Origin of the sequence: Pseudomonas sp. HS6-2, from assembly GCF_049325675.2 — a bacterium.
GTDB classification, from domain to species: domain Bacteria; phylum Pseudomonadota; class Gammaproteobacteria; order Pseudomonadales; family Pseudomonadaceae; genus Aquipseudomonas; species Aquipseudomonas putida_N.
The window spans coordinates 2,433,872-2,544,089 of record NZ_CM143906.1 but is presented as its reverse complement, the minus strand read 5'-3'; the positions used below and the strand labels follow the sequence as shown (position 1 = coordinate 2,544,089).

The 110,218-nt window shown below is 64.3% G+C and carries 103 protein-coding genes and 2 pseudogenes (2 of these 105 cut by a window edge); 55 read left to right on the top strand and 50 right to left on the bottom strand.

Annotation, left to right across the window (positions count from 1 at the left end):
* The 5 genes in view from ACOKS3_RS11955 to iacA are tightly spaced (at most 17 nt apart) and all read right to left on the bottom strand, a layout consistent with a single transcriptional unit that may run on beyond the window.
* Positions 1-500, bottom strand: partial view of an SDR family NAD(P)-dependent oxidoreductase gene (locus tag ACOKS3_RS11955; RefSeq protein WP_422763057.1) — the 5' portion only. Its footprint begins 232 nt before the window's first position; only the first 500 of its 732 coding nucleotides appear in the window; the start codon lies at positions 498-500; the stop codon falls past the left edge of the window.
* A 10-nt stretch (positions 501-510) separates the two neighbouring features.
* Positions 511-1,002, bottom strand: coding sequence for an aromatic-ring-hydroxylating dioxygenase subunit beta (locus tag ACOKS3_RS11950; protein ID WP_463581491.1), 492 nt, complete (start codon positions 1,000-1,002; stop codon positions 511-513).
* Complete coding sequence (locus tag ACOKS3_RS11945; protein WP_463581486.1) at positions 1,002-2,285, bottom strand: aromatic ring-hydroxylating oxygenase subunit alpha; 1,284 nt, start codon at positions 2,283-2,285, stop codon at positions 1,002-1,004. Before ACOKS3_RS11945 ends, ACOKS3_RS11950 begins: the two co-directional genes overlap by 1 nt.
* 15 nt (positions 2,286-2,300) lie before the next feature.
* Positions 2,301-2,663 (bottom strand): hypothetical protein, encoded by a 363-nt coding sequence (locus tag ACOKS3_RS11940; protein WP_060513271.1) that lies wholly within the window; start codon positions 2,661-2,663, stop codon positions 2,301-2,303.
* Between the two features lie 17 nt (positions 2,664-2,680).
* On the bottom strand, positions 2,681-3,850 hold the full coding sequence (gene iacA / locus ACOKS3_RS11935; protein WP_103446922.1) for an indole-3-acetate monooxygenase: 1,170 nt from the start codon (positions 3,848-3,850) through the stop codon (positions 2,681-2,683).
* Between the two features lie 517 nt (positions 3,851-4,367).
* Here iacA and ACOKS3_RS11930 point away from each other — a divergent pair.
* The 7 genes and pseudogenes from ACOKS3_RS11930 (at position 4,368) to ACOKS3_RS11900 (ending at position 12,371) form a co-directional block, all read left to right on the top strand.
* Positions 4,368-5,291: a LysR family transcriptional regulator gene (locus ACOKS3_RS11930; protein WP_103446923.1), complete on the top strand. Its 924-nt coding sequence runs from the start codon at positions 4,368-4,370 to the stop codon at positions 5,289-5,291.
* A gap of 152 nt (positions 5,292-5,443) precedes the next feature.
* Positions 5,444-6,727 carry an aromatic ring-hydroxylating oxygenase subunit alpha gene (locus tag ACOKS3_RS11925; protein WP_463581485.1) on the top strand — a complete coding sequence of 428 codons (1,284 nt, stop codon included), beginning with the start codon at positions 5,444-5,446 and terminating at the stop codon, positions 6,725-6,727.
* Positions 6,727-7,218, top strand: a complete 492-nt coding sequence (locus tag ACOKS3_RS11920) for an aromatic-ring-hydroxylating dioxygenase subunit beta (RefSeq protein WP_463581490.1) — start codon at positions 6,727-6,729, stop codon at positions 7,216-7,218. Before ACOKS3_RS11925 ends, ACOKS3_RS11920 begins: the two co-directional genes overlap by 1 nt.
* Before the next feature lie 174 nt (positions 7,219-7,392).
* A complete protein-coding gene (locus tag ACOKS3_RS11915; protein WP_422764670.1) occupies positions 7,393-8,637 on the top strand; it encodes an OprD family outer membrane porin in 1,245 nt (414 codons plus the stop codon).
* Positions 8,638-8,659: 22 nt separating this feature from the next.
* On the top strand, positions 8,660-9,958 hold the full coding sequence (locus tag ACOKS3_RS11910; protein ID WP_422764669.1) for an MFS transporter: 1,299 nt from the start codon (positions 8,660-8,662) through the stop codon (positions 9,956-9,958).
* A 280-nt stretch (positions 9,959-10,238) separates the two neighbouring features.
* Positions 10,239-11,513, top strand: a pseudogene (locus ACOKS3_RS11905) (methyl-accepting chemotaxis protein); the annotation flags it as partial.
* Between the two features lie 102 nt (positions 11,514-11,615).
* A complete protein-coding gene (locus ACOKS3_RS11900; RefSeq protein ID WP_422764672.1) occupies positions 11,616-12,371 on the top strand; it encodes a methyl-accepting chemotaxis protein in 756 nt (251 codons plus the stop codon).
* Here the strand turns inward: ACOKS3_RS11900 and ACOKS3_RS11895 are convergent.
* From ACOKS3_RS11895 to ACOKS3_RS11865, 7 genes are all read right to left on the bottom strand, one after another.
* The gene (locus tag ACOKS3_RS11895) at positions 12,333-13,349 is read right to left on the bottom strand and encodes a 3-hydroxybutyryl-CoA dehydrogenase (protein ID WP_422764668.1); all 1,017 of its coding nucleotides are present in this window, start codon (positions 13,347-13,349) and stop codon (positions 12,333-12,335) included. The genes ACOKS3_RS11900 and ACOKS3_RS11895 overlap by 39 nt on opposite strands.
* Positions 13,346-14,446 carry an NAD/NADP-dependent octopine/nopaline dehydrogenase family protein gene (locus ACOKS3_RS11890; RefSeq protein WP_422764667.1) on the bottom strand — a complete coding sequence of 367 codons (1,101 nt, stop codon included), beginning with the start codon at positions 14,444-14,446 and terminating at the stop codon, positions 13,346-13,348. Before ACOKS3_RS11890 ends, ACOKS3_RS11895 begins: the two co-directional genes overlap by 4 nt.
* A gap of 97 nt (positions 14,447-14,543) precedes the next feature.
* Complete coding sequence (locus tag ACOKS3_RS11885) at positions 14,544-15,503, bottom strand: helix-turn-helix transcriptional regulator (RefSeq protein WP_422764666.1); 960 nt, start codon at positions 15,501-15,503, stop codon at positions 14,544-14,546.
* A gap of 1 nt (position 15,504) precedes the next feature.
* Complete coding sequence (locus tag ACOKS3_RS11880) at positions 15,505-16,863, bottom strand: spinster family MFS transporter (protein ID WP_103446914.1); 1,359 nt, start codon at positions 16,861-16,863, stop codon at positions 15,505-15,507.
* 267 nt (positions 16,864-17,130) lie between these two features.
* Complete coding sequence (catA, locus tag ACOKS3_RS11875) at positions 17,131-18,066, bottom strand: catechol 1,2-dioxygenase (protein WP_103446913.1); 936 nt, start codon at positions 18,064-18,066, stop codon at positions 17,131-17,133.
* A gap of 51 nt (positions 18,067-18,117) precedes the next feature.
* A complete protein-coding gene (gene catC, locus ACOKS3_RS11870; RefSeq protein WP_110638214.1) occupies positions 18,118-18,408 on the bottom strand; it encodes a muconolactone Delta-isomerase in 291 nt (96 codons plus the stop codon).
* Positions 18,409-18,427: 19 nt separating this feature from the next.
* Positions 18,428-19,549, bottom strand: a complete 1,122-nt coding sequence (locus ACOKS3_RS11865) for a muconate cycloisomerase family protein (protein ID WP_463581484.1) — start codon at positions 19,547-19,549, stop codon at positions 18,428-18,430.
* 134 nt (positions 19,550-19,683) lie between these two features.
* Here ACOKS3_RS11865 and ACOKS3_RS11860 point away from each other — a divergent pair, with 134 nt between their 5' ends.
* Positions 19,684-20,571, top strand: a complete 888-nt coding sequence (locus tag ACOKS3_RS11860) for a LysR family transcriptional regulator (protein ID WP_103446911.1) — start codon at positions 19,684-19,686, stop codon at positions 20,569-20,571.
* Here the strand turns inward: ACOKS3_RS11860 and ACOKS3_RS11855 are convergent.
* Positions 20,568-21,470, bottom strand: coding sequence for a LysR family transcriptional regulator (locus ACOKS3_RS11855; protein WP_103446910.1), 903 nt, complete (start codon positions 21,468-21,470; stop codon positions 20,568-20,570). The genes ACOKS3_RS11860 and ACOKS3_RS11855 overlap by 4 nt on opposite strands.
* A gap of 124 nt (positions 21,471-21,594) precedes the next feature.
* On the opposite strand from ACOKS3_RS11855, the gene ACOKS3_RS11850 reads away from it, so the two are divergent.
* Positions 21,595-22,659 carry an AbrB family transcriptional regulator gene (locus ACOKS3_RS11850; RefSeq protein WP_103446909.1) on the top strand — a complete coding sequence of 355 codons (1,065 nt, stop codon included), beginning with the start codon at positions 21,595-21,597 and terminating at the stop codon, positions 22,657-22,659.
* Between the two features lie 56 nt (positions 22,660-22,715).
* Here the strand turns inward: ACOKS3_RS11850 and ACOKS3_RS11845 are convergent, their stop codons facing one another.
* Both ACOKS3_RS11845 and ACOKS3_RS11840 read right to left on the bottom strand, forming a co-directional pair.
* Positions 22,716-23,195, bottom strand: a complete 480-nt coding sequence (locus tag ACOKS3_RS11845; RefSeq protein WP_103446908.1) for a VOC family protein — start codon at positions 23,193-23,195, stop codon at positions 22,716-22,718.
* 43 nt (positions 23,196-23,238) lie between these two features.
* Positions 23,239-23,394 carry a DUF2388 domain-containing protein gene (locus tag ACOKS3_RS11840; RefSeq protein ID WP_181004474.1) on the bottom strand — a complete coding sequence of 52 codons (156 nt, stop codon included), beginning with the start codon at positions 23,392-23,394 and terminating at the stop codon, positions 23,239-23,241.
* A 138-nt stretch (positions 23,395-23,532) separates the two neighbouring features.
* Between ACOKS3_RS11840 and ACOKS3_RS11835 the strand changes: the two genes are divergently transcribed.
* Positions 23,533-24,870, top strand: coding sequence for a hypothetical protein (locus tag ACOKS3_RS11835; protein ID WP_422764190.1), 1,338 nt, complete (start codon positions 23,533-23,535; stop codon positions 24,868-24,870).
* A gap of 1,034 nt (positions 24,871-25,904) precedes the next feature.
* On the opposite strand, the gene ACOKS3_RS11830 is transcribed toward ACOKS3_RS11835, so the two are convergent.
* Positions 25,905-26,222 carry a TetR/AcrR family transcriptional regulator gene (locus tag ACOKS3_RS11830; RefSeq protein WP_103446907.1) on the bottom strand — a complete coding sequence of 106 codons (318 nt, stop codon included), beginning with the start codon at positions 26,220-26,222 and terminating at the stop codon, positions 25,905-25,907.
* A gap of 72 nt (positions 26,223-26,294) precedes the next feature.
* A complete protein-coding gene (locus ACOKS3_RS11825) occupies positions 26,295-27,638 on the bottom strand; it encodes an OprD family porin (protein WP_103446906.1) in 1,344 nt (447 codons plus the stop codon).
* 281 nt (positions 27,639-27,919) lie between these two features.
* Here ACOKS3_RS11825 and ACOKS3_RS11820 point away from each other — a divergent pair, with 281 nt between their 5' ends.
* On the top strand, positions 27,920-28,570 hold the full coding sequence (locus tag ACOKS3_RS11820) for a TIGR04211 family SH3 domain-containing protein (protein ID WP_103446905.1): 651 nt from the start codon (positions 27,920-27,922) through the stop codon (positions 28,568-28,570).
* A gap of 110 nt (positions 28,571-28,680) precedes the next feature.
* Here the strand turns inward: ACOKS3_RS11820 and ACOKS3_RS11815 are convergent, their stop codons facing one another.
* Together ACOKS3_RS11815 and ACOKS3_RS11810 are read right to left on the bottom strand one after the other, a co-directional pair.
* Positions 28,681-28,953, bottom strand: a complete 273-nt coding sequence (locus ACOKS3_RS11815; RefSeq protein ID WP_422764191.1) for a hypothetical protein — start codon at positions 28,951-28,953, stop codon at positions 28,681-28,683.
* A 91-nt stretch (positions 28,954-29,044) separates the two neighbouring features.
* Positions 29,045-29,965: a LysR family transcriptional regulator gene (locus ACOKS3_RS11810; protein ID WP_103446903.1), complete on the bottom strand. Its 921-nt coding sequence runs from the start codon at positions 29,963-29,965 to the stop codon at positions 29,045-29,047.
* A 124-nt stretch (positions 29,966-30,089) separates the two neighbouring features.
* Between ACOKS3_RS11810 and ACOKS3_RS11805 the strand changes: the two genes are divergently transcribed.
* A complete protein-coding gene (locus tag ACOKS3_RS11805; RefSeq protein WP_103446902.1) occupies positions 30,090-30,824 on the top strand; it encodes an SDR family NAD(P)-dependent oxidoreductase in 735 nt (244 codons plus the stop codon).
* Between the two features lie 18 nt (positions 30,825-30,842).
* Positions 30,843-31,049, top strand: coding sequence for a tautomerase family protein (locus ACOKS3_RS11800; protein WP_103446901.1), 207 nt, complete (start codon positions 30,843-30,845; stop codon positions 31,047-31,049).
* Between the two features lie 72 nt (positions 31,050-31,121).
* On the opposite strand, the gene ACOKS3_RS11795 is transcribed toward ACOKS3_RS11800, so the two are convergent.
* Positions 31,122-32,003 carry a LysR family transcriptional regulator gene (locus ACOKS3_RS11795; RefSeq protein ID WP_103446900.1) on the bottom strand — a complete coding sequence of 294 codons (882 nt, stop codon included), beginning with the start codon at positions 32,001-32,003 and terminating at the stop codon, positions 31,122-31,124.
* A gap of 115 nt (positions 32,004-32,118) precedes the next feature.
* On the opposite strand from ACOKS3_RS11795, the gene argC reads away from it, so the two are divergent.
* Positions 32,119-33,054 carry an N-acetyl-gamma-glutamyl-phosphate reductase gene (argC, locus tag ACOKS3_RS11790; protein ID WP_103446899.1) on the top strand — a complete coding sequence of 312 codons (936 nt, stop codon included), beginning with the start codon at positions 32,119-32,121 and terminating at the stop codon, positions 33,052-33,054.
* Between the two features lie 71 nt (positions 33,055-33,125).
* Positions 33,126-33,812: a GNAT family N-acetyltransferase gene (locus tag ACOKS3_RS11785; protein ID WP_103446898.1), complete on the top strand. Its 687-nt coding sequence runs from the start codon at positions 33,126-33,128 to the stop codon at positions 33,810-33,812.
* Positions 33,813-33,905: 93 nt separating this feature from the next.
* Here the strand turns inward: ACOKS3_RS11785 and ACOKS3_RS11780 are convergent, their stop codons facing one another.
* The 5 genes from ACOKS3_RS11780 to ACOKS3_RS11760 are packed head-to-tail and all read right to left on the bottom strand — an operon-like array spanning position 33,906 to position 38,344.
* Positions 33,906-34,661 (bottom strand): ABC transporter permease, encoded by a 756-nt coding sequence (locus ACOKS3_RS11780; RefSeq protein WP_103446897.1) that lies wholly within the window; start codon positions 34,659-34,661, stop codon positions 33,906-33,908.
* Positions 34,661-35,866: an ABC transporter substrate-binding protein gene (locus tag ACOKS3_RS11775; RefSeq protein ID WP_103446896.1), complete on the bottom strand. Its 1,206-nt coding sequence runs from the start codon at positions 35,864-35,866 to the stop codon at positions 34,661-34,663. The genes ACOKS3_RS11780 and ACOKS3_RS11775 overlap by 1 nt, the downstream gene beginning before the upstream one ends.
* A complete protein-coding gene (locus ACOKS3_RS11770) occupies positions 35,853-36,674 on the bottom strand; it encodes an ABC transporter ATP-binding protein (protein ID WP_103446895.1) in 822 nt (273 codons plus the stop codon). Before ACOKS3_RS11770 ends, ACOKS3_RS11775 begins: the two co-directional genes overlap by 14 nt.
* A complete protein-coding gene (locus tag ACOKS3_RS11765) occupies positions 36,671-37,735 on the bottom strand; it encodes an acyl-CoA dehydrogenase family protein (RefSeq protein WP_103446894.1) in 1,065 nt (354 codons plus the stop codon). Before ACOKS3_RS11765 ends, ACOKS3_RS11770 begins: the two co-directional genes overlap by 4 nt.
* A 48-nt stretch (positions 37,736-37,783) precedes the next feature.
* Positions 37,784-38,344 carry a carboxymuconolactone decarboxylase family protein gene (locus ACOKS3_RS11760; protein ID WP_103446893.1) on the bottom strand — a complete coding sequence of 187 codons (561 nt, stop codon included), beginning with the start codon at positions 38,342-38,344 and terminating at the stop codon, positions 37,784-37,786.
* 103 nt (positions 38,345-38,447) lie between these two features.
* Between ACOKS3_RS11760 and ACOKS3_RS11755 the strand changes: the two genes are divergently transcribed.
* Both ACOKS3_RS11755 and ACOKS3_RS11750 read left to right on the top strand, forming a co-directional pair.
* On the top strand, positions 38,448-39,356 hold the full coding sequence (locus ACOKS3_RS11755; protein WP_103446892.1) for an AraC family transcriptional regulator: 909 nt from the start codon (positions 38,448-38,450) through the stop codon (positions 39,354-39,356).
* 278 nt (positions 39,357-39,634) lie between these two features.
* Complete coding sequence (locus ACOKS3_RS11750; protein WP_103446891.1) at positions 39,635-41,260, top strand: methyl-accepting chemotaxis protein; 1,626 nt, start codon at positions 39,635-39,637, stop codon at positions 41,258-41,260.
* A 155-nt stretch (positions 41,261-41,415) separates the two neighbouring features.
* Here ACOKS3_RS11750 and ACOKS3_RS11745 read toward each other — a convergent pair whose 3' ends face one another.
* Positions 41,416-42,822, bottom strand: coding sequence for a purine-cytosine permease family protein (locus ACOKS3_RS11745; protein WP_103446890.1), 1,407 nt, complete (start codon positions 42,820-42,822; stop codon positions 41,416-41,418).
* 316 nt (positions 42,823-43,138) lie between these two features.
* On the opposite strand from ACOKS3_RS11745, the gene ACOKS3_RS11740 reads away from it, so the two are divergent.
* The 10 genes from ACOKS3_RS11740 (at position 43,139) to ACOKS3_RS11695 (ending at position 52,718) form a co-directional block, all read left to right on the top strand.
* Positions 43,139-43,624 carry a flavin reductase family protein gene (locus tag ACOKS3_RS11740; RefSeq protein WP_422764192.1) on the top strand — a complete coding sequence of 162 codons (486 nt, stop codon included), beginning with the start codon at positions 43,139-43,141 and terminating at the stop codon, positions 43,622-43,624.
* 75 nt (positions 43,625-43,699) lie between these two features.
* A complete protein-coding gene (locus ACOKS3_RS11735; protein WP_027918587.1) occupies positions 43,700-44,740 on the top strand; it encodes an LLM class flavin-dependent oxidoreductase in 1,041 nt (346 codons plus the stop codon).
* Positions 44,741-45,061: 321 nt separating this feature from the next.
* Positions 45,062-45,658, top strand: coding sequence for an amino acid synthesis family protein (locus tag ACOKS3_RS11730; protein ID WP_003256068.1), 597 nt, complete (start codon positions 45,062-45,064; stop codon positions 45,656-45,658).
* Between the two features lie 68 nt (positions 45,659-45,726).
* Positions 45,727-46,560: an alpha/beta fold hydrolase gene (locus tag ACOKS3_RS11725; protein ID WP_103446888.1), complete on the top strand. Its 834-nt coding sequence runs from the start codon at positions 45,727-45,729 to the stop codon at positions 46,558-46,560.
* Complete coding sequence (locus ACOKS3_RS11720) at positions 46,557-48,038, top strand: aldehyde dehydrogenase (protein ID WP_103446887.1); 1,482 nt, start codon at positions 46,557-46,559, stop codon at positions 48,036-48,038. The genes ACOKS3_RS11725 and ACOKS3_RS11720 overlap by 4 nt, the downstream gene beginning before the upstream one ends.
* Positions 48,039-48,051: 13 nt before the next feature.
* Complete coding sequence (locus ACOKS3_RS11715; RefSeq protein WP_060513325.1) at positions 48,052-48,537, top strand: flavin reductase family protein; 486 nt, start codon at positions 48,052-48,054, stop codon at positions 48,535-48,537.
* 121 nt (positions 48,538-48,658) lie between these two features.
* Entirely contained in the window at positions 48,659-49,048 is a 390-nt protein-coding gene (locus ACOKS3_RS11710; protein WP_060478414.1) for a carboxymuconolactone decarboxylase family protein, read from the top strand.
* Positions 49,049-49,136: 88 nt separating this feature from the next.
* A complete protein-coding gene (locus ACOKS3_RS11705; protein ID WP_027918582.1) occupies positions 49,137-49,883 on the top strand; it encodes a GntR family transcriptional regulator in 747 nt (248 codons plus the stop codon).
* A gap of 20 nt (positions 49,884-49,903) precedes the next feature.
* Positions 49,904-50,467 carry an NUDIX hydrolase gene (locus ACOKS3_RS11700; protein WP_103446886.1) on the top strand — a complete coding sequence of 188 codons (564 nt, stop codon included), beginning with the start codon at positions 49,904-49,906 and terminating at the stop codon, positions 50,465-50,467.
* 85 nt (positions 50,468-50,552) lie between these two features.
* Positions 50,553-52,718: a GAF domain-containing hybrid sensor histidine kinase/response regulator gene (locus ACOKS3_RS11695; protein ID WP_422764193.1), complete on the top strand. Its 2,166-nt coding sequence runs from the start codon at positions 50,553-50,555 to the stop codon at positions 52,716-52,718.
* Between the two features lie 41 nt (positions 52,719-52,759).
* On the opposite strand, the gene ACOKS3_RS11690 is transcribed toward ACOKS3_RS11695, so the two are convergent.
* Complete coding sequence (locus ACOKS3_RS11690) at positions 52,760-53,374, bottom strand: LysE family translocator (RefSeq protein WP_422764194.1); 615 nt, start codon at positions 53,372-53,374, stop codon at positions 52,760-52,762.
* A gap of 111 nt (positions 53,375-53,485) precedes the next feature.
* Between ACOKS3_RS11690 and ACOKS3_RS11685 the strand changes: the two genes are divergently transcribed.
* Positions 53,486-53,938, top strand: a complete 453-nt coding sequence (locus tag ACOKS3_RS11685) for an Lrp/AsnC family transcriptional regulator (protein WP_015270735.1) — start codon at positions 53,486-53,488, stop codon at positions 53,936-53,938.
* A gap of 284 nt (positions 53,939-54,222) precedes the next feature.
* A complete protein-coding gene (locus tag ACOKS3_RS11680) occupies positions 54,223-55,635 on the top strand; it encodes a purine-cytosine permease family protein (protein ID WP_103449916.1) in 1,413 nt (470 codons plus the stop codon).
* Positions 55,636-55,699: 64 nt separating this feature from the next.
* Here the strand turns inward: ACOKS3_RS11680 and ACOKS3_RS11675 are convergent, their stop codons facing one another.
* The 5 genes from ACOKS3_RS11675 to glnT form a co-directional block, all read right to left on the bottom strand.
* The gene (locus tag ACOKS3_RS11675; protein WP_422764195.1) at positions 55,700-57,001 is read right to left on the bottom strand and encodes an ammonium transporter; all 1,302 of its coding nucleotides are present in this window, start codon (positions 56,999-57,001) and stop codon (positions 55,700-55,702) included.
* Between the two features lie 61 nt (positions 57,002-57,062).
* Positions 57,063-58,388 (bottom strand): FMN-binding glutamate synthase family protein, encoded by a 1,326-nt coding sequence (locus tag ACOKS3_RS11670; RefSeq protein WP_103446883.1) that lies wholly within the window; start codon positions 58,386-58,388, stop codon positions 57,063-57,065.
* Positions 58,389-58,403: 15 nt separating this feature from the next.
* Positions 58,404-59,078 (bottom strand): GltB/FmdC/FwdC-like GXGXG domain-containing protein, encoded by a 675-nt coding sequence (locus ACOKS3_RS11665; RefSeq protein ID WP_103446882.1) that lies wholly within the window; start codon positions 59,076-59,078, stop codon positions 58,404-58,406.
* A gap of 26 nt (positions 59,079-59,104) precedes the next feature.
* Entirely contained in the window at positions 59,105-60,010 is a 906-nt protein-coding gene (locus ACOKS3_RS11660) for a class II glutamine amidotransferase (RefSeq protein ID WP_103446881.1), read from the bottom strand.
* Positions 60,011-60,076: 66 nt separating this feature from the next.
* Positions 60,077-61,411 (bottom strand): type III glutamate--ammonia ligase, encoded by a 1,335-nt coding sequence (glnT, locus tag ACOKS3_RS11655; RefSeq protein WP_103446880.1) that lies wholly within the window; start codon positions 61,409-61,411, stop codon positions 60,077-60,079.
* Between the two features lie 346 nt (positions 61,412-61,757).
* Between glnT and ACOKS3_RS11650 the strand changes: the two genes are divergently transcribed.
* Together ACOKS3_RS11650 and ACOKS3_RS11645 are read left to right on the top strand one after the other, a co-directional pair.
* Positions 61,758-62,351, top strand: coding sequence for a helix-turn-helix domain-containing protein (locus tag ACOKS3_RS11650; RefSeq protein ID WP_103446879.1), 594 nt, complete (start codon positions 61,758-61,760; stop codon positions 62,349-62,351).
* A 295-nt stretch (positions 62,352-62,646) separates the two neighbouring features.
* Complete coding sequence (locus ACOKS3_RS11645) at positions 62,647-63,576, top strand: DMT family transporter (protein ID WP_422764196.1); 930 nt, start codon at positions 62,647-62,649, stop codon at positions 63,574-63,576.
* 52 nt (positions 63,577-63,628) lie between these two features.
* Here the strand turns inward: ACOKS3_RS11645 and ACOKS3_RS11640 are convergent, their stop codons facing one another.
* A complete protein-coding gene (locus ACOKS3_RS11640) occupies positions 63,629-64,333 on the bottom strand; it encodes an NrtR DNA-binding winged helix domain-containing protein (RefSeq protein WP_103446877.1) in 705 nt (234 codons plus the stop codon).
* Between the two features lie 137 nt (positions 64,334-64,470).
* Between ACOKS3_RS11640 and ACOKS3_RS11635 the strand changes: the two genes are divergently transcribed.
* The 3 genes from ACOKS3_RS11635 (at position 64,471) to ACOKS3_RS11625 (ending at position 67,779) form a co-directional block, all read left to right on the top strand.
* Complete coding sequence (locus tag ACOKS3_RS11635; RefSeq protein WP_422764197.1) at positions 64,471-65,121, top strand: nicotinamidase; 651 nt, start codon at positions 64,471-64,473, stop codon at positions 65,119-65,121.
* Positions 65,118-66,317, top strand: coding sequence for a nicotinate phosphoribosyltransferase (gene pncB / locus ACOKS3_RS11630; protein WP_103446875.1), 1,200 nt, complete (start codon positions 65,118-65,120; stop codon positions 66,315-66,317). The genes ACOKS3_RS11635 and pncB overlap by 4 nt, the downstream gene beginning before the upstream one ends.
* Before the next feature lie 307 nt (positions 66,318-66,624).
* The gene (locus ACOKS3_RS11625) at positions 66,625-67,779 is read left to right on the top strand and encodes an HBL/NHE enterotoxin family protein (RefSeq protein ID WP_103446874.1); all 1,155 of its coding nucleotides are present in this window, start codon (positions 66,625-66,627) and stop codon (positions 67,777-67,779) included.
* A 38-nt stretch (positions 67,780-67,817) separates the two neighbouring features.
* On the opposite strand, the gene ACOKS3_RS11620 is transcribed toward ACOKS3_RS11625, so the two are convergent.
* Entirely contained in the window at positions 67,818-68,708 is an 891-nt protein-coding gene (locus ACOKS3_RS11620; RefSeq protein ID WP_422764198.1) for a LysR family transcriptional regulator, read from the bottom strand.
* Positions 68,709-68,819: 111 nt separating this feature from the next.
* Between ACOKS3_RS11620 and ACOKS3_RS11615 the strand changes: the two genes are divergently transcribed.
* Positions 68,820-69,881 (top strand): YeiH family protein, encoded by a 1,062-nt coding sequence (locus tag ACOKS3_RS11615; RefSeq protein WP_103446872.1) that lies wholly within the window; start codon positions 68,820-68,822, stop codon positions 69,879-69,881.
* 63 nt (positions 69,882-69,944) lie between these two features.
* Complete coding sequence (gene ppnN / locus ACOKS3_RS11610) at positions 69,945-71,318, top strand: nucleotide 5'-monophosphate nucleosidase PpnN (RefSeq protein WP_060513345.1); 1,374 nt, start codon at positions 69,945-69,947, stop codon at positions 71,316-71,318.
* 28 nt (positions 71,319-71,346) lie between these two features.
* Here the strand turns inward: ppnN and ACOKS3_RS11605 are convergent, their stop codons facing one another.
* Complete coding sequence (locus tag ACOKS3_RS11605; RefSeq protein WP_422764199.1) at positions 71,347-72,492, bottom strand: GGDEF domain-containing protein; 1,146 nt, start codon at positions 72,490-72,492, stop codon at positions 71,347-71,349.
* A gap of 245 nt (positions 72,493-72,737) precedes the next feature.
* Positions 72,738-74,066, bottom strand: a complete 1,329-nt coding sequence (gene pssA / locus ACOKS3_RS11600) for a CDP-diacylglycerol--serine O-phosphatidyltransferase (RefSeq protein ID WP_103446870.1) — start codon at positions 74,064-74,066, stop codon at positions 72,738-72,740.
* 160 nt (positions 74,067-74,226) lie between these two features.
* Here pssA and ACOKS3_RS11595 point away from each other — a divergent pair, with 160 nt between their 5' ends.
* Positions 74,227-75,222, top strand: coding sequence for a GlxA family transcriptional regulator (locus ACOKS3_RS11595; RefSeq protein WP_103446869.1), 996 nt, complete (start codon positions 74,227-74,229; stop codon positions 75,220-75,222).
* 10 nt (positions 75,223-75,232) lie between these two features.
* On the opposite strand, the gene ACOKS3_RS11590 is transcribed toward ACOKS3_RS11595, so the two are convergent.
* The 3 genes from ACOKS3_RS11590 to katG all read right to left on the bottom strand — a co-directional run bounded on the left by ACOKS3_RS11590 (position 75,233) and on the right by katG (position 80,881).
* Complete coding sequence (locus ACOKS3_RS11590; protein WP_422764200.1) at positions 75,233-76,567, bottom strand: MFS transporter; 1,335 nt, start codon at positions 76,565-76,567, stop codon at positions 75,233-75,235.
* Positions 76,568-76,729: 162 nt separating this feature from the next.
* Positions 76,730-77,941: a M24 family metallopeptidase gene (locus tag ACOKS3_RS11585; protein ID WP_103446867.1), complete on the bottom strand. Its 1,212-nt coding sequence runs from the start codon at positions 77,939-77,941 to the stop codon at positions 76,730-76,732.
* Between the two features lie 681 nt (positions 77,942-78,622).
* The gene (gene katG, locus ACOKS3_RS11580) at positions 78,623-80,881 is read right to left on the bottom strand and encodes a catalase/peroxidase HPI (protein WP_103446866.1); all 2,259 of its coding nucleotides are present in this window, start codon (positions 80,879-80,881) and stop codon (positions 78,623-78,625) included.
* Positions 80,882-81,230: 349 nt separating this feature from the next.
* On the opposite strand from katG, the gene ACOKS3_RS11575 reads away from it, so the two are divergent.
* The 3 genes from ACOKS3_RS11575 to ACOKS3_RS11565 all read left to right on the top strand — a co-directional run bounded on the left by ACOKS3_RS11575 (position 81,231) and on the right by ACOKS3_RS11565 (position 83,264).
* Positions 81,231-82,139, top strand: a complete 909-nt coding sequence (locus tag ACOKS3_RS11575; protein ID WP_422764201.1) for a LysR family transcriptional regulator — start codon at positions 81,231-81,233, stop codon at positions 82,137-82,139.
* A gap of 101 nt (positions 82,140-82,240) precedes the next feature.
* Positions 82,241-82,840, top strand: coding sequence for a hypothetical protein (locus ACOKS3_RS11570; RefSeq protein ID WP_422764202.1), 600 nt, complete (start codon positions 82,241-82,243; stop codon positions 82,838-82,840).
* Between the two features lie 106 nt (positions 82,841-82,946).
* The gene (locus ACOKS3_RS11565) at positions 82,947-83,264 is read left to right on the top strand and encodes a DUF2388 domain-containing protein (RefSeq protein ID WP_103446863.1); all 318 of its coding nucleotides are present in this window, start codon (positions 82,947-82,949) and stop codon (positions 83,262-83,264) included.
* A gap of 61 nt (positions 83,265-83,325) precedes the next feature.
* On the opposite strand, the gene glcC is transcribed toward ACOKS3_RS11565, so the two are convergent.
* Positions 83,326-84,090: a transcriptional regulator GlcC gene (gene glcC, locus ACOKS3_RS11560; protein ID WP_103446862.1), complete on the bottom strand. Its 765-nt coding sequence runs from the start codon at positions 84,088-84,090 to the stop codon at positions 83,326-83,328.
* Between the two features lie 194 nt (positions 84,091-84,284).
* On the opposite strand from glcC, the gene glcD reads away from it, so the two are divergent.
* From glcD to ACOKS3_RS11535, 5 genes are read left to right on the top strand one after another with little or no spacing between them, the layout of a single operon-like run.
* Positions 84,285-85,784 carry a glycolate oxidase subunit GlcD gene (gene glcD / locus ACOKS3_RS11555; RefSeq protein WP_103446861.1) on the top strand — a complete coding sequence of 500 codons (1,500 nt, stop codon included), beginning with the start codon at positions 84,285-84,287 and terminating at the stop codon, positions 85,782-85,784.
* Positions 85,784-86,836 (top strand): glycolate oxidase subunit GlcE, encoded by a 1,053-nt coding sequence (gene glcE, locus ACOKS3_RS11550; RefSeq protein ID WP_422764203.1) that lies wholly within the window; start codon positions 85,784-85,786, stop codon positions 86,834-86,836. The genes glcD and glcE overlap by 1 nt, the downstream gene beginning before the upstream one ends.
* A 10-nt stretch (positions 86,837-86,846) precedes the next feature.
* Positions 86,847-88,082 (top strand): glycolate oxidase subunit GlcF, encoded by a 1,236-nt coding sequence (gene glcF / locus ACOKS3_RS11545; protein WP_422764204.1) that lies wholly within the window; start codon positions 86,847-86,849, stop codon positions 88,080-88,082.
* Positions 88,075-88,473 (top strand): heme-binding protein, encoded by a 399-nt coding sequence (locus ACOKS3_RS11540; protein WP_422764205.1) that lies wholly within the window; start codon positions 88,075-88,077, stop codon positions 88,471-88,473. Before glcF ends, ACOKS3_RS11540 begins: the two co-directional genes overlap by 8 nt.
* 47 nt (positions 88,474-88,520) lie before the next feature.
* The gene (locus ACOKS3_RS11535; protein WP_422764206.1) at positions 88,521-90,689 is read left to right on the top strand and encodes a malate synthase G; all 2,169 of its coding nucleotides are present in this window, start codon (positions 88,521-88,523) and stop codon (positions 90,687-90,689) included.
* A gap of 26 nt (positions 90,690-90,715) precedes the next feature.
* Here the strand turns inward: ACOKS3_RS11535 and ACOKS3_RS11530 are convergent, their stop codons facing one another.
* Positions 90,716-91,297, bottom strand: coding sequence for a flavin reductase family protein (locus ACOKS3_RS11530; RefSeq protein ID WP_422764207.1), 582 nt, complete (start codon positions 91,295-91,297; stop codon positions 90,716-90,718).
* 171 nt (positions 91,298-91,468) lie between these two features.
* Between ACOKS3_RS11530 and ACOKS3_RS11525 the strand changes: the two genes are divergently transcribed.
* Together ACOKS3_RS11525 and pdxR are read left to right on the top strand one after the other, a co-directional pair.
* Positions 91,469-91,807: a hypothetical protein gene (locus ACOKS3_RS11525; RefSeq protein WP_422764208.1), complete on the top strand. Its 339-nt coding sequence runs from the start codon at positions 91,469-91,471 to the stop codon at positions 91,805-91,807.
* Positions 91,808-91,846: 39 nt separating this feature from the next.
* Positions 91,847-93,280, top strand: coding sequence for a MocR-like pyridoxine biosynthesis transcription factor PdxR (pdxR, locus tag ACOKS3_RS11520; protein ID WP_422764209.1), 1,434 nt, complete (start codon positions 91,847-91,849; stop codon positions 93,278-93,280).
* Here the strand turns inward: pdxR and ACOKS3_RS11515 are convergent.
* Positions 93,273-94,469 carry a cyanate transporter gene (locus ACOKS3_RS11515; RefSeq protein ID WP_103446853.1) on the bottom strand — a complete coding sequence of 399 codons (1,197 nt, stop codon included), beginning with the start codon at positions 94,467-94,469 and terminating at the stop codon, positions 93,273-93,275. The two genes, pdxR and ACOKS3_RS11515, sit on opposite strands and share 8 nt — an antisense overlap.
* Positions 94,470-94,669: 200 nt before the next feature.
* Here ACOKS3_RS11515 and ACOKS3_RS11510 point away from each other — a divergent pair, with 200 nt between their 5' ends.
* Positions 94,670-95,107 carry a carboxymuconolactone decarboxylase family protein gene (locus tag ACOKS3_RS11510; RefSeq protein ID WP_422764242.1) on the top strand — a complete coding sequence of 146 codons (438 nt, stop codon included), beginning with the start codon at positions 94,670-94,672 and terminating at the stop codon, positions 95,105-95,107.
* 106 nt (positions 95,108-95,213) lie between these two features.
* Here ACOKS3_RS11510 and ACOKS3_RS11505 read toward each other — a convergent pair whose 3' ends face one another.
* Both ACOKS3_RS11505 and ACOKS3_RS11500 read right to left on the bottom strand, forming a co-directional pair.
* Complete coding sequence (locus ACOKS3_RS11505) at positions 95,214-95,939, bottom strand: hypothetical protein (RefSeq protein WP_103446851.1); 726 nt, start codon at positions 95,937-95,939, stop codon at positions 95,214-95,216.
* Positions 95,940-96,018: 79 nt separating this feature from the next.
* Positions 96,019-96,762: a sulfite exporter TauE/SafE family protein gene (locus tag ACOKS3_RS11500; protein WP_103446850.1), complete on the bottom strand. Its 744-nt coding sequence runs from the start codon at positions 96,760-96,762 to the stop codon at positions 96,019-96,021.
* Positions 96,763-96,894: 132 nt separating this feature from the next.
* Between ACOKS3_RS11500 and ACOKS3_RS11495 the strand changes: the two genes are divergently transcribed.
* Together ACOKS3_RS11495 and ACOKS3_RS11490 are read left to right on the top strand one after the other, a co-directional pair.
* Positions 96,895-97,518, top strand: coding sequence for a glutathione S-transferase family protein (locus ACOKS3_RS11495; RefSeq protein ID WP_103446849.1), 624 nt, complete (start codon positions 96,895-96,897; stop codon positions 97,516-97,518).
* A 105-nt stretch (positions 97,519-97,623) separates the two neighbouring features.
* On the top strand, positions 97,624-100,416 hold the full coding sequence (locus ACOKS3_RS11490; RefSeq protein WP_103446848.1) for an RHS repeat-associated core domain-containing protein: 2,793 nt from the start codon (positions 97,624-97,626) through the stop codon (positions 100,414-100,416).
* 21 nt (positions 100,417-100,437) lie between these two features.
* On the opposite strand, the gene ACOKS3_RS11485 is transcribed toward ACOKS3_RS11490, so the two are convergent.
* Positions 100,438-101,607 carry an MFS transporter gene (locus ACOKS3_RS11485; protein ID WP_422764210.1) on the bottom strand — a complete coding sequence of 390 codons (1,170 nt, stop codon included), beginning with the start codon at positions 101,605-101,607 and terminating at the stop codon, positions 100,438-100,440.
* A 94-nt stretch (positions 101,608-101,701) separates the two neighbouring features.
* Here ACOKS3_RS11485 and ACOKS3_RS11480 point away from each other — a divergent pair, with 94 nt between their 5' ends.
* A complete protein-coding gene (locus ACOKS3_RS11480; RefSeq protein ID WP_103446846.1) occupies positions 101,702-102,613 on the top strand; it encodes a LysR family transcriptional regulator in 912 nt (303 codons plus the stop codon).
* 58 nt (positions 102,614-102,671) lie between these two features.
* Entirely contained in the window at positions 102,672-103,649 is a 978-nt protein-coding gene (locus ACOKS3_RS11475) for a D-2-hydroxyacid dehydrogenase family protein (protein ID WP_422764211.1), read from the top strand.
* Between the two features lie 23 nt (positions 103,650-103,672).
* Here the strand turns inward: ACOKS3_RS11475 and ACOKS3_RS11470 are convergent, their stop codons facing one another.
* The 3 genes from ACOKS3_RS11470 to ACOKS3_RS11460 all read right to left on the bottom strand — a co-directional run bounded on the left by ACOKS3_RS11470 (position 103,673) and on the right by ACOKS3_RS11460 (position 107,082).
* The gene (locus ACOKS3_RS11470) at positions 103,673-104,116 is read right to left on the bottom strand and encodes an acetyltransferase (RefSeq protein ID WP_422764212.1); all 444 of its coding nucleotides are present in this window, start codon (positions 104,114-104,116) and stop codon (positions 103,673-103,675) included.
* Positions 104,117-104,295: 179 nt separating this feature from the next.
* On the bottom strand, positions 104,296-105,084 hold the full coding sequence (locus tag ACOKS3_RS11465; RefSeq protein ID WP_103446843.1) for a formate/nitrite transporter family protein: 789 nt from the start codon (positions 105,082-105,084) through the stop codon (positions 104,296-104,298).
* Positions 105,085-105,390: 306 nt separating this feature from the next.
* Positions 105,391-107,082, bottom strand: a complete 1,692-nt coding sequence (locus tag ACOKS3_RS11460) for a SulP family inorganic anion transporter (RefSeq protein WP_422764213.1) — start codon at positions 107,080-107,082, stop codon at positions 105,391-105,393.
* A gap of 165 nt (positions 107,083-107,247) precedes the next feature.
* Here ACOKS3_RS11460 and ACOKS3_RS11455 point away from each other — a divergent pair, with 165 nt between their 5' ends.
* Together ACOKS3_RS11455 and ACOKS3_RS11450 are read left to right on the top strand one after the other, a co-directional pair.
* The gene (locus tag ACOKS3_RS11455; protein ID WP_103446841.1) at positions 107,248-108,225 is read left to right on the top strand and encodes a 5'-nucleotidase; all 978 of its coding nucleotides are present in this window, start codon (positions 107,248-107,250) and stop codon (positions 108,223-108,225) included.
* Between the two features lie 100 nt (positions 108,226-108,325).
* Positions 108,326-108,538, top strand: a pseudogene (locus tag ACOKS3_RS11450) (hypothetical protein); the annotation flags it as partial.
* A gap of 33 nt (positions 108,539-108,571) precedes the next feature.
* On the opposite strand, the gene trbK reads toward ACOKS3_RS11450, so the two are convergent.
* The gene (gene trbK, locus ACOKS3_RS11445; RefSeq protein WP_103446840.1) at positions 108,572-108,751 is read right to left on the bottom strand and encodes an entry exclusion lipoprotein TrbK; all 180 of its coding nucleotides are present in this window, start codon (positions 108,749-108,751) and stop codon (positions 108,572-108,574) included.
* 127 nt (positions 108,752-108,878) lie between these two features.
* Between trbK and ACOKS3_RS11440 the strand changes: the two genes are divergently transcribed.
* Positions 108,879-109,649, top strand: a complete 771-nt coding sequence (locus ACOKS3_RS11440) for an SDR family NAD(P)-dependent oxidoreductase (protein ID WP_422764214.1) — start codon at positions 108,879-108,881, stop codon at positions 109,647-109,649.
* A gap of 130 nt (positions 109,650-109,779) precedes the next feature.
* Here the strand turns inward: ACOKS3_RS11440 and ACOKS3_RS11435 are convergent, their stop codons facing one another.
* Positions 109,780-110,218, bottom strand: the 3' portion of a protein-coding gene (locus ACOKS3_RS11435; RefSeq protein ID WP_422764215.1) for an HD domain-containing protein. 215 nt of this gene lie beyond the right edge of the window; only the last 439 of its 654 coding nucleotides appear in the window; the start codon falls outside the window, past its right edge — the gene reads right to left on this strand; the stop codon is at positions 109,780-109,782.

Here is a 110,218-nt window from a genome sequence, read left to right as displayed (position 1 = left end):
AACTCCTTGGCGAAGATCTTGGTCAGGGTGACGATTGCGCCCTTGCTCGCCGCGTAGTGCGCGCCGGTGGCGGTGCCGCCGTTCTGCCCGGCCAGCGAGGCCATGTTGATGAGCCGCCCATAGCCGGCTTCGGCCAGGTGCGCGCCGAGCACCTGGCAGCCGAGGAACACGCTGCGCAGGTTGAGGCCGACCACGGCGTCGAACTCTTCAGGGCTGATCTGCATCAGCGGCGTGGTCTTGGTCACGGCGGCGTTGTTGACCACCACGTGCAGGGCGCCGAAGTGCTCCAGCACCTGGGCCAATGCCTGTTCGAAGTCGGCCTTGCTGCCGACGTCAAGCTTGACTGCCAGGGTGCGGCCACTCAGCTGTTTGGCGGTGGCCTGGGCCAGCGCCAGGTCACGGTCCGAGACCACCACATCGAAGCCTGCGGCCAGCAGCCGGGCGCAGAAGCGCTGGCCCAGTCCCTGGCCGGCGCCGGTTACCAATGCGACTTGGTTCATGGCGTGCTCCTCAGAGGATGTAGCCGATGCCGGCGAGGGCATCGTCGCTGTTGATCAGGCTGATCACCTTGCGGTGGATCTTGAAGCCACCTTCGCCACGGACCAGGGTGTAGGTCAGGTCAGCGGTGTAGTGCTTGAGGCTTTCCTTGCGGAATTCACGGATGTTCTGCGCGGCACGCACGGTGACGTTGACGCCGTCATCGGCGAGCACACGGAAACGCGAGAGGGTGCGCACGGTGCGGGGTTGCGGGCTGGTGGAGATCGACTCGCCACCGATCAGCCGCTGCACGCGCAGGCCGCGCATGTGGTGGTCGTCGTAGGCGTAGTTCAGCGTGTTTTCGAAGTCCGTCTCTTTCGGGTCGATCGGGATGATGTAGGTCCCTTTCTCGGTCCACAGGCTCAGCCAGGTGTCGTATTCGCCGTGGTCGAGCATGTCACCTTCCTGCCAGAGGAACGCAGTTACCTCATTTAGCAGAGGCAGGTTGAGCAGATTCAGGTTCATCATTTGGCCTCCGCCGCCATCATCTTCTTCCACTGCTGGTAGGCCGCACGCATGCCGGTTTCGGCACTGACGTCGGAGACCAGGCCGTCTTCGCTGGGCTTCTCGCCCGGCAGGCCGCGGTTGAGCATGATCCACAGGTTTTCGCCAGCATTGGCGCCTTTCTGCACCCGTTCCCAGGCCTCGGAATCGTCCGGGGTACCGAAGCCCATCGGGCCCTGGAAGTGTTCGTGCAGACGCAGGCGGTAGCGGTTGGCCGCAGCCGGGCCGCCGTCCATGGTGATCACCGAGTGGTGGATTTCCGTTTCCGTGACCGAGATCGGTTGCAGCACACGGAAGAACGCCATCGAGCAGGCGACGTTGGGGAACAGGTTGAGGTTGAAGCCGGAACCGCCGACGGCGCGGACGATGCGGCGTACCTGCGGCTCCTCGATGCCTTCATCGCGCAGTTCCGCAGCGAGGCTTTCGAAGCGCTCGGGGATCGGCTTGTCGAGGTCGGCTTCCAGGTCCACCAGCTCGGGGATCATCACCATCACGCTGTGGCCGTTGCCCAGATCTTCGACATAGCCTGGGCCTTTGACGAAATCGAACAGCTCCAGGGTCTGCTCGTCCACCGAGGACAGGAAGCTCTTGTGCACCAGCGGGAAGTGGTAGGCGTCGGTGGTGTTTTCCAGCTGGATCTTCCAGTTGCCAGGGAAGCGGAAGCGGTGCTCGCCCGGGACCTTGATGCCATAGCCGGCGCCCTGTTTCATGAACAGGTCCATCCACTTCTTCGCCGCACCGAGGAAGTCTTCCAGCGGTTCGATGTCGTCCTTGAAGGTGGCGAACACCATGCCGGCGTAGCTTTCGGTGCGCAGGCTGACCAGGGGCAGCTCGGCCTTGTCGATGCAGTCGCCGTAGCTTTCCGGGTGCGGGATGCCGCGCAGCGAACCGTCGAGGGCATAGCCCCAGCCGTGGTACGGGCAGACGAAGCTGTTGGTCTTGCCTTTCTTGTGCTCGCATACCGTGGCGCCGCGGTGGCGGCAGCGGTTGAGCAGCACGTTGATGCCCTTCTTGCGGTCGCGCACCACGATCACCGGCTGCTTGCCGACGTAGGTGGTCTTGTAGCTGCCGGCCTCCGGGACTTCGCTCTCGTGGGCGACCCAGATCCAGGTGCTGTGGAAGATCTTTTCCAGCTCGGCGTCGAACAGCGCCGGGTCGGTGTACAGGGAGGTATGGACGCGGTCGGGCTGCACCAGCTCGGCCGGGTCGACCGTCAGGTTGACGGCGGGGATCAGGTTGGTCACGGCATGGTCCTCGAATCAGGCGCGCTGGATGATCAGTTCGCGGCCGACACGGGCCTCGACCTTGGCGTAGCGCCACAGCTTGTACGGCCCCTCGCCCACGGCGGTGGTGCGGAACAGGTTGCAGGCGGCGTGCACGGTCTCGATGTCCGGCACGTCGGCCAGCAGGTAGGTGGTCCAGGGGAAGCCGTCGGACGGGCCGACCATGCTCTGGTCGTCATCCATATTGCCCAGCACGTCGACCCCCGCCAGGTCGTGGATGCCGTTCCACATCGCGCTGAACGCGGCCCACACCTGCAGTTGCTCCTCACGCGGGGCGTCGAAGAAGTTCTGGTTGATGCCCATGCAGAACAGCACGCGCAAGGCTTTCTTATCGCTCATGTCAGTAATCCCGAAAGTTACAGGTAGCCCGGCAGGGGCTGTTTGCCGAAGAACATCGCCCCGGCGTTCTGGTAGGTGACGTCGCCCATGAAGGCGTGCTGGGTGACCACTTGCGCGTCGTTGACGCAGCGGGCCAGCGGGCTTTCGTTGTAGATCCCGGTCATGCCCGAGAGCATCTGCGCGCTGCGCGCCACTTCGGCGGCCACACGTGCGGCATGGGTGGAAGACAGGCGCAGCAGGTTGGTGACCTCGACCGGTACCGGGTCGCCAGCCAGCACGTGCTCCCAGGCCTGCTCGATGGACTCGTAGAAGAACGCCCGCGCCGAACGCAGCGCCGCCTCGGCCTTGGCCACGTCGACCTGGGCCAGTGGGCGATCGGCCAGCGCCGGGGCCCCGGTGACCGAGATGCGCCCGCTGGCCATGCCCGACAGCTCGTCCAGCGCGGCGCGGGCAATCCCCAGGCCGACCACAGAAAGCACCTGGGTGGCAAACGACAGCGACGGGTAGCGGAAGAATGGCTCGTCGAGGTTGGGCTTGCCGCCGCGGACAAAGGTCCACTGCTCGCCGACCACCACGTCCTCGACCAGCAGGTCGTGGCTGCCGGTGCCGAGCAGGCCGACGGTGTCCCAGGTTTCCTCGATGCGCGCCTGGCTGCGCGGCAGCACCGCCAGGCGCGGCAGGTCGAGCTTGTCGCCGTTACGCGGGGCGATACCGACACCGACGATGTCGGCGCCCATGGAGCCGCTGGAGTACTTCCAACGGCCATTGACCTTGAAGCCGCCCGGCACCACCTCGGCCGGTTGTGGCGGGAAGATGCCACCGGCAAACACGGTGTCGGGGCTGTTGGCGTAGATCTCGGCGATGGTCTCCAGCGGCAGCGCCGCCAGGTACACCGGGCTCATGCCGAAGCTGGCGACCCAGCCGGCCGAGCCGTCGGCATGGGAAATGCGCTCGATCATTTCGCAGAAGGCACCCGGCGAGCATTCCAGCCCGCCAAAGCGTTTCGGTACCAGGGCGCGGTATACACCGTGGGCCTTGAAGGCATCGATCACGTCACGGGAAATGTGGCGCTGGCGATCGAACTCGCCCAGGCGGGCACGCTCACGCACCCCGTCAAGCAAGGCCTCGAAGGCAGGTCCAGAGGCGAGCGCCGACACAGGCGCGGCACGCAGGCAAAGCGAATCCATGGACATTCTCCGTCTCAGGCGCGTTTTTGGTGTTGTTTGGCAGGCGGCGAAATGGCCAGGCTCGGCGAGGACGAGCAGCGGCCACGCAGGGGGGCAAAGGCTGGGTCGGGCGGCATGGTTCTGTCTCTCTTGTTTTGGGTGCCGGTGACAAAAATTTGCGGTCGATTACGTGAATTGTCAATTGAATTTTCACGCTAAAAATCGTCTCAGCTGCCTCGTCTAGCATCCTGCAAACAAACAAAAATGCACTTATACAATTGATTAATAACGATTTTTAGAGCTGTGAAGGGCCACGAGAAATCGACGAAAAAACTAACCATCCACGCTGATATAACGAAAAATTTTTAGTCGACTTTTCACATGATTCCGGAGAGAAAAAAGCTGGTGTAGGATGGCCAGGCAAGGAGCGCCACAAGGCCGGCCACCAGAGCCGACCCCATAAAAACAACAGCAAACGCCCCGCCAGGATCGATGGGGACATGCCAATGCCTGCCGTGATTACCCCGAGGTCGAGGCCATGCCCACCCGCCACATCGACTTGCAGGACCATCGCCTGCGCTATCTGCACCTGAGCCACGCCAAGGGCTCCATGCGCGCCGCCGCCGAAGCATTGGGCGTCGCCACCTCGTCGGTCAGCCGGCAGATCGCCCGGCTGGAAGAAGAACTGGACATCGAACTGGTCCGCCCCGGCACCCACCGCATCAGCCTGACGGCTGCCGGCGAGGCGGCCGTGGACTACTACGTCGAGCGCATCCGCCAGCACACCCAGCTGGTCAATCGCCTGGATCAGCTGCGCGGTCAGCAGCAGGCGTCGACCGTGATCGCCATTGGCGAAGGCCTGCTGGGTGCCCGGGCGATCAATTCGCTGCAGGGTTTTCTGCATGCCCATGGCGCGCACAAGGCCGAGATCATCAGTGCACCCTCGCTGGAAGTGCAGCGCCGGGTGCTGGCCGACGAGGCGCACCTGGGCGTGATCTTCGCCCCCAGCGCCACCGCCCGCCTGACCCGCCTGTACAGCCTGGCCCAGCCGTTGCGCATGATCGTGCACCGCGACAGCCGCCTGGCCGCGCGGACCACGGTCAGCCTGGAGGAAGTGGCGCGAGAGTCGCTGGTGCTGCCGGGCGCCGACTTCCGCGTGCGCGAACTGGCGGATGCGGCGTGCAAGGACCAGCCATTCGCCATCGTGCCCACGCTCACGTCCAACTCGCTGGCGGTGATTCTCGACTTCGTCCGCTCCGGCATGGGCGCCACCCTGCTGGCCGAACTGCCGATCATCGATGAGCTCAAGAACGGCACGTTCAAGGCACTGGCGATCGATTGCCCGGCGATGAATGCGACCGATATCCAGATCGTCACCCGCCGCGGGCGCACGCTGGATGGGTTGAGCCGCGAGCTGGCGACAGAGATGGCCAGGGCGGTGCGCATGGCGGCTAACACCTGACCGGAAGCTGGCGCGAAACCCTGTGGGAGCCGCGCTTGCCTTTTGGAGTTGTTGCACATAACGCAACGACATTGCCCGCGGCTGTCATTGAGCCCATCCCCCCTGCCCTTTACGTTGCTCCCATAAGAAATCGCCCTGCATAGGTGACCCCCGTGAGCAACCTGATCCCCGCCGTCAACCTGACGGTCGACCCGGCCGAGCTGGTGCAGCCCGACCGCGTCCATACCTCCCTGTACACCGACCCGGCGCTGTTCGACGCCGAGCTGGAAAAGATCTTCCACAGCACCTGGATCTGGGTCGCCCACGAGAGCGAAGTCCCGGAGGCCGGCAGCTACAAGACCACCTACGTCGGCAAGCAGCCGGTGATCGTGGTGCGCGACCGCAAGAAGGGCATCAACGTGCTGCTCAACCGCTGCCGCCACCGCGGCGCCACGGTATGCGAGCACAAGAAAGGCAAGACCAACAGCTTCGTCTGCCCGTACCACGGCTGGGGCTATGCCCTCGACGGTTCGCTGCGCGGCATCCCGCACCCGGAAAGCTACGGCGACTGCATCGACAAGGCCGAGCTGCCCCTGGTCAGCCTGCGCACCGAAAGCTACGCCGGCATGGTGTTCGCCACCTTCAAGGACGACATCGAACCGCTGGAAGACTTCCTCGGTGCGGCGAAGAAGTGGATGGACCTGTTCATGAAACAGGGCGCCGGCTATGGCATCAAGGTCCCGGGCGAGCACCGCTTCCGCTTCCCTGGCAACTGGAAGATCCAGCTGGAAAACACCACCGACGCCTACCACTTCCCGCTGGTGCACAAGAGCTTCCTGTCCTCGGTGGACGAGCAGACCCTGGAGCTGTTCGATTTCGTCAAAGGCCCAGGCTATGTCGAAGATCTGGGCAACGGCCACAGCGTGATGGTGATGATCCCCGAGCTGGTGGACCTGGAAGCCGACCTCGACAAGCCGATCCCCGAGCGCTTCGAAAGCCTCGCTGCGGAACTGCGCGATGAAGGCATCGAGGAGCCGCAGGTACGCCGCATCGTCCGCGCCGTCGGCGGTTCCGGCTTCAACCTCAACCTGTTCCCCAACGTCGCCTGCTCGATGGCGTTCTTCCGTGTGCTGCAACCGATCTCGGTCACGGAAACGGAAATCCACCACTCGGTGATCACCATGGACGGCGGCCCGGCTGCGGCCAACCGCTACCGCCTGCGTCTGCACGAACACTTCCAGGGCCCGATGGGCTTCGGTACCCCGGACGATTCCGAGGCCTGGGAACGGGTGCAGAAAGGCGCCAATGCTGGCGAAAACCTGTGGATCATGCTCAACCGCGGCCTGCCGGGCGAGAAGCCCAGCGAAGACGGCCTGGTCTCCGACGTCAGTGCCGAAACCGGCATGCGTGCGGCCTACCAGCAGTGGAAGAAGATGATGGCGGCGGAGGCCAAATGATGAACCTGAATCTGCTCAACCTGCCTCTGCTAAATGAGGTAACTGCGTTCCTCTGGCAGGAAGGTGACATGCTCGACCACGGCGAATACGACACCTGGCTGAGCCTGTGGACCGAGAAAGGGACCTACATCATCCCGATCGACCCGAAAGAGACGGACTTCGAAAACACGCTGAACTACGCCTACGACGACCACCACATGCGCGGCCTGCGCGTGCAGCGGCTGATCGGTGGCGAGTCGATCTCCACCAGCCCGCAACCACGCACCGTGCGCACCCTCTCGCGTTTCCGTGTGCTCGCCGATGACGGCGTCAACGTCACCGTGCGTGCCGCGCAGAACATCCGCGAGTTCCGCAAGGAAAGCCTCAAGCACTACACCGCTGACCTGACCTACACCCTGGTCCGTGCCGAAGGCGGCTTCAAGATCCACCGCAAGGTGATCAGCCTGATCAACAGCGACGATGCCCTCGCCGGCATCGGCTACATCCTCTGAGGTCATGCTTTCTCTTGTGCTGTTCCCGGGCGCGTAGCAAGCGCCCGGTACTGGATATCTAAAAACAACAAAAACAATACGTGACAGGCAAGCGGGCCACAGACCTGCAGAGCACCTCTGCCCAGTTGAACGACTGCCCAGACCTTGTACTGATCACATTTCCAGGATTATCCCATGGAACTCAAATGGCCGTTGTGTGCGAAAACGTTGTGCTTGTGTGTGGGCACCGTGTTACCCCTGACCAGCTTCGCCGACGTGGTAGATGACAGCCACCTGTCGCTGAACTTCCGTAACCTCTACCTGAACCGTAATTTCACCAACTCCAGTGCACCGGTGTCCAAGGTCGGCAACTGGTCGCAGGGCTTCGACCTGCAGTTCGAGTCGGGCTATACCGATACCCCGCTGGCCGTCGGCCTTGATCTCAATGGCCAATATGCCTTTCGCCTGGACTCCACCGGCAACGATGGCTCGCTGCCGTTCAGCCAGCACCGCCAGCAGGCCGCCGATGACTACAGCCGTGGCGGCGCGACACTGAAACTCAAATACGCCAAGACCCAGGTGAGGATCGGCGACCAGAAGCCGTTCTACCCGGTCGCCTCCAACGACCCCAGCCGCCAGCTCGACACCATCTACCAGGGCGCGGTGATCGAATCCCGCGACATCGACAACCTGACCCTGGTCGGCGGGCGCTTCTGGTCGATCGTTACCCGCGAGTCGTCCAACCACGAGCGTCTGTACCGGTATGGCACCAACGACAGCCTGGACAGCGACGGCCTGGACTTCGCCGGTGCCACCTACAACTTCACCCCGGACCTGCAGGGCAGCTACTTCCACGGCGTGCTCAACGACATCTACAAGCAGGACTACGGTGGCATCAAGCACACCCTGAAGTTCGCCGACGGCTACCAGCTGAAAACCGACGTGGGTTACTTCAACAACCGCGAAGACGGCGCCGCGCGCAGCGGCCCGGTGGACAACCGCGCCTACTTCGGCCTGGTGACCCTGGAAAAGAGCGGCCACATGATCGGCGCCAGCTACCAGCGCATGACCGGCGACACGGTGTTCCCGACCCTGAACGGCTACGTGCCGCAACTGTGGTTGCCGAACTGGGCGAGCATCCCCTTCATTCGCCCGGACGAGCGCAGCTGGTCGGTGCGCTACGGCTACAACTTCGTGGCCATGGGCATCCCCGGCCTCAAGCTGTTCACCCGCTACATCAAGGGCACCGACGTCGATCGCGGCCCGGGCCTTGCTCGCGACCAGGAAAGCGAGCGCGACATCATGCTCAGCTACGTGGTCCAGAGCGGCCCGCTCAAGGACCTGTCGTTCGACCTGAAGAACATGCGTACCCAGCAGAAGTACGGCAACGACTACACCGAATACCGTTTCATCACTTCCTACACCTGGAAGTTCTGGTGAGTGGCCCGCATGGAGATGACTCATGACTAACCTCAACACCAGCATCAGCCGTGATACCGACCCACGCACCCTGCGCCGCATCGTCATCGCCTCGGTGCTGGGCAACGCCCTGGAATGGTACGACTTCTTCCTCTATGGCACGGCGGCGGCGCTGATCTTCGCCCCGCTGTTCTTCCCGGCCGGCACCGACCCGGTGCTCGGCACCCTGGCCTCGTTCGCAGGCTTTGCCGTGGGCTTTCTCGCCCGCCCGCTGGGCGGCCTGATCTTCGGCCACATCGGCGACAAGGCCGGGCGCAAGAAGGCCCTGGTGATGACCCTGGCAATCATGGGCGCGGCAACCTTCGCCATGGGCCTGCTGCCCACCTTCGAGCAGGTCGGTTACCTGGCCCCGGCATGCCTGGTGATCCTGCGCGTTCTGCAGGGTGTAGCCTCGGGCGGTGAATGGGGCGGCGGCGTGCTGCTGCTCAGCGAGAACGCCCCCAAGGACCGCGTCGGTTTCTATGCGGCCTGGAGCCAGCTGGGCGTGTCGGGCGGCTTTGTGCTGTCGGCGGCAGCCTTCTACCTGGTGCAGATGCTACCCCATGAAGCCATGATGAGCTGGGGCTGGCGTGTGCCGTTCCTGGCCAGCATCCTGATCTTCGGGGTTGGCGTGTACATCCGCCGGCGCTTGCCGGAGAGCAAGGAATTCGTCGAAGAACAGGCGCAACCGGACAAGCCTGAGCACATGCCGGCCATGGAAGTGCTGCGCAAGCACCCCAAGGCGGTGCTGCAGGCGATGGGCATCCGCATTGCCGAGAACGGCAGCGCCTACCTGTTCCTGGCCTTCACCATCGCCTACGCCAAGTTCACCGGGCTGGACACCCAACTGGTGCTGGCCAGCGTGATGGTGGCGATGATCGTCGAGGCCGGCACCATCGTGTTCTGGGGCTGGCTGTCGGATATCATCGGCCGGCGGGTGGTGTATGCCATCGGCTCGGTCGGTTTGATGGTGCTGGCCTTTCCGTTCTTCTGGATGCTCGATACCCACTCGCCTGTGTGGGTGTACCTGGCGGCGTTGCTGGGCATGGCCTTCTGTCATGGCGCGATGATCGGCACCCAGCCGGCGTTGATGGGTGAGCTGTTCCCGCCCAAGGTGCGCTATTCCGGGTTGGCCATGGGGCACGAGATTGCCTCGATCTTCTCCGGGGGATTGGCGCCATTGGCGGCGACGGCGTTGTTCAGTTTGTACAAGGATGCATGGCCGGTATCGGTGATGCTGGTAGTGATGGGGGCGATTACCACCCTGGCGGTGATCAGCATCAAGCCACAGGCCAAAGCCTAGTTTTGCTCCGGTTTTGCCCGGGCCTTTCCGTGCGGGGAGGGTCCGGGCTTTTTTGCATGCCTTGGGTTTTGTGGCGTCTGTGAGATCGAGCGCCGCGCGGGCGGCGCTCGATCTCACAGGCGCTGAAAACCTCGAACCTGGCACCCGCCAGCCCCCCCACTATTGCCCTCCCGTGCCAACCTCTTGCCCCTGCCTGCCAATCTACTCTCCAGCCATTCCGCCCTGCGCTGCACCCCGGTAGCCTGCCGCGAGCCCAACTCGCGTCGCGGAAAACAACAACATGACCAACGCCTTGAGCATCCACAACAAGATCACCCTGCTCGCCAGCCTGTGCCTGGCTGCCGTCGTCGTGCTCCTCACTACACTGGCCCTGTACCAGCGCCAGAGTAGCGAAGATCAGGTCGGCAGCAGCGCCAGCGACATGCTGCTGGCCGCCGCACGCAGCAACCTGCGCGCCGAGGGCCAGGCCCAGGCGCTGCAGATCCAGCAGGGTTTCAATCGCGCCTACACCTTCGCCGAAGGCGTGGGCCGCCAGGTCATGCATCTGCGCCAACGTGCAGGCCTGCCCCCGGTCGAGCTGCGTCGCGACCTCACCCAGGTGCTGCGCGATGCCCTGGCCGGGCGCCCGGAACTGCTGGGGCTGTTCATCACCTTCGAGCCTAACGCCCTGGACGGCCACGATGCCGACTTCCCCGGCCGGTTGGACCTTGGCAGCAACGACCAGGGCCGCTTCGCCCTGTACTGGCTGCAACCTGGCCCCGGCCAGCTGCAGGCCGTACCTGGCGACGAGAAACTGCTCGCCGACACTTCGCCCGGCCCCAGTGGCGCGCCGTTCAATGCGTTCTTCAGCTGCTCGCGAGCCAGCGCCAAACCGTGCCTGCTCGAACCCTACGTCGACAGTTCCAGTGGCACCGCACGGCTAGTCACCAGCCTGACCCTGCCACTGATCGACCAGGGCCGTGTGGTGGCAGTACTCGGCCTGGACATCGACCTGGCGACCCTGCAGCGCGACGCCGAGAAAGCCGCCACAGCGCTGTACGACGGCCAGGGCGATATCGCCATCGTCAGCACGGCCGGGCTGCTGGCCGGTGACAGCAACCAACCCGAACGCCTCGGTACGCTGTTCAAGGCACGCCACCCCGAGCAGGCCGCGGCCATGCTCGACGCCGCAGCCGCAGGCCACACGCAGGCCTTCGAGGATGCCGGGCACATGCGCATGCTGGTGCCGATCCAGCCTTTGCCAGAAGCCAGCCCGTGGGCCGTGCTGGTCAGCGTCGGCAAGGATGTGCTCGGCGCGCCGGTGACCGTGCTGCAGGAACAGATGCGCACCCAGCGCCTGCACAGCCTGGCCCTGCAGGTCGGCCTGGGCCTGGGCATTGCCCTGCTGGGCGTGGCGATGATGTGGCTGACCGCACGCAGCGTCAGCCGCCCGCTGCTGCAAGTCGCCTACCTGCTCGAAGACATTGCCGAAGGCGACGGTGACCTGACCCGCCGTCTGGCCTACCCCGGCAAGGATGAGCTGGGCCGCCTGAGCCGTGCCTTCGACCGCTTCCTGGAGCGCCTGCAACCGGTGATTGCCCAGGTCCAGGGCGGAGTGCGCGATACCCGCGACACCGCCGACCAGTCAGCGCGCATCGCCAGCCAGACCAGCGCGGGCATGCAGCAGCAGTTCCGCGAGATCGAGCAGATGGCCACCGCCCTGCACGAAATGTCTGCCACCGCCCAGGCATCGGCCCACAGCGCCGCGCAAGCCGCCGAGGCCGCCCGCCATGCCGATCAGGCCACCGGTGCCGGCGTGCAGGTGATCGAAAGCACCACCCAGGGCATCCAGGCCCTGGCCACTGGCATGAGCGAGGGGATGCAGCGCCTGCATGCATTGGCCGCAAGCAGCGAGCAGATCGGCGCGGTGATGGAGGTGATCCTGTCGATTGCCCGACAGACCAACCTGCTCGCATTGAATGCGGCGATCGAAGCCGCCCGTGCCGGTGACGCCGGTCGCGGCTTTGCCGTGGTCGCCGACGAGGTACGCGGCCTGGCCCAACGCACCCAGGCCTCGGTGGAAGAGATTGGCGCGATCATCGACAACCTGCGCAACGGCACCCATGAAGTGACCGGCGCCATGCAGCACAGCTACCAGCAGGCCCAGGCCAATGCCGAGCAGGCGCGCCAGGCCCTGCAGGCACTGGCACAGATTCGCCAGGCGGTCAGCGTGATCACCGACATGAACGTGCAGATCGCCTGCGCTGCCGAACAGCAGAGCAGCGTGGCCGAAGAGGTCAATCGCAACGTCGAGGCGGTGCGCGATGTCACCGCCTCGCTGTCCGGCCAGGCCGAGCGCTCGGCGGGGATCAGCCAGCAGCTGAACGACCTGGCGTCAGAGCAGCAGGGGCTGATCGAGCGCTTCAAGGCCTGAGGCAAAGCGCGGCGCCAGCCCGCCCTGGTGCAGGCGCTGCACCAGGCTCGCCAGGCGCCCATGGCGGTAGGCGTCGATGTCGGTCTCGCGGTAGTCGTAGAACCCCACGCCATCGCGCAGGCCGTTGCGCCCGCTGGCCATGTTGTCCAGCACCGACGCCGGCGCCTGGTAGCGCTCGCCCAAGTGGCGGCTGAGGTAACTTGAGGCGTGGTGCAGGATGTCGCCACCGCCCCAGTCGATGAACTCCAGCAGGCCCAGTACCGAGAAGCGCAGGCCAAAGCCGGTACGCACGGCCTGGTCGATCTGCTCGGCGCTGGCGACGCCCTCCTCGACCATGCGCGCCGCCTCATTCATCACCAGCGCCTGCAGGCGCGGCACGATGAAGCCGGGGGTGGCGTTGCACAACACCGGCACCTTGCCGATGGCCTGCAAGGTGGCCAGCAGCTCCGCGACCACCGTTTCGCTGGTTGCGGCGCTGCGCGAGACTTCCACCAGCGGCATCAGGTGTGCAGGGTTGAGCCAGTGGGCGTTGACCATGCGCCCGGACGCGCTGACCATGTCGGCCAGCTCGGTCACCAGGAAAGTCGAAGTGGTCGAGGCGATGATCGCGTCCGCCGCAACCTGCCCGTCGATCCAGGCAAACGCCTCGCGCTTGGCCTCGAGCACTTCAGGCACCGCCTCGAACACCAACCGGCAACTTTTCAGCGCCTGGCCGCCCTCCTCCCGTGTCAGCAGTTGAACCCGCGACAACAGCCGCTCGGCCTGCTGCGTACCGATCAGCTCGAGGGCCACCAGGCTTTGCGCCTCGACGCCAAGGTTACGCCTGACCACCTCGAAGTAGCTGGCCTGAGCTTGCGCCTGCCGGGCCTTCAGGTCGATCAGGCTGACCTGGACGCCGGCCTGGGCAAAGGCCAGGGCGATGCCCTCGCCCATCCGCCCGGCACCGACCACAGCGATGTGCCGCAATGGCCCGCTCATGGCGCGATACCGTCACGCAGCACGGCCGCCATCCGCTCGCGGTCGAGCCCCGCCAGGCCGAGGTTTTCCAAGGTGCGGCCTTCGCCATACAGGTCACGCCCGGTCACTGCCGAGGCCAAGGCCAGCAAGCCCTGCGCCACGGGGGTCGGCACGCCGGCCCAGCGCCCGACCGAGACCAGCAGCGACAGACCCAGGCGGGTGTCTTCGAGCATGTAGCGGTGCTGTTGCAGGTCGATCTTCTCGCGCCAGTCGCCGCTGTCGGTGAGCTTGCCATGGGCGCCGCGGCCATACATCCACTCATCGCCCTGGTCGGTGTTGTAGTGGTCGGCCAAGGGGAAGTGCGGCGCCGGGTAGCCCAGCGCCTCGCGCACGCGCATGCGTTCGGCATCCAGCGCATTGGTCACCCGGCGGATCGACGGCTGGGTGCCTTCGTTGTGGATGTCCCACGACTCGAAGTGCTCCAGCGGCCCGGCATTCATCAGGATCAGCGGCGGATGAATGACGGGCCCTGCGTTCATCAATGCGCCACTCAGGGCATCTTCGATCGGCTCGACACTGGGGTAGGCCTCGCGCAGCACGCTGAAGGCATGCGCCGACAGGCGGCTGGGCAACACGCCGGTCGGCAGGCGCGTGGCGTAAGCACTGATCACCAGCTGGTCGGCGCCATGCTTGCGCACCAGGTAGGGCAAAGTGCCGGTTTCGGCAAAGGCCACCTCGGCGTGGTTGCCACAGTCGCGCATGGCCTTGGCGAACACATAGCTGCCAAAGGTCCCGGGCGGCAGGAACACCACCTGGCCAGCGCCGAGCAATGGCGCGACTTCGGCGGCAAGCGCCGGGTGACTGGTCGACGGCAAGGGGATGATCACCAGGTCCGCGCCCTGCAGCGCTTCGGCCAGGTCGCCGACCAGGTGCAGGTTGTCGCCGAGGGCCAGTTGGCGGGTGCCGCGATAATCGCGCACGGTAAGGCTGCCAATCGCCTGCAGGGTTTTCAGGGCCGTAGCGTCACGGCGCCACAGGCGAGTGGCATGGCCGCGCTCGGCCATCTCGACAGCCGCTGCATAGCAGCCGTGACCGCCGCCAAGAACAGTGATTTGCATGGGTGGAGCTCCGCGTGTGTAGGGTAGGCCGATGCTAGCCATCACGCGTTTGCCCGGCGCTGCGGATCGCGCAGGCAGGCTACCGATTGCGCAACTTTCAGCCCCTGAGCGTGTCCGAGGGTCGGCACCCGAAGCGCTGCCGGTACTGCTGTGTGAAATGCGCCGGGCTGTTGATGCCGAAGCGCAGCAGTACCTCGGTCACGCTGCCCTCGCCTTGCTGCAACGCCTGGTGCACCGCCTGCAGGCGCCGGTCGCGGATGTACTCGACCGGGGTCTGCCCGAGGAACTGGCGAAAGCCGTTCTGCAGCGTGCGCACCGAAACGCCACTGAGCGCGCACAAGGTGGCCAGCGCCAGCGGCTGGTCGAGGCTGGCCTCGATATGCTCGCGCGCCCGGCGCACATGGCTGGGCAGCGGGGTCCCTGCCGGTTGCAGCAGCGCGGCGGAATAGTTGTGCGGCAACTGGGTCAGGAGCAGTTGCATCAGGTGATCCACCAGGCCCTGGCGCAAGGGCGCCAGGCTCAGTTGCAAGGCGAACAGCCGGCACAGGTAATCCAGGGTCAGGCTCAGCGCGTGCACGCCCGGGTGGTCGGCGGCGAGCGGCACATCGAATGCCAGCGGCTGCCCCAGGCTGCGCCCCAGCAGCTGCTGCAAATGCAGCTCCAGCGCCTCGCGGGGTATGCTCAGCACCGCATTGCGGCAGGCGCCGCCGGTCACGATACGGCTGCTGGCGAACGGCGAGCTGACACTCAGCCCGCCCGCCGCCACGGCCGCATGCGTCTGGCCGTGGCTGACTTCGCACTGCCCTTGCAAGGTGGTGCGGAACAGGTACTGCGCACCTGTGCCCTCGAGGCTGACTTCCACAGGCGCGTCGTAGTGCAACTGCAGCAAGCGCACGCCGGCAAACTCGACGCCGTTGACCTGCAGTTGCGGCGCAGCATCGTCCAGCACTCGCAACCGATGCGGGCAGAGATAGCGGGCCAGCTGCACCTGCATTTCTGCCACATCCTGCGAGTGAAACAGCGGAAAACGCTCCAGCAGCTGGATGTCCGCGAGCATCTCAGGCCTCGGCGGGGTGTTCGCGGCGCATGCTGTCACGGAAGCACTTGCAGCCCTTGGCCAGCAGCACGATGGCCAGCAGCGAGGCACCGAAGCTGACGATCGACATCGACGAACCGACCGCGGCCGGGGCGCCGAAGTAGCGGTCGGTGATCAACGCCACCAGCGTGGTGCCCAGGCCCAGCGCGAGCAAGTTGCTGATCAGCAGGAACACCGCCGACACCTGGGCGCGCACCTGGTTGGGCGAGAGGATCTGCATGGCTGCGGTAGAGGCCGGCATCGGGAACGAGGCGAAGAACATCGCCGGCACCAGCAAGGTCACCGACAGCCACAGCTGGTCGACCTGCGAATACAGCACCGCCGGCACGATCATGCCCACCGCGCCGATCACCCCGGTGCGCATGGCCGCATCGCTGCGCCCGCGCTTGGCCAGGTGATCGGTGAGCCAGCCGCCGAACACCACGCCGGTGGTGTTGGCCAGCAGCAGGATGGTGCCGAGCATGAAGCCGGCCTGTTCGGGGCTCATGCCGAACTTGCGGATGTACAGCGCCGGGGTCCAGCTCATCATGCAGAACAGCGCCATGGCGTAGAACGAGAAGCCCAGGTAATGGCAGGCGAAGGTCGCCCGATGGCGGCCGATAAAGCGCAGGCCATCGCTGAGCCGGACCTTGCGCACGTTACCGTCGGCATCCAGCTGCGCGCCCTTGCGCTGCGGGTTGCGCACGGTCAGCCAGACCAGCAGGCCGACGATCACCCCGGGCAGGCCGACGATGAAGAACGCCAGCTGCCAGGCCTTCATCGCACCGAGCAAGGCCACCTCGATGGTCTGCGCATCCTTGAGCAAGGTGATCACGTAGCCGCCGACCAGGAAGGCGATGCCGCCGCCGACAAACGAGCCGATCGAGTAGATGCCCACGGCGCGGCCGAGCTTTTCCTTGGGGAACATATCGCTGAACATCGAGTAGGCCGACGGCGACAGCGCCGCTTCGCCGACACCCACGCCGATGCGCGCCAGGAACATCTGGGTGAAGTTCTTGCTCAGGCCGCAGGCGGCGGTGGCGAAGCTCCAGAAGATCACCCCGACGGCGATGATGCGCGGGCGCGAGAAACGGTCGGCCAGGTAGGCGATGGGCATGCCCATGAAGGCATAGAACAGCGAGAAGGCCAGGCCGTGCAGCAGGCTGAACTGGGTGTCGCTCAGCTGCAGGTCGGCTTTGATCGGCTCGATCATCAGGGCCAGGATCTGCCGGTCAACGAACGAGAAGATGTAGGCCACCATGCACAGGATGACCACGTACCATTCGTAGAAATAGCGCTTGTTATGCTGCTTGAGGTGTTGCTCTTGAGTGAGGGTATTCATGCTCGCGAATTCCTGAAGGGACAGCCTGGAAAGGGATTACAAGGCAGTGACCTGTCAGTAACAGGCGAGCGCACGCAGGGCGGGATTACGCATGACCAAGGACCTTTATTGTTATTGGAATGGTGTATGGCGATTACTTGATTTTCAGCCGGTTCTCTCCCCTTTGTAGGAGCGGGCTTGCCCCGCGAACACCGGCGAAGCCGGTGCCATCCACCTCGGTGCCTGCTTCGCGGGACAAGCCAGCTCCTACAGAGGTCGAGTCAGGGCTCAGATGTTTTGCAGCGCCCGTGGCCGGTGGCTGCGTTCCTCGGCTTCTGGCGCCTTGGCGGCCTGTAGCTGGAAGTCGAACGACAGCTCGGCAAAGCGCTCGCCCTGCACACCGCGGTCACGCGCCGCCGCGGCGTCATCGACAAACCGGAGGTCGCCGATAAGGCCGTCGCGGGTGGCGTAGGCGAAGTCGTCCCACAGGTACTTGTCGCCGGCGAAGTTGATCTGCGTGGTCAGGTGACGGTGGCCCGGCGCCGAGATGAAGAAGTGCACATGGGCCGGGCGCTGGCCGTGGCGGCCGAGCAGGTTCAGGCATTCCTGGGTCGGGCCCTGCGGGTCGCAGCCATAACCGGACGGCACGATGGAGCGGGCACGGTAGCGGCCCTCGGCATCGGTGACGATGCGCCGGCGCAGGTTGTAGTCGGACTGGGTGGAATCGAAGTACGAGTAGGTGCCCTGGGTGTTAGCGTGCCACAGATCGACGGTGGCGCCGGCCAGCGGCTGGCCATCGGCATCGAACACTTGGCCTTGGAGGAACATCACCACGCCGGGGTCGGTGCCATCGTCCATGCGCGCTTCACCCTCCGACAACGGTGCGCCGGCCACGTACAGCGGGCCTTCGATGGTGCGCGGGGTGCCGCCGGTCAAACCGGCTTCGGCATCCTTGGCGTCCTGCAGCAGGTCGAGGAAGTGCTCGATGCCCAGGCCTGCCGCCAGCAGGCCCGCCTCGTTGCGCCCGCCGAGGCGGTTGAGGTAGGCGACGGCATGCCAGAACTCGTCCTCGCTGACCTCCAGGTCTTCGATCAGGCGCGCGGTGTCCTGCAGTACGCGCAGGATGATCTGCTTGAAGCGCGGGTTGCCCTCGGCCTGGCCCAGGCCGGCCACTTGCTCGAAGAAGGCCTGGATATCGGCGGTGTGGGAGATCTTCACGGTCATTTCTGCTTACCTCGAATTGTTCTTGTCAGGTAGTCGCGGTTCAAAGGTGAATCAGCGGTCGTCACTGTGGATCGACGACGGGTGGCGGCACAGGCCGTCGACCTCGATGTCCATGTACGGGAACAGCGGCAGCTGCATCAGCGTGTCGTGCAATGCCTCGACGCTGGGCACGTCGAACACGCTGTAGTTGGCGTAGTGCCCGGCGATGCGCCACAGGTGACGCCAACTGCCCTCGCGCTGCAGGCGCTGGGCCAGTTCCTTCTCGTCGGCCTTCAGTTGCGCGGCCTTGGCCGGGTCCATGTCGACCGGCAGTTTCACGGTCATCTTCACGTGGAACAGCATGTTCAGTTCTCCTGTTGATTCAGCGGCGGGCAAAGCGCGCCAGGCGTTGTTCGTCGAGGGTCAGGCCCAAGCCCGGGGTGCGCGGCACGTGCAGCTGGAAGTCGTGGTACTGCGGCGGCTCGTTGACGATCTCTTCGGTCAGCAGCAGCGGCCCGAACAGCTCGGTGCCCCAGGTCAGCTGGCGCAGGGTGAGGAAGGCATGGGCCGAGGCCAGGGTGCCGATCGAGCCTTCGAGCATGGTCCCGCCGTACAGGGCGATACCAGCCGCTTCGGCGATCTGCGCGGTGCGCAGCACGGCGCGTGGGCCGCCGTTCTTGGCGATCTTCAGGGCGAAGATGCTGGCCGCGCCATTGGCGGCCAGGCTGAAGGCGTCCTCGACGCTCTCGATGGATTCGTCGGCCATGATCGGTGCCGGACTGCGCTGGTTCAGGCGCACCTGGCCACCGCGGTTGATGCGCGAGATCGGCTGCTCGATCAGGTCGATGCCGTTGTCGCCGAGCACCTGGCAGGCGCGAATGGCTTGGGATTCGTCCCAGTACTGGTTGACGTCGACGCGCACGCTGGCACGTTCGCCCAGCTCGCGCTTGATCGCCACCACGTGCTTCAAATCCTGCTCCAGCGGGTTGGCGCCGATCTTCAGCTTGAACACGCGGTGCCGGCGGATCTCCAGCATGTGCTCGGCTTCGGCGATGTCGCGGGCGGTGTCGCCGCTGGCCAGGGTCCAGGCCACTTCCAGGCTGTCACGCACGCGGCCACCGAGCAGTTCGCTGACCGCCAGGCCGAGGCGCTTGCCCTGGGCGTCGAGCAAGGCGCTTTCGATGCCGGACTTGGCAAAGGTGTTGCCCTTGGCCAGCTTGTCGAGCTTGAGCATGGCGGCATTGATGTTGTCCGCAGGCAAGCCGACCAGCGCGGGGGCAAGGTGCGCGTCGATGTTGGCCTTGATGCCCTCGGGGCTCTCGTAGCCGTAGGCCAGGCCGCCGATGGTGGTGGCCTCGCCGATGCCTTCGACGCCGTCGCTGCAGCGCAGGCGTAGCACCACCAGGGTCTGCTGCTGCATCGTGTGCATCGCCAGCTTGTGCGGGCGGATGGTCGGCAGGTCGACGATGATCGCGTCGATGCGCTCGATCAGTGCGTTTGTCATGGTTCGAAGGTCCCGTCAAATCAGGCCACAAGCTTCAGACCCGATACTACATTTACTTGATTATTCAAGCATTGCGCGAGACCCTGAGCGCCGTCCAATATCAAATGAATCTCCCACCATACCCAGGAGGTCTGATGGAGCTGCGCCACCTTCGCTACTTCAAGGTCCTGGCCGAAACCCTGAACTTCACCCGCGCCGCCGAACTGCTGCACATCGCCCAGCCGCCGCTGAGCCGGCAAATCAGCCAGCTGGAAGAGCAGCTCGGGACCGTGCTGGTGCTGCGCGAGCGCCCGCTACGCCTGACCGAGGCCGGGCGCTTCTTCTACGAGCAGTCCTGCACCTTGCTGCAGCAGCTGGAGAACATCAGCGACAACACCCGGCGCATCGGCCAGGGGCAGCGCCAATGGCTGGGCATCGGTTTCGCCCCCTCCACGTTGTACACGGTACTGCCGGAGCTGATCCGCGAATTGCGCAAGGACAGCGAGCTGGAGCTGGGCCTGAGCGAGATGACCACCCTGCAGCAGGTGGAGGCGCTGAAAAGCGGGCGCATCGACATCGCCTTCGGCCGCATCCGCATCGACGACCCGGCGATCCAGCAGCAAGTGCTGCGCGAAGACCCGCTGGTGGCGGTATTGCCCAAGGGCCATGCCCTGGCTGGCGCGCCGCTGACCCTCGAGCAACTGGCCAGGGAAGCGTTCATCCTCTACCCGGCCAACCCCCGGCCGAGCTACGCCGACCACATCCTCGCGCTGTTCGCCCACCACGGCATGAGCCTCAAGGTCAGCCAGTGGGCCAACGAACTGCAGACCGCCATCGGCCTGGTCGCCGTCGGGCTGGGCGTGACCCTGGTGCCGGAGTCGGTGCAACAACAGCACCGTACCGATATCGAGTACGCCAGCTTGCTCGACCGCAGCGCGGTCAGCCCGATCATCCTCAGCCGGCGCAAGGGCGACAGCAGCCCGATCGTACAACGCTGCCTGGCACTGATCGCCCAGCAGGCCGTGAATGAGCCTTTGGCCTAGTCACGTTCGAAGAAGCTGCTGCCCTTTTCCTTGAGCAGCGTCACCAGCGCCCCTGCCGCCGGCGACAGGTAGCCGTCCGTGCGCACCGACACCGCGACAGTGCGGCGCATGGTTGTCTGCTTGAGCGGCACCTCACGCAGCCAGGACATGCCCAAGCCATGTTCGAGGGTTTCCCGGGCAGCGAAGCTGAGCAACTGAGTGCGCGCAATCAGGCGCGGCAGCAGCGAGATGGCATTGGTCTCGATCTGCACCTGCGGCGCTGGCAGCTGGTGGGCGATGAACACGTTGTCGATCCAGCGCCGGGCGGTCACTGTCGGCCCCGCCAGCACCCAGCGGTACTGGCAGAGGCACTGCAGGGTGATGGGGCCGGCGAAGATCGGGTGCTCGGCACTGGCCACCACGATCGCTTCATCTTCGAGGATGGGATAGGTGGTGAACTCGGGGTCCATGGCGATCTGCGGTGAGATGATCACATCCAGCCGCCCGGCGCGCAGGGATTCCTTGAGCACATCGTCCTGGGCGATGGACAGCTTCAAGGTCACTTCCGGTGCCCGTTCCAGCAACGCTGCGGTCAGATGCGGCAGCAGATGATCGGCCATGCTCGCCGCGCAGCCCAGGCGGATGTTGCCGACCAGCCCGCTGGCGAAATCGCGCACCTCGCGCTCGGTCTCGGCGATGTTCAGTTGCAGCTGCTTGCCCCGCGCCAGCAGCAGCTTGCCGACATCGGTGAGCTTGATACGGCGGCCATCGCGCTGGAACAACCGGGTACCCAGGGATTCCTCCAGGCGCTGGATACTCTTGCTCAGCGCCGGCTGGCTGCGGTTGAGCTTCTCCGCCGCCCGGCCCAGGTGGCCCAGCTCGGCGATGGTTTCGAAATAGGTGAGGTCACGCAGGTCCATGATTCATGAATTTCAGTTATGGATTCATCGAAAGTAGAAAATAGACTTGATCGATTGCGCCGTCGATAATTTTCTCCGCTGGCGCTGCCAGCCCCGCGTTATCGCTGCGCAAGGAGTACCCACGTTGCAGACCGCCCTACCCGCTTCTTCCAGAACCCTCTTCCAGTGGCTCGCCCTGCTGATCTGCGCCGGTGCCTTCGGCCAGTTGCTGCATGCCTTGGCCGTACCGGCAGGGTTGTTCCTCGGCCCCATGCTGGTGGCCATCGTCTTCGGCGTATCAGGCGCATACCTGCACCTGCACCGCCAGGTGTTCCGCTTCGGTCAGGGCTGCGTCGGCCTGCTGGTCGCCCACTCGGTGACCTGGGCGGTGCTGGTGTCGATGGCCCAGTCCTGGCACCTGATGCTGGTTGCCACTTTCATCACGGTGGTGCTCAGCGCTTTGGTCGGCCTCGGCACGGTACGCTTCGGCGGCATCCCCGGCAGCACCGCCGCCTGGGGCACCGCGCCGGGGGCGGCGTCGGCAATGGTGTCGATGGCCGAGGATAATGGCGCCGACGGCCGCGTGGTGGCGACCATGCAATATGTGCGGGTAGTGTGCGTGGTGATGATCGGCTCGCTGGTCAGTCACCTGCTCGGTGCCGCGCCAGGCGCAAGTACGGCGGCCCATGCACCCGCGGCGCTGGAAGGCCCGCACCTGATCGACAGCTTGCTCAGCCTGGGCGTGGTGCTGGTGGGCATCACCCTCGGTAACCGCCTGCCTGCCGGTGCCTTGCTGATACCGCTGCTGCTCGGCGGCGCCCTGCAACTCAGTGGGCTGCTGAACATCAGCTTGCCCGAGCCCTTGCTGGCGGTTGCCTACGGTGCCATCGGCTGCTACATCGGCCTGCGTTTCGACCGGCAGACCGTGCGCTACGTGTGGAAACGCCTGCCGACCATGATCGCCGGGGCGGTGGCGTTGATCGTGTTATGCGCCGCGTGTGCCTACGTGCTGGCCCTGGCGATGGGCACGGATTTTCTGTCGATGTACTTGGCGACCAGCCCGGGCGGGCTGGATGCGATGGCGATCATCGCCGTCGAGACCCATGCCGATGTCGGGTTGGTGCTGGCGATGCAGACATTGCGGTTGTTCGGGGTGATTCTGACCGGGGCCTTCTGTGCGCGGCAGATCATACGCCTGACCCGGGGGTAGGTGCTTGGAGGTGCCAGGCTTGAGGGTTTTAGCGCCTGGGACGAAGGTAGGCGGCCCTATCCCTTAAGCGCCGCCTCGATTTTCGCTACGTCGATCTTGCCCATGTTCATCATGGCGTCGAACGCCCGCTTGGCGGCGGCCTTGTCGGGGTTGGCGATGGCTTCGATGAGGATGCGCGGAGTGATCTGCCAGGAGATGCCCCACTTGTCCTTGCACCAGCCGCAAACGCTCTCGCTGCCGCCGTTGCTGACGATAGCGTGCCAGAGCCGGTCGGTTTCGGCCTGGTCCTCGGTGCTGACCTGGAACGAAAAGGCCTCGCAATGCTTGAACGTGTCGCCACCGTTGAGCCCCACGCAGGGAATGCCCATCACGGTGAACTCGACGGTGATCACTTCACCAGCCTTGCCTGAAGGGTAATCGCCAGGGGCCGGGTGCACCGCGATGACCTTGCTGTCGGGGAAGGTCCTGGCATAGAAATTCGCCGCTTCTTCGGCATTCTTGTCGAACCACAGGCAGATCGTGTTCTTGGCAGTCATGGCAAGGCTCCATGGGAGAACAGAAAGCCTTGAGTCTAGCCCTTCAGCCCTGGCTGGCGATGGCCACGGCCAGCGCCTGGTCGCTCACCGTCGATCGTGGGTGGGGCTGACGGTGGTCGCAAAGCGCCTGCTGCAGGCGTGGGCCGCACAAGCGACCGTTGGTCGCGACATTGGGCAGGCCCCGGGGCGACGGACACACGGCCGATTTTCGGTGTGACACCAACAGTCAGAAAAATCCTACCAGCACAAAAGAAGCTTCCCACAACCCACCTGATTCACAGCACTGCATCATTGCCGACAAAACCTCACAAGCGACTATTCGCAGGGAGATACAGGTTTGTCGGACTTCAAATCAAAGTTGCAGCACCTCAGCGCTGAGCAGATCGAGGCGCTGTACAGCGAATACATCGGCGGTGAAAGGATCGCGGTACTGCTCGAACGCTACGCCATCGACATCGCCCCCAGCAGCCTGATCAAGGCCTTTCCCCCGGTACCTTGCGCCGAACTCGAGTGCCCTTACTGCGAAGTCAGCCTGTACGAACGGCGCAAAAGCCGCTCGGCCAACAGCTGGAACGACAACCTGGCCTACTGCCCGAACTGCGCCCACCGCCATTACTTCCCTGGGCGCAACCCATGGAAACGCGATTGCGCCTGCCAGCCCTGCCTGGCGGCGCGAGAACGGGCCAGGCAGGCAAAGGCCGTGGAGCGGCGCCAACGCATCAACGAGCACTGGTCCTTGGCAAAGCGCCTGCCAGTGCCATTGCACACGCTGTCGATCACCCGCCAGTTGCAGTTGCTGGCCGTGCTCGAAATACGCATGGATGCGCAAAAGGGTTGCATCCAGGCTGCGGAAAAGACCCTCGCAGACGCACGCATCAGCCCTTCGCCGAGCATGGATTCGGCGATGTTGCTTGCTCTGCACGAAGACCAGGTCCTGCTGGTCGACCCCGAATCGCCGCTGGATGCTTTCAGCGACGACCCAACGCCGAAGGCCTGGCAGAACAAAGTCCGCTGGATCGCCAATGTCAGCCTGGATGAGCCGCAGCGGGCCGACCTTGGCCCCTTGTATCGCGCGCTGCACAAGGCAGTGTCCAATGGCCCACAGCCGCAATGGCATGACGAGCTCGTCGCGGCCATCAAGCTGCTTTGCAATGAAGAAGTCTGTGCCTACATCGCCACCCGCAGCGCAGAACACGGCCTGCCCTTCGAGGCCAGGAAGAAAGCCTCGGAAGTCGCAGCGCAGCTGCTCGATGCGCACCCCGTACGGCACATCTGGTCTCTGACCAACACTGCCATTCGTGGAGCCCTGTCATTCGTGGCTCGCGCCCAGGTCAACAAACTTCATGCCGCCAACACCATTCCCGGGAGCCTGCTTTCGCTGAGCGAGCGCGCCATCCGTGAGCACTGGCAGTTCACGGTATCGCGCTACGACACTCATGCCCCGCGCTCAGGCTTCAGCCAGGCGCTGTTCGACGTGCTGTTGCACCAGCATGACCATGGCCTGTGCCGCAAGGTCAGCGACTACATCGCAGAACTGCCAGGGAGTGCGAATGCCCATGGCTGCACACTGTTCTGCGCCATGTGCGGGTCGAACCTGGTACACGTGCAGCCAGGGCCTCGGGAAACCGTCGTCAATTGCAAGGACTGCCTGGCCAGGACCTTGGTAGCGACCTAGCCGCCACCGGCAGCAGGCATTGACCCGTGCCTCGTACGCCCGTACGGTTTTGCCGTACATCCGCACGGCGCGCTGGTCGGCATGGTCATGACCCCAGCCGAAGTGGCTCTGGTGGCTGTCGCCTACGTGCTGGCCTTATCGCTGCAGGAACGCAATCGCCTGCAGGGAGAGACTCCAGCCAGTAACCACGTTAGCTAGCGCTGTTTGCTTTTTCTTTTGCTTTTGCTTTTGCTTTTGCTTCTAAGTGCGCGGTAGCTCAGCAAACGCCGAATGCGACTTCAGGAGGCCGAGCGCAGGCGTCTGGAGGGCCAGGGTGCGCAGCACCCCTTCGGCGTAGCCGAAGGCGCGAGATGTAGACTTGCGTAGCAAGTCGTAGGCCGCGCGGGCCCGGAGGACGCCGGAGCGAGGGGACCCCGGAGCGCAGCGCAGGGGCCGGATGATGGGAGCCAGCGTTTTTTGGTTACTTTTTGTCGCGTTTGACAAAAAGTGACCCGCCGTAAGGGCGGAAAGGTGACTGTGCGTCGCCATGGCAAATGAATGTACTCGACTGAGTCAAAACCACCGCAGTCGAGCTTTTGGCTTTTTGGCTTTTTGGCTTTTTGGCTTTTTGGAGAAGTGGGCCTTTGAATCGGGTCAACATTCATTTGCCAAGGTGGCGCTGAGTCACCTTTCCGCCCTTACGGCGGGTCACTTTTTGACTGGGCAAAAAGTAACCAAAAACCCCGGCTCCCATCATCCGGCCCCTGCGCTTCGCTCCGGGGTCCCCTCACTCCGGCGTCTTCCGGGCCCGCGCGGCCTACGACTTGCTACGCAAGTCTACATCTCGCGCCTTCGGCTACGCCGAAGGGGTGCTACGCACCCTGGCCCTCCAGACGCCTGCGTTCGGCCTCCTGAAGTCGCACTCTGCGTCGCCTGGACTATCGCGCGCGTAGAAGCAAAAGCAAAAGCAAAAGCAAAAGCAAAAGCAAGAGCAAGAGCAAGAGCAAGAGCGGGAGGTTGAGTGATTGGCTCGGCTGTCGATGGCAGCGCTGCCTTCACGCAATCGCCTCGATCAACGCCAGTATGTCGGCCCGGCTGACCGTGGTCTTGCTCAGGGCATTGTGGATGGTGAAACCTTCGATCAGCGCATCCAGCACCCGCGCGGTCTTCTCGTCGAAGTCAATCAGGTCGGCAACCAGTTCGCGGGCGTGAGCCGTATCACGGGCCTCGCCGAGCTGGCGGAAGTACTGGTCGTCGATGCCATTGCTCAGCTGTCTACGGTGGTGAGGTCGTGCTTCTTCGGTCTTGGCATGCTCGGCTCGCTGCGGTGAGTGCCGACGAGGATAGCAAGGTTGGCATGGGGCAAAAATCAAAAAAGGCGCCCCGACCGGGGCGCCAAACCATCCACCTTGACCAAAGGAGCTTGAACGCTTCCAAAGGTGAATTCACAGCACCGACAGCGGGTACTCGACGATCAGCCGCACTTCGTCCAGGTCCGACTCGAACGCCGTGGCCCGGCTGGTCGCCTGGCGCACCCGCAATGACAGGTCCTTGGCCGCGCCGCTCTGCACCACATACTTGACCTCGATATCCCGCTCCCAGCGCTTCTGTTCCGTCAGCGGGTTACCGTCCGCGTCGCGGCGCATGTAGAAGGCGTTGGCGTTGGAGTAATCTGCATCGGTACCTTTTGCGTATCGCGTCATGAACGACAACCCCGGCACCCCATAGGCCGCCATGTCCAGGTCATAACGCAGCATCCACGAGCGCTCCTTGGGCGAGTTGAAGTCGCTGTACTGGATCGAGTTGTCGAGGAAGATCGAATCAGACTGGCGCAGGTAGTCGAAGTCATCGTCACCGTTGTTGCGCTGGTGGCTCAGCGCCACGGTATGCGCGCCGAAGCGCACCCCGACTTTCGCGCTCCAGATATCGTTGTCGAACACGCCCAGGCGCTGCCGGCCTTCATCGACGGCCTTGTAGTAATTAAGGCCACCGATCAGTGCGACGTCTTCACCGAGCGGCCAGCTGGCACTGGTACCAGCGTAGTATTGGTTCCACACATCCTTGAGCCGGCTGCTGAACAGGCTGACGCTGATGTGCTCGGTGAGGTCGTAGTCGCCACCGCCATAGGCGATCCAGGGCGAGTCCACGGGGCCGCCGTAGAAGGTCACGAAGTTCTCGCGCATGTCGCTGGAGACCGGCTGGCTCATCGCGTGCAGGCGGCCGGCCTGCAGGGTCAGGTCCTTGAGGCTGGTGTTCTCCACGGTCACGCCGCGAAAGCTCTCCGGCAATAGACGTGAATCGCCCGCGGCCACCACCGGGTTGGCCGGGAACACATCGCCCACCTTGAGCACGGTATCGAACAATCGCACCTTGGCGGCACCGCCAAGCTTGGTGTACTCGCCACGCGCCTGGCCGTCGTGGTCCACCGGCAGCACATCGAACGAACTGCGCCCGCCGTTGCGCCCACTGCCGGTGTCCAGCTTGAGCCCGAGCATGGCGAAGGCGTCCAGGCCGAAACCCACCGTGCCCTGGGTGAAGCCAGATTCGTAACGGGCGATGATGGCGTGCGCCCAGGCTTCGGAATAACCATTGCTGGCCGGCTTGGTAGCGTTGTGCACCGGGGCCGGCCCGTCGCGGTTGTCGCGGTTGAAGTAGAAGTTGCGGTTGAGCACGTTGAGCGTGCTGCCCTCGATGAAACCTTCGCCAGCTTCTTGGGCGGCGCTTGCCGATGCAATGACGCCAGACAACGCCAGGCATGCAGCCAGGGACAGGGGTGCGGTTCGGGTCATCCGAAGCTCCTTGGGGAGGTTTTTTATTGTGTTGGCGGAGTCGGAGAGTGGGGCCTGGCGGATAACGCCAAGGTGATCGCAGCATTACAATCGTGTCATGGGCACGCAGCGCCTCTAGCCCGGCACTTGCAACATTCTGTTGGTAATTCCTACATTCAGCAGTGAACCTGCTTACAAAAATGCGGTCTGTCCCTGACGGTCAATTCACCGACCGGTTCGCCGGCTCCGTCGCTGATCTACAGTTACCGGGCCTATTTTTCCTGTTGCAGCGAAGACCCAAAATGCCTGAATCCCGCCCAGCCTCCCTTGCCCTCCCTGCCCTGCGCGGCAGCCTGCTCGCCGCCTTGGTGGCTCTTGCCGTCCCCGCGCATGCCGAAGAGCCGGCCAGCGATGCGCGCTGGGTCAGCGACAGTTTGAGCACCTATGTGCGCAGTGGCCCGACCGATGGCCACCGCATCGTCGGCACGCTCAAGTCCGGGCAGAAACTCACCCTGATCGGCAGCCAGGGCAACTACAGCCAGGTGCGTGGGCAAAATGGCGACCTGGTGTGGATCCTCACCAGCGACCTGCAGTCGGTACCGGGCCAGAACGAGCGCCTGCCGCAGCTCGACGCACAGGTGGCGGAGCTGTCCGGGCAGCTCAAGAACATCGATGACAGCTGGAAGAACCGCGTGCAGGGCATGCAGGAAACCCTCGACTCGCGCAAGAAGCTCATTGATGAACTGGAAGCCCGTAACCAGGCACTCAACGAACAGCTCGACCAGAGCCAATCGAGCCTGCGCGATACACAGGCACGCCTGGGCGACGAGAACAAGCAGGTGATGATGCGCTACATGGTGTACGGCGGCAGCATCGCCGGCGCTGGCCTGCTGGCGGGGCTGATCCTGCCGGCGCTGACCCGCGGCCGGAAGAAGAACGACCGCTGGTTCTGATGCTCGATCCGGTGGGGATTTCGTCTGGCTGAAAGCTGGCAGCCTGGATGGGTATGCCTGTGCCGGCTTCTTCACGTACGTCGCCGCGAAGAAGCCGTACAGCCATGTAACTATTTGCTGCGGGCCTTGTTGTAGATGGTCTTGGCTTGGTCAGCCGAGGCCTGGCATTGGGTATAGTCCCCCTTCGCCTGCGCGTCCTTGGCTGTTTTCAAGTGCTCTTTGTAGTCGTGTGCCATACCACCATGCAGCCCCGGGCCATCGGCTTTATGGATACTTTCCAGCTCACTGATCTTGGCCGCGCAGTTGCTTTTAGGGTCGGCATGGGCGGTAAAGCTCAACACTGAGGCAATCACCAGTAGAGGCACGAATTTCATGGATTTCATGGAGCGTTCTCCTGGGCAATCGGAATGATCATCGAGAGACAATGGCTCGACGCAGAAAAGAGCATAGTCGGCGCAGGCCCAGTGTGTCGGTTCAGATCAGCGGTCGAGCGCCCTCGGCAAACAGGAAGTCAATGAACGCCCGTACCCGCAATGGCATGTGTCGGGCCTGGGGGTAGATCAGCATGAAGGGACGCGAGGTGCCGCCGTATGCGCCCAATACCTCGACCAGCTCGCCACTCGCCAGCGCGTCCTGCACGGTGAAGCGGTAGGCCTGCATCAGGCCACCCCCATGGCGCACCAGTGTCGCGGTTGCCAGGAAGTCGCCCAGGCAGGTGAAGCCACCGTCGGTATCCATTTCAACCTCGCGGCCTTCGATGCGAAAACGCCATGGCGAACGGCGGCCGTTGCTGGCCAGTTCGAACTGAATGCACTCATGCCCGGCCAGGTCCTGCGGCACCTGCGGCGTACCCATGCGGGCCAGGTAGCCCGGGGTCGCCACCACCACCAATTCGGCATCCTCCAGACGCCGCGCCACCAGCCGCGAATCGGCTGGCTCGCGACCACGGATAGCGAGGTCGAAGGGCTCTTCGGCGAAGTCGACGTTGCGATTGCTGACATGCAAGTCTACCTGCACCTGTGGATAGCGCTGACGGAACGCCGGCAACAACGGCAGCAGACGGTGATGCGCATAAGGGGTGGGCGCGCTGATGCGCAGGCGGCCACTGGGCACGGCCTGGCCACCGGTGGCCTGGCGCTCCGCCTCGACCAACTGCCCGAGCGCCTGTCGACATTGCTGGTAATAGGCCTGGCCGGCGTCGGACAGGCGCATCTGCCGGGTGGTCCGTACGAACAGGCGCACGCCCAGGCGTTCCTCCAGACGCGCCACGCTGCGGCTCACCGCTGCCGGGGTGACACCGGCCTCGGCGGCCGCAGCAGTGAAACTGCCGGTATCGGCTGCCAGGCAGAACAACTCCAGGCTGCCCAGTTGCAAGTCGTCGAAGTAGCGGGTCATGGCGGCTCGATTAATTACATGGTGTATCGATTGAAGTGCCATCCGGCTCATTTTTCAAGCAGGCGTTGCGCCCTACAGTGATCTCCACCACGAGCCAACCGGCTCACTTTCGGAGAACGCAACCATGAGCACGCCAAGAACCGTCATCATCACCGGGGCCTCCAGCGGCCTGGGCTTCGCCCTCGCCGAGGCCTTCCTCGAGCGCGGCGACAACGTGGTCGGCAATGCCCGCAGCCAAGCGCGCCTGGAGCAGGCCGCCGCCCGCCTCGGTCACCCGCAGCGCTTCGCCGGCGTGGCCGGCGACATCGCCGAAGCCAAGACAGCCCAGCACCTGATCGCCACGGCACAGGCGACCTTCGGCGGCGTCGACATCCTGATCAACAACGCGGGGATTTTCATCCCCAAGCCCTTTACCGAGTACAGCGAGGCTGACGTCGACGCGCTGGTGGGCACCAACCTCAAGGGCTTTTTCTATCCGTCGCAGGCAGCGGCAAGGGTCATGGCTGCACAAGGCCACGGGCAGATCATCGCCATCACTGCCTCTATCGCCCTGCAGCCGGATACCCGCGTGCCGGCGCTATTGCCAGTGTTGGTCAAGGGCGGGCTCAACCAGGCGGTCAAAGGCCTGGCTCTGGAACTGGCCGCCAGCGGTGTGCAGGTCAATGCGGTGGCGCCGGGGATCATCGATACACCGCTGCACAGCGGCAACGTCGAAGGGCTTGGCGGGCTGTCACCAAGCGGTCGCACAGGCAAGCCGCAGGATGTGGTGGATGCCGTGCTGTACCTGACCGATGCGCGCTTCGTCAGCGGCGTCATCCTGCCCGTGGACGGTGGCAGCACCGCCGGCACCTGGCACTGAACCGAGGAGCGAACAGCCATGCCTTACGTTCATATCCGGGTGACCGATGAGGGGGTGACCCAGCAACACAAGCGCCAGCTGATCGAGGGCACCACGCAGTTGCTCGAACAGGTACTGGGCAAGCCACCGGCCAGTACCTTCGTGGTGATCGAGGAAGTGCCGACGGACAACTGGGGGGTTGGCGGCGAGACCGTGACGGCAGTTCGCCTGCGAGAGCGGGGCTGAACGCTGGGGCGCTTTGCTCCCCTTTGGCCGGCAAGCGCGGCTCCCACAGGTACCGCGTGGGCTTTGCTGCCCTTATTGCCGCAACCGCTCCAGCGCCTCAAGTACGAACCCGGTGGCCCGCTCCACCTGCCCCTCCCGGCAGGCAATTCCCAGCTGGCGCCACAACCCTGGCCGCAGCGGCCGGCGCGCAATGCGCCGGTCCAGTTCGGCGGCCTCACCTTCCTGCGGCAACAAGGTCGCGCCATAGCCGGCGCCCACCAGGCTCTTGATGGCATCGTTGTAGTTCAGTTCGATGCGCGGCTCGGGATACAAACCCGCCGCCGCGAACCACTCACCCGTCACCCGCGACAGCTGGGTGCTGTTGTCATTGAGGATCAACGCACGCTGCGCCAGCCAGCCGGGGGTGACCTTTGCCGGCGGCTGCCAGTCGGCCGGCACATACGCCAGGATCGGGTCACGCCGCCAGGGCGTGAGCCTGACGCCCTTGCCAGCCACCTGTGGCAGCGCTACCAGGCCGATATCCAGGTTGCCTTCGCGCAAGCGCGCCAGGGAAGCCTGGGAGGTCAGCACCTGAACCTGTACGTCGATGCCCGGGTGCGCCACCCGCAGGTGTTCGAGGGCCCTGGGCAGCAGATGGGCAATAGCCCCCGTCGAGGCGCCCAGGCGCACCCGCCCAGTCAGACCTTCGACCTGGCGACGCACCTCGTCCAGGGCCAGATCGGCATCGGCCAGCAAACGACGAGCGCGTGCCAGCAAGGTCTCGCCGATGCTCGTGGGGCGCACCTGGTTGCGGTTGCGGGTCAGCAGCGGCGCGCCGACCCGCGCTTCCAGCTCGGCCACGTGCAGGCTGATGGTGGGCGGCGCCAGGTTGAGCTGGCGGGCGGCTTCGGCAAAGGAGCCCAGGTCGGCAATCACTACCAGGGTGCGCAGGCGGTCGAGGCTGATTTCGCGCATGGGCGGCGATCCTTGATTCATCAAAACTGAATTTCAGCATCATGATATTCAAATTTTCTTTCTCAAGGCCACAGGCGAGCATAGGCCACCCCCTCCCCTGACCGGACTCCCGACCATGCACAAACCAGTTGTCTTCATCGACGGCGACCAAGGCACCACCGGCCTGCAGATCCACGCCCGCCTGCAAGGTCGCAACGACCTGCGCCTGCTGACCCTGCCCGAAGCCGAGCGCAAGGACCCACAGCGGCGCAGCGACGCCATCAACAGCGCCGACATCGCCTTGCTGTGCCTGCCCGACGACGCCGCCCGCGAGGCTGTTGCGGCCATCGAAAACCCGGCGGTACGGGTCATCGATGCCAGCTCCGCGCACCGCACCACGCCAGGTTGGGTCTACGGCCTGCCAGAACTGGATGGGCAACAAGCCGAGCGTATCGCCCAAGCCAAACGTGTCAGCAACCCTGGCTGCTACCCCACTGGCGCCATTGCCCTGCTGCGCCCGCTGGTCCAGGCCGGCCTGCTACCTGCCGACTACCCGCTGAGCATCCATGCCATCTCCGGCTATTCCGGCGGCGGCCGCGCAGCCGTCGAGCGGCATGAGACCCCGGGTGCTGAACACGCCCCGACCTTGCAGCTGTATGGCCTGGAACTGGCGCACAAGCACGTGCCGGAGATCCAGCTGCACGCTGGCCTGTCGGCACGGCCGATGTTCCTGCCGGGTTACGCGGCCTATCGCCAGGGCATCGTCCTGAGCATCCCGCTGCAACTGCGCCTGTTGCCTGGCCAGCCCGACGCGGAACAGTTGCAAGCTTGCCTGGAACAGCACTATCAGGGCGCCCGCCATGTGCAGGTGATGCCCCTGCACCAGCAAGGTCCGGCCACCCCGCTCGACCCTGAGGCGCTGAACGACAGCAACGACCTGCGCCTGGCGCTGTACGCCAACCCCGAGCACGGCCAGGTGGTGCTGACGGCGGTATTTGACAACCTCGGCAAGGGAGCCTCGGGCGCAGCGGTGCAGAACCTCGACCTGATGCTTGCCGCGATGCGCGGCTAAAAAGGGTTTAGACTGTGCACCCCGCGCCAACCCGGCGCGGTGAGCCAACCGCAGCCGGAGCCCGTCCACCGATGTTCATCCTGAGCCGCCTCGACAGCGTGCCGCCCGAGTCCTTCCAGAACCAGATCCGCGAGCTGGTGATCCACAACGTCGGCGACCTGAGCAGCGTCGCCATTCGTGCCGAAAACCCGCTCTATCCGCTGTACCAGTACGGTGTCGGCATGGAGGTGCACCAGTATCTGCAGGCCATTGACGGCACCCGTGGCCTGGCGGTGCAGTTGACCCTGGCTCTGGATGCCGACGCCCCAGACCAGTTGCTCGGTTTCGCCTTGACCTTGCCGGCCCAGGACAACCCCCAGGCCTGCGCCCTGGCGTTTCTGGCCGTGGCGCCCAGCCACCGCCGCCAAGGCATTGCCCGTGCCCTGCTGGGTGATGCGCAGGCGCGCTATGCCAGCGTCGAGCTGAATGCCTTTGCCCATCAGGTGCCCTGGTTCGAAAGCATGGGCATGCAGGTGGTCGCCGCCAGCGGGCCGCAGGTGCTGATGAGCAGTACCGGCCAGGCCAGTGGTGCGCTGATCGGCCGGCTGGATATTGCGCCGATCTACCAGACTGCCGAGGTGCTGCAGATTCACACTTACCTGCTTAATCAGCAGGGTGAGGATGCCATGCTCGATGCCGAGCAGCAGCGGGATGAATGGCTGGATGATTTGACCGCCCAGGCGAAGGCCTGTGTGCGGGAGCGCAAGTCGGTGCATTGATCGTGCGGCCTCTTCGCGGGGCAAGCCCGCTCCTACAGGAACGCACCGTCCTGTAGGGGCGGGCTTGCCCCGCGAAGAGACAGAACTGGCCGGTCAGGCATGCACCCAACGCCGATGCAGCCCGCGAGCCAGGGCATCGAGCATGAACCCCAACACGCCGATCAGCAGCACCATCGCCATCAGCTCCGAGTACGCCAGGCGATCGCGGGTATCGAGAATGAAATACCCCAGCCCCGCACTCACCCCGAGCATCTCGCACGGCACCAGCACGATCCACAGGATGCCAATGGCCAGGCGCACACCGGTCAGTACATGGCCGATCACCCCAGGGAGGATCACCTTGCACAAGGTTTCCCAACGCGTGGCACTGAGGCTGCGGCTCAGCTGCAGCCAGCGCGGGTCGAGCTGGCGCACGCCAGCGGCGGTGTTGAGCAGGATCGGCCACAGCGCGGCGAAGGCCAGCAGGAAGTAGATCGGCTGGTCGCCTACGCCCATCAGCATTACCACCACCGGCATCCACGACAGTGGCGAGATCATCCGCAGGAACTGGAACGCTGGCGTGGTCGCCGCCTCCAGATGCCGGTAGCTGCCGACCAGCAGCCCCAGCGGCACGCCAATCAGCAGCGCCAGCAGCAGGCCAACCAGAATGCGCTTGAGGCTGACCCAGACATGCCCGTAGACCTCGCCCTGGCCGAGCAGCTCGACCAGGCTGGCCAGGGTCGCCTGGGGCGAGAAGCGCGCCGACAGGCCGTCGGCCTCGCCGAACAACCGCACCCCCAGCCACCACAGCAAGAGCAACCCCAGCAGGCCGGCCAAACCCAGGCCGGCATGGACGACGTGCTTGCGCATCAGACCGCGAACTCCTCGCTACGCTGGAAGTTCTCGGCGATGCCGAACACCGAAGGGCCACCGACTGCCGCAATGGCGTTGCGCACGAAGCGGTCGTCGACCAGGTCGCGGGCCGTTTGCGCTGGGTCCAGGCCGGCGAGGAAGCCGCTTTCGCCCTCGATCAGGGTGTGCTTCAGGCGCTTGACCAGTTCCTCGGTGTAGCTGGGGTATGGGTAGGGCTGGAAGTCGATGCGCTTTTCATCCCACTGTTGATGCTGGATCGCGCCACTGGCAATGTAGCTGGCGCGGTCTTCGGCGGCCGGGGCCAGTACCTTGGTCAGCACTGCCGGTTCATGCGGGGTGTACTTGTTGGGGCCCGCCTTGGACAGCAGCGCCGCTGCTTCGGCACGGTGCTCGCGGGTCCAGTGCTGGGCCTTGACGATGGCGTTGACCACCTTCTGCGACCATTCCGGACGGTTGTTCAGGTCGTGCTCGTGCATGAACACCACGCAGCAGGCGTGGTTGCGCCAGACATCGCCGGTAAAGCGCTGCACGCGGCCGACCTTGAGGTTCTCGGCCAGGGCGTTGAACGGTTCGGCAACGATGTAGCCGGCGATGCGCTTGCTCGCCAGGGCCGGCGGCATGTCCGAGGGCGGCAGCACCAGCAGGTTGACTTCGTTGGCCGCCAGCTGGGCATTGGAGGGCTTCGACACCGGGGTCAGGCCGTTGTCGTTGAGCATCTGCTGCAGCACCACGTTGTGGATCGAGTACCAGAACGGGATGGCCACGGTCTTGCCGCCCAGCTGCTTCATGTCGGTAATGTCCGGCGCCACGGTCAGGCCCGAACCGCCGACATGGTTCCAGGCCACCACCTTCGCCGGCACCTTGCTGCCATAACGTGCCCACACGGTCATCGGCGACAGCAGGTGAATGACGTTGACCTGGCCCGAGATGAACGCCTCGATCACCTGCGCCCAGCTACGCAGCAGCACCGGGCGCTCGGCCTTGATGCCTTCGGCTTCGAACAGGCCATTGTTGTGCGCCACCAGCAGCGGCGTGGCGTCGGTGATCGGCAGGTAGCCGATGCGCACCGGCGCGTCGGGTTCGGCGGCTGCGCGGGCCTGCAGGCTGGACAGCAATGGCATCGCCCCAGCGGCAGTGAGCATGGCGCTGAGCTTGAGGAAATCACGACGCGAAGTGGCGGAACAGCAGTCATCCATGCACATGTGCAGGCTCCGAAGGCAATGAGGTAGGGGAAGGTTCAGCCGTGCGGCTTGCCCGCCGAAGGGTTTTCAGGATCTCGATGCGCAGTGCGCCCAGCTCCTCGACCCGGTGCGTGCGCGGTTGCGCCAGGTCGATGTGCCATTGGCCAAGGATGTGCGCCGGGTGGTTGCCCAGTAGCAGCACTCGGTCGGACAACAACAGGGCTTCGTCGATATCGTGGGTAATCAGCACCGCCGCCGTGTTGTGGGTGGCAATCAGTTGCAGCAGCAATTGCTGCATGTCGGCGCGGGTCACTTCGTCGAGCGCACCGAACGGCTCGTCGAGCAGCAGTACTTCAGGCTGGCGCGCCAGGCAGCGGGCCAGTGCGGTGCGCTGGGCCATGCCACCGGATAACTGCGCCGGATACTGGTTGCGCGCATGGGCCAGGCCCACCGAGCTGATGGCATGGTCGATGCGCGCACGGCGCTCGGCTGCGGTCAGCTTGGGCTGGCGGGCGAAGTCCAGGCCGAAGGCAACGTTCTTTTCCAGGCTCAGCCAGGGCAGCAGGCTCGGGTCCTGGAAGGCCACTGCCAGGCGCGGATGGGGACCCTGCAATGGCTCGCCATGCAGGGTCACGCGGCCGCCACGTGGCTGCTGCAGGCCAGCCAGCACCCGCAGCAGGCTGGACTTGCCGACACCACTGGGGCCGAGGATGGTCACCACCTCGCCTGGCGCCAGTTGCAGGTCGAAGCGCGCCAGCACCTCCTGCCAGCCGCCCGCGCGCGGGTAGCCCAGGCTGATCTCGCGGGCTTCGAGTAACGCTTGGCTCATGCGCTGGCGGCCTGGCGATGCAGCTCGGCGCGCAGTTGCACCAGGCTTGGGGTGACGATCGGCACGAACGCCGACTCGCGCCAGCGGCGGGCGAAGCCGGCACCGAACTCATCCAGGTAGGCCTTGCCGCCGCTGGCCTGCAGCTCCAGCTGCACGGCATCGGCCGCACTTTCGGCAAGGGTGATGCGCAGTTTGAACAGCGCCGCCGGCTGGCCCTGGAAGCGCCCTTCGAGCAGGCCTTGCTTGAGCTCGGCCACGGTGTTTTCCAGGCGTTCCTTGAGCACCTGGCGGTGTTCTTCGAGGAACGACAGGCGCCCGTGCAGATGTTCGTGTACTTCGTGCAGCGAGCGCCGCGCCAGGCCGATGGCCATGCCGCACTGCAGGGCGAGAAACGCCGGGCGCACCTTGGGCAGGAATTCGCGGGCGTTTTCGTGCAGCAGCCAGTCGCGGCTCAATTCCACCTGATGGAACGCCAGCGCTGCCGTGTTGCTCGATTGCAGGCCCATCAGTTCCAGGTCGTCAGAACGCTCCAGGCCCTGGCTGTCGGAGGGAATCGCCATCACGAAAGGCGAGCCGCCGGCATCGTCCTCGATGGCCGCCGCCACGACGAAGCCGCTCTTGCGCAGGTTGGTCACCCAGTGCAGGCGGCCTTCCAGCGTCCAGCCCGCCGCCTCGGGGCGGCCACGCACCTGCAACGCCTCGATCCCGGAAAGGAACTTCATGGCGTTGGACAATCCGGTGGCACCGGCCAGCTCGCCAGTCAGCAGTCTGGGCAGCAAGCGCTCGCGCAAGGCCTGGTTGGGGCTTTGCAGCAGGTACTCGATGAATGCGCGCTGGCCCCAGCAGACAAAGGCTGCGGCCAGCGAGCGGCTGGCGATGGCGGCGATGGCTTCGACCGCATGGGTGACCGCGCCCCCGCTGCCACCCAGTGCCGGGGCGACGCCTACGCGCAGCAGTTGCGATTCGGCGATGTGCGCCAGCACCAGCTGCGGGTCGCATTGGCCCTGGTCGATTGCCTCGGCATTGGCATCCAGCCATTGACGAAATGCAGCATCAAGCATGTCCCTACTCCTTTTGAAATCGCAGGCGCCACCAGCGCCAGGCGTCAATTACGCAGTTGGCTGCCAGCGGTACTTGCTCAGCTCGTCGTTGAGCGGCGTCTGGGCGAACACATTAGCAAAGTTGCACAGGGTTGCGAGACTCACGCCAAGAATCACTTCCAGGGCGTTGCCCTCGGTGAAACCGGCTGCGCGGAAGGCCTGGTAGGTGGCGTCGCTGACATTGCCGCGGGTGGCTATGACTTCACGGGCGAATTCGGCCAGGGTCTCGTAGCGGGCATCCGGCAGTTCGCCACGGGCACGCAGGGCCTCGACCACCTCGGCGGGCAGCTTGGCCTTGTTCAGGGCCACGGCGGTATGGCCGGCGACGCAGAAGTCGCAACCGTGTTTGGTGGCGGCAATCAGTTGTACCACTTCACGCTCGGCCAGGGTCAGCTCGGATTTGCCGTTCAGGGCCGAGACAGTGACGTAGGTTTCCAGCGCTGCCGGGGCGTTGGCCAGCACGCCGAGCAGGTTGGGAATGAAGCCGGAGTTCTTCTGGGCGTTTTCGAGGAATGGGCGGGCCGCTTCCGGGGCGCTCTGCAGAGTGTGTAGAGTAATGCGGGAGGACATGGAGTGGTCTCCTTTTGATGTGTGTCGCTACAGTCTGTTGGTTATAAGAATTACCCTCCATATTCATCAGTCGCCTTTCCTTGCTCCTGAGTCTTTGCATTAGATGATTTCATCCAGCCATCTTGTCGATTGGTTATTAGAAGGCCTCGAACTCGACGCGAGCCTGTTCCATGTCGGCCGCTATTGCGGCGGCTGGCATGCCAGCACCCAAGGCATGGGCCGTGCCAGCTTTCACCTGGTGGTGCAAGGGCATTGCTGGTTGCACCTCGATGGCCACGCCGAGGCCGTGCGCCTGGCGGCCGGCGATGCCGTGTTCCTGCTGCGCGACCTGAGCTATCGGCTATCCAGCGACCAGGACCCGATCACAGCCTGCGACCAGCCACGCCAGCAGATGCAGGCGCTGGATGCGACGGCGAACGATGGGGTGGGCCTGGTATGCGGGTTTTTCGACTTCCGCGCCGGGTTGTCGTCATTGATCGTCGAGGGGCTAGCCGACTGGATCGTGCTGCGCGCCGATGAGCCGGCCGGCCATGCGGCGCGGGCGTTGTTCGGGCTGATTCTGGAGGAGTGCCAGCGCTCGCCCTCGCAAATCATGCTGGAGCGCCTGACCCAACTGCTGTTTCTGTATGTGCTACGCCAGCAGGTGCACGGGGGGCAATCGCTGGGCGGACTGGTCGCCCTCGCCCGCCAGCCGGCATTTGCCGGGTTGCTGGAGCAGTTGATCGAGCAGCCTGGGCAGGCCTGGACGCTGGAGAGCATGGCGGCCTGCACCGGGTTGTCGCGCTCGGCGTTCTTCAAGCGCTTCAATGAGCTGGCCGGGCAGTCGCCGGGGCAAGTGCTGTTGGCGCTGCGCATGCGCCATGCGTGCCGGTTGCTGAAGGCGGGCAATACCGTGGAACAAGTGGCGGTGCAGGTGGGGTACCAGTCGGTGGCGGCCTTTACCCGGGCGTTTGCCAAGGCCATGGGGGTGCAGCCCGGGGCCTATCGGCGGCAACAGGCTGGAACATTCTGACCTGGTAGCGCGGAATCCCCCGCCGCTGCTGGTGATCCTTTGACTGCAAATTCCTGACAGATCCGTCAAAGAATGACGGATATTTCAGAAGATGTTGTTACATTGAATGCCTGGTCAATATTGATGGCAATATGGCATCATCGCAATCAAAAAAACATACAAGAGGGTGAGGCACACACTTAAATCTGCAGCGCATCGAGAGCCTGGCGCCATTCCCTGGTGGCCCGGCCATCCGACCATGCTCTTGACGCCTGCACGCCAACGTCAAGGAGCATTCCATGCAGTTACGGAATATGAAGATCGGCACCCGCGCTACCAGCGTTTTCGCCCTGCTGGGCGCATTGGTTCTGGCCATGGGCCTTATCACACTCTATGAAACCCGGCAGATGGACGCGGCCACGGACGAAATCCGTGTCACCTGGATGCCCGCCGTGGTTGCCCTCAGTGAAATCAGCACCAACCTCGGCCGTGCCCGCGCCCTCACCCTGCGCGCCGCGCTGGATGACAACACAAGCGAGCGTGCGCGCAACATCGACCTGCTCAAGGGCATCAACGAGCAGCTCGCAAATCGCCTCAAGGATTACGAGGACACCATCATCGCCGCTGATGACCGCACTCTGTTCAACACCTTCGAGGGTGCCCACCAGCAATACCTCGACCTGCAGTCACGGGTAGTGCAGGACATCGCTGCCGGTCGCATGGACGAGGCCAAGCAGCAGATCAGCGGCCCGCTCACCCAGTACGCCGATAGCATGATGAAGGCCATGGTCGCGCTCATTGCCTACAACGGCAAAGGTGCCGAGGATGCCTCGCAGCGCAGCAGCGATGTCGCCGACGAGGCTTTCACCGCCATCATCGTCTCGCTGGTGATCATCATGCTCGCCCTGGCTACCATCGCCACCGTACTCACCCGCAGTATCGTAGTACCGCTGGCCGATGCGGTCGCCGTGGCCGAGCGCGTGGCTACCGGCGACCTGACCCAGGACATCCGTGTCGTCGGCCGCGACGAACCGGCCCTGCTGCTGCGCGCCTTGAGCCGCATGCAGAACAGCCTGCGCGAGACCATCCGCAAGATCGCCGCCTCCTCCGACCAACTGGCCTCGGCTTCGGAAGAACTGCACACCGTCACCGAAGACACCAGCCGTGGCCTGCACCAGCAGAGCGCGGAAATCGACCAGGCCGCCACCGCCGTCAACCAGATGACCGCGGCGGTGGAAGAAGTGGCGAACAACGCGGTCAGCACGGCCGATGCCTCGAAAGGCGCCGACCAGAACACCCGCGATGGCCGTGATCAGGTCAACCAGGCCCTGGCCTCGATCCAGCATCTGGTCAATGACGTGACGGGCACCTCGACCGAGATCGAACAACTGGCCAGCAACGCCAACGAGATCAGCCGCGTGCTGGACGTGATCGGCGCGATTGCCGGGCAGACCAACCTGCTGGCGCTCAACGCGGCGATCGAAGCGGCTCGCGCTGGTGAGGCTGGTCGCGGCTTTGCCGTGGTGGCCGATGAGGTGCGCGCCCTCGCCCACCGGACCCAGCAGTCGACGGCAGAGATCGAGCAGATGATCGCCGGGATCCAGAACGGTACTGAACGGGCAGTGTCGGCGATGCACAGCAGCCGCAGCCGGGCCAACGGAACACTGGAAGTGGCGCAGGGTGCAGGTCAGGCGCTTGAGGTGATTGCCGAGGCGATCACTTCGATCAACCAGCGCAACCTGGTGATCGCCAGTGCCTCCGAGGAACAGGCGCAGGTGGCGCGGGAGGTGGATCGCAACCTGGTGAACATTCGTGACCTGGCGATGCAGACGTCGGCGGGGGCGAACCAGACCAGCGCAGCGGCACAGGACCTGTCGCGCCTTGCCGTGGACCTGAATGGCATGGTGGCGCAGTTCAAGGTTTGACCTGAAACAGCTGGGGCCGCTTTGCGGCCCATTCGCGGGACAAGCCCGCTCCTACAGGGTTTGCACAATGCCCAAGGCTTGCGCTGTACCTGTAGGAGCGGGCTTGTCCCGCGAATGGGCTGCAGCGCAGCCCCTGTCACAGCAACATCAATCCATCAGTCGTTGACGCTCAGCACCCGCCCCGCCCGCTCGGCAGCCTTGCCGCGCGTCGCCAGGCAGTAATACAGCGGCACCGTCACCAGCAAACCGAACAGCCAAGACAAGTCAGCCCCTTCGACAATGTTCGAATACGGCCCCACATACAGCGACGTGTTGGCAAACGGCAACTGCACCAGAATCCCGCAGGCATAGGCAATGATCGCGTGGTGATTGAAGCGGCCATAGATGCCGCCGTCAGCACGGAAGATCGACGCGATGTCGTACTGGCCCTTCTTGATCAGGTAGAAGTCGATCAGGTTGATCGATGCCCACGGCACCAGCACCAGCAACAGCGCCAGGATCAGGCCGATGAACTGGCCGATGAAGCCGGCCGACGCATTCAGCGCCACCATCCCGCAGCCCACCAGGATTACCGAGGCCAGGATCACCCGCACCTTGACGCTCGGTGTCCATTCGGCGATGAAGGTCTGGATCGCGGTGACGATCGACAGCACCGCACCATACAGATTGAGTGCGTTGTGGCTGATGATATTGAGCAGGAACAGTACCATCAGGATCGGGCCCAGCCAGCCGGTGGCCTGCTTGACCGCATCCATCGCGTCGGTGCCGTCCGGCACGCACAGCACCGCGATCGTGCCGAAGCTGAAGCACAGGATGGTGCCCAGCGTGGCGCCGAAATAGGTCGCCCAGAACGGCTTGGCAATGCCCACTTCGCGCGGCAGATAGCGCGAGTAGTCGGAGGTGTACGGCGAGAAGCTGATCTGCCAGATGATGCCCAGCGACACCGTGGCGATGAAGCCCGACAGGTTGAACGCGCCGCGGCTCAGGAAGTCGGCCGGCAGCTCCTGGACGAACATCATGATGAAGCCGGCCAGAAGTGCCGAACCCATCACCCAGGTACCGATGCGGTTGAGGATGTGGATGAAACGGTAGCCGATCACGCCGATGGCCGTCGCACTCAGGGCGCCGATCACGATCGCGCCCGGCATAGGCACGCTCGGGGCGATGCCGTGGATGGTCTTGCCCGCCAGGACGATGTTGGAAATGAAGAAGCCGACATAGATCAGCGCGGTGAAGAACACGATCAGCAAGGCGCCGTAGCGGCCGAACTGGCCACGACTCTGGACCATCTGTGGAATGCCCAGCTGCGGTCCCTGCGCAGAGGCCAGGGCGATGAACACGCCCCCGACAAGATGACCCAGCACGATTGCGATCAGCCCCCACAGCAGGTTCAGGTGGAATACCTGGACCACCATGGCACCGGTGACGATAGGCAGTGGCGCGATGTTGGTACTGAACCAGAGGGTGAACAGGTCGCGCGCCTTCCCATGGCGCTCGGCAGGTGGAACGTAATCGACCGTGTGATTCTCGACAAACTGGTGTTGCGATGACGGTTGGGACATAGGATTCAGCTCGAAAGGTCGTTTTTATCTTTGTAAGGAAACCGCATCTAGGCGGCCTCTCAGCTGCGGACCATATTATGGTATTCCAAACTTTTGACAACACTGCTCCGTAGGAAAAAACGCCCGCTGATCTGCTCGCACACCCCCTGCGACAAACCGCCTCACCGCTCAATCCCACGTTTTACGTGGCCTGTAGCCGTTCATCGTGAAAAACCAGGGCTGAAAATTCCGCTTGCAAAATAGGTATTACGGTATACCATCAGACACATCAACGATAAAAACCGCGGACCACCGCAGCCTTTTAGAGGTACACCAGATGATCGACGCAAGCATCTACAAGAACGTCCTGGGCTCGTTCCCGTCCGGCGTTACCGTCATCACCACCCTGGACGACGACGGCTCGGTCGTCGGCCTGACCGCCAGTGCGTTCTCCTCCCTGTCGATGGACCCGCCGCTGGTGCTGTTCTGCCCCAACTATACCTCCGACTCCTACCCTGTCCTGATCAAGAACAAGCGCTTTGCCATTCACCTGCTCTCCGGTGGGCAGCAGGCCGAAGCCTACGCGTTCGCCAAGAAGGGCAAGGACAAGGCCGCCGGCATCGAGTGGACCCTGAGCGAACTGGGCAACCCGATCCTGGCCGGCGCCATTGCCGTCATCGAATGCGAACTGTGGCGCGAATATGAAGGTGGCGACCACGCCATCATGGTCGGCAAGGTACAAAACCTGATCGTCCCTGAAGACGCACCACGACCAATGGTCTACTGCCGCGGCAAGATGGCCAGCCTGCCGGCCTTTGCCTGAAGCCTATTCTGAATCGAGACACCTGGCGCCTGCGCAGCCTGGCGACAGACACTTTCAAGCGTTGAGGAAAGCCCCATGAAATTTTCGTTGTTCGTGCACATGGAACGTTGGGATGAACAGGTCAGCCACCGCCAGCTGTTCGAAGACCTGACCGAACTGACCCTGATGGCCGAGCACGGCGGTTTCAGCACCGTGTGGATCGGCGAACACCACGCCATGGAATACACCATCTCGCCAAGCCCGATGCCGCTGCTGGCCTACCTGGCCGCGCGCACCGAGAAGATCCGCCTGGGTGCCGGCACCATCATCGCGCCGTTCTGGAACCCGATACGCGTTGCCGGCGAATGCGCCCTGCTCGACGTGATCAGCAATGGCCGCATGGAAGTGGGCCTGGCCCGCGGTGCCTACCAGTTCGAATTCGACCGCATGGCGGGTGGCATGCCGGCCACCGACGGTGGCAAGGCCCTGCGCGAAATGGTCCCGGTGGTGCGCAAGCTGTGGGAAGGCGACTACGCCCATGACGGCGAAGTCTACAAGTTCCCGACCTCCACCAGCGTACCGAAGCCGTTCAACGCCACCCCGCCGATGTGGATCGCCGCCCGCGACCCGGACTCGCACAACTTCGCCGTGGCCAACGGCTGCAATGTCATGGTCACCCCGTTGATGAAGGGCGACGAGGAAGTGCTGGACCTGAAGAACAAGTTCCAGGCCGCCCTCGACAACAACCCGGACGTGCCACGCCCGCAACTGATGGTACTGCGCCACACCCACGTGCACAGCCCGTCGGAGCCGGAAGGCTGGAAAATCGGCGCCCAGGCCATCTCGCGCTTCTACCGTACCTTCGATGCCTGGTTCGGCAACAAGACCACTCCGGTCAACGGCTTCCTCGAGCCGAGCCCCGAGTCGAAATTCGCCGAAGTGCCGGCGTTCCAGCTGGAGAACATCCGCAAGAACACCATGATCGGCACCCCGGAAGAGATCATCGCCCGTATCAAGTACTACCAGGAACTCGGCGTGGACGAGTTCAGCTTCTGGTGCGACAACAGCCTGCCCCACGCCGAGAAGAAGAAATCGCTCGAGCTGTTCATCAAGGAAGTGGTGCCGGCCTTCGCCTGAATTCCCATTGCCTGAGACATTGCGGGACGCGCCCGCTCCCGTGGGCCCCCGAAGCCCGCGTGAGCGGGCTTTTTTTAGCCTGTACCGGCCTCTTCGCGGGTAAACCCGCTCCCACAGGTGTGATGTAAACCTTGAAGGTTGAGCAGTCCCTGTAGGAGCGGGCTTGTCCCGCGAAGAGGCCAGTGCAGACACCCCTGAATTCAAGGGATCAGGCCACCTTTCGTCCCCCCGCAAGAGAAATTTCAAGCCACCTCTTGCACAACAAATATTATGGTATACCATCAGACAACAAGAGCTGATAACCCTCACCAGGAGCCACCCATGAGTTTCGAAATCCGCAAGATCGTCACCTACTCCGAAGAGACCCGCATCGAAGGCGGCAAGGCCACCGACAAGCCGGTGACCATGGTCGGCCTGGCCGTCGTGATCAAGAACCCATGGGCCGGTCGCGGTTTCGTTGAAGATCTCAAGCCGGAAATCCGCGCCAACTGCTCGGAGCTGGGTGCCCTGATGGTCGAGCGCCTGACCGCAGCCATCGGCGGTGCCGACAAGATCGAGGCCTACGGTAAGGCTGCAGTGGTCGGCGCCGATGGCGAAATCGAACACGCCTCGGCAGTGATCCACACCCTGCGCTTCGGCAACCACTACCGTGAAGCGGTACAGGCCAAGAGCTACCTGAGCTTCACCAACAAGCGCGGCGGCCCAGGCACCTCGATCCAGATCCCGATGATGCAGAAGGACGACGAAGGCCTGCGTTCGCACTACATCACCCTGGAAATGCAGATCGAAGACGCCCCGCGCGCCGATGAAATCGTCGTGGTCCTGGGCGCTGCCGACGGCGGCCGCCTGCACCCGCGCATCGGCAACCGCTACATCGACCTGGAAGAACTGGCTGCCGAAAAAGCCAACGCTCAATAACAACAACCAAGACGGGCCGGGGCGTGGCGTGCTTACCCGCCGCGCCCGACCTTCAAGGAGCGCCCTCCATGATTCAGCCTGTCGCTGAACGCACACCTGCCGGCACCAGCTACCTGTCCGTCGGCCAGGGCCAACCCGTGGTACTGATCCACGGCGTTGGTCTGAACAAGGAAATGTGGGGCGGGCAGATCGTTGGCCTGGCCAATGACTACCGCGTCATCACCTACGACATGCTCGGCCACGGCCAGAGCGCCTTGCCGGCTGCCGACACCGGGCTGGAAGGCTACGCCGCCCAGCTCGCCGAGCTGCTCGACCACCTGCAGGTTCAACAAGCCACCGTGATCGGCTTCTCCATGGGTGGCCTGGTCGCCCGTGCATTCGCCCTAAATTACCCGCAGCGTCTGGCGGCGCTGGTGGTACTCAACAGCGTGTTCAACCGCACCCCCGAGCAGAGTGCCGGCGTCATCGCCCGCGCCGCCCAGGCTGCGGAGCTCGGCCCCGACGCCAACGTCGACGCCGCCCTCGACCGCTGGTTCAGCCGTGAATACAAGGCTGCCAACCCGGCGCAGGTCGCCGCCATTCGCCAGGTATTGGCGAACAACGACCCGCAGGGCTACCACACTACCTATTCGCTGTTCGCCACCCAGGACATGTACCGCGCCAGTGACCTGGGCACCATCCAGGTGCCGACGCTGATCGCCACCGGCGAACTCGACTCGGGCTCCACCCCGGCCATGACCCGCCAGCTCGCTGCCAGCATTCCTGGTGCGCAAAGCGTGGTCCTCGCCGAGCAACGGCATATGATGCCCGTGGAAGCCCCGCGTGAAGTCAACAAGATGCTGCTGGACTTCCTCGCCCAAGCCCGCACCCTCACCGAATCCGCCAAGGGGATTGTTGCATGACCCTCGTTCGTTTCCAGATGTGCATCGACGGCCAGTGGCTCGATGCCCAGAGCGGCAAGACCTTCGACAGCCTCAACCCGGCCACCGCCCAGGCCTGGGCGCAGCTGCCCGACGCCGACGAAGCCGATGTCGAGCTGGCCGTACAGGCCGCCCAGCGTGCCTTCGACAGCAAGGCATGGCGCAGCATCACCGCCACCGCACGCGGCAAGCTGCTGCGTCGTCTGGGTGACCTGATCGCCGAGAACAAGGAACACCTGGCCCAGCTGGAAAGCCGTGACAACGGCAAGCTGATCCGCGAAACCCGCGGCCAGGTAGGCTACCTGCCGGAGTTCTTCCACTACACCGCGGGCCTGGCCGACAAGCTCGAAGGCGGCACCCTGCCCCTCGACAAGCCAGACCTGTTCGCCTACACCGTGCACGAGCCGATCGGCGTGGTCGCCGCGATCATCCCGTGGAACAGCCCGCTGTACCTGACCGCGATCAAGCTGGCCCCGGCCCTGGCTGCCGGCAACACCATCGTGATCAAGCCCTCCGAGCACGCCTCGGCAACCATCCTCGAGCTGGCCCGCCTGGCCCTGGAAGCCGGCTTCCCGGCGGGCGTGGTCAACGTGGTTACCGGCTACGGCCCAAGCACCGGCGCGGCGCTGACCCGCCACCCGCTGGTGCGCAAGATCGCCTTCACCGGCGGCGCCGCTACTGCCCGCCACGTGGTGCGCAGCAGTGCCGAGAACTTCGCCAAGCTGTCGCTGGAGCTGGGCGGCAAGTCGCCGAACATCATCTTCGCCGACGCCGATCTGGACAGCGCCATCAACGGCGCCGTGGCCGGCATCTATGCCGCCTCCGGGCAGAGCTGCGTGGCCGGCTCGCGCCTGCTGGTGCAGGACGAGATCTTCGACGAATTCGTCCAGCGCCTGATCGCCCGTGCCAAGCGCATCCGCATCGGCAACCCGCAGGACGACGCCAGCGAAATGGGCCCGATGGCCACCGCACAGCAGCTTGCCGTGGTCGAAGGCCTGGTCGCTGCGGCCAAGGCCGAAGGCGCCAAGCTGCACATGGGCGGCAAGCGTGCCGAGGTCGAGGGTGACGGCTGGTTCTACGAGCCGACCCTGTTCGAGTGCGACAGCAACTCGATGACCATCATGCAGGAAGAGGTGTTCGGCCCGGTCGCCGCAGTGATCCGCTTCAAGACCGAGGAAGAGGCCCTGGCCATCGCCAACGACTCGCAGTTCGGCCTTGCCGCCGGCATCTGGACCCGCGACCTGGGCCGTGCCCATCGCCTGGCCCGCGACGTGCGTTCGGGGATCATCTGGGTCAACACCTACCGCGCAGTGTCGGCCATGGCACCGATCGGCGGCTTCAAGAACAGCGGCTACGGCCGCGAGAGCGGCATCGATTCGGTGCTGGCCTATACCGAGCTGAAGACCGTGTGGATCAACCTGTCCACCGCGCCGATGCCCGACCCGTTTGTGATGCGCTAAGAGGTAGCACGAGATGATCGAACCTGGCATCTACAAAGACGTGATGGGCTCGTTCCCGTCCGGCGTCACCGTGGTCACCACCCTGGACGCCGACGGCGGCATCGTCGGCATCACCGCCAGCGCGTTCAGCGCGCTGTCGATCGAGCCGGCGCTGGTGCTGTTCTGCCCCAACTACGCATCGGACACCTACCCGATCCTGCGTGACAGCAAGCAGTTCGCCATTCACCTGCTGTCCGCCGACCAGACCGCCGAGGCCTATGCCTTCGCCGGCAAGGGCAAGGACAAGGCCAAGGGCGTCGAGTGGCAGCTCAGCGAGCTGGGCAACCCGCTACTGACCAAGGCCACGGCGATCATCGAGTGTGAACTGTGGCGCGAATACGACGGCGGCGACCACGCGATCATCGTCGGCGCGGTGAAGAACCTGGTGCTGCCGGCCGAGCCGGTGACGCCAATGGTCTACCACAAAGGCAAGCTGGGTGCCCTGCCACCCCTGGGCTGACTTTGAAGTCGGTGTTGGCTTGCCCCGCGAAGAAGCCACCACCGATGTCCCTGTTTTCCAGGGGCCGCACTAATCGTCTCACCCTCGGTTGCGGCCCCTGTTTTATTCCGGAGTACTGCGCATGAGCAACGAAAAGTACGAGAAAGGCCTGCAGATCCGCACCCAGGTACTGGGCGAGGAATACGTCAACCGCTCGATCCAGAACGCCGACGCATTTACCCAGCCGCTGCAGGAGCTGGTCACCGAGTACTGCTGGGGCCACGTCTGGGGCCGCGAAGGCCTCTCGCTGAAAGAGCGCAGCATGATAAACTTGGCCATGATTTCCGCGCTCAACCGGCCCCACGAGCTCAAGCTGCACATTCGCGGCGCATTGCGTAATGGCCTGAGCCGTGAACAGATTCGCGAGATCCTGCTCCAGGTCGGCATTTATTGCGGCGTGCCCGCGGCGGTGGACAGCTTCCGCCTGGCCCGCGAGGCGTTCGCCGAAGCCGATGCGGAGTCAACCCGTTAACAACGGGCTGTTCGAACCACTGCAAGGAGTGCCTCGGTTCAGGGGGCTCCGTGATGTTGGCGCAACAGCCTCATAAAGAGCGCACCTGATGAAACGCCAGCCACTCGACGACAGCTTCAAGGTCAACCGCAACCCCGTTACCCTGCGCGAAATCGTGCTCGACAAGCTGCGCGGCGCGATCATGAACTTCCACCTGCTGCCCGGCGACCGCCTGGTCGAGCGCGACCTCTGCGACCGCCTCGGCGTCAGCCGCACCTCGGTGCGTGAGGCCCTGCGCCACCTGGAGTCCGAAGGCCTGGTGGAGTTCGCCGACGCCAAGGGCCCACGCGTGGCCATCATCACCCTGGAAGACGCCCGCGACATCTACGAGCTGCGTTGCGTGCTCGAAGGCCTGATCGTGCAGCTGTTCACCCTCAATGCCAAGGCCAAGGACATCCGTGCCCTGGAGCGCGCGCTCGAGGTCAACCGCGAAGCCCTCGAAGAGGGCGAACTGCAGCAGGTGCTGGACTCGGTGCAGGGCTTCTACGACGTGCTCCTGGAAGGCTCCGGCAACCAGGTCGCCGCCCAGCAGCTGCGCCAGCTGCAGGCACGCATCAGCTACCTGCGCGCCACCTCGGTGTCGCAGGAAAACCGCCGCGGCGCCAGCAACCGTGAAATGGAAAAGATCGTCGAGGCGATCAAGGGCGGCGACCCACTGGTTGCCCATCAGGCCTCGGTCGACCACGTCCGCGCCGCTGCCAAAGTTGCCCTGGACTACCTGCGCCAGAAGCAGGACGACAACACCAAGGTACGCGACATGGTCGAACCCTTGGCCCTGAAGGATCCACGTATATAAGACCTGTATAGGCCGCTGACATGCCCAACGCCCCGCGCTACTGCCCGCATTGCACCACGGAACTGGCCCGGGGCGTTCCCGCAGGCGACACCCACGAACGCCTGCACTGTACTGGCTGCGGCTATATCCACTACATCAACCCGAAGATCATCGCGGGTTGCATCATCGAGCGTGACGGCAAGTATCTATTGTGCCAGCGCGCCATCCCGCCACGCCCCGGCACCTGGACCTTGCCGGCCGGGTTCATGGAAGCCGGCGAGACCACCGAGCAGGCGGCCCTGCGCGAGGTCTGGGAAGAAAGCGGCGTGCGCGCCGACATCGTCTCGCCCTACTCGATCTTCAGCGTGCCGAAAATCAGCGAGGTGTACATCATCTTCCGCGCCATCGCCACCGAAGAGACCGGGCAGTACGGGCCTGAAACGTTGGCGTACAAGTTCTTCGAACCTGACGAGATCCCCTGGGACGAGATCTATTACCCGGCGATCCGGCAGATTCTCGAGCGCTACATCCTCGAACGGCAGGCCGGGGTCTATGGCATCTACATGGGCAATGACGACACCGGCAAGGTGCATTTCATGCGCTGAGGCACCGTCGGCGCCGCAAGCCACTCGCCAACCGTCTATTCTCGGTGCAATCTAGAGATCTCAAACAAACGGACCAGCACTGCACATGGCAAACTGGCTAGACGGCGGCGGGCTGATGGCCGAGCGCATTCGCAACCACGACTGGGCTGCCACCCCCCTGGGGCCGCTCGGCCAATGGCCTGAAACACTCAGGACCAGCGTTGCCCTGTGCCTTGACTCGCGCTTTCCCCAGGCCGTGCTCTGGGGCCCAGAGCTGATCACCCTGCACAACGACGCCTTCGCCCGGATCCTCGGCGACAAACCGCTGGCCCTGGGCAGCCCCTTCAGTGTGGTATGGCAAGAAGCCTGGCACGAGATCGGTGGCATGGCCGCGCGGGCACTCGCTGGCGAGGCGGTGTTCATCGAGGACTTCCCCCTGCTGATCGACCGCTGCGGCAGCCCGGAAAAGGCCTATTTCACCTTCTGCTACAGCCCCATCCGCGGTGAGGATGGCCGTGTGCTGGGGATGCTCGACACGGTCACCGAAACCACCGCCAGCGTGGTCACCAACCAGCGCCTGAATTTTCTCGACAACCTGGGCGGCGCCGTGGCCAATGCCACCGACCCGGACCACATCATGGCGATCACCACGCGCATGCTCGTGGAGCACTTGGATCTGTCGAGTTGCGCCTATGCGGTGATGGAAGCGGACGAAGACGGCTTCACCATCTGCGGCGATTGGGTCGCACCGGGCTCGCCGCGCCTGCTCGGGCAATACCGCCTGGCCGATTTCGGCCGCCTGGCCGTCAGCCGCCTGCGCGCCGGCCTGCCCTTCGTGATCAACGACAACCTCAGGGAACTGGCCGCCGAAGAGGCGGCCACCTTCCAGGCCATCGGCATCACCGCCACCGTCTGCATGCCGCTGATCAAGAATGGGCGGCTGACAGCGCTGATGGCCATCCATGACCGCCAGCCACGGACCTGGACGCTCTACGAGCAGGCACTGATCAGCGAAGTCACCGAACGCTCCTGGGCGCATATTCAGCGCATCCAGGCCCACGCCGAAGTGCGCGAGGCAATGGCCGCCCTGGAAGCGCTCAACGCCACCCTGGAACACCGGGTCGAAGAGCGTACCGCGCAGCTGCTGCACACCGAGGCGGTGCTGCACCAGACGCAAAAGCTCGAAGCCATCGGCCAGCTGACCGGCGGCGTGGCCCACGACTTCAACAACCTGCTGACCATCATCCGCTCGTCGCTGCACTTCCTGCAGCGCCCCAACCTCGACGAACAGCGCCGCGAACGTTACCTCAAGACCATGTCCGACACCGTCGACCGCGGCGCCAAGCTGACCGGCCAGCTGCTCGCCTTCGCCCGTCGCCAGGCGCTGAGCCCGCAAGTGTTCGAGGCCGGGTCACGGCTGGAGGCGATGGCCGACATGCTCGACACGGCCACCGGCGCACGCATCCACGTCGAGCTGCAACTGCCGGCATCGCCCTGCCATATCCGCGCCGACCTCAGCCAGCTGGAAACCGCAGTGATCAACCTGATGCTCAACGGCCGCGACGCCATGGCCGGTGAAGGCACCCTGCGCCTGTGCCTGCAGGCCGATCAGCACATGCCCGGCCACGACGGGCTGTTCGCGGCCATTTCGGTGAGTGACAGTGGCGTCGGCATCGCCCCCGAGTTGCTGGAGCGCATCTTCGATCCGTTCTTCACCACAAAGGCGCCGGGTGAAGGCACCGGGCTGGGCTTGTCCCAGGTATTTGGCTTTGCCAAGCAGTCCGATGGCGACGTCAAGGTCGATAGCGTCCAGGGCCAGGGCACCCGTTTCACCTTGTACCTGCCACAAGAGCCGACACCGGCCAGCGGCGCACCTGTCAGCGACCCGCACAACGGGCCTCAACCCAGGGGCGAGCGGCGGCGCATCCTGGTGGTCGAGGACAATCCCGATGTGGGCAGCTTTACCGCGCAAATCCTTGAAGACCACGGCTACCAGATCCGTTGGGCCAGCTCGGCCGAAGATGCCCTGGTGCAGCTTGCCAACTCGCCCGAAGGCTTCGATGCCGTGTTTTCCGATGTGGTCATGCCAGGCATGGGCGGCTTGGCACTGGCCAGGCAGTTGCGCCGCCAGCGACCGCAATTGCCGGTAATCCTCACCTCTGGCTACAGCGAAGCGATTGCCGAAGGCGGGCACCAAGGGTTTGCCTTCCTGGCCAAACCCTACTCGGCCGAACAGGTGTGTCAGCTGCTTGGCAAAGTGCTAGGCGTGTAAAGCCACAACCGCCACATCTGCGTCGAAGGTAAGCGCTGAAGTCAGTGAATCTGCCCGGCGATCAAACCCAGGGCTACGCTGATCATCGCCACCCCCGACACCCGTCCGACCAGCTTTGCCGCCCCAGGCCGGGTGCTCAGCACAGCCTTGGCGCCGAAGCCGACCAGCGAATAGATCACCAGCGAGCTGCACAGGTGCACCAGGCCCAGCAACAAGATCTGCAACGGCACCGGCCAGCTCGACTGTGGGTCAGTGAATTGCGGCAGCAAGGCCAGGAACAGCAGGAATACCTTTGGGTTCAGCCCACTCACGCAAAAGCCTTTCAATGCCCAGCGCGAGCCCGACTCCCCGGCCCCGCCCTGCCCGGCCGAAGGCAACGCCGGGCTCAGCACCAGGTTACCGCCGAGCCACAGCAGGTAGCTGCACCCTGCCAGGGTCATCAAGGTCAACGCCAAGGGGTGGCCCGCCAGCAGGCTGCCGACCCCGGCCGCCACCACCAGGGTGGCGAGGAAATGCCCCGACAACATCCCTGCCACTGCCGGCATAACCCAACGCCCGCGCATGCCCGCCGAGATGGCATAGGCCCAGTCTGCTCCGGGGGTCATCACGAACAGCATCGACACAGCCCAGAACGCCGTCAGCACACTGATAGCCACTTGAATCTTCCTTATCTACTGCCTTGGGATGAGGAAAGATTACGGATTCCGCCCGGGGATTTTCTTTCGTATATTCCCTCTCTGCATTCACTTACTGGAAGATTCTTCCCCATGGACAGAACTGATCGAAAAATCCTTGCCGAGCTGCAAAAAGACGGTCGGCTGTCGGTCACCGAGCTGGCCGACCGCGTGGGGCTCAGCCTGTCCCCTTGCCATCGGCGCCTGAAGGCACTGGAAGAATCCGGGGCGATTCTGGGCTACCACGCCCGCCTGGCGCCAAGTGCCTTGGGGCTGAACTTTGCCGCGCTGGTGTTCGTGACCCTTCGCGAAGTGACCCGCCAGCCCGTGGCGGACTTCGAAGCGGCGTTGGCCGAGATCCCGCAGATTGTCGAGGCGCAACGGCTGTTCGGTGATCCGGATTACCTGCTGCATGTGGTGGCCAAGGACTTGCCGGCATTTCAGAAGCTGTATGACGAGCAGCTGACCAGCATTCCCAATGTGAAGCGCCTGAGTTCGACCCTGGTGATGAAGGAAGTCATTCAGGATCGACTGCTGCCGATGTAGATTGCCCTGGTAATGCGCACTGCGCACCAACACAGCCCACTCCACCTGCCCCCGGCAACCGCCACTCCCTCTACCTCGGCCCCTCCAGCCATCTGGCACCCTCCTTGCTACCGTCCACCGCTTAACCTTTTGTCAGCCTTAGGTTTTTTAAGGTTTATGGGTACATATTTACTAATTTCTCGTTATCCCCGCGCCCCGCATCATCGCTCCAACAAGAACGCGTCGCCCTTCGCCGGCACGCACCCGGGCAGCATTCGATGCCCCACCTTGCCTTGGAGTCAGTCATGACCAGTGCAGCCAATTCGGCCCCCCTGATAGAAAAACACACGATCGGCTACGTGCCGCCGGAAGACCGCCATGGAAAGGTGAGGGATCTGTTCACACTGTGGTTCGGCGGCAATATCGCGCCGCTGCCCATCGTCACCGGCGCCCTGGGCGTGCAGCTGTTTCACCTGAACCTGGTGTGGGGCATCGTCGCCATCCTGGTTGGCCACCTGGTCGGCGGCGTGCTGATGGCGCTGCACTCGGCCCAGGGCCCGCAGATGGGCATCCCGCAGATGATCCAGAGCCGCGCCCAGTTCGGCACCCTCGGTGCGTTGCTGGTGGTGGTGATCGCCGGGGTGATGTATATCGGCTTCTTCGCCTCCAACATCGTCCTGGCCGGCAAGTCGCTGCATGGCGTTGTCGAGGCCGTACCGGTGCCGGTGGGCATCGTCATCGGTGCGCTGGGTTCGGGCATCATCGGCATCATCGGCTACCGCTTCATCCACGTGCTCAACCGCATCGGCACTTGGGTGCTGGGCATCGGCATCGTGGTCGGCTTCGGCTACATCTTCAGCCATGTGCAAAGTGACGACTTCCTCACCCGCGGCGGCTTCAACCTGGCCGGCTGGCTGGCCACCGTGTCGCTGGCAGCGCTGTGGCAGATCGCCTTCGCCCCGTACGTGTCGGACTACTCGCGCTACCTGCCGGCCGACGTGAAGGTCAGCTCGACCTTCTGGACCACCTACCTGGGCTCGGCCCTGGGTTCGAGCCTGTCGTTCGTCTTCGGCGCCGTGGCGGTGCTGGCGATCCCGGCCGGCATGGACACCATGGACGCGGTCAAGCTGGCCACCGGCACCCTGGGCCCGGTGATGCTGGTGCTGTTCCTGCTCAGCGTGATCAGCCATAACGCCCTCAACCTGTATGGCGCGGTGCTGTCGATCATCACTCTGGTGCAGACCTTCGCCTACCGCTGGATCCCTACCGCCAAGAGCCGTGCGGTGCTGTCGCTAATCGTGCTGGCGGCCTGCTGCGTGGTGGCGGTGTTCGCCTCGGCCGACTTCATAGGCCACTTCGTCGACATGGTGCTGGTGCTGCTGGTAGTGCTGGTGCCGTGGACCGCGATCAACCTGATCGATTTCTACGCAATCCACAAGGGCGACTACGACATCCAGTCGATCTTCAAGGTCGATGGCGGGATCTACGGCCGTTACAACCCGCAGGCGCTGATTGCCTATGCGGTGGGCATCGTGGTGCAGATTCCGTTCATGAACACGCCGCTGTATGTCGGGCCGATCTCCGAGCACATCAACGGGGCCGACCTGTCGTGGCTGGTGGGCCTGGCAGTGACTTCGCCGCTGTACTGGTGGCTGGCCAGTCGTGACAGTGCCTATCGCCGTCGCCAGACCAGTGCCAAGTTGGCCATGAGTCACTGATCAAACCTCTACTGGCCTCTTCGTGGGCTCGCCCGCGAAGAGGCCAGTACAAGCAACCCATCACTCAGAGGTTGTAAGCCCGCTCGTTATGCTCGGCAAGGTCCAGCCCCAGCTCTTCCTCTTCCCGGCTGGCCCGCAGCCCCACAGTCAGCTTGATCGCCCCGAGAATCGCCCAGCTCACCACGAAGCAATACACGAACGTAAAGGCCACGCCCTTGAGCTGCACCAACGCCTGCCCGATTGGCGAAGCGCCCTCCACATAACCGCCCAACGACGGCGAAGCGAACACCCCAGTCAACACCGCCCCGACCATCCCGCCCACCCCATGCAGCCCGAACACATCGAGACTGTCGTCATACCCCAACGCCTGCTTGAGCCGGGTCACGGCAAAGAAGCAGATCGCCCCGGTCAGCAGCCCAATGACCACAGCACCCAACGGCCCGACAAACGCACAGGCCGGGGTGATCCCCACCAATCCGGCCAAAGCCCCTGAGGCGGCACCCAACGCGGTGGGCCGACCATGCATGACCTTCTCGGCCAGCAACCAGCCGACAATCCCGGCACACGCCGCCACCATGGTCGCCAGCATGACCACCCCAGCCCCTTCGTTGGCCGCGAGCCCGGAGCCGACGTTGAAGCCGAACCAGCCGACCCACAGCAGCCCCGCGCCTACCAGGGTGAAGCCGAGGTTGTGCGGCGGCATGGCCGTCTGCGGGTAGCCCTTGCGCTTGCCCAGCATCACCGCCGCCGCCAGCGCTGCCACCCCGGAGTTGATATGCACGGCGGTGCCACCGGCAAAGTCCAGCACACCCCAGTTGACCATCAGCGCCCCCGGCCCGCCCCACACCATATGGGCGATCGGCGCGTACACCAGGACGAACCAGGCCGCCATGAACAGCAACGAGGCGCTGAACTTCATGCGCTCGGCAAAACCACCGGCAATCAGAGCCGGGGTGATGATGGCGAAGGTCAGCTGAAACGTCGCGAACACCCCTTCCGGGATGCTGCCCACCAGGCTGTCGTGGCCGATGTTCAGCATCAGCGCCTTGTCCAGCCCGCCGATGAAGCTGTTGAAGGTCAGCTGCCCTTCGACCATGCCGGTGGTGTCCACCACCAGGCTGTAGCCGAACAGCACCCAGAGGATGCCGATCACCCCGGCCACGGCAAACAGCTGGGTGAATACCGAAAGGAAGTTCTTCGCCCGCACCATGCCGCCATAGAACAGCGCCAGGCCAGGGATGCACATCATCAGCACGAACATCGCGGCGCAGATCATCCAGGCGGTGTTGCCGGTGTCCAGGGTCGGTTCGGCGGCTTGGGCCAACGACGTCAACGCAAACAGCACGACAGCCAGGGCAAGCTTCATGGGGTCACTCCTGTGCGAATGGGGATGCATTCGGGGCCGCAAAGCGGCCCCAGATGTTGGATCAGTACTGGGCCTGGCCCGGTACCCAGGCGGTGCCGGCCAGTGGCACCCGGGCCATGGCGGCGGCCTCGACAGTGAGCGCTACCAGGTCCTCGGGGTCGAGGTTGTGCAGGTGCGACTTGCCGCAGGCACGGGCCATGGTCTGCGCTTCCAGCACCAGCACCCGCAGGTAGTTGGCCAGGCGCCGGCCGGCCTCTTCCGGGTTCAGGCGCTTGGCCAGTTCCGGGTCCTGGGTGGTGATGCCGGCCGGGTCGCGGCCGTTCTGCCAGTCGTCGTAGAAGCCGGCAGACGAGCCGATCTTCTTCAGCTCGCCGTCCAGGCGCGGGTGGTTGTCGCCCAGGGCGATCAGCGCCGCCGTGCCGATGGCCACTGCGTCGGCGCCCAGGGCCATGGCCTTGGCCACGTCGGCACCGTTGCGGATGCCACCGGAGACGATCAGTTGCACCTTGCGGTGCATGCCCATCTCCTGCAGCGCCTGTACCGCCTGTGGAATGGCCGGCAGGATCGGGATACCGACATGCTCGATGAACACTTCCTGGGTGGCTGCGGTGCCGCCCTGCATGCCGTCGAGCACGATCACGTCGGCACCGGCCTTCACCGCCAGCTTGACGTCGTAGTACGGGCGGCTGGCGCCGATCTTCACGTAGATCGGCTTTTCCCAGTCAGTGATCTCGCGGATCTCGGCAATCTTGATCGCCAGGTCGTCCGGGCCGGTCCAGTCCGGGTGGCGGCAGGCGCTGCGCTGGTCGACGCCGATCGGCAAGGTGCGCATGCCGGCGACGCGCTCGGTGACCTTCATGCCCAGCAGCATGCCGCCACCGCCGGGCTTGGCGCCCTGGCCAAGGACGATCTCGATGGCGTCGGCCTTGCGCAGGTCATCGGGGTTCATGCCGTAGCGCGACGGCAGGTACTGGTACACCAGGTGCTGCGACTGGCCGCGCTCTTCCGGGGTCATGCCGCCGTCACCCGTGGTGGTGCTGGTGCCGGCAATGGTCGCGCCACGGCCCAGGGCCTCCTTGGCGTTGGCCGACAGCGCGCCGAAGCTCATGCCGGCAATGGTCACCGGGATCTTCAGGTGGATCGGCTTCTTCGCGAAGCGGTTGCCCAGCACCACGTCGGTACCGCACTTTTCGCGGTAGCCTTCCAGCGGGTAGCGCGAAACGCTGGCGCCCAGCAGCAACAAGTCGTCGAAGTGTGGCACGCGGCGCTTGGTGCCGCCGCCGCGGATGTCATAGATGCCGGTTTCGGCAGCACGCTGGATTTCCTGGATGGTCAGGCGATCGAAGGTGGCCGATTCACGCAGTACCGGGGGGAATTGCTCGCTCATGGGAATGCTCCTGGATCAGTACGCGCTGGCGTTGTCGACTTTGAAGTTGTACAGCTGGCGGGCCGAGCCGTAGCGCTTGAAATCGGCGGCCTTGTGCTCCAGCCCCGCCTTGTTCAGCAAGTCCTGCAGCTCTTGCAGGTGCTCGGCGCGCATCTCTTTCTCGATGCAGTCCGAACCCAGCGACTGCACCGTACCCTTGACGTAGATGCGCACCTCGTACAGCGAATCGCCCAGGGCATCACCGGCATCGCCACACACCACCAGGCGCCCGGCCTGGCCCATGAAGCAGCTCATGTGGCCGATGCTGCCGCCAACCACGATGTCCACGCCCTTCATCGAGATGCCGCAACGCGCTCCAGCATCACCCTCGATCACCAGCAACCCGCCATGGGCGGTGGCGCCAGCGGCCTGGGAGGCGCTGCCCTTGACCCGCACCGAGCCGGACATCATGTTCTCGGCCACGCCCACACCGACGTTGCCGTGCACGGTGACGCTGGCCTGCTGGTTCATCCCTGCGCAGTAGTAGCCGGCATGGCCTTCGATATCCACCGACACGGCCGCGTTGATGCCTACGGCCAGGTTGTGCTTGCCGTCGGGGTGGGTCACCCGCCATTCGAGGTCCGGCACGTCATCGTGCAGGGACTGGTTGAGTACGCGCACCGAGGCGCTGGAAAGGTCGATCGTCTTCATGAATGTCTCCAGTGATTCGGTGGGGGTCAGGCGCTTTCGCGTTCCCAGACGTACAAGGTGGCCGGCGCCGGCTCCCAGACCTTGGCCTTGTCGATGCCCGGCAGGCTGGCCAGGGCCTGGTATTCGGAGGCCATGGCCACGTAGTCGTCGGTCTCGGCCAGCACGGCCGGCTTGCAAGCAATCGGGTCGCGGATCACGGCAAAGCCGTTGCGGGTGCCGATGGCGAAGGTGAAGAAACCGTCCAGGTCTTGCAGCGCGCCATCCAGGGCCTGGGCAAGGGTGTCGCCCTGCTGCAGGCGCCAGGTCAGGTAGCCGGCCGCCACCTCGGTGTCGTTGTCGGTCTCGAAGCTGATGCCTTCGCGCTTGAGTACCTGGCGCAGGCGGAAGTGGTTGGACAGCGAGCCGTTGTGCACCAGGCACAGGTCGGCACCGGTGGAAAACGGGTGGCTGCCTTCCATGGTCACGGCGCTTTCGGTGGCCATGCGGGTATGGCCAATGATGTGGCTGCCCTTCATGCCGGCCAGGCCGAAGCGGCTGGAGATTTCCGCCGGAAGGCCCATGCCCTTGAGGATCTCGATGCTCTGCCCGGCGCTCATGATGCGCACCTCAGGGGCCAGTTCGCTCAGGGCTTGGCGGGCTGCCGTCTCGCTGGTGTGCGCCTTGAGTACCGCCGCGCTGGCGTTCTGGAACCAGTCCAGCGAGCAGCCCAGGCACCCTTCCAGCTGGCCCATCAGGGCCGCCCAGGGGTAGTTGATGTCCGTCGCCTGCAGGGTCAGCTTGACCCAGCCATCGGCCACTTCGTCACCGTAGATGGCGAAGCCGGCGCTGTCCGGGCCACGGTCGGTCATGGCTTCGAGCATGGGTTCGAAGAGCTTGCCGAGCTGGGCTTCCAGCTCTGGCTTTTTCAGGTACAGACCTACGATTCCACACATGGTGATACTCCTTCTAGGCAGTGGGTAGCCGCTGCTGTTGCCGCCACCCAGGGATAGGGTTGGCGGTCAGAAGAATTCGGTGTAACGCTGGATTTCCCAGTCGGAGACGTGGCGGCAGTACTCCACCCATTCCATGCGCTTGAGCTTGATGAACTCGTCGACGATCTCGGCACCGAGCACCTCGCGAAACAGCGGGTCGGCCTCCAGCGCATCGGCGGCTTCCTTGAGCGACTGCGGCAAGGTCTTGATGCCGCGTGCGGCGATCGCTTCCAGGCTCAGGTTGTAGAGGTTCTCGTTGCACATCTCGCCCGGCTCGAGCTGGCGGTCGATGCCATCGAGGCCGGCGGCGATGATCGCGGCGGTGACGAGGTACGGGTTGCAGCCGGCGTCCGGCAGGCGGAACTCCAGGCGGCCATAGGGGATGCGCACCATCGCCGAACGGTTGTTGGCGCCATAGGCGACGAAGGCCGGCGCCCAGGTGGCGCCGGACAGCGAGCGGCCGACCACCAGGCGCTTGTAGGAGTTGACCGTGGGTGCGGCGAAGGCACACAGCGCTGGGCCGTGGGCCAGCAAGCCGGCGGCGAAGTGGTAGGCCAGTTTCGACAGGCCCATGCCGCTGCTGTCGGAGGGGTCGTGGAACAGGTTCTTGTTGCTGCTGCTGGCCAGCGACAGGTGGAAGTGCATGCCGTTGCCGGCACGCTTGGGGTCGGGCTTGGGCATGAACGAGCAGATCATGCCCAAGTCGTTGGCGATCTCGCCGGCGGCCATGCGGAAGAAGGTGAAACGGTCAGCCGACTCCATGGCGTCGCTATAGGTGTAGTTGATCTCGAACTGGCCGTTGGCGTCTTCGTGGTCGATCTGGTAGATGTCGAAGCCGACCGGCTGCAGGGCCTCGGTGAGGCGTTCGAGGAACAGCCGCGAGCGCGACAGGCCCTTGTAGTCGTAGCATGGCTTGTCGAGGTTGTCGGAGGCGTCCACCAGCTGCAGCTTGCCGCTTTCGTCACGGCGGAACAGGCTGAACTCGGGCTCAAGGCCGGTGTTCAGGGTCCAACCCTTGTCGGCCAGGCGCTGCACCTGCTGCTGCAAGACGTAACGGCTGTCGTAGGGCCAGGGCTGGCCGTTGACATGACCTACGCACACCACCCGCCCATAGCCCGGCTGCCAAGGCACCGGGATCAGCGTGGAGAGGTCGCCACGGGCCATGAAATCCGGGCCATGGGGCTCCATGCCCATGCCGCAGATGGCGAACCCGGCAAAGCCGGCGCCCTCCTCAGCCACCATCTTGAGGCCCGATACCGGCACCGACTTGGTCTTCGCCGAACCGTGGATATCGACGAACTGCGCCAACACGTACTTGATACCGTACTGGTCGAGGGTGCGCTGGGTTTCTGCTGGCAACATGGGTTGATCACTCCTGGGTGAGGGCACTAATTCCGCATGGGAAACTTACTTTCCTCACAGGAATGCAATGTACTTGCCAACTCTGCTCAAGGGTGATGGCGTTGTGTGGCCAGGGCCGGCCTCTTCGCGGGGCAAGCCCGCTCCTACCAGAGACGCGTACCCCTGTAGGAGCGGGCTTGCCCCGCGAAGAGGCCGGCACAGGCAGCACAAGACTCAGCCGGGTTTTTCTTCTCCATTTATGGGAAACTTGTTTTCACCTGAGGAAAGAAGCAGCCAACGCAGCTGCCTTTCGCACTTTCCCAGTGCGAAATCTTTATTCTTGAACTGAAACCGTGCAGGACATTCGATGCCAACCGAAACCGAACCGCGCCTCCGCCTGGAGCAGTACCTGGGCCTGCAGATCAAGCGCCAGCGCCAGGCCCAGTCGCTCAAGCTCGCCGATGTGGCGCGCATCGCCGGCATCAGCCAGGGCATGCTGAGCAAGATCGAGAACGCTCAGGTGTCAACCAGCCTCGATACCCTCAGCCGCCTGTGCGATGTGCTGGGCATGCCGATGGCCAAGCTGTTCAGCCAGTACGACCAGCCTGATGGCAATGCCTTGCTGGTCAAGGCCGGTGAAGGGCTGGAGGTGGTGCGCCGCGGCACCGAGAAGGGCCATACCTACCATTTGCTCAATCACGCCAGGGGGCCGAAGAAGAACTTCGAGGCGTACATGGTGACCATGGACGACGCCAGCGAGGAATTCCCGACCTTCGCCCACCCAGGCACCGAGTTTCTCCATCTGCTGGAGGGGGAACTGGTCTATCGCCACGGCAACCAGCTCTATCGCATGCAGGCCGGCGACAGCCTGACCTTCGATGGCGAAACCCCGCACGGCCCTGAGCAGCTGGTACAGGTGCCGATCCGCCTGCTGTCGATCATGAATTACGGTGAGGAATAACAAGGCGCTACAAGGCAACAGTCGATGTCGCGATCAGACAAGCACACGTCGCCAGCAATCGGCTTCCAAACCGTGTCTACAAAAATAATACACACATCGACCAGCCCCGCGCCGTGGGCTGATCGGTGTGGTATTCGCGAGTAAAACAGCCTCGCTTCACAATTCCAACGCTGTGGCGCCTTTTTGCACCGGGCAGTTCGTTCGGGCTCATAACGATAAAACTCCCAGTATTAGAGACCTGCGCCGCGCCAATCGGGAGTGTTTGCGCGCGCCACATTGTGAAGACTTGACTGCCATGATCGCGACTTCAATCCCCGTAGCCGGTGCTGCCACCGGCCACCGGAACGCCCTGTGCGTTGCCCACATCGCCGCTGTGCTGTTCGGCCTGACCGGTATCCTCGGTCACCTGATCGACGCCGACGCCAGCATCATCACCTTCGGCCGCGCCACCTTCGCCTTCATCGCCCTGGGCTTCGTCGCCGGGCTCAAGGGCACCCGCCTGCTCGATGCGCTGGCCCTGCGCAACCTGCCGGTGCTGGGCCTGACCGGCGCCCTGCTGGCGACCCACTGGGTGACCTTCTTCATCGCCGTCAAAGTTGGCGGCGTGGCCGTGGCCACCCTGGGCTTTGCCAGCTTCCCGGCCTTCATCGCCATGATCGAGCGCGGCGTGTTCGGCCAGCGCATCGGTGCCGTCCAAGGTTTGCTGCTGTTGATGGTGACCGCAGGCCTGGTGCTGGTAGTGCCAACCTTCGATTTGCTCGACAAAGGGACCGTGGGCCTGCTCTGGGGCCTGGGTTCAGGCCTGGCGTTCGCCCTGTTGACCGTGACCAACCGCCGCAACCAGTCGAACATGAACGCCATGCAAGTGGCCTTCTGGCAGAACGTGGTGGTTGCCGCGCTGGTGGCGCCGTTCGCCTTCACCCACCTGGGCAACACCAGCCTGGGCAGCAATGACTGGATCAACCTGGCACTGCTGGGGGTGTTCTGCACCGGGCTGTCGCAGTTCCTGTTCGTCAAGAGCCTGGAAGGGCTGGAAGCGCGGACTGCCGGCATGATCATCGCGCTAGAGCCGGTGTACGCGATTATCGGGGCGTGGTGGTTGTTTGGTGACCAGCCAACGCTGCGCATGGCTGCCGGTGCTGCACTGATCGTGCTGGCGACCATTCTGGCAGCGGCGCGCAAGGCACCGGCCGAGCAAGGCGATACCAGCCGCTGCGCGCATTGACCTGATTGAACGCGAGCGACTGTGGGAGCCGCGCCCACAGACAAAACGTCGCTCAAGTGCCTTCGGGGAGAAGGCTCCGGTCGAACATGAATACCCGCTCCCCCTGCGGCGTGTACTGATACAACTGCTGCGGCCGGCCCAGCCTGGGCTGGTTCTTCTCCCCGGTGTCCCTCACCCACCCCAGCTCGCGCAAGCGCTCCAGGCGCTTGCGCAGCGAGGTGTTGTTAACCGACTGCCCCAGGCACGCCTGCACCGCCCCCAGCGCATCGAGCACGGTGAACTTCTGCGCCAGCAGGTACAGCGGCAGGCTGCTGTACACCGTCTTCGAAGCCAACCGCTCGCGCGCACGCTCGACCAGCAGGTTATGGTCGAACGGCAGCAGCACCTTGCGGTCAATCACGCTGTCGAGGTCGAAAAACGCCAGCTGCTCTCCTTCAATCTGCTGCTGCGGGTCGAGCAATGCCAGGTAGAAGGTACTCAACGACCACCCACGCGGGTCGCGGAAGGCGTTGCCTTCGGTACCCACCTGTTCGAGGTAGCGCGGCTGCACCAAGGCTTTCTCGCGCAGGGCGCGTTCGGCAGCGCCCTCCAGGCTGGTATCCGGGGTGCGGCCATTGACGATCACGCCGGGCAAGGCCCACTGGCCGACATGGGGCTCGCGCTCACGACGGTGCAACAACACTTGCAGATGCTGGGCATCAGGGGCCAGGCGCAGGGCGACGATATCGACACTGGCCAGGACTTCGACTGTACTCACCGGAGACTCCTTGTTCATCGGCACAATAATCCACCAGAGCCTCTAAGTATGGCAACCCACAAGCCCGTAGAAATTGCCACTTGACACACTTATTACACCAGGTGAATTATATAGCCATTCCAGCGAGGAGACCCTCCATGAAGATCGCCAGTTTCGATGTCGACGCGCAGAACGGCTTCACCGCCAACGCCCCTCAGGAGCTACCGGTGCCGGAAGGCAACGAGATCGCCCCAGACCTCAACGCCATGGCCCTGCGCGCCGACCTGCGCCTGGGTAGCAAGGACGCCCACCCGGCCAACGCGACCTGGGTGGTGGCCGAACCCGGCCAGATGCTGCAGCCACTGACTCTGGCCAATGCCGACCTGACCTGGGTCAGCCACTGCGTACCCGGTACCCCCGGCTTCGAACTGCTGCCCGGCCTGCCCGCCCCGATCGACTACGACTACTTCGTCTGGAAAGGCGTCGAACCCGACCTGCACCCCTACGGCGCCTGCTACCACGATCTCGCCGAGCGCCGTTCCACCGGGGTCATCGAATTTCTCAAGGTGCAACAGGTCGGCGCCGTGATCGTCGGCGGCTTGGCCCTGGATTACTGCGTCAAGACGACCGCCCGGCAATTGCGCCAGGCCGGCTTCCAGGTACTGCTGTACCTGCCGGCCTGCCGAGCCCTGACCCAGGAAGGTGCCATCAGCGCCTGCGGTGCGCTGGCCGCCGAGGGCGTGATCCTGTGCGGCGATGAAGCCGCACTCGACTACCAGCTCTCTCTGATCAAGGAAAACCGCCCATGAGCGAAAGCGTTTTCGGCCCACGGATCATCCAGAACCTGCTGGACACCGACTTCTACAAGATCACCATGATGCAGGCGGTGCTGCACAACTACCCCAACGCCGAGGTGGAGTGGGAATTCCGCTGCCGCAACAATGAAGACCTCTCCCCTTACCTGGCAGAGATCCGCTACCAGATCGAGCAGCTGAGCGAAGTTACCGTCACCCACGACCAGCTGGCCTACCTGGAAAAGATCCCGTTCCTCAAGCCGGACTTCATCCGCTTCCTCAGCCTGTTCCGCTTCAACCTGCGCTATGTGCAGGTCGGCCTGGACGCCGCCGGGCAGCTGGCAATCCGCGTGCGTGGGCCTTGGCTGCATGTGATCCTCTATGAGATCCCGTTGCTGGCGATCATCAGCGAGGTGCGCAACCGCTACCGCTATCGCGACGTGGTGATCGAACAGGTAGGCGAGCGCCTTTACCAGAAAATGGACTGGCTCAAGGCCGAGGCCAGTGCCGACGAGCTGGCCGGCTTCCAGCTGGCCGACTTCGGTACGCGGCGGCGGTTTTCCTACCGGGTGCAGGAAGAAGTGGTGTACCTGCTCAAGCACGACTTCCCAGGCCGCTTCGTCGGCACCAGCAACGTGCACCTGGCACGCGAACTCGAACTCAAGCCGCTCGGCACCATGGCCCACGAATGGTTCATGGCGCACCAGCAACTCGGCCCACGGCTGGTCGACAGCCAGGCGGCCGCGCTGGAAGGCTGGGTGCGCGAGTACCGTGGCTTGCTGGGCATCGCCTTGACCGACTGCATCACCATGGACGCCTTCCTGGGTGATTTCGACCTGTACTTCGCCAAGCTGTTCGACGGCCTGCGCCACGACTCAGGGGACCCACTGGTATGGGCGGAAAAAGCCATCGCCCACTATGAACGGCTGGGGATCGACCCGAAGGGCAAGACGCTGATCTTCTCCGACGGCCTGGATTTCGCCAAGGCACTGGGCCTGTACCGGGCGTTGCACAAGCGGATCAACGTGAGTTTCGGTATTGGTACCCGGCTGACTTGCGACATCCCAGGGGTGGAGCCGATGAACATCGTGATCAAGATGACCGACTGCAATGGCGCGCCCGTGGCGAAAATCTCCGACAGCCCAGGCAAGACCCAATGTCGGGACGAGAACTTCGTGGCCTACATGAAGCATGTATTCAAGGTGAATTGACCCCGCCTGGGCAGGCACATGGACGCGTCGAAAAAGCACCGTTTTGCTTACCCATTGCCTGCATCGAAGCTAAGGCGCTGTTCTGTCTGCTTGTGCTTTTTCGCTCACCATTCGAGAGCGAAAAACACAGCTGATAGCACCTTGCCGTGCGCCTTGGCACTGCTTAAATGAGTTCGCTATCCAAGCCTCTTCGGGCCTCTGCATAGTGGATTGCAGGCGCGCCCGCGCCTGCGAAAGGAAACTGCCTCACACACAACGCCCCGACAATCAGCACCGGTCGATCGGTCACTGTTCAAGGAGAAGTGTCATGGATGCACTGAAGAAACAGTTTTTCCCGTTCACCCTCAACCCCCTGTCGAACGTCGTCAGCATCGCCGCACTCGGCAGCGTCCCCGCGGCACTGCGGGCGTCCAACGACCTGCCTATCGATCAGCAACTGGCAGATGCCTTCAATGCCAACAACGATGTGATGGCCTACGTGCTCGGCATCAGCAACACCCAACTGCCGACCATCACCCCTGCTCCCACCTGGTACAGCACGTTCCAGACTGCATTCAGCAACGCCCAGATCCACGCCAACGCCTGGTACGGGATTTCCGCGAACCTGGTCAGCATCCCTAACGCCATTGCCGGCTATGGCATTGCCTTCAACGTCAGCATGTCGACGATCAACTCGCTGATCGGCGTACTTCAGAACGACCCAGGCAATACCCAGGCCATCAACGCGCTCAAACAGCAGTTCAACGGGCTGATTTCGCAACTTCGCGCGTTCAGCCAAAGCGCCGTGTCGGTGCACCAGTCGATCACCGACTACTCCAACAACCTGATCCAGGACAGCCAGATACTGTCCAAGGCTGTCAGTGACTCCACCCAGCAGCAGCAGGTCAACCGCGACCAGGTCAAGCAGTATCAGGCCAAGATCGAAGAAATGCGCAAGCAGATCAAGACCTGGCAAGTGGTGGAAACGGCTTCGGCCATTGGTGCTGGTGTGGCGTTCTTCGCCGGCGCTGTCATTGCGATCTTCAGCCTCGGGTTCGGCCTGGCCTTCGGCATCGTCGGCGCAGCGGCGGGGATCGCGACCATGGTCGCCGCCGAGATCAAGATCAAGACCCTGCGCAGCGAGATCGAAGCCGATACTTCGCGCATGAACGCAGTGACCCAGCAATCCGCCAGCCTGGCGGCACTGAATGATCAACTGAACAAGCTGATCGAACTGTCCCAGGCTGCGGGTTCGCTGATCGGCCTGCTATTGAAGGTGTGGGAAGAACTTGAAGGTGAACTGAATACGGTTCTGACCGACCTCAACCAGTGCAAGGGCAATGTCGACACCCTCAACCTGCCCGAGCTGCAGCGCAACCTGAACCTGGCCAACCAGGACTGGCAGACACTGGTCGGGCTGTGCAACAGCGTAGCGTCGATCAAGTACAACCAGGCCACACCGGCCAAGGCCAACATCCAGTAGCCCGCTTGCCCGCCCCTGCTGCCGGCAGCAGGGGCGGGTTACGTGGCCTCCGTCACCGGACCCAGGCACAGTTCCAAGAACCGCGCAGCCGCCCGCGACGGCGTGGCGGCATGGGGCAAGAGGATGGAAAACCGCCGCACCAACGGTTCAGGCGCAATTCTCAGTTGCTGCAACACACCATCTTCATGGCGGATCGACATGGCCGACACAAAGCCAATCCCCATCCCGGCCCGCACCGCCTCCTTCACCCCTTCCACCCCGGCGATCTCCAGCGCCACGCGCATGGTCACGCCATGCCGGGCAAATGCCCGCTCGACGATCTGGCGCACCCCCGAGCCCCCCTCACGCAGCACCAACGGGTAAGCCCCCAACGCCTGCAAGCCTTGCTGCTCAGCACTCGCCAATGGATGGCCGCGCGGCACGATGGCCACGATCTCGTCCTCGCGCCACGCCGTCACTTCAGTACCCAGTGGCAGCTCCTGCCCGGGCGGGCCTTCGATCAGGGCGATATCGACGCTGTCCAGCGCTGCGACGATTTCCGCCGTATTGCCGTGGGACGTGCTCACCAGTACCTCCGGATAACGGCCATGGAAATCGGCGATCAGGTACGGCAACAGGTAGCTGGCCGGCGTGGTACTGGCGCCGATGCGCAAGGTGCCGCGCTCCAGGCCGCGCATGGCCTCGCACAAGGCCTGGGCCTGGCGAAACGTGTCCCGCAGGCGCTGGGCATGGGCCAGCAGTTGCTCGCCAGCCGCCGTCAGGCGCACGCCACGGCCGGCACGCTGGTACAGGGGCTCGCCAAAGTCCTCCTGCAGCAACTTGAGCTGGCCGGACACCGCCGGTTGCGACAGGTGCAGGGCCTGGGCCGCATGGCTGATGTTGCCGTGCTCGGCGACGGTGGCGAAGGTTATCAGCTGTTCTGGGGTCATCCATTCAAAGTATCAGCTAAACGGATATTTGCCATCCTAAATTACGATTTTTTATAAGCTTATAACCAGATTAACGTAAGCCATGTCGAAACACTTTCCCGGAGGACTCACATGGCCACGGCAACTTCCAACCCTGCGTTGGCGCCTACCCTCTCTACCCGAGGGCGGCTCAACGGCATCCTGTTCGTCGCGCTGTTCGCCCTTGCCGTCACCCAGCTGGCAGCCCTGCCCGCCATCGCCAGCCTGGGCATCAGCCCGCTGATCGTCGGTATCGTCGCCGGTGCCTTGTATGGCAACGCCTTGCGCGATGGCGTGCCGGCTAGCTGGGCGGCCGGTATCAACTTCTCGGCCCGCGGCCTGCTGCGCATCGCCGTGGCCTTCTTCGGCCTGCGCGTAAGCCTGCAGGAGATCGCCGAAGTCGGCTGGTCCGGTTTGACCGTATCGCTGCTGGTGGTGACCAGCACCTTGCTGATCGGCCTGTGGTGTGGCACCAAGCTGTTCAAGCTGGACCGCGACACCGCCCTGCTCACCGCAGCCGGCAGTGCGATCTGTGGCGCCGCCGCCGTGCTGGCCTTCGAATCGGCGCTGCGCAGCGCCCCGCACAAGAGTGCCATGGCGGTGGGCAGCGTGGTGCTGTTCGGCACCCTGTCGATGTTCCTCTACCCGCTGGCGATCAATGCCGGCTGGCTGCCCCTGGACACGATGGGCGCCGGCCTGTTCCTCGGCGGTACCATTCACGAAGTGGCGCAGGTGGTGGGCGCGGCCAGCAACGTCAGCCCCGAAGCCACGCACATTGCCACCATCGTCAAGATGACCCGGGTGATGCTGCTGGTGCCGGTGCTGCTGGTGGTCGGCCTGTGGATCAGCCGTTCGCGCCAGCCGGGCCAGGCCCAAGGCAATGGCCGCATCGCCATGCCCTGGTTCGCCTTCGGCTTCCTCGCCCTGGTGCTGGTGAACTCGCTGCAGGTGCTGCCAGGTAGCGTGACCCAGACGATCAATAGCCTTGACACCTTCGCCCTGACCATGGCCATGACAGCGCTGGGCATGGAAACCCGCTGGGGCCAGATCCGCCAGGCCGGGCCCAAGGCGCTGATCACCGGGGCGATCCTCAACCTGTGGCTGGTGGGTGGCGGCATGGCGATCACCCTGGGTGTGCAACGCCTTTTAGGTTGACGTGCAAGGATCGGTATGGTGTTGTCTTGCAAGGATGTTTTTACCTGCACAGGAACGACTTAGATGCCTCAACGCCATGTCATCAATGCATCCGTCAGCCCCAAAGGCAGCCTGGAGACGCTGTCGCAACGTGAAGTCCAGCAACTGAGTGAAGTCGGTACCGGTAGCCTCTACACCTTGTTCCGCCAGTGCGCCCTGGCCATTCTCAATACCGGCGCCCATGTCGACAACGCCAAGACCATTCTCGAGGCGTACAAGGACTTCGAAGTCCGCATTCACCAGCAAGACCGCGGCGTGCGCCTGGAGCTGCTGAACGCTCCAGCCGACGCCTTCGTCGATGGCGAAATGATCGCCAGCACCCGCGAGATGCTGTTCAGCGCCCTGCGCGACATCGTCTACACCGAAAGCGAGCTGGCCAGCCAGCGCATCGACCTGGAAAGCTCCCAGGGCATCACCGACTATGTCTTCCACCTGCTGCGCAACGCCCGCACCCTGCGCCCTGGCGTGGAGCCGAAGATGGTGGTGTGCTGGGGCGGCCACTCGATCAGCAGCGAGGAGTACCAGTACACCAAGAAGGTCGGCCACGAACTGGGCCTGCGCAAGCTGGACATCTGCACCGGCTGCGGCCCAGGCGTGATGAAGGGCCCGATGAAGGGCGCGACCATTGCCCATGCCAAGCAGCGCATGCACGGCAGCCGCTACCTGGGCCTGACCGAACCGGGCATCATCGCCGCCGAGGCGCCGAACCCGATCGTCAACGAACTGGTGATCCTGCCAGACATCGAGAAGCGTCTGGAGGCCTTCGTCCGTGTCGGCCACGGCATCATCATCTTCCCCGGCGGCGCCGGTACTGCCGAGGAATTCCTCTATCTGCTCGGCATCCTCATGCACCCGGACAACCAGGCCCTGCCCTTCCCGGTGGTGCTCACCGGGCCGCGCAGCGCCGAACCGTTCCTGCAGCAGCTGCATGCGTTCGTCGGCGCTACCCTTGGCGAAGCGGCGCAGCGCCACTACCAGATCATCATCGATGACCCGGCCGAAGTGGCCCGGCACATGGTCGAGGGGCTCAAGGAGGTCAAGCAGTTCCGCCGCGAGCGCAACGACGCCTTCCACTTCAACTGGCTGCTGAAGATCGACGGCGGCTTCCAGCACCCGTTCGACCCGACCCACGCCAACATGGCCGAACTGGCCTTGCGCCGCGATTTGCCAGCACATGAACTGGCAGCCAATTTGCGCCGGGCGTTTTCCGGGATCGTCGCGGGCAACGTGAAGGACAAGGGGATCCGGCTGATCGAGGAGCACGGGCCGTATCAGATCCGCGGTGATGCGGCGGTGCTGGAGCCGCTGGGGCGCCTGTTGCAGGCGTTTGTCGACCAGCACCGGATGAAATTGCCAGGTGGCGCAGCGTATGTGCCTTGCTATCAGGTTGTGACCTGAGATCGCGGGGCCGCTTTGCGGCCCCCTGCTATTTCACCGGACTGACCAAGGTCCGGTCCACCAGGCGAATGCTGTCACGCCCACCCCGCTTGGACTGGTACAACGCCACATCTCCCTGCTCGATCAACGCCGCCAGGCTGGCCGGCGGCTGGTCGAACAGGTTGGCGCCGATACTCAACGTCACCGCCTGCGGGGTCGGCATCGCCTCCCGGGCAAACTGCTGGAACTGATCGCGCAGCTGGCTGCCCATTTCCACCACCTTCTCGCTGCCGGCGTCGCTGAGCAGGATCACGAACTCGTCACCGCCCAGCCGCGCGGCCAACGACCGCTCCGGCAGCACGGCGCGGATCATCTCGCTCAACGCGATAAGCAGGCGGTCACCCGCCGCATGGCCATGCAGGTCGTTGACCAGCTTGAAGTTGTCGATATCGATCAGCAACAGCGCCCCAGGCTGGTCCGGGGTGACCGCCTTGAACAGGTGCGCGGCCCGCACTTCCAGGGCACGGCGGTTGTACAACGCAGTCAGCGGGTCGCGGGCAGCCAGCCGGGCAATCCGCTCTTCACGGCGATAACGCACGGTGCCGGTCATCGACAGTGCGATCAGCATGATCGCCATTGCCCCTTCGACCAGGGAAACCTGAATGATCAGGCCGCCGAAGGTCGCCAGGTCGATCAGCGAGCCCGGCATCACCGCCACGATCGCCTTGGCCACATAGAACAGCCCATGGAGCAGCAGCACGTACCGCAACTGCACCGCCCCTACGCTCAGCGACTTGCCATGGGGGCGCAGCAGGTAGCTGGCCTTGAGCGTGAGCAACGCCACCAGCAGCGAGTTGACCATCAGCATCACTTTCGACCACTGCGGCCCCACGGGCAGCAGCAACAAGCCGAACCATACCAGTACGATCAGCAGCCACGCCCGTGACAGCCGGACCTGGGTGAAACGCACCACACCCAGCAGAAAGAACGCGTGGGCGACCACCAGCAAGCCGTTGGCGAACCAGATGCCGATCAGCAGCAGGCCGATCCCGCGCAGCAAAGCCAGGGTCGAACCGACCGTGATGGTGGCGAACCCGGCGCTCCAGAACAGCAGCGAAGGTTCGCGGACACTGCGCCACTCGATCGCCAGGTACAGGGCCGCCGCAGCGGCCAGGGCGATGGTGATCGTCAGCATCGTGGGTGGATCAAGCGCCATAGACGGATTGGCCTGTCTGGTTAACATGGAAAAGGCGTGATTGTATGCGCTTGAGATGACTTTTCAGAGGGGCGAAGCGTCGCGTTGCACGCAAATGAATGCATCCATTCAACGTTCGACACGCTCCGTGCTCTTCCCTGCCTTTTGAAAAAACGCACTCACGCCTGGCTCTCCACCGGGTTACCAGAAGGATGATAGCCTTTTGCCCAACAACGAGCCGAAGCTCAGAGCACCCGCTTGATCAACGGCTCCAGCCGGCTATAGCGCAGGCGCCGCAAAAACTTGCGCACTTCCTTGGGATGTTCGGCCTTCTCGCCCAGTTCATCCGCCGTGCCGATCTGCGGCGCATGCCGGCGAATGCCCTCCAGTTCCACCGCCCGTGGCACCAGCCACTGCCCGTGCGGGTCATCGATCAGCAGCCCGTTCTCCAGGTCGAGGTTGAACCCGCGCGGGTTGAGGTTGTTGCCGGTCAGCAGCGAGTAGCGCTGGTCGACCCACACCCCCTTGGCATGGAAGGTATGGCCAGCATCGTTCCAGATCCGAATCTGCAACTGGCCGCTGGCAATGGCGGCATGCCGCCGCCGGGCGAAGGCGCGCAGGTTGTCCTCGTACAGGTAGGGCAAGGCGCCACTGGCACTGAACGGCTCGCCCGGGGCGATATAGAAGTCGTTGGCGGTGCGATGGCCGACAATCAGCTCGATACGCACACCCCGGTCCAGGGCATGGTCGATCTCGCGCATCACCACCCGTGGCGGGTTGAAATACGGCGTACTGATGATGATCTGCGCACGCGCCGCCGCCAGCAACGCGCACAAGGTGCGGTTGAGCGGGTTGCCACGGCCGACGCCGAGCAGCGGGATCACCCGCAGTCCCTGCCCTGCCATGGCGGCGGGTGCTTCATAGGCCATGCGCCGCAGGCGCGCGCGCAGGCGCCGGATGTCACCGCGCAGGCTGCGAGTAGCGGGTGGCGCGGGCAGGTCCAGGCGCGGCGTTGCAGTGTGGTGCAACAGGCGCCGGACCAGGTCGACCATGGCGTCGGCCAGGGCCGGTGACTGGAACAGGTGGTAACGGTCCAGCCGGTAACGGTCGAAGCGGTGGAGATAGACGTTGTTCAAGCTGGCGCCGGTGTAGATCACGCAATCGTCGATCACGCTGCCCTTCAGGTGCAGCACGCCGAACAGCTCGCGGGTCTGCACCGGCACGCCATGGATCACCACGTCGAGCCCACGCAACTGGCGCTGGGCCTGGTACCAGGCCGCGTTGCCCGGCTGGCGCCCGGCCCCCAGCAGGCCACGGCGGGCACGGAACCAGTCGACCACGATGACGATTTCCAGGCTCGGCCGCTCGGCCTTGGCCTGGTACAGGGCGTCCAGCACCTCTTGGCCGGCCTCGTCCTCCTGCAGGTACAAGGCGACGATGACGATACGCCGGGTCGCGGTGGCGATACGTTCGAGCAGGCAGGTACGGTAGGCCGCGGCATCGGGCAATACCTGGATCGCCTCAGGGGCGATGGCGAAACCTGGCAGCGCCGCCAGCATGGATTCGGGATTCACGTACGATCACCTTCTTATTCTGCGATCAGGTCCATTCCTGGCCGTTGCGCCCTGGGTGTAAGATCAGCCCGGCAACGACCCATAACAACAAGAAACACGCGAGGCCTGTTTTGCCACTGCCCCTGACGAACTAAGCCTCAGCTTGCACAGGAAGATCGCAATGGTCCACCCCGTTTCCATCAGCGTAACGCCTTGCCCAACCAGGACCTTCGGTTTTCTGGTGTTGCCCAACTTCACGACCATCGGCCTGGCATCGGCGGTGGAAACCCTGCGCATGGCCAACCTGGCAGCGCGCCATCCCTTGTACCGTACCGTACTGATTGCCGCCAGCCCGGAGCCGGTGGTAGCCAGCAATGGCATGCGCGTGCTGCCCGACCACAGTATCGCCGACGCCCCGGCGCTGGACGCCCTGTTCGTGGTCGGCGCCAACCCGATCGACCGCAGCCGTGGCAACAACCGGCCACTGATCGACTGGCTGCGCCAACTGGCCCGCCAGCGCCTGCCGCTGGGCGGGATCTGCACCGGCAGCTACCTGCTGGCCAAGGCCGAGCTGCTCGACGGCTACCGCTGCACCATTCACTGGGAAGACCTGCAGACCCTGCAGGAACACTTCCCCGACATTGTCATCTCCAGCCAGCTGTTCGAGCTGGACCGCGACCGTTTCACCTGCTCCGGTGGCGTTGCGGCCATGGATATGATGCTGCAACTGGTCGCCCGCCAGGCCGGCGGCCAGGCCATCGCCGCCAAGGCCGCCGAGCTGTTGCTGTGTGACCGCGTGCGAGGTGAGCGCGAGCGCCAGCGTGTGCCGTTGCGCACCTTGCTCGGCACTGCCCAGCCCAAGCTGAGCCAGGTGGTGGCGATCATGGAGGCGAACCTGGAGGAGCCGTTGGGGCTGGAAGAGCTGGCCAGCCTCAATGAAGTGACCGTGCGCCAGCTGGAGCGGTTGTTCCATAAGTACCTGCAGCGCACCCCCAGCCAGTATTACCTGGAGTTGCGCCTGTCACGGGCACGGGAACTGCTGCTGCGCAGTGATGTGCAGGTGCGTGAGGTGGCGCTGGCCTGCGGGTTCAGCTCACCGGCGCACTTTTCCAAGAGCTACAGCCGCTTCTTTGGCCTGTCACCGTTGGGCGAACGGCGCCAGGCCTCGTTGCACTGAAGGCAGCGGCTCAGTCCTGCAGGGCCGCATGCGCCGTTTCCCGGCACCTCAACATGGCCAGCAACGCTACCAGCGCGGCGGCCAGCAGGTAGCCCGCCGGGGCCAGCTTGCTGCCCGTGGCCTGTATCAACCAGGTGGCGATGAACGGCGCTGTCCCACCAAACAGCGCATTGGCCAGGTTGAAGCTCAAGGCAAAGCCGCTGAAACGCACCTGGGTCGGGAATATCTCTGCCAGCAGGCACGGCAAGGTACCGTCGTTCATCGCCAGCATTGCACCGAAGAGAATCTGGATGGCCAGGATCACCAGCAACGGCTGCCCGTCGAGCAGTTTGAACAAGGGTACGGTCAGGCCGAGAAACAGCAACGAAGCCACCACCAGCATGGGCTTGCGGCCGAACTGGTCGGACAGCCGTCCCATCAGGAAGATCAGGCCAATGTAGGTGGCCAGCGATACCGTAGAGGCAATGAACGAATCGCGCTCGCTCATGCCCATTTCGTTGGACAGGTAGGTCGGCATGTAGCTGAGCAGCAGGTAGAACGCCACGGCGTTGAGGCAGGTGACACCGAGGCCGATGGCCAGGCTGCGCCGATGCCGCGCCAATAGCTCGCGGATCGGCGCCGGGGTCATGCAGGCCTTGTGTTCCAGGCGCTGCTCCATCTCCAGGAACTTCGGCGTGTCTTGCAGGCTCATGCGGATGTAGCGGCCGACCAGGCCGAACGGTGCGGCCAGCAGAAAAGGTAGGCGCCAGCCCCAGCTGTGCAGGTCTTCGCTGCTCAGCAGCTCATGCAATACCGCGACGAATGCCGCACCGAACAGCAGCCCGGCCGCCGTGCTGGCCGGGACGATGCTGGTGTACAGGCCACGTCGGCCGGGCGGTGCATACTCGGCAAGAAACGCCGCGGCACCGGCGTATTCGCCTGAGGCAGAAAACCCCTGCACCAGGCGGATCAGCAACAGCAGGCCGGGCGCCCACAGGCCGATCTGCGCATAACCTGGCAGCAAGCCGATGCAGAACGTTGAAGTCGACATGATCAGGATTGACCAGGACAGGGCGTTGCGCCGGCCATGGCGATCGCCAAAATGCCCCCAGACCACGCCACCCAGCGGGCGGACCAGAAATGACAGGGCAAATACCGCGAAGGTTGCCAGCAGGCCGCTGGTCTTGTCGGTCTGTGGAAAGAAGGTGGCGGCGATGATGGTGGCGAGGTAGCCGTAGGCGGCGTAGTCGAACCATTCGACGAAATTGCCCATGAAACTGGCACGCGCGGCCTTGCGCAGGGCCTGGCGTTCGGCGTCTGGTACGGCGCCGCCGAGGGAGGGAGCGTTTAAGGTGGTGCTGGACATGACGGGTACCCTCTGATTCTTCTAATTGGAGGCAGGGTCTGGTGGTCATACAGTTATTTTTTATTGCCCGGGCCGGCCCCTTCGCGGCCAAAGCCGCCCCCACAGGTATTTCTCTAGCCTCTGTAGGAGCGGCTTCAGCCGCGAAGCAGGCGACGCCGGTGCTTATTTGCGAATGATGTTGTGCTCAGGCCCAAACGGGAATTTGGTAATGTTTTCGGCCCCGTGCTCATTGACGATCAGGATGTCATGCTCACGGTACCCACCCGCCCCCGGTCGCCCTTCGGGCAGCATGATCATCGGCTCGATCGACACCACCATGCCCGGCTCCAGTACCGTGTCGATGTCTTCGCGCAGTTCCAGCCCGGCTTCCCGGCCGTAGTAGTGGCTCAGTGTGCCGAACGAGTGGCCGTAGCCAAACGTGCGGTACTGCAGCAGGTCGTGGCGCAGGAAGATCTCGTTCAGTTCACGGGCGATGTCGCAGCAACGCATGCCAGGGCGCACCAGCTTGAGGCCCGCTTCATGCACCTCGACGTTGGCCTGCCACAGCCGCAGGTGATCGTCCGGGCAATGGTCGAGGAACAAGGTGCGCTCCAGCGCGGTGTAGTAGCCGGCGATCATCGGGAAGCAGTTGAGGCTGAGGATGTCGCCCTTGTTGACCTTACGGCTGGTGACCGGGTTGTGCGCGCCGTCGGTGTTGAGCCCGGACTGGAACCAGGTCCAGGTGTCCATCAGCTCGCTGTCCGGGAAGCTTCTGGCGATTTCGCGGACCATCGCCTGGGTGGCATGCAGCGCCACTTCATATTCTGGCACCTGGTCGCGCAGCGCCTCGACCACCGCCGCCCCACCAATGTCGGCAACCCGCGCGCCATGGCGGATCAGCGCCTGCTCCTCGGCCGACTTGATCATACGCATGCGCATGCACGGTGCGGCGATGTCCAGCAGTTCGGCCTTGGGGTAGCAGGCCGCGAGCTTGGCGTGGTTCTGCAGGTTGAGGTGGTCGTATTCCACGCCGATACGCGAGGCCAGTGGCAGGGCCTGCTGGATGGCGACGAAGTAGTTGTCACGTTGCCAGTCGGTGTAGACGATGTTGTCGGTGCCCACCGTGCGCCGCCAGGGCTGGCCACCGTCGATGTTGGCGCTGATCGACACCACCTTGTCCTGGGTGATCACCAGCGCGTAGGGACGACCGAACGAGCAGTAGAGGAAGTCGCTGTAGTAGTTGACGTTGTGGTACGAGGTGAAGACGGCTGCCTCGATATCCTGGTCGGCCATGTAGGCCCGCAGGCGGGCATGACGGGCGGCGTACTCCTGTGCGGAGAAGGTCGGCTTGACCTTGTCGCCATTGCGGATTTTCAGGGTCTGGGGCATTTGCATGGTCGGTGTTCCTTGTCGTTGTGAGCACGCTGTTCAGGCCGGCCGCCTGAGAAACATTGCAACAGAACCAACGAGGACGCTTTTGTATCTATCCGACCTGGAATTGGCGTTACCGCCACTGGGCAGGGGCTGCTTTGCAGCCCAGCCGCCTCTACAGGTATCGCGCCGTCTGCGAATCTGGCGCTGCACCTGTAGAAGCAGCAAGACGATGTGCCAGCTAGAACGTTTTAAATGCCACGTATGCGCAGCGCCTCCGAGACATCCTGGCGGCGCCAATCCGCTCTCAAATCTTAGGTTTGACCGATTTAGCTTTTTCGTCTGCGAGACTCTGCTTGCGCTCAGCTTCAGCCTTGGCATCGCGAGCGGCCAGCTCACGCGCTGTTGCGCCTGCGGCTGTTTGGCCGCTGGGCCGCTGGGCCGCTGGGCCGCTGGGCCGCCACGGCATCGATATCCCGCGCCCAACGCTGGCACGCTGGGTGATTCAGTCGCATCCATGATGCTTAGCGCCGGCAAGAATCCGATGCGGGTCGCCAAGCAGATGAGCGACAAAGACTGGCCCCTGATTGCCAAGGTCCATGGCCGCTGGATGCCCTCCGCTGACGTCGGAGCCGGAGGGCGTGCAGAGGCACTTTTGCTGGTAATGCCAGGGTTATGACAACATCACCGCCAGACCCCGCTTTTTCATTGGGCTAGATCAAAACGATCCAGCTCCATGACTTTTTCCCAAGCGGCGACGAAGTCTTTGACGAATTTGTCATTACCATCGCTGCTGCCGTACACCTCGCTCAACGCCCGCAACTGCGCATGCGAGCCGAACACCAGGTCGACCCGGCTACCCGTCCACTTCACCTGCCCGGTCTTGCGATCGCGGCCTTCGAAGCTTTCGTTGTCCGCCGAAGTCGGCTTCCATTCCACGCCCATGTCCAGCAGGTTGCGGAAGAAGTCGTTGCTCAGGGTGCCGGGCTTGTCGGTAAACACGCCGTCCTTGCTGCCGCCATGGTTGGCACCGAGCACGCGCAGGCCGCCGATCAGCACGGTCAGTTCAGGGGCGGTGAGGGTCAGCAACTGGGCCTTGTCCAGCAACAGCTTCTCGGCCTTGACGCTATAGCGGGCCTTGCTGAAGTTGCGGAAGCCATCGGCCAGCGGTTCCAGCACGGCAAACGACTCGACGTCGGTCTGCGCCTGGGAGGCATCGACCCGGCCCGGGCGGAAGCCCACGCTGACGTTGTGCCCGGCGTCCTTGGCGGCTTTCTCCACGGCAGCTGAGCCGGCCAGGACGATCAGGTCGGCCAGGGAGACCTTCTTGCCACCGGCGTTGAATTCGCCCTGGATCTTCTCCAGAGCCGCCAGCACCTTGCCGGTGCCCTGGTTCGCCGCCCAGTCCTTCTGCGGTGCCAGGCGCAGCCGGCCGCCGTTGGCGCCACCGCGCTTGTCCGAGCCACGGAAGGTCGAGGCCGCCGCCCAGGCGGTGGAAACAAGTTCGGCGACGCTCAGGCCCGAGGCAAGAATCTTGGCCTTGAGCCCGGCAATGTCCTGCTCACCCAGCGCTGGCTGGTCGGGTTTTGGCAACGGGTCTTGCCACAGCAGTTCTTCGTTGGGCATTTCCGGCCCCAGGTAACGCGCCAGCGGGCCCATGTCACGGTGGATCAGCTTGTACCAGGCTCGGGCGAAGGCGTCTGCCAACTGCTCCGGGTTGTCCTTGAAGCGCTTGGCGATCGGCCCGTAGATCGGGTCGAAGCGCAGGGCCAGGTCGGAGGTGAGCATCGAGGGCGCGTGGCGCTTGCCCGCGTCATGGGCATCCGGCACGGTACCTGCGCCCTTGCCATCCTTCGGTCGCCACTGGTGGGCGCCGGCCGGGCTCTTGGTCAGTTCCCACTCGAAGTTGAACAGGTTGTTGAGGTATTCGTTACTCCATTTAGTGGGCGTCGAGGTCCAGATCACTTCCAGGCCACTGGTGATGGTGTCGCCACCCTTGCCAGTGCCGAACTTGTTGGCCCAGCCCAGGCCCTGCAGCTCCAGGCCTGCCGCTTCAGGCTCGGGGCCGACGTTATCGGCCGGGCCGGCACCGTGGGTCTTGCCGAAGGCGTGGCCGCCGGCGATCAGCGCCACGGTTTCTTCGTCGTTCATGGCCATGCGGCCGAAGGTGTCGCGGATGTCCTTGGCCGACGCCACCGGGTCAGGGTTGCCTTCCGGGCCTTCCGGGTTCACGTAGATCAGGCCCATCTGCACGGCAGCCAGCGGGTTCTCCAGGTTGCGTTCGGGAGGTAGATCGCGGCTCTGCTCTTCCGGGCGCTTGGCAGGCTCTGCCACCAGGTCACCTTGGCCTGGTGGCTGGGCTTTGACCTGTTCCTTGCCGTAGCGGGTGTCGCCACCCAGCCAGACCTTTTCCGAGCCCCAGTACACATCTTCGTCCGGTTCCCACACGTCCGCGCGCCCGCCCGAGAAGCCGAAGGTCTTGAAGCCCATGGATTCCAGGGCGACGTTGCCGGTGAGCACGATCAGGTCGGCCCAGGAGATCTTGTTGCCATACTTCTGCTTGATCGGCCACAGCAGGCGCCGGGCCTTGTCCAGGCTGACGTTGTCCGGCCAGCTGTTGAGCGGGGCAAAGCGCTGCTGGCCAGAGCCGGCACCGCCGCGGCCATCACCGATGCGGTAGGTACCGGCGCTGTGCCAGGCCATGCGGATGAACAACGGGCCGTAGTGGCCGAAGTCGGCTGGCCACCAGTCCTGGGAGTCGGTCATCAAGGCGGTCAGGTCTTTTTTCAGGGCCTGGAAGTCGAGGCTCTTGAACGCCTTGGCATAGTCGAAGTCCGGGTCGGGGTTGGACTTGGACGAGTGTTGATGGAGAATCCTGAGGTTGAGCTGGTCAGGCCACCAGTCACGGTTGGTGGTGCCGCCACCTGCGGTTTGATGGAACGGGCATTTCGATTCGTTCGACATCTGCTGTTACCTTTGGGTCGGTTATCCAGATTTCCGGTCTATGCCAGGTGTTCTTTCAGCCGAGCACATGGGCTCATGCCTACCCCTTCATCAGGTCTGGTCGGTCACCTGCCGACACGGGGCTTTCGAAGCTCTCACGCCACGCGCGGCGCGGTCTTGCACACAGGTGCTGACGCGCCGCCCGCGAGCGGATTTCGCAGGGCCAGGGGAAAGACTAGTCGAGCTTGGGCAGAGGTCTAATAGAGTGGCTCTTGCAGGCTGATAGCCCCGGCACATCCATACAAGGCGCAACCGCCAGCGGCGTGCTTCAATACACCGCCAACCCCTCCAGCCCGGTGAGCCAAGCCCCATGAATCGCAACGACCTGCGCCGCGTCGACATGAACCTGCTGGTGCTTTTCGAAGCCCTGATGATCGAACGCAACCTGACCCGCGTCGGCGAAAAGCTGTTCATCACCCAGTCCACCGTCAGCGCCGCCCTCGCCCGCCTGCGCGAGCTGTTCGACGACCCGCTGCTGATCCGCAGCGGCCGGGCCATGGAGCCAACCCCGCGAGCCATGCAGATCTTCGCCGAGCTGGGCCCGGCCATGGATGTGATTTCGTCCGCCATCAGCCGCGCCCGCGACTTCGACCCGGCCAACAGCAGCAACCAGTTCCGCCTGGGCCTGTCGGACGACGCCGAGTTCGGCCTGTTCCCCGCCTTGCTGCAGGCGCTGCGCGAAGAAGCGCCGGACATCAGCGTGGTGGTACGCCGGGCCAACTTCCTGCTGATGCCGGGCCTGCTGGCCAGTGGCGAGATATCGGTAGGCGTGAGCTACACCACTGACCTGCCGGCCACCGCCAAGCGCCGCAAGCTGCGCGATATCGGCGTGCGGGTGCTGCGCGCTGACAACCGCCCCGGTCCGCTGACCCTCGACGAGTACTGCGCCCGGCCCCATGTGATGGTGTCGTTCTCCGGTGACATGAGCGGCAACATCGACCTCGACCTCGCGCGTATCGGCCGCTGCCGCAAGGTGGTGCTGGCCGTGCCGCAGTTCGGCAGCCTGCGCGCGCTGCTACGCAACACCGAAATGATCGCCACCGTGCCGGACTACGCCGCTTGTGCCTTGGCCGACGATGGCAGCCTGCGCGCCGACCCGGCCCCCTTCGAGATCACCGAGGCCGAGCTGTCGATGGTGTGGAGCGGTGCCCATGACAACGACCCCGCCGAGCGCTGGCTGCGCGAGCGCATCCTGCAGTTCATGGCCCGCCCGAGCTGATCCATCGACCTCATCGATAGCCACCATGAATGCCATCAAGTTCCGTCGCAGCCACTTCGGGCAGAAGATGGCGGCATTCACTGATCGATGAGGCGCTACCCATGAAAACCGGCATGCTCGCTGCCCTGCTCGCCCTGTTCGCTGCCCTTGGCGGTTGTGCCGCGCCGGCTGGCCAGCAGGCTGCCCAGCCCTATGGGCACTTCTACTCGGCCACCGCCCTTTCCAGCGTCGCCCTGGCCCCGGGGCAGCACGTGGCCGTGCTGCTCGGGCGCAATGCCGACAGCACCCTTAGCTACCTGCAGCAGCACCGTGGAAACGCGGTCGCCAAAGCGCAGCCGCGCAGCATTCCGGTGGCCACGCTGCGCGGTGGCAGCCAGGCCTACGAGTGGCTGGCGCACTCACTGGCTCAGCAGTTCGCCGAGGTGACCTTCTATGAAGACCTGGACAGCCTGCTCGCCGACCACCCGGACGTGATCGTGCTGCTGGACAGCGAAAGCCGCCTGGCCACGGCAGACGTGGAAAGCCGAGTAGTGGCGCGCTTCTTCGACAGCCAGTTGACCTACATCGGCCGCGCCGAAGGGCGTGCGCGCAAGGATGTCAGCAATGTGGCGCGGATGCTGGAAGATGAACAAGCCGCCAAGGCCGATGCCCTGCGCGATTTCGACGCCTCGCTGCAGCGCTTGCTGGGCAGCAAGGTGTAAGGCGCAACGACCCTCCGGCAGAAAACAGGGAACTCCCGCCACTCGCCCGCAATCTTAAACAGTGAGTGGTTTTTTCCTTGTACTTCACGCTACTGGAGAACACGACATGCGCCACCTACTCCTCGCCCCTGCGCTGCTGCTCCTGCTGCCTGCCGGTGCGGCCCTGGCCCGCGTCGATGCGGGCGACGTCGCCACCTCGGCCGGTGTTTCCGCCTCGCTGTATTCGACCTTCAAGGATGACAAACGGATCATCCCCGCACGCGACGACCTTTCCGCATTCGTCGCCAGCGGCGGTACCATCCGTGGCGCCTATGTGGAGTCGGCGCTGGAACAGGCCCGCAAGGACAATCCTGGGCTGCAGGCCAGTGACGAAGAGCTGGCCCGGGCAATCCTCTCCCAGGATGACCCGCTCGCCCATCATTGATGTAGCGCCTATACCGGCCTTTCGCGGCGCAAGCCCGCGCAAGGGCCGGTACAGGATGACCTCAGCCCCAGCCATCCATGCGCATGGTGGCCCTGACCAAGCGCTGCTCTTCCTGCTCGATCTCCCGCAAACTGTCACGAATTCCGTTGATATGCTCGCGTGCTGCCCGCTGCGCCTGCTCGGGCAGCTGTTCCATCACTGCGTGATACAACCGCGCATGCTGGCGATCGATCTGGCGCTTCTGCGCCGGACGGCAATAGAGGTTGTTGACCGAGGCGAACACCGTGCTCAGGGTCAGGTCGCTCAATGACTGCAGGGTATGCACCAGCACCGGGTTGTGCGACGCCTCGCTGATCGCCCGATGGAAGGCATGGTCACGCCGGGCATGCTCGCGTGGGTCAAGCACTTCGACAGAAGCATGGGCATCCAGCATGTCTTCGTAGCGCCTGCGGATCAGCAGGCGGTCGATATCGGTGGCGCGCAAGGCCGCCAGGCGCGCCGACTCGGCCTCCAGCAAGGCGCGCACCTCCAGCAGGTCGAACAAGGTGCGCGGCTGCGAGCTGAACAGGTGCATCAACGGCGTGGCACTGGCCTGCCCGGCAAGGTCGGCGACGAACGAGCCGCGCCCTTGCTCGGTATCGATGATGCCGCGCCCCCGCAGGATGCGCAGGCCTTCACGCAGCGCCGAGCGCGAACAGCCAAGTTTCTCCACCAGGCGCCGTTCCGATGGCAAGGCCTGGCCGACCTTGAGCACGCCTTCGACGATCAGCCGCTCGACCCGCTCGGCCACTTGGTCCGCGACCTTGGCCTTGCCTTCAATACCCATGTACAGACTCCAACTGGTAGGACCACTGCTGTAAACGCTTCAAATCTAGCCGTTCAAACCCATAGATGGCCAGTGCTTCTCGGAAAAACTGGTAGGACCAGTGCCCAGCACGCTCGACCACCCCCGCTCAAGCGCGCAGGCTGCAAGGGTGAACGGTTTGCCAACAACAACAAAACTGCCGCCGAGTGAGCCTGATGAACATCCTCTACGACGAACGTGTCGACGGAGCGCTGCCCGCCGTGGACCTGCCCGCGCTGCTGCAGGCGCTGCGCGATGCCCTCCCCGACCTTGAGATCCTGCACCGCGCAGAAGACCTCAAGCCTTACGAGTGCGACGGTCTTTCGGCCTACCGCACCGTGCCGCTGCTGGTAGTGCTGCCCGAACGCCTTGAACAGGTGCAAACCTTGCTCAAGCTCTGCCACTCCCGTGGCGTGCCAGTGGTGGCGCGCGGCGCCGGTACTGGCTTGTCGGGCGGCGCGCTGCCGCTTGCCAAGGGCATCCTGCTGGTAATGGCGCGCTTCAACCGCATTCTTGAGGTCAACCCGCAAGGCCGCTTCGCCCGGGTGCAGCCCGGTGTGCGTAACCTGGCCATCTCCCAGGCCGCCGCTCCCCACGGCCTGTACTACGCACCCGACCCATCTTCGCAGATCGCTTGTTCGATCGGCGGCAACGTCGCCGAAAACGCCGGTGGCGTGCACTGCCTGAAATACGGCCTGACCGTGCACAACCTGCTCAAGGTCGAGATCCTCACCGTCGAGGGCGAACGCCTGACCCTGGGCAGTGACGCCCTCGACAGCCCGGGCTTCGACCTGCTGGCGCTGTTCACCGGCTCAGAGGGCATGCTCGGCATCGTCACCGAGGTGACCGTCAAGCTGCTGCCCAAGCCTCAGGTGGCGCGGGTACTGCTGGCCAGCTTCGACAGCGTCGAGGATGCCGGCCGTGCGGTGGCCGAAATCATCGCCGCCGGCATCATCCCCGGTGGCCTGGAGATGATGGACAACTTGGCGATCCGCGCCGCCGAGGACTTTATCCACGCCGGCTACCCGGTAGACGCGGCCGCCATCCTGCTGTGCGAACTGGATGGCGTCGAAGCCGATGTGCAGGATGACTGCGAGCGGGTAGACGAGGTGCTGAAGCAAGCCGGTGCCCGCGAAGTGCGCCTGGCCTGTGACGAGGCCGAGCGCGTGCGCTTCTGGGCCGGGCGCAAGAACGCCTTCCCGGCGGTGGGGCGCATTTCACCGGATTACTACTGCATGGACGGCACCATCCCGCGCCGCGAATTGCCGCGGGTGCTCAAGGGCATCAGCGAGCTCAGCGAGGAATACGGCCTGCGCGTGGCCAACGTGTTCCATGCCGGCGACGGCAACATGCACCCGTTGATCCTGTTCGATGCCAACCTGCCCGGCGAACTGGAGCGCGCCGAGGCCATTGGCGGGCGCATCCTCGAACTGTGCGTGGCCGTGGGTGGCAGCATCACCGGCGAGCACGGTGTTGGGCGCGAGAAGATCAACCAGATGTGCGCGCAGTTCAACAGCGACGAAATCACCCTGTTCCATGCCGTGAAGGCGGCGTTCGATCCGCAAGGGCTGCTCAACCCAGGCAAGAACATCCCCACCCTGCACCGGTGCGCCGAGTTCGGCGCCCTTCATGTGCATCACGGGCAACTGCCCTTCCCCGAGCTGGAGCGCTTCTGATGAGCATGGACCGCGACATGAGCCAGGACCTGCTCGAACAGGTCAACCAGGCGCTGAACCTGGGCACGCCGCTGCGCATCCAGGGCGGCAACAGCAAGGCCATGCTCGGCCGCCCGGTGGCTGGCGAGACCCTCGATACCCGCAACCACCGGGGCATCGTCAGCTACGACCCTACCGAGCTGGTGCTCACCGCCCGCGCCGGCACACCGCTGCTGGAGATTGAGGCGGCGCTGCACGAGGCAGGGCAGATGCTGCCCTGCGAACCGCCGCACCTGGGCGCCGAGGCGACCCTGGGCGGCATGGTCGCGGCCGGGCTGTCCGGGCCACGCCGGCCCTGGGCCGGGTCGGTACGTGACTACGTGCTCGGCACGCGGGTCATCACCGGGCACGGCAAGCTGCTGCGCTTTGGCGGCGAGGTGATGAAGAACGTCGCCGGCTTCGACGTCTCGCGGCTGATGGCCGGCAGCTTTGGCTGCCTTGGGCTGCTGACCGAGGTGTCGCTGAAGGTGCTGCCACGCCCACGCGAATGCCTCAGCCTGCGCCTGCCGATGGACCGCCACCAGGCCCTGGCCGAACTGGCCGAATGGGGCCAGCAGCCGCTGCCGATCAGTGCCGCCTGCCACGATGGCGAAGCACTGCACCTGCGCCTGGAGGGCGGTTCAGGCTCGGTGCAATCGGCCCGCCAGCGCCTGGGCGGCGACCTGCTCGACAGCCGCTTCTGGAGCGACCTGCGCGAACAACGGCTGGCCTTCTTCAACCACCCGGCACCGCTGTGGCGGCTGTCGGTGCCGACGGCCAGCGGCGAACTCGACGTGCCGGGGCAGCAACTCATCGACTGGGGTGGCGCGCAGCGCTGGCTGAAGTCGACGGCACCAGCGCAGCTGATCCGCGAGCAGGCGGCCAAAGTCGGCGGCCATGCCACCTGCTATGCCCCCGGCGACGATAGCAGCGCGCCGCACCCGGCGGCGCTGATGCGCTACCACCTCGCGCTCAAGCAGCAACTCGACCCCCAGGGCGTGTTCAACCCTGGCCGCCTATACCCGGACCTGTGAGGCCACGCCCATGCAAACCAACCTGAGCGAGAGCGCCAAGCGCCTGCCCCGTGGCGAAGAAGCCGAAAGCATTCTGCGTTCCTGCGTGCACTGCGGTTTCTGCACGGCCACCTGCCCGACCTACCAACTGCTCGGCGACGAGCTGGACGGGCCCCGTGGCCGCATCTACCTGATCAAGCAAGTGCTCGAAGGCGCGCCGGTCACCGCCAGCACGCAACTGCACCTGGATCGCTGCCTGACCTGCCGCAACTGCGAAACCACCTGCCCGTCGGGGGTGAAGTACCACGACCTGCTGGACATCGGCCGCGCCGTGGTCGAGCAGCAGGTACCGCGCCCACTCGGCCAGCGCCTGCTGCGCCAGGGCTTGCGCGTCGTGGTGCCACGCCCGGCGCTGTTCAAGGCCCTGACCCGCACCGGCCAGGCCCTGCGGCCGGTGCTGCCGGCCAACCTCAAGAGCAAGTTGCCGGCCAAGGTGGCGCCAGCCGGCGAACGGCCCGCCCCCCGCCATGCCCGGCGCATCCTGCTACTCGAAGGTTGCGTGCAGGCCGCCTTGTCGCCCAACACCAACGCCGCCACCGCACGCCTGCTGGACCGCCTGGGGATCAGTGTGGAGCCGGCGTACGAAGCCGGCTGCTGCGGCGCAGTGGATTACCACCTCAATGCCCAGGAACAGGGCCTCGATCGTGCCCGGCGCAACATCGATGCCTGGTGGCCGGCCGTCGAGGCCGGTGCCGAGGCCATCGTGCAGACCGCCAGTGGCTGCGGTGCCTTCGTGCGTGACTACGGCCACCTGCTGGAAAAAGACCCGCACTACGCCGCCAAGGCTGCACGGGTCAGCGCCCTGTCGCGGGACTTGGTCGAAGTGCTGCGCGACGAACCGGTCGAACAGCTCGGCCTGTGCGCCGAACAGCGCCTGGCCTTCCATTGCCCCTGCACCCTGCAGCATGCGCTCAAGCTCGGCGGCCAGGTGGAAAGCCTGCTGATGCGCCTGGGCTTCACCCTCACCCCGGTGCCGGACGGCCACCTGTGCTGCGGCTCGGCCGGCACCTATTCGCTGACCCAGCCTGCGCTGTCGCGGCAACTGCGCGACAACCGCCTGAACGCGCTGGAAAGCGGCAAACCGCAAGTCATCGCCACCGCCAACATCGGCTGCCAGACCCACCTCGACGGAGCCGGACGCACGCCGGTGCGGCACTGGATCGAAATCGTCGAAGCAGCTTTGAACCAGGAGAACAGCCATGCATAGCAAGCCCGTGATCGGCCAGGCGGAAGTGACCCGCCTGCTCGCTGCCGCCCGCCAGGAAGCCCAGGCGCAACAGTGGAACGTGACCATCGCCGTGGTCGACGACGGCGGCCATCCGCTGGCCCTGGAGCGCATGGACGGCTGTGCCCCGTCCAGCGCCTACATCGCCATGGAAAAAGCCCGCAGTGCCGCCCTGGGGCGCAAGGAGACCCGTGACTTCGAGCAGATGGTCAATGGCGGGCGTACCGCCTTCGTCACCGCGCCGTTGCTGACCAGCCTGGAAGGCGGCGTGCCTGTGCTGGTCGACGGCCAGGTGGTGGGCGCCATCGGCGTGTCCGGAGTCAAACCCGAGCAGGATGCCCAGGTGGCCAAGGCGGGCGTGGCGGCCCTTTGAAAGGCGTGCGCATATTTTCTGAAACCTGAACTCCGAGCGAGAAGACAATGACCCACCCACTCAAGGTCGCCCCGATCCTGCAACGCTTCATCGAGGATGAAGTACTGCCCGGCACCGGCATCGACGTCGCCAGCTTCTGGCAAGGCTTCAGTACCCTGGTCCACGACCTCGCCCCGCGCAACCGCGAACTGCTCGCCGAACGCGACCGACTACAGCACGAACTGGACACCTGGCACCGCCAGCACCCGGGCCCGATCAGCGACATGGCCGCCTACCAGGCGTTCCTGCGCAGCATCGGCTACCTCGTTGAAACCCCTCGGCAAGTGCGCATCAGCTCCACCCAGGTCGACCGCGAAATCGCCGAGCAGGCCGGCCCGCAACTGGTGGTCTCGCTGAGCAATGCCCGCTACGCGCTGAATGCCGCCAATGCCCGCTGGGGCTCGCTGTATGACGCGCTGTATGGCACCGATGCCATCCCCGACAGCGACGGCGCCGAGCGCGGCCAAGGCTACAACCCGGTGCGCGGCGCCCGGGTGATCGCTTTTGGCCGGGATTTTCTCGACCGCTCGGCACCGCTTGCAGGCGCCTCCCACGCACACGCGCAGGCTTACGCGATCAATCAGGGAAAACTGCAGGTGACCTTGAGCGATGGCCGCCAGGTCGGCCTCGCAGCGCCTGCACAACTGCGCGGCTATCAAGATGAACCCGGCCAGCCAACGGCCATCCTGCTGCAACACCATCGCCTGCATTTCGAAATCCAGATCGACCCGGCCAGCACCATTGGCAAGGCCGACCGCGCCGGCGTCAAAGACATCCTCGTCGAAGCCGCGCTGACCACCATCATCGACTGCGAAGACTCGGTCGCCGCCGTGGATGCCGAGGACAAGGTCAACGTCTATCGCAACTGGCTGGGCCTGATGAAAGGCGACCTCAACGAACAGGTGAGCAAGGGCGGCAAGACCTTCACCCGTGCATTGGCCAGGGACCGTGAGTACCACGGCACGGATGGCCAGCCACTGACCCTGCCCGGCCGCTCGCTGCTGTTCATCCGTAACGTTGGCCACCTGATGACCAACCCGGCGATCCACGACCGCGATGGCCGGGAGATCCCCGAAGGCATTCTCGACGCCGTGGTCACCAGCCTGATCGGCCTGCACGACCTCAAACGCCGAGGCAACTCCCGCGAGGGCAGCCTGTACATCGTCAAGCCGAAGATGCATGGCCCGGCCGAAGTGGCCTTCGCCGACCAGCTGTTCGGCCGTGTCGAGGACCTGCTGGGCCTGCCCCGGCACACCTTGAAGATGGGCATCATGGACGAGGAGCGGCGCACCAGTGTCAACCTCGCGGCCTGCATCGCCAACGCGGCAGCACGGGTGGTGTTCATCAACACCGGTTTCCTCGACCGCACCGGCGACGAGATGCACAGCGCCATGGAAGCCGGCGCCATGCTGCGCAAGGGCGACATGAAAGGCAGCGCCTGGATCCAGGCCTATGAGCGCAGCAACGTACTGGTGGGCCTGGCTTGCGGCCTGCGTGGCAAGGCGCAGATCGGCAAGGGCATGTGGGCCATGCCCGACCTGATGGCGGCCATGCTCGAACAGAAAATCGCCCAGCCCCGCGCCGGCGCCAACACCGCCTGGGTACCCTCACCCACCGCCGCGACCTTGCATGCGCTGCATTACCACCAGGTGGACGTGCCGGCCGTGCAGGCACAGCTTGAAAACGTCGACCTGGGCGCTGAGCGCGAGCAGCTGCTGCATGACCTGCTGAGCATTCCGGTGAGCCCGGACCGGCCCTGGAGTGCCGACGCTATCCAGGCCGAGCTGGACAACAATTGCCAGGGCATCCTGGGTTACGTGGTGCGCTGGGTGGAGCAAGGGGTGGGTTGCTCGAAAGTGCCGGATATCCATGACGTGGGGCTGATGGAAGACCGCGCCACCTTGCGCATCTCGGCACAGCACATCGCCAACTGGCTGCACCATGGGGTGGTCACCCATGACCAGGTCGAGGCGACCTTGCAGCGCATGGCCACGGTGGTGGACCAGCAGAATGCCGGGGATCCGGCGTACCGGCCGATGGCCGAGAATTTCGCTGGTTCGCATGCATTTCGTGCGGCGCAGGCGCTGGTGTTCAAGGGGCGGGAGCAGCCGAGTGGCTACACCGAACCGCTGCTGCATGGCTGGCGTTTGAAATTCAAACATGAGGTTCAACAATAACACCGGCCTTGCAGGAGCGGGCAACCTCAATCCTGCAGGTCGACCACCACCGGCTCGCCAATCGCATAGAAATGCCCACCCGCCACGTAGTGCAGGCTGCGCCACTGCGGGTCGGCATTTTCATAAGCCCAGTGCCCCTCACGGAACACCCGGTCATCCGCCCAGGCCGCCACCACCTCACCGATGAACAGGTCATAGGTGCTCTGGTTGTGCGGCTCGTCGATCACCCGGCACATCAACCAGGCCGAGCAGCCCTGAACCAGCGGCGCTACGTGCCCGTCCACCCGCGCCAGCTCGACACCGATGCTGGCCAGCTTGTCCGGCTGGTCGAACAGGCTGCGGGTCCCAACCTGATGCGTCAGCTGCGCCTGGGCAGCGGTCGGCACCTGGATCACGAACCAACCGCTGCCCTCCACCAGTTGCCGGGTGCGGGCACTCTTGTCCAGCACCACGGTGACCTTGGGTGGGTCGAAGTCCAGCGCACAGGCCCAGGCAGCGGCCATGACGTTGTCCACCCCCTCATGGCTGGCCGACACCAGTACGGTCGGCCCGTGGTTGAGCAGGCGGTAGGCCTTTTGCAGGTTGACGGCTTGGAAGTGGCTGTTCATCGGGGGCCTCGTTCAGCGCAGAAATCAGGCGAAGAATTGTGCCGCATCGCTGCCACACAAGCACCCACCTCGCAGAATTAGAAACTTCCTACAGCACATAGAGAAGCGCCTTACTTGTCGCCTTGGGTCGGTGAAAACAAGATCGAGACCTCGACCCAGAGGAGGCAGCGCATGCACCCAGATTCCCGCACCAACGCCGAACTGCGCAGCACCCTGCGCGAACTGCTGGCCCACGACATCAACAACCCGGACGACGACCCGCACCTGTCGGGCGTGCTGTTCTTCTGCGCCACCGACGAGCACACCCGGCAACTGGTCGAACGCATCGAAATGCTGGCCAGCGAAATCTTCTTCGACCCTTGCGGGCGAGCCATCCCCCACCGGATGCGCGCGATCGGCGTCAAGGGCGTGTCCATCAAGCAGAAGCGCAAGGCTTCGGCGGATGAAACGGTGATACGCATTGACCTGAACGACAAGGGCTACATCACGGTGAGCACCGCCCGGCTCTGATCCGCTATTCTCAGCACTTTCATGCTTCGGACAGTGATCATGGAACTGCATATCCGCCTGGACGGCCGCAAAGGCCTGGCCGACCAGCTCTACCAGCAACTGCGCGCCGGCATCGACAGTGGCCACCTGGCCGCCGGCACGCAACTGCCGCCGACCCGGCTGCTGGCCGAGCAACTGGGCGTGTCGCGCAAGACCGTGGCCGAGGCCTACTCGCGGCTGACCTACGACAACTTGCTCAGTGGCGTGGTCGGCCGTGGCACGTTCATCACCCCGCGCCAACCGCTGCACAGCGGTGAAACACAAGCCGTGCCCCTGGCCGCTGCCGCATCACTGCAGCGCTGGCAACAACGCGCCACGGTACTCGCCAGGCGCTCCCAGGAAGCCCCTTCGCGCTATGACTTCGTCGGCGGTGCCTCGAGCAAGGCGCAGTTCCCCTTCGACCAGTGGCGCAGCTGCCTGAACTACGCCCTGCGCCGCAGCCAGCGGCACCCCGAGCGGCAGTTTTCCGCCCAGGGCCTGCCCGAACTGCGCGAGGCCATCGCCCACCACATCGCCTACGCCCGCGGCGTGCATTGCAGTGCGGCGGACGTGCTGGTATGCAACGGCGCCCAGCAGGCTCTGGACCTGATCGCCCGGGTGCTGGTCGAGCCCGGCTGCCAGGTGGCCATGGAAGACCCCGGCTACCCGCCGGCACGCCAGCTGTTCCTGGCCCTGGGGGCAAAGCTGCAGTCAGTACCGGTGGACGATGAGGGGATGTGCGTGGCGCACATCGCCGAGGGCACCCGGCTGATCTACGTGACCCCTTCGCACCAGTTTCCGCTCGGCATGCCGATGAGCGAAGCCCGCCGCCATGCCCTGCTGGCACGGGCCGCCGAGCTCGGCGCCTTGATCATCGAGGACGACTACGACTGCGAATTCCGCTACCAGGGCCCGGCCGCCGATGCCCTGCAGCGCCTCGACCAGCAAGGGCTGGTGGCGTATGTCGGGACGTTCTCCAAGACCTTGCTGCCAGAGCTGCGCCTGGGTTACGCGGTGCTGCCCCCGGCAGTGCTCAGCGCCGCCTGCGTGGCCAAGCACCTGAGCGACTGGCACAGCCCGACCTTGCTGCAATGGGCACTGGCGCGATTCATTGGCGAGGGCCACCTGAACAAGCACATCCGCCGCTGCCATGACATCTACAGCGCCCGCCGCGAGCGCATCCTGGCGCGGCTGGACGACGACCTGGCGCCCTGGTTCAGCGCCGTGCCCGCCAGTGCCGGGTTCCACCTGAGCGCCCTGGCGCGGCCGGGGGTGGATGTCGAGTTGCTGGCCAACCTCGCCCGAAAGGTGGAAGTCGGCCTGTATTCGCTGGCGCCGTTCTTCAGCGAAGCCCCCGTGCGCCAGGGATTGCTGCTGGGCTTCGGCGCCATCGAGCTGCTGGATATCGACCCGGCGCTGGATCGGGTCCGCGATACCCTGCAGCGCCTCAGTTGACCAGCGCCGCCTGGCCACCCCGCTTCGGCCGGGCAATGGCCGCTGCATAGCCGCGCGGGGCGAAACAGGCGGTCACCAACAGCATCGCCAGCACGGTAACGGTCAGCAACATCCAGGATGCCTGGAAGTCGCCGCTGACATCGCGCAACCAACCGGTGATGTACGGGATGATGCCGGTGATGATGAAGCCGATGCCCTGCACGAACGCCGCCAGGCTACCGGCTTCAGCGGGCGTCTTGAGGTGCTCCAGGGTCAAGGTCAGGCTCAGGCTGAAGCAGGCGCCCAGGCCAAAGCCGATCATCGCGACCCACAGGCCCATGGCCAGCGTCGGTGCCAGCAGCAAGCCGAGGAAACCCGCCAGCTGGATCGACAACGCCAGCCACAAGCCCGGGCGACGGTCGGCCAGGCCGCGCAGCAACAGCGGCAGGCCCAGGGCACCGCAGACCTGGAAAATGGTCATCAGGCCGACCAGGTCGCCCCCGCCCTGCGCGGTGCCACCGTGTTCCAGGTGGTAGGCCGGCAACCACGCGACCATGCTGGTATAGCCGCCATTGATCAGGCCGAAGTACAGCGCCAGCAACCAGGCCCGGCGCGTGCCGAACCAGTGGCCGCCCGTGGCACCGGCCAGCTTTGGCGCGCTGTCCCGAGGACGCAGCGCGGCCCAGGCCAGCACTGCCAGCACCGCCGGGATCGCCCACAAGCCAAGCCCGGCCTGCCAGTGGCCGAAGTGCCCGCTGATATGCGGCCCGAGCACCGCCGCCAGGCCACCGCCGCTCATCAGCGCCGCCGAGTACAGGCCCATGGTCCCGGCCAGGCGGCTGGGGAACCAGCGATTGACCAGGCCCGGCATCATGCCCTGCACCACCGCCACACCCAACCCGGCCAGCACCGCGCTGGTGATCAGCGCCCAGGCGCTGTCCAGTTGCAGCCGCCACAGGCAGGCCAGGGCAATGGCGCCGAGGCCGCCGAGCATGCCGCCGTGTTCGCTGACCCAGCGCCGCAGCCAGGGCTGCAGCAACGGCACCAGCCCCATGCACAGCACCGGCAATGCGGTCAGCAGCGCCGCCTGCTGGTAACCCAGCCCGGTGCTCGCGCGCATCGGCTCGAGCAACGGGCCAATGCTGGTCAGGATCGGTCTCAGGTTCAATGCCAGCAAGATCACCAGCAACAGGTTCAACGCCCCTCTCATCACGAATCGATACTCCCAAGCAAGACCCGGCCATTATCCTGTCCAGGCAGTCAGGGTAGAAATGAAGAGATTGGATGCAGGTCAGTGGCCACCTTAATGGCCCGATTGGCCTCCCGGCAAAGCGCAAGATTGGCTATCGGGCCAATGGGCGATGGGCGCTAAGGTAGCGCATGTCCATCACGCATTCCCTGGAGCACAGCATGTACAACCGTATCGAATGGGCCAAACACTCGCCGGAAGCCTACAAGGCCATGGTCGGCCTGGAGCAGGCCCTGGCCAAGAGTGGCCTGGAAAACTCACTGCTCGAGCTGGTGCGCCTGCGGGCTTCGCAGATCAACGGCTGCGCCTATTGCGTGAACATGCATGCCAATGATGCGCGCAAGGCCGACGAGACCGAGGCGCGCTTGCAGACCCTGTGCGTCTGGCAGGAAACGACTTACTTCACCCCGCGTGAGCGTGCCGCACTGGCCTGGGTGGAATGCCTGACCCGGCTGCCCGAGCGAGGCGCCCCGCAACCGGAATACGAAGCGCTGCAGCAGCACTTCGAGCCGGTCGAGGTGGCCAACCTGACCTTGGCCATCGCCACCATCAATGCCTGGAACCGCTTTGGCGTAGGCTTCGCCATGGTTCCGGCCTGATCGGTGGAATGAGCCAGATCTGAGAGCTTTTGCGCTTGTGAGATCGAGCGCCGCGCGGGCGGCGCTCGATCTCACAAGCGCTGCAAGAACAAAGACGATCCCCCACTCAAACCACAACCCGCCGTCGAGTCAGGCAAGCGTACCCCATGCCCAGCACGCCGAGCAGCAACACCCCCAGCAGCCCCACCAGCTCGCGACTGTAGCGCGCCACCAGCGCCGGGAACCCGGTGAACTCGCTATACACCCGCACATCTGCCTCGCCACCGGCAAAACTGACACCGATGCCGCCCTGGCGAATCAGTGAATAGTCCGCATCGAAGTAGACCCAGACCCTGCACTCCCCACCCTGCTGGATGCCCGGTATCTCCACCTGCGCCGTCGGCGCTTCGTAAAGCGTGTCGTTGCCCGCCGCATCGCGCACCTGCACCAGGCCTTTGGCTGGCAGGCGGATCTTCACCGCGCGCACGTCACTGTCGCCAAGGTTGTGCAGGTCGATGAGCAAGCCGGTGCGGTGATCGACCAGCCCGGCTTCGAACGGCTTGGCGAACAATTGCACATAAGGTGCCTGGACCAGCTCGATCAGCTTGTCGACCTGATACGGGTTCAATGCACCGTCGCCGATGCGGCTGATGCGCGGCTGCAACTGCTCGTACTTGAGCTGCTCGTTGGCCTTGCTGATGCGCTCGCTGAACTGGCTGGGATAGGTGAGGTAGGCGTAGGTCAGGGTCGCCTCGAGCCGTGGATGGTCCTTGAGCAGCCCATACGCCACCAGCAAGACCAGCAGGCCAAGCAGCATGGTGACCAGGCGTTTGCCGACTTTGTCCCAACTCAACGGTGCGCTTCCTTCTGTTACGGCACGGAGGATCGATGCGGCGCAAAGGGTGCCAAGTTAAGCTCCGTCAGGCAAGCGCTCAACGGCTCAACAATACCGGTAACGACGCCATCAGCATGGCCACCCCGGAGGCCGTCAGCAGCCCCAGCACCACCCGGCGAAACGCCAGTTCGCTGATCCCCAGGTACAGCCGCGTACCCAGCAGCGCTGGCAGCGCCATGGCCAGCAGCACCACGCCGAACGCGGGCAGCATTTCGCGGGTCACCACCCCGGTGCCAAGGTAGGTGAGCAGGGTCACCAGCAGCATCGACAGGTTGAAGTTCTGGATCACCGCGCGCTGGGTATCGCGCTCGAAGCCGCGCAAGGTACACCACAGTGTAGGCACTGTGCCGGTAAAGCCACCGATTCCGCCCAACGCCCCACCCACCAGGCCCACCGCGCCATCGGCCAGGCGGTTGCCCGGCAGCCGTGGCAAGCGTGGCGCCAGCAGCATCAACGGGCACCACAGCACCAGCAGCGTGCCGAACACGGCCTTGAACCAGAGCATGTCCAGGTACGGCAGCACCCACACCCCAAGCGGGATGCCGGCCAAGCCGCCGAGCACGAAAGGCCACAGCAGCGCCCAGCTGAAGCCGCGCCGCACACTGAACACTGCAATGAGCTGGCCGGCGAAGCTGCCGAACACGGTCAGCGACGCCGCCAGCCGCGGTTCCAGGCCCCAGGCCCAGAACGACATGGCGACCATACCGAAGGCAAAGCCGGAAAGGCCCTGGACGAAACCGGCGACGATGGCACCGAGGGCGATGAGGTAGAAGGCATCCATGGGGCTATTCGAGCCTGGCGAGATCGGCGTTCCACCTTGCCAGAGCCGGTGGCGAATGTCTGCTTCAAATCTGGCTTGACCCGAAAGACGCCGTCGTCGACGATCAGTGTTCACCCCATCAAGGACGACCGCATGTTACGGATACTCGGCAGGGCCTCTTCGATCAACGTGCGCAAGGTGCTGTGGGCCTGCGCCGAATTCAACACTCCGTTCGAGCGTGAAGACTGGGGCAACGGCTTCCAACCCACCGACGCCCCGCAATTCCTCGCACTGAACCCCAACGCCATGGTCCCGGTGATCCAGGACGGCGACTTCACCCTGTGGGAATCCAACAGCATCATCCGTTACCTGGCCAACCGCTACGGCGACCCTGCCCTGTACCCCGCCGAACCGCAGGCACGGGCCCGTGTCGACCAGTGGATCGACTGGCAAGCCTCGGACCTGAACCGGGCATGGAGCTACCCGTTCATGTCGCTGGTGCGCCAGTCGCCTGCGCACCAGGATGCCAAGGCCCTGGCCGCCGGCTGTGCCGAATGGGCCCGTTACATGGGTATCCTCGAACAGCAGTTGGCCATCACCGGCGCCTACGTTGCCGGCGAACACTTCACCCTGGCCGACATCCCCATCGGCCTGTCGGTGCAGCGCTGGTTCGCCACACCGCTGAATCACCCTGGCCTGCCTGCCGTGAGCGCGTACTACGAGCGCCTAAGCCAACGCCCGGGCTACCTTGCCCACGGGCGCAACGGCCTGCCTTGAACATGCCTGCGCTGCGAGAACTGGTATTTTTGCCAGGTGCGTGAGCCAGCGCACAGCAATAGACTCATGACCTTGTAGCAGGCACAGCCCCAGCGGAGACTGCCGATGCATAAGGCCGCACTCGCAGTCCTTCATGCGAACACGCCCAGTGTGGCTGTCCGGGGCAGCGCCGACAGCCCGCTGCTGGCCCTGCGCCTGTTGCGCCACCCCGATGTTCCCCAGGCTCGGTTGTTGCGCACACGCTCCGAGGCAGACCTGCTGTCACGCAAAACCTGGGTCTTCGGTGCCCGCCCACTCAGAGCGACCCCGACAGCACCGCTGCTGCCCGACGCCACCACGGTCAGCAGCCTCGACGGCCAGGCGCTCGAACGACATACGGCTGACGGCGATACCACCCTGGCACTGAACGACAGCGCCGGGCGCTTGCTATGGGCGCAGAATGCCCAAGGCACTCGCAACTGGTCACTGTATGAAGCCGCCGCTGAAGGTGGGCGCCTGCTCGCAACGTTCGAACAACCGGCGGGTGGCATGCCGCGCCAGCGCGAACGCATGCTGCATGCAAAAACGACTTCGGCCGAGCGCGACCGCAACCTGGTGGGTAGCATCATCAAACAGTTCGACAATGCCGGGTACCTTCACACCCGCTCGCAATCGTTGACCGATCAGGTAATCGAAACCCGGCGGTACCTGTTACAGCCCGAGGCACAACTGCCGGACTGGGCAGGCGACAGCGAAAGCGAACTGGAACCTTCAGCGCTGCGCATGACCGCTTGCCACGATGCCACCGGTGCAGTGCTGGCTACCACCAATCCTGCGGACGTGACTGTGCTGACAGCCTATGACATCAGCGGTGCGATAAGCGAAACCCGGCTGCACCAAGGCAATGCTCAGGCCGTGGCATTCAACGCCGTGCAGCGCCGGGCCGACGGTGCGCCACTGTTGCAGGCCGCAGCCAACGGCGTGATCGATACCTTTACCTACTCACCCACCACGCAGCGCCTGGTCCGTCACAAGACTTCACGCCCAGCCGGGCACCCACTGGGCGCACTGATGATCTGCGACCTGCATTACCACTACGACCCGGTCGGCAACCTGCAGGCCCTCGATGATCGAAGCGTCGACCCGCAATGGCACCACAACCAGCAGGTCAGCGGCGTGCGGGAATATGCCTATGACACCTTGTACCGCCTGGTGCATGCCACTGGCCGCGAGCGCGCTGTGACCGGCGGTTTTCGGACGGCGGCCTTCAGTGCTGCGGGCCGCCGGGGTGGCGGGGTATGGAGCCGATACCGCGAGCAGTACAGCTACGACGATGGCGACAACCTAACCACCCTTAGCCACAACGGGGGCGCCGGTGTGCGAAGCCGCAAGCTTGTCGTTACCAGCCAGAGCAACCGGGCATTGCCGGACGGCCTTGGCTTACTTCCGGAAAGCGGCTTCCTCGCCGGTGGCCTGCAGAAACTGCTGGCCGCTGGCAGGCCATTGGCGTGGCAGGCAGACAATCAACTGCGTGAGGTATGCCTGGTTGGCCGCTCAGATGGCGAGGCTGACGACAGGGAGCATTACCACTACGCCGACGGCAGCACGCGTACGCGCAAGATCACCTCGCTAAACACAGCAGGCGCCTGGCAGAAGATCATCACGACCTATCTGCAAGGCTTGGAACTTCGCCAACGGCTACTCGCCGGCCAGCCACTGCCGCACAAGGACGTTGTGATCACTGAAATCGCTGGCCTGCGTTGGGTACATGATCGGCTGGGCGATGAAATCCATTTGCGTTATTCGTTCAGCGACCACCTGGGCAGCGTTGGTGGGGAAACCGATCGTTCCGGGAAATTGGTCACGCGCGAAGAATATGCGCCTTTCGGGGAGACCACGGGTCTGGATGAGACCGCTTCTGAGGCAGATGCCCTGATTCATAGAACGTGGCGCTATTCAGGCAAGGAGCGTGATGCGACCGGGCTCTACTACTACGGCTGGCGTTACTATCAACCTGGGCTGGCCCGATGGCTGAGTGCAGATCCGGGCGGGACGGTTGACGGACTCAACCTGTATCGGATGGTAAGAAACAATCCTGTCCGCAATCGCGATGATAGGGGGCTGGTGGGTGAGGACGCATCCGCTGAACCCGACTTCTGGGCCTTTCTTGATCCAAACGAGCATTGGATCCGGTACGCGTTCGCCATAAATCTGATCTATGGCTCACATGCTTTGATCAACACGGCCCTCCCTATACTCGACTCGCTCATACACGCGGGCCGGGCAGCTGACCGTTGGCGTGATGTACCCAGGCGCGTCGTTGCCGACTTACGGCGCCAGGCCAGAACACGTCTGGGTGCAGTAGGTATGATTTCCATCGCGGCCAGGATCACTGCCTTGACCCTGACAACCATCAGTGCGCTCCGCAGGTACCACTCTGAGGACCCAGTCGCGGGGCAGCGGCTTATAACGGCTGCCTCACTCATGCAGTTCGGTACGACCTACTTCCCCGCGTTCAGTGAAAGCTATGGATTTTACATTCACCCCGAATCCCGCCGAACCCGCCGACCGAGCGAATATACGCCCGACCTGAGTGTTGCAGATCCTGAGGTTCTCGAGATGTTCGAAAGGCCGCCCTCCACTGTTAGCTCAGCATCTGCATCCACCGATCTTCAGCTTTTCGAAAGGCAGCATTCCACTGTTGACTCAGCATCTGGAGCCATCGAACTTCAGCAGGTTTCAGTCTCTAGGTCACATTCACCCAGCTCGCCCGATATTTCCCAGCCCGCCCCGCACATTGACTCCGCTCATTCTTCATTAAGCGGGACCGCCATCAGAGGGCATTCTGTAGGTCAGGTTCGTTCAAGGAGCCTTTCTGAAGAACGTGGCCCCCGTCAAAAGCGATATTCCTCTCAGTAGCAGGAAACCATGGAAACTCAGTTATGCCGCCGCCTGCTGCACCGGCACCACTGGCCGCGTCCGCCAGGCGATGGTCAGCACCAGCCCCAGTAGCGCCATCCCTGCCCCGGCATACGAAACCGCCGGATACCCCAGCCCTGCATTGATCACTGCGCCACCCAGCGCCGCGCCAATCGCGTTGCCCAGGTTGAAAGCGCCGATGTTCACCGCCGACGCCAGGTTCGGCGCGTCCTTGGCAGCTTCCATCACGCGCATCTGCAGCGGTGGTACCAGGGCGAAGCTGGCGATTCCCCACACCAGGATCGCCACCGCGGTCGGCAGCGACCAGCCCAAGGTGGCCGGAAACACCAGCAGCACGGCGATCAGCACTGCCAGCGACACCATCAAGGTTCGCTCGATCGAGCGGTCCGCCGCCTTGCCGCCCCACATGTTGCCCAGGGTCAAACCGATGCCGAACAGCACCAGCATGGCCGTGATGAAGGTCGTCGACGCCTGTGCCTGGGCATGCAGGATCGGCGCGATGTAGGTGAACACGGTGAACATCGCACTGGACCCAACCACGGTCAGCGCCAGCGCCGACAGTACCGGCCCCCGGCCAAGCACACGGATTTCGGCCATTGCACCGCCACTTTTCGGCAGCGGCAGGTTGGGCAGTGCGAACCACAGCGAGACCATCGCGACCAGGCCCAGGCCGGCAATACCCCAGAACGCCGTGCGCCAGCCCAGCAGCTCTCCGAACCAGGTAGCCAGTGGTACGCCGCCGATGGTAGCCAGGGTCAGCCCCATGAACATTGCCGCCACCGCGCCTGCCCGCTTCTCGGGCGGAACCACGCTGGCCGCGACCACCGAGCCGACGCCAAAGAACGCACCATGGTTAAGCGAGGTGACGACGCGTGCGACCATCAGGCTTTGATAATCGGTGGCCATCGCCGACATCACGTTGCCCAGGGTGAAGATCGCCATCAGGCCGATCAGCAGGTAGCGCCGCGGGATCTTGCCGGTGGCCAGGGTCATCAGTGGCGCGCCGAGCAGTACGCCGACCGCGTAGGCGCTGACCAACAGCCCGGCGGCAGGGATGGACACGCCGAGGTCGGCGGCGATGCTGGGCAGCATGCCCATGGGGGCGAACTCGGTGACACCGATGCCGAAGGCACCGATGGCGAGTGCCACGAGAGGGGGATTGATACGCATACAAGGCTCCTTATCTATGACGGGAATGCTACGATCCCGCTTTTGAATGCACTAGACCGGTTTTCCGGCAATCACCTTTGCGCTGGAGGCACAGATGGACTACCACGGGCGTTCCGGGGAGATGGAGGTGTTCGCCAGGGTAGTGGATGAAGGCAGCTTGTCCGCCGCCGCGCGCATGCTGGGCCTGACGCCCTCGGCGGTGAGCCGCATCATTGCCCGCGCCGAGCAGCGCCTGGGCACGCGCCTGCTGCTGCGCACCACCCGGGCGATCACTCTCACCACCGAGGGCGAGGCGTACCTGCGCGGGGCGCGGCGCATCCTCGCGGACCTGCTCGAAGTCGAAGAGGCGATCACTGACCAAGGCGTGCCGCGCGGGCGGTTGCGGGTCAGCGCGGCGCTGGGGCATGGGCGACTGACGGTGGTGCCGTTGCTGACCGCGTTCAGCGCGCGTTACCCGCAGGTGGTGGTGGACCTGACGCTGAGTGACGAAATCGCCGATATCCATGGCGGCCAAGCCGATGTGGCGCTGCGCTTTGGCCCACTGCCAGACAGCTCGCTGAGCGCACGGTGCATCGGCCATACCGGCCAGGTGGTGGTGGCTTCGCCCGAGTACCTGGCACGCTGTGGTACGCCGCAGGTGCCGGAAGACCTGGCGCAGCACAACTGCCTGCGCTTCAACTTCCGGCGGGCAGCACCTGACTGGCCGTTTCGTCGGGCGGGTGAGGAATTTTCACTCAAGATAACGGGAAACATCGAATGCAGCAGTGGCGAGGCGCTGGCGCAATTGGCCAGGCTAGGGGCGGGGATTGCGCGGATCGGGACGTTCACCGTAGTCGATGAGCTGAAAAACGGTAAACTGCTGGCGCTGCTGGAGGACTTTAACCCGGGCGACCGCGAGCCGTTACATGCGGTGTTCGTGGGCGGGCCGGCGATGCCGGCGCGGGTGCGGGTGTTTGTGGATTTTCTGGTGGAGCATCATCAGAGCTGGCCGTTGCTGCCGGCCTGATTATCCGATCAGTCGAAATCGACGAAACCGAGCTTCTGAACCACCAAGGGGAACCACCATGCGCATTGCCATTCCCGACGACTATCAGAACGTGATCCGCTCACTCGACTGCTTCAAACGCCTGGCCGGGCATGAAGTGACAGTGTTTCACGAGAAAGAGCCGGCCTCGCTGGACGAACTGGCCACCCGCTTCGCCGACGCCGACGCCCTGGTCCTCACCCGCGAACGCACGCGCATCGATGCCGCGCTGCTCGACCGGCTGCCGAACCTCAAGCTGATCAGCCAGACCGGCAAGGTCGCTGGCCACCTCGACCTTGAGGCCTGCACCACCCGCGGCATCGTCGTGAGCGAAGGCCGTGGCTCGCCAGTGGCTCCGGCGGAGCTTGCCTGGACGCTGATCCTCAACGCCCGGCGCCAGCTGGTACCGGCGATCGAAGCGTTCAAGCTGGGCCAGTGGCAGGTCAACCTGGGCCAGGCGGTAGCCGGCCAGGTGCTCGGGATCTGGGGCTACGGCAAGATCGGCCAGCGCCTGGCGCGCTATGCCCAGGCGTTCGACATGCCCGTGCTGGTGTGGGGCAGCGAAGGCAGCCGGGCGGCGGCCGAGGCGGATGGGCATCGGGCGGCGACATCACGCGAGGCATTCTTTGCCGAGGCGGATATCGTCAGCCTGAACCTGCGGCTGTCAGGGACAACGCGCCATAGGGTGACCTTCAACGACCTGTCGCGGATGAAGCCCGATAGCCTGCTGGTGAATGTCAGCCGAGCCGAGCTGATTGCACCCGGGGCCCTGCTGCAGGCGCTCGACGCCGGCAGACCGGGCTTCGCCGCCGTGGACGTATTCGAACAGGAGCCGGTACTCGAGCCGAACCACCCCCTGCTCTCACACCCGCGGGTGCTGAGCACGCCGCACTTGGGCTATGTGGAAAAGAACGGCTACGAGCTGTACTTCGGCGATGCCTTCGACAACGTGGTGGCGTTTGCCCAAGGCATCGCGAAGAACGTTGTCAACCCTCAGGCGCTGACAGTGCGGCGCTGATCTGGAGGATTGAGCGTTATTGCTTACGCCTTGTCAGGCAAAGCCATATGCAACAAAGGGAAAGGCCGGCCTTCGCCGTCCAGCGGCGAACGCCCGGTCTGCACGAAGCCGTAGTGGAGGTAAAAACCCACTGCCTGCGGATTCTGCTCGTTCACATCGACACTGAGGGTATCGCGTGAGCGGCGGCAGAAATCCAACAGTTCAGGGCCAATACCCTGGCCACGCAGGTCAGGATCGATAAACAGCATTTCCACGTGGTTCTCGTTGAGCCCGATAAAGCCCAGCGGCTTGTCTTCAGTGTCAACAGCCACCCATAGCTCGACGGCATGCAGGTAGACATCGCGCAGTTGGGGCAGCAGCGCGTCGATGTCGGACGCCTGCAGAAATTGATGCGTTGCGCGCACGGCGCGCAGCCAGATGTCGAGCAGCCGAGGGTGATCGGCAGCGAGCGCTTGGCGAATGATCATGGAATCATCCTGATAATTTTTGATGACGGATTTTCGGTGCGCCTTGGCAAGGCGACCGTACTCATGTCGGCATCATGTATGCCCGCTTCGCGAATCAACGCCTGGGCGGTGCACGGCAGAACAGCCGGAAAGGAAGGAGGCGCCAATGCTACCCCTCCTTCCCGGCGAAATAAAGGCGCTTACGGCGCCGCTACCTGCTCCTGGGGCGCAGCGCCGAACGACACGTAGTATGCCAGGCCGACGAAGATCGCCCCGCCTACTGCATTGCCGAGGAACACCGCCACCAGGTTCTCGACCAGCGCACCCCAGCTCAGGTAACCGGCAAAGATCGCGGCCGGGATCAGGAACATGTTGGCCACCACGTGCTGGAAGCCGATGGCGACGAAGGCCATGATCGGGAACCAGATGCCGAGGATCTTGCCGCTCATCTCACGGCTGGCAAAGGCCAGCCACACCGCCAGGCACACCAGCCAGTTGCAGCCGATACCGGAGACGAAGGCATGCACGAAGTCGGCGCTGGCCTTGCTGGTTGCGGCGGCCACGGTCTTGTCCAGGTAGGCGCCCTCGGTCAGGCCGAGCAGGTGGCCGAAGAAGTACGCCACAAACAGCGCACCCAGCAGGTTGGCCAACGTCACCAGCAGCCAGTTGCGCGCCACTGCGGCCAGGCGAATGCGCCCGGCGAACATGGCCAGCGGCAGGCTCATCATGTTGCCAGTGAGCAGCTCGCCCCCGGCCAGGATTACCAGGATCAGGCCAATCGGAAACACTGCGGCGCCCAGCAGGTTGCCCAGCGAAGCCCATTGCCCGGGGATCATCGCGCTGACATGGATGGCAAGGATGAAGCCCATCGAGATGAAGCCGCCGGCGAGGAAGCCGAGGATGAGCAACGCGCGGGTAGGCAATTGGGCTTTCTTGGCACCGGCTTCGATGACGAGCTCGGTGATCCGGGAGGGGGCATTGACAGACATTTCAGAAACTCGAACGCAGGGACGACAGCCATGCCCAGGGGCATGCCGGAAGTCAGGAATTTACGGGTTGCGGGAGAATGCGGAGGTGGTTCAGGGGGAAGGCAAAACGGGTGGTCTCTGGGGCTACAACGAACAGCCGCGCACGTTACTGAGGCAGAATGTCGCAGTCAAATTGATAGAGTGGATGGGTTGATAGATGGGGTCGATGATGAAGATCTTGAGCACCAAGCCAATGATTGCATATTGATGCTAATCGCTTTCCGTTTCGATTTCGCCAACAGCTTTTGAGGCCGGCAGAATTGACGGTCAAGGTGATGTAGCCCGCTCGTAGGCGGCCAGCAGATCATCCAGCTGCGGGAAGATCGCCTGCTCACCCAGCAGTTGCTTGATGTAGTAACGGGAGTGGTCTGCAACATCCGACATGACATTGACCAGCACCAGGCGCACCCCTTGGGCCTTCAACGTGGCTGCCAGGCTGCGGATGGTTTCCGCAGCTGAATAATCGACATCATCGATCGCCGAACAGTCGATACAGAACCAGCGCAAACCGGGCGTTGCCTGCTGTACCAATTGCGTGACTTCTTCACTCAACTGGCGGGTATTGGCGTAGTAGATGCTGTGGGTGAAGCGATAGATGAGCAACCCCGGCCTGGCCTGGGCGCCACTGGACAGCACGACCGGCTGCAGCTTCCCGGACTCGGCAGTGGCCAGCAGCACGTTCTTCGGGTGATAGCCCCGGCGCAGGTGGTCAATGATGGACAGCAGCATGGCCAGGATGATGCCCTCCTTCACCCCCGCCAGCACCACGGTAACGAGGGTTATCAGGGCGACCCAGAACTCATTGCGGCGCTCCCTGTAGATGTTCTTCAGGTGCTTGAAGTCGGTCAGTTCGATGCCGATCATGAACACCACCGCAGCCAGCACGGACTCCGGCAGATAGGCAAGCGGTGCGGTGAGGAACAGCAGCACCAACAGCACGACCAGTGCAGTCACCAGCAACGACAGTTGGCTGCGCCCACCGGCGCTATCGACCATCTGCGTCTTGGTGGGGCTGCCGTTGACCACGAAGGTGCCCGACAGCGCGGCACCGACATTGGCAATCGACAAGCCGACCAGGTCGGTGTTTTCACTGAACGTCTCGTTGTAGCGGCAGGCGTAGGCCCGCGAGGTCGCCGCGCTCTGGGCCAGTATCACCACGAACATGGCAAACGCCGTCGGCAGCAATTGGCCGAGCAGGTCCAGGCTCCACTGCAACTTGGGCAAGCCGATGTGCGGAAGCCCGCTGGGCACGGGGCCAAGCACCTGCATGTAAGCGCCGAAGTCGAACATCCAGCTGAGCGCAATGGCACCCACCACGGCGATCAGCGCCCCGGGTATCTTGCGCGAGCGTTTGCGGCTTCCGAGGATCACGATCAACACCAGCGCTGCCACGGCGACGGCATGCCAATTGAGCTGGTCCAGCCGCTGCAGCGTCGACCAGAGTTTGCCAGGCACGCCATGACCTGCTGCTGGCAGGCCCAGCATGCCATCCAGCTGGCCGAGGGCGACCTGGAGCCCGACGCCGGTGAGAAAGCCGACGAGCACGGTGCGTGACAGAAAGTCTGCCATGAAGCCCAGGCGCACCAGCCGGGCCAGCAGCAGCAGGCCGGCAGCCATCAGGGCAAGCAGTTGGGCAAGCGCCAGGTATTCATCAGACCCGGTTGCAGCGACCCCGACCAATGCTGCCGACAGAATGGCAGCGGTCGCCGAGTCGGCGCCCACCACCAGGTGGCGCGATGAACCAAAGAGGGCGAACAGCACCATGGGCACCAACATGGTGTAGAGTCCGGTGACGACGGGGGTGCCGGAAATCTTGGTGTACCCCATCACCTCTGGAATGGCGAGTGCGGCCAGGGTGAGGCCTGCGACCACCTCCGCGGGAATCTGCTTCGCGTTCAACGGCAGCAGGCCCTGCAGAATGGGGAGGCGAAAGCGTTTGAACTTGTTGGTATTGGCCATCTTACGTTCCCGTTGCGGATATACCCTTCATGCGCCCTCGATCAATGCTTTCATCGCCAACAGCGGCGCCGGTTGGCATCCAGCATGGCGCCTGGCGGTCTCCTGAGGTTTGGCCTGCCTGGCTATTTACCGTACATTGATCGACACCGGCTCAGGAATCCAGCCATGCCCTACCCCATCGAGCAGAAACTCGTCGTCGGCGTCGCCTCCAGCGCCCTGTTCGACCTGACCGTCTCCGACAACATCTACCAGAGCGAAGGTGTCGAAGCCTATCGCCTGCATCAGGAAGAAAACCTCGACGTGCCCTTCCCCAAGGGCGTGGCCTTCCCGTTCATCCGCCGCTTCCTGAGCATCAACAAGGCCTTCCCCGAGCAACTGCCGGTAGAAGTGGTGCTGCTCTCGCGCAACTCGCCGGAAACCGGGCTGCGGGTGTTCCGCTCGATCAATCATTACGACCTGGACATCACCCGCGCCGCGTTCATGTCCGGCCGTTCGCCGTACGAATACATCCCTGCTTTCAATGCCTCGCTGTTCCTCAGCGCCCATGAAGGCGATGTGCAGCGGGCCATCGATGCCGACTACCCGGCAGGCCTGGTGCTGCCGACGAAGATCTACGATGACGAGATCGACACCGAGTTGCGGGTGGCCTTCGACTTCGATGGTGTGATTGCCGATGACGAGGCGGAAAGCGTGTACAAGCAGCGCCTGAATCTGGATGAGTTCCAGGCCCATGAACGGGACCGCAAGGCGATCCCGCACCAGCCGGGGCCGCTGGCGGACCTGTATCGCAAGCTGTCGCTGATTCGCAAGCTGGAAGACCGCAAGTTGGCGCAAGACCCGGCGTACAAGCGCATCCTGCGCATCGCGATCGTCACGGCGCGCAACGCGCCGGCCCATGAGCGGGTGGTGACGACGCTGAAGAACTGGGGGGTTTCGCCGGATGAGTCGTTCTTCCTTGGCGGGATGGAGAAGGACCGGGTGTTGCAGATTCTCAAGCCGCACATGTTCTTCGATGACCAGCGCAGTCACTTGTTCTCGGCGGCGGGGGACCTGCCGATGGTCCATGTGCCGTTTGGAATAGCGAACAAAGTGCGCACACCGCAACCGGCAAAGCCGGCAATAGTGAACGCAGGTAACACCTGAAGACCGAATATCCGGAGAGGCATGAGCATTTGTAGGCCTGAGAGCACATCGATAGAATCGCCGGTTTGACGGTCAGGCCGAGGCTGGTTGTGAAGCAGGCGCCAATGGCTGTGACGAACACCTCGACCTTGAGTTTCTCAAGTTCGTGTGGACGTTCGTCCGTGGCTATCGGCAAGGCATCGAAGCTGTTCGCCAGAAGGTCGGGCCGCATGTGCCGGTGTTGCATTTGCGCGGGAAACGGGAAGTCAGGGCATTTCTAGAAGGGTTACCCACAGCCGATGGCAGCCCGGTATCAATGCTGAAAGGCGCTTGAGCATCTTGAGGGTATTGGGGCCGCTTTGCGGTCTCATTGGGATTGTCGAGGCATGCATTTTTCGACCAGCGTGTCCCGGTTGGGATTGTTGGGGAGCGTCTTCAGACGATCGGGCTGGCAGTGTTCATCGGACACCGCGTAGTGGGAGGAGTCATCGCCACAGGCCTCCAGAAGGACAACGCTGACAATCACAAGTAGGGCTTTGCGAATCATCTGCTCACTCCATTGACGGGCGGAGATCTGGCAAAAGAAAAGATTCCTGCACAAAGCGTAGCGCGTCACAGGACGAGTTCAATGCCAGACTGTCACTGAGTCCACCTACAGCCCCAGGAGGCACTGCATGAGCCTGATACCCGGCCTGAATGGCAAGGCCAAAGTCCTGATAGGCGGCGCAAGCCGGGGCATCGGCCTGGCATTGTGTACGGCATTGCTCGCTCGCGATGATGTGGCCATGGTCTGGGGCGTTGCACGCAACGCCAGCGGCAATGACGACCTCGCGCTACTCGCCAGGCATCACGCTGAGCGCCTGGTACTGATGGATTGCGACGCGCGTGATGAGCAAGCGCTCGCAGCATTGGCGGCAGGGCTTGCACAAACGTGCGATCACCTTCACCTGGTCATCAGCACCTTGGGCATCCTCCATCAGGACGGCGCCAAGGCAGAGAAATCACTGGCACAGCTGGACCTGGCCGGCCTGCAGGCAAGCTTCGCGACCAATGCCTTCGGGCCAATACTGCTGCTCAAGCATCTGTTGCCGTTGTTGCGCAAGGAGCCCGCCACCTTTGCGGCGCTGTCAGCCAGAGTGGGATCGATCGGCGACAACCGCCTGGGGGGTTGGTACAGCTATCGGGCCAGCAAGGCGGCGCTCAATCAGTTGCTGCGCACCGCCAGTATCGAGCTGAGGCGCCTGAACCCGGCAGCCTCCGTGATGGCGCTACATCCCGGGACCACTGACACGCAGCTGTCGCGGCCGTTTCAAGGGAATGTGCCAGCGGGGAAGCTGTTTGACCCGGCCTTCGCGGCGCAGTGTGTCATCGAGCAGGTGGGGCGTTTGGGGCCCACGGATAGTGGAGGGTTCTGGGCGTGGGATGGGCGAACGATCGAATGGTGAACGCATCACCCAATCACGGTGGTGATGTGGTATCCAGGGCGAAGGCTCAACCCGTTCAAGGGGTGGGCGTTATAACAAAAAAAAACGACGGGGGCCCAAAGCGTTGCGCGCCAACGCAGGGCTCTATCGCCTAGCTCGCGCCAACCTCATCCATGAAATCTGCAAGAAATGCCTCAAGCCGCGCATGGCGCTCAGTAGCCAGCCGAGCCCCTTCGCTAGTTTGGAAGCCTGAGGCAAGTTTCAGCAGCTTGGTGTGAAAATGCTCGATCGCATACGCCGTATCCCGGTAGTCCCTGCCCTGCGCAACGGGGTTCTCGAAGTCGTGAAGCGCCGCCCCCATTCGCCCTGCCGTGTAAAAGCACCTGGCAATGCCCACCGCACCTAAAGCGTCCAGCCGATCACTGTCCTGAAGGATCCTGGCCTCAAGCGTCTGAGGTTCGAAACCGGCCGAGTAACTGTGGGTCTTGACGGCATGTGCCGCTTGCTCAATACGCTCAGAGGGCCAGCCCAGGCCAGCCAGGATCGACGCGGCCTTGTCTGCGGACAGCGTCGACGCCTGCCCACGCAGT

What these genes read in the sequence shown, in the direction of transcription:
- ACOKS3_RS11950 (WP_463581491.1), bottom strand. Translation starts at nt 1,002, where the DNA reads ATGAACCTGAATCTGCTCAACCTGCCTCTGCTAAATGAGGTAACTGCG.
- ACOKS3_RS11940 (WP_060513271.1), bottom strand. Translation starts at nt 2,663, where the DNA reads ATGAGCGATAAGAAAGCCTTGCGCGTGCTGTTCTGCATGGGCATCAAC.
- iacA (WP_103446922.1), bottom strand. Translation starts at nt 3,850, where the DNA reads ATGGATTCGCTTTGCCTGCGTGCCGCGCCTGTGTCGGCGCTCGCCTCT.
- ACOKS3_RS11930 (WP_103446923.1), top strand. Translation starts at nt 4,368, where the DNA reads ATGCCCACCCGCCACATCGACTTGCAGGACCATCGCCTGCGCTATCTG.
- ACOKS3_RS11920 (WP_463581490.1), top strand. Translation starts at nt 6,727, where the DNA reads ATGAACCTGAATCTGCTCAACCTGCCTCTGCTAAATGAGGTAACTGCG.
- ACOKS3_RS11915 (WP_422764670.1), top strand. Translation starts at nt 7,393, where the DNA reads ATGGAACTCAAATGGCCGTTGTGTGCGAAAACGTTGTGCTTGTGTGTG.
- ACOKS3_RS11910 (WP_422764669.1), top strand. Translation starts at nt 8,660, where the DNA reads ATGACTAACCTCAACACCAGCATCAGCCGTGATACCGACCCACGCACC.
- ACOKS3_RS11900 (WP_422764672.1), top strand. Translation starts at nt 11,616, where the DNA reads ATGCAGCAGCAGTTCCGCGAGATCGAGCAGATGGCCACCGCCCTGCAC.
- ACOKS3_RS11895 (WP_422764668.1), bottom strand. Translation starts at nt 13,349, where the DNA reads ATGAGCGGGCCATTGCGGCACATCGCTGTGGTCGGTGCCGGGCGGATG.
- ACOKS3_RS11890 (WP_422764667.1), bottom strand. Translation starts at nt 14,446, where the DNA reads ATGCAAATCACTGTTCTTGGCGGCGGTCACGGCTGCTATGCAGCGGCT.
- ACOKS3_RS11885 (WP_422764666.1), bottom strand. Translation starts at nt 15,503, where the DNA reads ATGCTCGCGGACATCCAGCTGCTGGAGCGTTTTCCGCTGTTTCACTCG.
- ACOKS3_RS11880 (WP_103446914.1), bottom strand. Translation starts at nt 16,863, where the DNA reads ATGAATACCCTCACTCAAGAGCAACACCTCAAGCAGCATAACAAGCGC.
- catA (WP_103446913.1), bottom strand. Translation starts at nt 18,066, where the DNA reads ATGACCGTGAAGATCTCCCACACCGCCGATATCCAGGCCTTCTTCGAG.
- catC (WP_110638214.1), bottom strand. Translation starts at nt 18,408, where the DNA reads ATGCTGTTCCACGTGAAGATGACCGTGAAACTGCCGGTCGACATGGAC.
- ACOKS3_RS11865 (WP_463581484.1), bottom strand. Translation starts at nt 19,549, where the DNA reads ATGACAAACGCACTGATCGAGCGCATCGACGCGATCATCGTCGACCTG.
- ACOKS3_RS11860 (WP_103446911.1), top strand. Translation starts at nt 19,684, where the DNA reads ATGGAGCTGCGCCACCTTCGCTACTTCAAGGTCCTGGCCGAAACCCTG.
- ACOKS3_RS11855 (WP_103446910.1), bottom strand. Translation starts at nt 21,470, where the DNA reads ATGGACCTGCGTGACCTCACCTATTTCGAAACCATCGCCGAGCTGGGC.
- ACOKS3_RS11845 (WP_103446908.1), bottom strand. Translation starts at nt 23,195, where the DNA reads ATGACTGCCAAGAACACGATCTGCCTGTGGTTCGACAAGAATGCCGAA.
- ACOKS3_RS11825 (WP_103446906.1), bottom strand. Translation starts at nt 27,638, where the DNA reads ATGACCCGAACCGCACCCCTGTCCCTGGCTGCATGCCTGGCGTTGTCT.
- ACOKS3_RS11820 (WP_103446905.1), top strand. Translation starts at nt 27,920, where the DNA reads ATGCCTGAATCCCGCCCAGCCTCCCTTGCCCTCCCTGCCCTGCGCGGC.
- ACOKS3_RS11815 (WP_422764191.1), bottom strand. Translation starts at nt 28,953, where the DNA reads ATGAAATCCATGAAATTCGTGCCTCTACTGGTGATTGCCTCAGTGTTG.
- ACOKS3_RS11810 (WP_103446903.1), bottom strand. Translation starts at nt 29,965, where the DNA reads ATGACCCGCTACTTCGACGACTTGCAACTGGGCAGCCTGGAGTTGTTC.
- ACOKS3_RS11805 (WP_103446902.1), top strand. Translation starts at nt 30,090, where the DNA reads ATGAGCACGCCAAGAACCGTCATCATCACCGGGGCCTCCAGCGGCCTG.
- ACOKS3_RS11800 (WP_103446901.1), top strand. Translation starts at nt 30,843, where the DNA reads ATGCCTTACGTTCATATCCGGGTGACCGATGAGGGGGTGACCCAGCAA.
- ACOKS3_RS11795 (WP_103446900.1), bottom strand. Translation starts at nt 32,003, where the DNA reads ATGCGCGAAATCAGCCTCGACCGCCTGCGCACCCTGGTAGTGATTGCC.
- argC (WP_103446899.1), top strand. Translation starts at nt 32,119, where the DNA reads ATGCACAAACCAGTTGTCTTCATCGACGGCGACCAAGGCACCACCGGC.
- ACOKS3_RS11785 (WP_103446898.1), top strand. Translation starts at nt 33,126, where the DNA reads ATGTTCATCCTGAGCCGCCTCGACAGCGTGCCGCCCGAGTCCTTCCAG.
- ACOKS3_RS11780 (WP_103446897.1), bottom strand. Translation starts at nt 34,661, where the DNA reads ATGCGCAAGCACGTCGTCCATGCCGGCCTGGGTTTGGCCGGCCTGCTG.
- ACOKS3_RS11775 (WP_103446896.1), bottom strand. Translation starts at nt 35,866, where the DNA reads ATGTGCATGGATGACTGCTGTTCCGCCACTTCGCGTCGTGATTTCCTC.
- ACOKS3_RS11770 (WP_103446895.1), bottom strand. Translation starts at nt 36,674, where the DNA reads ATGAGCCAAGCGTTACTCGAAGCCCGCGAGATCAGCCTGGGCTACCCG.
- ACOKS3_RS11765 (WP_103446894.1), bottom strand. Translation starts at nt 37,735, where the DNA reads ATGCTTGATGCTGCATTTCGTCAATGGCTGGATGCCAATGCCGAGGCA.
- ACOKS3_RS11760 (WP_103446893.1), bottom strand. Translation starts at nt 38,344, where the DNA reads ATGTCCTCCCGCATTACTCTACACACTCTGCAGAGCGCCCCGGAAGCG.
- ACOKS3_RS11755 (WP_103446892.1), top strand. Translation starts at nt 38,448, where the DNA reads ATGATTTCATCCAGCCATCTTGTCGATTGGTTATTAGAAGGCCTCGAA.
- ACOKS3_RS11750 (WP_103446891.1), top strand. Translation starts at nt 39,635, where the DNA reads ATGCAGTTACGGAATATGAAGATCGGCACCCGCGCTACCAGCGTTTTC.
- ACOKS3_RS11745 (WP_103446890.1), bottom strand. Translation starts at nt 42,822, where the DNA reads ATGTCCCAACCGTCATCGCAACACCAGTTTGTCGAGAATCACACGGTC.
- ACOKS3_RS11740 (WP_422764192.1), top strand. Translation starts at nt 43,139, where the DNA reads ATGATCGACGCAAGCATCTACAAGAACGTCCTGGGCTCGTTCCCGTCC.
- ACOKS3_RS11735 (WP_027918587.1), top strand. Translation starts at nt 43,700, where the DNA reads ATGAAATTTTCGTTGTTCGTGCACATGGAACGTTGGGATGAACAGGTC.
- ACOKS3_RS11730 (WP_003256068.1), top strand. Translation starts at nt 45,062, where the DNA reads ATGAGTTTCGAAATCCGCAAGATCGTCACCTACTCCGAAGAGACCCGC.
- ACOKS3_RS11725 (WP_103446888.1), top strand. Translation starts at nt 45,727, where the DNA reads ATGATTCAGCCTGTCGCTGAACGCACACCTGCCGGCACCAGCTACCTG.
- ACOKS3_RS11720 (WP_103446887.1), top strand. Translation starts at nt 46,557, where the DNA reads ATGACCCTCGTTCGTTTCCAGATGTGCATCGACGGCCAGTGGCTCGAT.
- ACOKS3_RS11715 (WP_060513325.1), top strand. Translation starts at nt 48,052, where the DNA reads ATGATCGAACCTGGCATCTACAAAGACGTGATGGGCTCGTTCCCGTCC.
- ACOKS3_RS11710 (WP_060478414.1), top strand. Translation starts at nt 48,659, where the DNA reads ATGAGCAACGAAAAGTACGAGAAAGGCCTGCAGATCCGCACCCAGGTA.
- ACOKS3_RS11705 (WP_027918582.1), top strand. Translation starts at nt 49,137, where the DNA reads ATGAAACGCCAGCCACTCGACGACAGCTTCAAGGTCAACCGCAACCCC.
- ACOKS3_RS11700 (WP_103446886.1), top strand. Translation starts at nt 49,904, where the DNA reads ATGCCCAACGCCCCGCGCTACTGCCCGCATTGCACCACGGAACTGGCC.
- ACOKS3_RS11695 (WP_422764193.1), top strand. Translation starts at nt 50,553, where the DNA reads ATGGCAAACTGGCTAGACGGCGGCGGGCTGATGGCCGAGCGCATTCGC.
- ACOKS3_RS11685 (WP_015270735.1), top strand. Translation starts at nt 53,486, where the DNA reads ATGGACAGAACTGATCGAAAAATCCTTGCCGAGCTGCAAAAAGACGGT.
- ACOKS3_RS11680 (WP_103449916.1), top strand. Translation starts at nt 54,223, where the DNA reads ATGACCAGTGCAGCCAATTCGGCCCCCCTGATAGAAAAACACACGATC.
- ACOKS3_RS11675 (WP_422764195.1), bottom strand. Translation starts at nt 57,001, where the DNA reads ATGAAGCTTGCCCTGGCTGTCGTGCTGTTTGCGTTGACGTCGTTGGCC.
- ACOKS3_RS11670 (WP_103446883.1), bottom strand. Translation starts at nt 58,388, where the DNA reads ATGAGCGAGCAATTCCCCCCGGTACTGCGTGAATCGGCCACCTTCGAT.
- ACOKS3_RS11665 (WP_103446882.1), bottom strand. Translation starts at nt 59,078, where the DNA reads ATGAAGACGATCGACCTTTCCAGCGCCTCGGTGCGCGTACTCAACCAG.
- ACOKS3_RS11660 (WP_103446881.1), bottom strand. Translation starts at nt 60,010, where the DNA reads ATGTGTGGAATCGTAGGTCTGTACCTGAAAAAGCCAGAGCTGGAAGCC.
- glnT (WP_103446880.1), bottom strand. Translation starts at nt 61,411, where the DNA reads ATGTTGCCAGCAGAAACCCAGCGCACCCTCGACCAGTACGGTATCAAG.
- ACOKS3_RS11650 (WP_103446879.1), top strand. Translation starts at nt 61,758, where the DNA reads ATGCCAACCGAAACCGAACCGCGCCTCCGCCTGGAGCAGTACCTGGGC.
- ACOKS3_RS11645 (WP_422764196.1), top strand. Translation starts at nt 62,647, where the DNA reads ATGATCGCGACTTCAATCCCCGTAGCCGGTGCTGCCACCGGCCACCGG.
- ACOKS3_RS11635 (WP_422764197.1), top strand. Translation starts at nt 64,471, where the DNA reads ATGAAGATCGCCAGTTTCGATGTCGACGCGCAGAACGGCTTCACCGCC.
- pncB (WP_103446875.1), top strand. Translation starts at nt 65,118, where the DNA reads ATGAGCGAAAGCGTTTTCGGCCCACGGATCATCCAGAACCTGCTGGAC.
- ACOKS3_RS11625 (WP_103446874.1), top strand. Translation starts at nt 66,625, where the DNA reads ATGGATGCACTGAAGAAACAGTTTTTCCCGTTCACCCTCAACCCCCTG.
- ACOKS3_RS11620 (WP_422764198.1), bottom strand. Translation starts at nt 68,708, where the DNA reads ATGACCCCAGAACAGCTGATAACCTTCGCCACCGTCGCCGAGCACGGC.
- ACOKS3_RS11615 (WP_103446872.1), top strand. Translation starts at nt 68,820, where the DNA reads ATGGCCACGGCAACTTCCAACCCTGCGTTGGCGCCTACCCTCTCTACC.
- ppnN (WP_060513345.1), top strand. Translation starts at nt 69,945, where the DNA reads ATGCCTCAACGCCATGTCATCAATGCATCCGTCAGCCCCAAAGGCAGC.
- ACOKS3_RS11605 (WP_422764199.1), bottom strand. Translation starts at nt 72,492, where the DNA reads ATGCTGACGATCACCATCGCCCTGGCCGCTGCGGCGGCCCTGTACCTG.
- ACOKS3_RS11595 (WP_103446869.1), top strand. Translation starts at nt 74,227, where the DNA reads ATGGTCCACCCCGTTTCCATCAGCGTAACGCCTTGCCCAACCAGGACC.
- ACOKS3_RS11590 (WP_422764200.1), bottom strand. Translation starts at nt 76,567, where the DNA reads ATGTCCAGCACCACCTTAAACGCTCCCTCCCTCGGCGGCGCCGTACCA.
- ACOKS3_RS11585 (WP_103446867.1), bottom strand. Translation starts at nt 77,941, where the DNA reads ATGCAAATGCCCCAGACCCTGAAAATCCGCAATGGCGACAAGGTCAAG.
- katG (WP_103446866.1), bottom strand. Translation starts at nt 80,881, where the DNA reads ATGTCGAACGAATCGAAATGCCCGTTCCATCAAACCGCAGGTGGCGGC.
- ACOKS3_RS11575 (WP_422764201.1), top strand. Translation starts at nt 81,231, where the DNA reads ATGAATCGCAACGACCTGCGCCGCGTCGACATGAACCTGCTGGTGCTT.
- ACOKS3_RS11570 (WP_422764202.1), top strand. Translation starts at nt 82,241, where the DNA reads ATGAAAACCGGCATGCTCGCTGCCCTGCTCGCCCTGTTCGCTGCCCTT.
- ACOKS3_RS11565 (WP_103446863.1), top strand. Translation starts at nt 82,947, where the DNA reads ATGCGCCACCTACTCCTCGCCCCTGCGCTGCTGCTCCTGCTGCCTGCC.
- glcC (WP_103446862.1), bottom strand. Translation starts at nt 84,090, where the DNA reads ATGGGTATTGAAGGCAAGGCCAAGGTCGCGGACCAAGTGGCCGAGCGG.
- glcD (WP_103446861.1), top strand. Translation starts at nt 84,285, where the DNA reads ATGAACATCCTCTACGACGAACGTGTCGACGGAGCGCTGCCCGCCGTG.
- glcE (WP_422764203.1), top strand. Translation starts at nt 85,784, where the DNA reads ATGAGCATGGACCGCGACATGAGCCAGGACCTGCTCGAACAGGTCAAC.
- glcF (WP_422764204.1), top strand. Translation starts at nt 86,847, where the DNA reads ATGCAAACCAACCTGAGCGAGAGCGCCAAGCGCCTGCCCCGTGGCGAA.
- ACOKS3_RS11540 (WP_422764205.1), top strand. Translation starts at nt 88,075, where the DNA reads ATGCATAGCAAGCCCGTGATCGGCCAGGCGGAAGTGACCCGCCTGCTC.
- ACOKS3_RS11535 (WP_422764206.1), top strand. Translation starts at nt 88,521, where the DNA reads ATGACCCACCCACTCAAGGTCGCCCCGATCCTGCAACGCTTCATCGAG.
- ACOKS3_RS11530 (WP_422764207.1), bottom strand. Translation starts at nt 91,297, where the DNA reads ATGAACAGCCACTTCCAAGCCGTCAACCTGCAAAAGGCCTACCGCCTG.
- ACOKS3_RS11525 (WP_422764208.1), top strand. Translation starts at nt 91,469, where the DNA reads ATGCACCCAGATTCCCGCACCAACGCCGAACTGCGCAGCACCCTGCGC.
- pdxR (WP_422764209.1), top strand. Translation starts at nt 91,847, where the DNA reads ATGGAACTGCATATCCGCCTGGACGGCCGCAAAGGCCTGGCCGACCAG.
- ACOKS3_RS11515 (WP_103446853.1), bottom strand. Translation starts at nt 94,469, where the DNA reads ATGAGAGGGGCGTTGAACCTGTTGCTGGTGATCTTGCTGGCATTGAAC.
- ACOKS3_RS11510 (WP_422764242.1), top strand. Translation starts at nt 94,670, where the DNA reads ATGTACAACCGTATCGAATGGGCCAAACACTCGCCGGAAGCCTACAAG.
- ACOKS3_RS11500 (WP_103446850.1), bottom strand. Translation starts at nt 96,762, where the DNA reads ATGGATGCCTTCTACCTCATCGCCCTCGGTGCCATCGTCGCCGGTTTC.
- ACOKS3_RS11495 (WP_103446849.1), top strand. Translation starts at nt 96,895, where the DNA reads ATGTTACGGATACTCGGCAGGGCCTCTTCGATCAACGTGCGCAAGGTG.
- ACOKS3_RS11490 (WP_103446848.1), top strand. Translation starts at nt 97,624, where the DNA reads ATGCATAAGGCCGCACTCGCAGTCCTTCATGCGAACACGCCCAGTGTG.
- ACOKS3_RS11485 (WP_422764210.1), bottom strand. Translation starts at nt 101,607, where the DNA reads ATGCGTATCAATCCCCCTCTCGTGGCACTCGCCATCGGTGCCTTCGGC.
- ACOKS3_RS11480 (WP_103446846.1), top strand. Translation starts at nt 101,702, where the DNA reads ATGGACTACCACGGGCGTTCCGGGGAGATGGAGGTGTTCGCCAGGGTA.
- ACOKS3_RS11475 (WP_422764211.1), top strand. Translation starts at nt 102,672, where the DNA reads ATGCGCATTGCCATTCCCGACGACTATCAGAACGTGATCCGCTCACTC.
- ACOKS3_RS11470 (WP_422764212.1), bottom strand. Translation starts at nt 104,116, where the DNA reads ATGATCATTCGCCAAGCGCTCGCTGCCGATCACCCTCGGCTGCTCGAC.
- ACOKS3_RS11465 (WP_103446843.1), bottom strand. Translation starts at nt 105,084, where the DNA reads ATGTCTGTCAATGCCCCCTCCCGGATCACCGAGCTCGTCATCGAAGCC.
- ACOKS3_RS11460 (WP_422764213.1), bottom strand. Translation starts at nt 107,082, where the DNA reads ATGGCCAATACCAACAAGTTCAAACGCTTTCGCCTCCCCATTCTGCAG.
- ACOKS3_RS11455 (WP_103446841.1), top strand. Translation starts at nt 107,248, where the DNA reads ATGCCCTACCCCATCGAGCAGAAACTCGTCGTCGGCGTCGCCTCCAGC.
- trbK (WP_103446840.1), bottom strand. Translation starts at nt 108,751, where the DNA reads ATGATTCGCAAAGCCCTACTTGTGATTGTCAGCGTTGTCCTTCTGGAG.
- ACOKS3_RS11440 (WP_422764214.1), top strand. Translation starts at nt 108,879, where the DNA reads ATGAGCCTGATACCCGGCCTGAATGGCAAGGCCAAAGTCCTGATAGGC.